The organism is Seonamhaeicola sp. ABD4_340 (assembly GCF_056312135.1).
Map to the genome: position 1 here is coordinate 1672476 of NZ_CM149981.1, position 115343 is coordinate 1787818.

The 115343-nt window shown below is 32.6% G+C and carries 90 protein-coding genes and 15 tRNA genes (2 of these 105 cut by a window edge); 65 read left to right on the forward strand and 40 right to left on the reverse strand.

The window, feature by feature from the left end:
• Together ACYX4H_RS07225 and tsaB are read left to right on the forward strand one after the other, a co-directional pair.
• On the forward strand, nucleotides 1–1122 hold the 3' portion of the coding sequence (locus ACYX4H_RS07225; protein ID WP_476238526.1) for a TolC family protein. It extends 225 nt beyond the left edge of the window; only the last 1122 of its 1347 coding nucleotides appear in the window; its start codon lies off the left edge, out of view; the stop codon is at nucleotides 1120–1122.
• A gap of 8 nt (nucleotides 1123–1130) precedes the next feature.
• Nucleotides 1131–1802, forward strand: a complete 672-nt coding sequence (gene tsaB / locus ACYX4H_RS07230) for a tRNA (adenosine(37)-N6)-threonylcarbamoyltransferase complex dimerization subunit type 1 TsaB (RefSeq protein ID WP_476238527.1) — start codon at nucleotides 1131–1133, stop codon at nucleotides 1800–1802.
• 56 nt (nucleotides 1803–1858) lie between these two features.
• On the opposite strand, the gene ACYX4H_RS07235 is transcribed toward tsaB, so the two are convergent.
• The 4 genes from ACYX4H_RS07235 to ACYX4H_RS07250 all read right to left on the reverse strand — a co-directional run bounded on the left by ACYX4H_RS07235 (nucleotide 1859) and on the right by ACYX4H_RS07250 (nucleotide 6191).
• A complete protein-coding gene (locus ACYX4H_RS07235) occupies nucleotides 1859–2671 on the reverse strand; it encodes a mechanosensitive ion channel family protein (protein ID WP_476238528.1) in 813 nt (270 codons plus the stop codon).
• Between the two features lie 143 nt (nucleotides 2672–2814).
• Nucleotides 2815–4926 (reverse strand): thioredoxin domain-containing protein, encoded by a 2112-nt coding sequence (locus ACYX4H_RS07240; RefSeq protein WP_476238529.1) that lies wholly within the window; start codon nucleotides 4924–4926, stop codon nucleotides 2815–2817.
• 86 nt (nucleotides 4927–5012) lie between these two features.
• Nucleotides 5013–5213: a dodecin family protein gene (locus ACYX4H_RS07245; RefSeq protein WP_147138163.1), complete on the reverse strand. Its 201-nt coding sequence runs from the start codon at nucleotides 5211–5213 to the stop codon at nucleotides 5013–5015.
• Between the two features lie 75 nt (nucleotides 5214–5288).
• The gene (locus ACYX4H_RS07250; RefSeq protein ID WP_476238530.1) at nucleotides 5289–6191 is read right to left on the reverse strand and encodes a NifU family protein; all 903 of its coding nucleotides are present in this window, start codon (nucleotides 6189–6191) and stop codon (nucleotides 5289–5291) included.
• A 174-nt stretch (nucleotides 6192–6365) separates the two neighbouring features.
• Between ACYX4H_RS07250 and ACYX4H_RS07255 the strand changes: the two genes are divergently transcribed.
• Nucleotides 6366–7370 carry a PorP/SprF family type IX secretion system membrane protein gene (locus ACYX4H_RS07255; RefSeq protein ID WP_476238531.1) on the forward strand — a complete coding sequence of 335 codons (1005 nt, stop codon included), beginning with the start codon at nucleotides 6366–6368 and terminating at the stop codon, nucleotides 7368–7370.
• A 48-nt stretch (nucleotides 7371–7418) separates the two neighbouring features.
• On the opposite strand, the gene ACYX4H_RS07260 is transcribed toward ACYX4H_RS07255, so the two are convergent.
• The gene (locus ACYX4H_RS07260) at nucleotides 7419–8582 is read right to left on the reverse strand and encodes a VWA domain-containing protein (protein ID WP_476238532.1); all 1164 of its coding nucleotides are present in this window, start codon (nucleotides 8580–8582) and stop codon (nucleotides 7419–7421) included.
• A gap of 231 nt (nucleotides 8583–8813) precedes the next feature.
• Here ACYX4H_RS07260 and ACYX4H_RS07265 point away from each other — a divergent pair, with 231 nt between their 5' ends.
• The 3 genes from ACYX4H_RS07265 (at nucleotide 8814) to ACYX4H_RS07275 (ending at nucleotide 12322) form a co-directional block, all read left to right on the forward strand.
• Entirely contained in the window at nucleotides 8814–10982 is a 2169-nt protein-coding gene (locus tag ACYX4H_RS07265; protein ID WP_476238534.1) for a tetratricopeptide repeat-containing sensor histidine kinase, read from the forward strand.
• Between the two features lie 19 nt (nucleotides 10983–11001).
• Complete coding sequence (locus ACYX4H_RS07270) at nucleotides 11002–11736, forward strand: LytR/AlgR family response regulator transcription factor (RefSeq protein ID WP_475294699.1); 735 nt, start codon at nucleotides 11002–11004, stop codon at nucleotides 11734–11736.
• A 70-nt stretch (nucleotides 11737–11806) separates the two neighbouring features.
• Nucleotides 11807–12322: a gamma carbonic anhydrase family protein gene (locus tag ACYX4H_RS07275; RefSeq protein ID WP_475294698.1), complete on the forward strand. Its 516-nt coding sequence runs from the start codon at nucleotides 11807–11809 to the stop codon at nucleotides 12320–12322.
• Between the two features lie 100 nt (nucleotides 12323–12422).
• Here the strand turns inward: ACYX4H_RS07275 and murI are convergent, their stop codons facing one another.
• The 8 genes from murI to ACYX4H_RS07315 form a co-directional block, all read right to left on the reverse strand.
• The gene (gene murI / locus ACYX4H_RS07280) at nucleotides 12423–13202 is read right to left on the reverse strand and encodes a glutamate racemase (RefSeq protein WP_476238536.1); all 780 of its coding nucleotides are present in this window, start codon (nucleotides 13200–13202) and stop codon (nucleotides 12423–12425) included.
• A gap of 111 nt (nucleotides 13203–13313) precedes the next feature.
• Nucleotides 13314–13823, reverse strand: coding sequence for an OmpH/Skp family outer membrane protein (locus tag ACYX4H_RS07285; RefSeq protein WP_476238537.1), 510 nt, complete (start codon nucleotides 13821–13823; stop codon nucleotides 13314–13316).
• A gap of 29 nt (nucleotides 13824–13852) precedes the next feature.
• A complete protein-coding gene (locus tag ACYX4H_RS07290; RefSeq protein ID WP_476238538.1) occupies nucleotides 13853–14851 on the reverse strand; it encodes an OmpH/Skp family outer membrane protein in 999 nt (332 codons plus the stop codon).
• 125 nt (nucleotides 14852–14976) lie between these two features.
• A complete protein-coding gene (locus tag ACYX4H_RS07295) occupies nucleotides 14977–17646 on the reverse strand; it encodes a BamA/OMP85 family outer membrane protein (RefSeq protein WP_475294694.1) in 2670 nt (889 codons plus the stop codon).
• A complete protein-coding gene (locus ACYX4H_RS07300) occupies nucleotides 17579–18319 on the reverse strand; it encodes an isoprenyl transferase (RefSeq protein ID WP_475294693.1) in 741 nt (246 codons plus the stop codon). Before ACYX4H_RS07300 ends, ACYX4H_RS07295 begins: the two co-directional genes overlap by 68 nt.
• A 3-nt stretch (nucleotides 18320–18322) precedes the next feature.
• Nucleotides 18323–19012, reverse strand: coding sequence for a type IX secretion system protein PorG (gene porG, locus ACYX4H_RS07305; RefSeq protein WP_476238539.1), 690 nt, complete (start codon nucleotides 19010–19012; stop codon nucleotides 18323–18325).
• Nucleotides 19013–19122: 110 nt separating this feature from the next.
• On the reverse strand, nucleotides 19123–20007 hold the full coding sequence (locus ACYX4H_RS07310) for an NAD kinase (RefSeq protein ID WP_476238540.1): 885 nt from the start codon (nucleotides 20005–20007) through the stop codon (nucleotides 19123–19125).
• A gap of 17 nt (nucleotides 20008–20024) precedes the next feature.
• Nucleotides 20025–20684 (reverse strand): CBS domain-containing protein, encoded by a 660-nt coding sequence (locus ACYX4H_RS07315; protein WP_475294690.1) that lies wholly within the window; start codon nucleotides 20682–20684, stop codon nucleotides 20025–20027.
• Between the two features lie 87 nt (nucleotides 20685–20771).
• Here ACYX4H_RS07315 and ACYX4H_RS07320 point away from each other — a divergent pair, with 87 nt between their 5' ends.
• The 6 genes from ACYX4H_RS07320 to clpX all read left to right on the forward strand — a co-directional run bounded on the left by ACYX4H_RS07320 (nucleotide 20772) and on the right by clpX (nucleotide 26284).
• Nucleotides 20772–21485 carry a pyridoxine 5'-phosphate synthase gene (locus ACYX4H_RS07320; protein ID WP_476238541.1) on the forward strand — a complete coding sequence of 238 codons (714 nt, stop codon included), beginning with the start codon at nucleotides 20772–20774 and terminating at the stop codon, nucleotides 21483–21485.
• 1 nt (nucleotide 21486) lies between these two features.
• Complete coding sequence (locus ACYX4H_RS07325; protein WP_476238542.1) at nucleotides 21487–22257, forward strand: alpha/beta fold hydrolase; 771 nt, start codon at nucleotides 21487–21489, stop codon at nucleotides 22255–22257.
• Between the two features lie 27 nt (nucleotides 22258–22284).
• A complete protein-coding gene (locus ACYX4H_RS07330; RefSeq protein ID WP_476238543.1) occupies nucleotides 22285–22632 on the forward strand; it encodes a phage holin family protein in 348 nt (115 codons plus the stop codon).
• 208 nt (nucleotides 22633–22840) lie between these two features.
• Nucleotides 22841–24169: a trigger factor gene (tig, locus tag ACYX4H_RS07335; protein WP_476238544.1), complete on the forward strand. Its 1329-nt coding sequence runs from the start codon at nucleotides 22841–22843 to the stop codon at nucleotides 24167–24169.
• Between the two features lie 133 nt (nucleotides 24170–24302).
• Complete coding sequence (gene clpP / locus ACYX4H_RS07340; protein WP_475294685.1) at nucleotides 24303–24977, forward strand: ATP-dependent Clp endopeptidase proteolytic subunit ClpP; 675 nt, start codon at nucleotides 24303–24305, stop codon at nucleotides 24975–24977.
• A 74-nt stretch (nucleotides 24978–25051) separates the two neighbouring features.
• Nucleotides 25052–26284, forward strand: a complete 1233-nt coding sequence (gene clpX, locus ACYX4H_RS07345; RefSeq protein ID WP_476238545.1) for an ATP-dependent Clp protease ATP-binding subunit ClpX — start codon at nucleotides 25052–25054, stop codon at nucleotides 26282–26284.
• Nucleotides 26285–26524: 240 nt separating this feature from the next.
• On the opposite strand, the gene ACYX4H_RS07350 is transcribed toward clpX, so the two are convergent.
• Complete coding sequence (locus ACYX4H_RS07350; protein WP_475294683.1) at nucleotides 26525–28039, reverse strand: GH3 auxin-responsive promoter family protein; 1515 nt, start codon at nucleotides 28037–28039, stop codon at nucleotides 26525–26527.
• A gap of 42 nt (nucleotides 28040–28081) precedes the next feature.
• Here ACYX4H_RS07350 and ACYX4H_RS07355 point away from each other — a divergent pair, with 42 nt between their 5' ends.
• Nucleotides 28082–28873 (forward strand): DUF2797 domain-containing protein, encoded by a 792-nt coding sequence (locus ACYX4H_RS07355; RefSeq protein WP_475294682.1) that lies wholly within the window; start codon nucleotides 28082–28084, stop codon nucleotides 28871–28873.
• Between the two features lie 51 nt (nucleotides 28874–28924).
• Here the strand turns inward: ACYX4H_RS07355 and rpsU are convergent, their stop codons facing one another.
• The 3 genes from rpsU to ACYX4H_RS07370 form a co-directional block, all read right to left on the reverse strand.
• Nucleotides 28925–29119, reverse strand: coding sequence for a 30S ribosomal protein S21 (gene rpsU, locus ACYX4H_RS07360; RefSeq protein ID WP_475294681.1), 195 nt, complete (start codon nucleotides 29117–29119; stop codon nucleotides 28925–28927).
• A 100-nt stretch (nucleotides 29120–29219) separates the two neighbouring features.
• Nucleotides 29220–31850: an AsmA family protein gene (locus tag ACYX4H_RS07365; RefSeq protein WP_476238547.1), complete on the reverse strand. Its 2631-nt coding sequence runs from the start codon at nucleotides 31848–31850 to the stop codon at nucleotides 29220–29222.
• 86 nt (nucleotides 31851–31936) lie between these two features.
• Nucleotides 31937–32641, reverse strand: a complete 705-nt coding sequence (locus ACYX4H_RS07370) for a queuosine precursor transporter (protein ID WP_476238548.1) — start codon at nucleotides 32639–32641, stop codon at nucleotides 31937–31939.
• Nucleotides 32642–32711: 70 nt separating this feature from the next.
• Between ACYX4H_RS07370 and folK the strand changes: the two genes are divergently transcribed.
• Entirely contained in the window at nucleotides 32712–33842 is a 1131-nt protein-coding gene (folK, locus tag ACYX4H_RS07375) for a 2-amino-4-hydroxy-6-hydroxymethyldihydropteridine diphosphokinase (protein ID WP_476238549.1), read from the forward strand.
• 4 nt (nucleotides 33843–33846) lie between these two features.
• Here the strand turns inward: folK and ACYX4H_RS07380 are convergent, their stop codons facing one another.
• Complete coding sequence (locus ACYX4H_RS07380; protein ID WP_476238550.1) at nucleotides 33847–34461, reverse strand: class I SAM-dependent methyltransferase; 615 nt, start codon at nucleotides 34459–34461, stop codon at nucleotides 33847–33849.
• 229 nt (nucleotides 34462–34690) lie between these two features.
• Between ACYX4H_RS07380 and ACYX4H_RS07385 the strand changes: the two genes are divergently transcribed.
• Entirely contained in the window at nucleotides 34691–35986 is a 1296-nt protein-coding gene (locus ACYX4H_RS07385; RefSeq protein WP_476238551.1) for a hypothetical protein, read from the forward strand.
• On the opposite strand, the gene ACYX4H_RS07390 is transcribed toward ACYX4H_RS07385, so the two are convergent.
• On the reverse strand, nucleotides 35983–36522 hold the full coding sequence (locus tag ACYX4H_RS07390; protein WP_476238552.1) for an RNA methyltransferase: 540 nt from the start codon (nucleotides 36520–36522) through the stop codon (nucleotides 35983–35985). The two genes, ACYX4H_RS07385 and ACYX4H_RS07390, sit on opposite strands and share 4 nt — an antisense overlap.
• 193 nt (nucleotides 36523–36715) lie before the next feature.
• On the opposite strand from ACYX4H_RS07390, the gene mutS reads away from it, so the two are divergent.
• From mutS to ACYX4H_RS07405, 3 genes are all read left to right on the forward strand, one after another.
• On the forward strand, nucleotides 36716–39328 hold the full coding sequence (gene mutS, locus ACYX4H_RS07395; protein ID WP_476238553.1) for a DNA mismatch repair protein MutS: 2613 nt from the start codon (nucleotides 36716–36718) through the stop codon (nucleotides 39326–39328).
• A gap of 99 nt (nucleotides 39329–39427) precedes the next feature.
• Nucleotides 39428–39499: transfer RNA gene (locus ACYX4H_RS07400), tRNA-Gly, on the forward strand.
• 29 nt (nucleotides 39500–39528) lie between these two features.
• Nucleotides 39529–39612: transfer RNA gene (locus tag ACYX4H_RS07405), tRNA-Leu, on the forward strand.
• Nucleotides 39613–39706: 94 nt separating this feature from the next.
• Here ACYX4H_RS07405 and ACYX4H_RS07410 read toward each other — a convergent pair.
• Nucleotides 39707–40720, reverse strand: coding sequence for a helix-turn-helix transcriptional regulator (locus tag ACYX4H_RS07410; RefSeq protein WP_476238554.1), 1014 nt, complete (start codon nucleotides 40718–40720; stop codon nucleotides 39707–39709).
• 163 nt (nucleotides 40721–40883) lie between these two features.
• Here ACYX4H_RS07410 and ACYX4H_RS07415 point away from each other — a divergent pair, with 163 nt between their 5' ends.
• The 17 genes from ACYX4H_RS07415 to ACYX4H_RS07495 all read left to right on the forward strand — a co-directional run bounded on the left by ACYX4H_RS07415 (nucleotide 40884) and on the right by ACYX4H_RS07495 (nucleotide 48713).
• A complete protein-coding gene (locus tag ACYX4H_RS07415; RefSeq protein ID WP_476238555.1) occupies nucleotides 40884–42290 on the forward strand; it encodes an RtcB family protein in 1407 nt (468 codons plus the stop codon).
• Entirely contained in the window at nucleotides 42268–43014 is a 747-nt protein-coding gene (locus ACYX4H_RS07420) for a nucleotidyltransferase domain-containing protein (protein WP_476238556.1), read from the forward strand. The genes ACYX4H_RS07415 and ACYX4H_RS07420 overlap by 23 nt, the downstream gene beginning before the upstream one ends.
• Nucleotides 43014–44075: a nucleotidyltransferase domain-containing protein gene (locus ACYX4H_RS07425; RefSeq protein ID WP_476238557.1), complete on the forward strand. Its 1062-nt coding sequence runs from the start codon at nucleotides 43014–43016 to the stop codon at nucleotides 44073–44075. Before ACYX4H_RS07420 ends, ACYX4H_RS07425 begins: the two co-directional genes overlap by 1 nt.
• A gap of 652 nt (nucleotides 44076–44727) precedes the next feature.
• Nucleotides 44728–44814 (forward strand) — tRNA-Ser (locus ACYX4H_RS07430).
• Nucleotides 44815–44819: 5 nt separating this feature from the next.
• A tRNA-Pro gene (locus ACYX4H_RS07435) sits at nucleotides 44820–44892 on the forward strand.
• Between the two features lie 9 nt (nucleotides 44893–44901).
• Nucleotides 44902–44990, forward strand: a tRNA-Ser gene (locus ACYX4H_RS07440).
• Between the two features lie 11 nt (nucleotides 44991–45001).
• Nucleotides 45002–45074, forward strand: a tRNA-Cys gene (locus ACYX4H_RS07445).
• A gap of 5 nt (nucleotides 45075–45079) precedes the next feature.
• A tRNA-Tyr gene (locus tag ACYX4H_RS07450) sits at nucleotides 45080–45162 on the forward strand.
• Nucleotides 45163–45236: 74 nt separating this feature from the next.
• Nucleotides 45237–45308 (forward strand) — tRNA-Pro (locus tag ACYX4H_RS07455).
• 89 nt (nucleotides 45309–45397) lie between these two features.
• A tRNA-Glu gene (locus ACYX4H_RS07460) sits at nucleotides 45398–45469 on the forward strand.
• An 11-nt stretch (nucleotides 45470–45480) separates the two neighbouring features.
• Nucleotides 45481–45554: transfer RNA gene (locus ACYX4H_RS07465), tRNA-Leu, on the forward strand.
• A gap of 4 nt (nucleotides 45555–45558) precedes the next feature.
• Nucleotides 45559–45632 (forward strand) — tRNA-Leu (locus tag ACYX4H_RS07470).
• A gap of 3 nt (nucleotides 45633–45635) precedes the next feature.
• Nucleotides 45636–45708 (forward strand) — tRNA-Gln (locus ACYX4H_RS07475).
• A gap of 9 nt (nucleotides 45709–45717) precedes the next feature.
• A tRNA-His gene (locus tag ACYX4H_RS07480) sits at nucleotides 45718–45791 on the forward strand.
• A 3-nt stretch (nucleotides 45792–45794) separates the two neighbouring features.
• A tRNA-Phe gene (locus tag ACYX4H_RS07485) sits at nucleotides 45795–45867 on the forward strand.
• Between the two features lie 6 nt (nucleotides 45868–45873).
• Nucleotides 45874–45945: transfer RNA gene (locus tag ACYX4H_RS07490), tRNA-Arg, on the forward strand.
• 524 nt (nucleotides 45946–46469) lie between these two features.
• The gene (locus ACYX4H_RS07495) at nucleotides 46470–48713 is read left to right on the forward strand and encodes a hypothetical protein (RefSeq protein ID WP_476238641.1); all 2244 of its coding nucleotides are present in this window, start codon (nucleotides 46470–46472) and stop codon (nucleotides 48711–48713) included.
• Nucleotides 48714–48825: 112 nt separating this feature from the next.
• Here the strand turns inward: ACYX4H_RS07495 and ACYX4H_RS07500 are convergent, their stop codons facing one another.
• The 3 genes from ACYX4H_RS07500 to ACYX4H_RS07510 all read right to left on the reverse strand — a co-directional run bounded on the left by ACYX4H_RS07500 (nucleotide 48826) and on the right by ACYX4H_RS07510 (nucleotide 55105).
• Nucleotides 48826–49911 (reverse strand): MBL fold metallo-hydrolase, encoded by a 1086-nt coding sequence (locus ACYX4H_RS07500; protein ID WP_476238558.1) that lies wholly within the window; start codon nucleotides 49909–49911, stop codon nucleotides 48826–48828.
• Complete coding sequence (avs2, locus tag ACYX4H_RS07505) at nucleotides 49911–54500, reverse strand: AVAST type 2 anti-phage system protein Avs2 (protein ID WP_476238559.1); 4590 nt, start codon at nucleotides 54498–54500, stop codon at nucleotides 49911–49913. Before avs2 ends, ACYX4H_RS07500 begins: the two co-directional genes overlap by 1 nt.
• 377 nt (nucleotides 54501–54877) lie before the next feature.
• Nucleotides 54878–55105 carry a helix-turn-helix domain-containing protein gene (locus tag ACYX4H_RS07510; RefSeq protein ID WP_476238560.1) on the reverse strand — a complete coding sequence of 76 codons (228 nt, stop codon included), beginning with the start codon at nucleotides 55103–55105 and terminating at the stop codon, nucleotides 54878–54880.
• A 94-nt stretch (nucleotides 55106–55199) separates the two neighbouring features.
• Here ACYX4H_RS07510 and ACYX4H_RS07515 point away from each other — a divergent pair, with 94 nt between their 5' ends.
• From ACYX4H_RS07515 to ACYX4H_RS07525, 3 genes are all read left to right on the forward strand, one after another.
• Nucleotides 55200–55751, forward strand: a complete 552-nt coding sequence (locus ACYX4H_RS07515; protein WP_476238561.1) for a hypothetical protein — start codon at nucleotides 55200–55202, stop codon at nucleotides 55749–55751.
• A gap of 120 nt (nucleotides 55752–55871) precedes the next feature.
• Nucleotides 55872–57218, forward strand: a complete 1347-nt coding sequence (locus ACYX4H_RS07520; RefSeq protein ID WP_476238562.1) for an SWIM zinc finger family protein — start codon at nucleotides 55872–55874, stop codon at nucleotides 57216–57218.
• 3 nt (nucleotides 57219–57221) lie between these two features.
• The gene (locus tag ACYX4H_RS07525; RefSeq protein WP_476238563.1) at nucleotides 57222–60152 is read left to right on the forward strand and encodes a DUF6493 family protein; all 2931 of its coding nucleotides are present in this window, start codon (nucleotides 57222–57224) and stop codon (nucleotides 60150–60152) included.
• A gap of 115 nt (nucleotides 60153–60267) precedes the next feature.
• Here the strand turns inward: ACYX4H_RS07525 and ACYX4H_RS07530 are convergent, their stop codons facing one another.
• The 8 genes from ACYX4H_RS07530 to ACYX4H_RS07565 form a co-directional block, all read right to left on the reverse strand.
• Complete coding sequence (locus tag ACYX4H_RS07530; protein ID WP_476238564.1) at nucleotides 60268–60606, reverse strand: hypothetical protein; 339 nt, start codon at nucleotides 60604–60606, stop codon at nucleotides 60268–60270.
• A gap of 86 nt (nucleotides 60607–60692) precedes the next feature.
• Nucleotides 60693–61775, reverse strand: coding sequence for an AAA family ATPase (locus ACYX4H_RS07535; RefSeq protein ID WP_476238565.1), 1083 nt, complete (start codon nucleotides 61773–61775; stop codon nucleotides 60693–60695).
• Between the two features lie 4 nt (nucleotides 61776–61779).
• Entirely contained in the window at nucleotides 61780–62064 is a 285-nt protein-coding gene (locus tag ACYX4H_RS07540; protein ID WP_476238566.1) for a helix-turn-helix transcriptional regulator, read from the reverse strand.
• A gap of 78 nt (nucleotides 62065–62142) precedes the next feature.
• A complete protein-coding gene (locus tag ACYX4H_RS07545) occupies nucleotides 62143–62835 on the reverse strand; it encodes a hypothetical protein (RefSeq protein ID WP_476238567.1) in 693 nt (230 codons plus the stop codon).
• A gap of 5 nt (nucleotides 62836–62840) precedes the next feature.
• Nucleotides 62841–64097 (reverse strand): phage integrase SAM-like domain-containing protein, encoded by a 1257-nt coding sequence (locus ACYX4H_RS07550; RefSeq protein ID WP_476238568.1) that lies wholly within the window; start codon nucleotides 64095–64097, stop codon nucleotides 62841–62843.
• 257 nt (nucleotides 64098–64354) lie between these two features.
• The gene (locus tag ACYX4H_RS07555; protein WP_476238569.1) at nucleotides 64355–64993 is read right to left on the reverse strand and encodes a peroxiredoxin-like family protein; all 639 of its coding nucleotides are present in this window, start codon (nucleotides 64991–64993) and stop codon (nucleotides 64355–64357) included.
• Between the two features lie 24 nt (nucleotides 64994–65017).
• Complete coding sequence (locus ACYX4H_RS07560) at nucleotides 65018–66091, reverse strand: alkene reductase (protein WP_476238570.1); 1074 nt, start codon at nucleotides 66089–66091, stop codon at nucleotides 65018–65020.
• 123 nt (nucleotides 66092–66214) lie between these two features.
• On the reverse strand, nucleotides 66215–66778 hold the full coding sequence (locus ACYX4H_RS07565; RefSeq protein WP_476238571.1) for a TetR/AcrR family transcriptional regulator: 564 nt from the start codon (nucleotides 66776–66778) through the stop codon (nucleotides 66215–66217).
• 298 nt (nucleotides 66779–67076) lie between these two features.
• Between ACYX4H_RS07565 and ACYX4H_RS07570 the strand changes: the two genes are divergently transcribed.
• The 14 genes from ACYX4H_RS07570 (at nucleotide 67077) to ACYX4H_RS07635 (ending at nucleotide 90752) form a co-directional block, all read left to right on the forward strand.
• Nucleotides 67077–68579: a sulfatase family protein gene (locus ACYX4H_RS07570; RefSeq protein WP_476238572.1), complete on the forward strand. Its 1503-nt coding sequence runs from the start codon at nucleotides 67077–67079 to the stop codon at nucleotides 68577–68579.
• Nucleotides 68580–68599: 20 nt separating this feature from the next.
• The gene (locus ACYX4H_RS07575; protein ID WP_476238573.1) at nucleotides 68600–70210 is read left to right on the forward strand and encodes a sulfatase-like hydrolase/transferase; all 1611 of its coding nucleotides are present in this window, start codon (nucleotides 68600–68602) and stop codon (nucleotides 70208–70210) included.
• Between the two features lie 4 nt (nucleotides 70211–70214).
• Nucleotides 70215–72041, forward strand: coding sequence for a sulfatase-like hydrolase/transferase (locus ACYX4H_RS07580; RefSeq protein WP_476238575.1), 1827 nt, complete (start codon nucleotides 70215–70217; stop codon nucleotides 72039–72041).
• 416 nt (nucleotides 72042–72457) lie between these two features.
• Nucleotides 72458–74224 carry a metallophosphoesterase family protein gene (locus ACYX4H_RS07585; RefSeq protein ID WP_476238576.1) on the forward strand — a complete coding sequence of 589 codons (1767 nt, stop codon included), beginning with the start codon at nucleotides 72458–72460 and terminating at the stop codon, nucleotides 74222–74224.
• A gap of 3 nt (nucleotides 74225–74227) precedes the next feature.
• Nucleotides 74228–75481: a family 16 glycosylhydrolase gene (locus ACYX4H_RS07590; protein ID WP_476238577.1), complete on the forward strand. Its 1254-nt coding sequence runs from the start codon at nucleotides 74228–74230 to the stop codon at nucleotides 75479–75481.
• Nucleotides 75482–75506: 25 nt separating this feature from the next.
• Nucleotides 75507–78359: a T9SS type A sorting domain-containing protein gene (locus tag ACYX4H_RS07595; RefSeq protein ID WP_476238578.1), complete on the forward strand. Its 2853-nt coding sequence runs from the start codon at nucleotides 75507–75509 to the stop codon at nucleotides 78357–78359.
• Between the two features lie 23 nt (nucleotides 78360–78382).
• Nucleotides 78383–79696, forward strand: coding sequence for a glycoside hydrolase family 117 protein (locus ACYX4H_RS07600; RefSeq protein WP_476238579.1), 1314 nt, complete (start codon nucleotides 78383–78385; stop codon nucleotides 79694–79696).
• A gap of 177 nt (nucleotides 79697–79873) precedes the next feature.
• Nucleotides 79874–80881 (forward strand): family 43 glycosylhydrolase, encoded by a 1008-nt coding sequence (locus ACYX4H_RS07605; RefSeq protein ID WP_476238580.1) that lies wholly within the window; start codon nucleotides 79874–79876, stop codon nucleotides 80879–80881.
• 24 nt (nucleotides 80882–80905) lie between these two features.
• Nucleotides 80906–81184, forward strand: coding sequence for a sulfatase-like hydrolase/transferase (locus ACYX4H_RS07610; RefSeq protein ID WP_476238581.1), 279 nt, complete (start codon nucleotides 80906–80908; stop codon nucleotides 81182–81184).
• Nucleotides 81185–81219: 35 nt separating this feature from the next.
• Nucleotides 81220–82770, forward strand: a complete 1551-nt coding sequence (locus ACYX4H_RS07615) for a sulfatase family protein (RefSeq protein ID WP_476238582.1) — start codon at nucleotides 81220–81222, stop codon at nucleotides 82768–82770.
• 22 nt (nucleotides 82771–82792) lie between these two features.
• Entirely contained in the window at nucleotides 82793–84220 is a 1428-nt protein-coding gene (locus ACYX4H_RS07620; RefSeq protein ID WP_476238583.1) for a glycoside hydrolase family 28 protein, read from the forward strand.
• Nucleotide 84221: 1 nt separating this feature from the next.
• Entirely contained in the window at nucleotides 84222–85748 is a 1527-nt protein-coding gene (locus ACYX4H_RS07625) for an alpha-L-fucosidase (protein ID WP_476238585.1), read from the forward strand.
• 149 nt (nucleotides 85749–85897) lie between these two features.
• The gene (locus ACYX4H_RS07630) at nucleotides 85898–87679 is read left to right on the forward strand and encodes an arylsulfatase (RefSeq protein WP_476238586.1); all 1782 of its coding nucleotides are present in this window, start codon (nucleotides 85898–85900) and stop codon (nucleotides 87677–87679) included.
• Nucleotides 87680–88166: 487 nt separating this feature from the next.
• Nucleotides 88167–90752 (forward strand): right-handed parallel beta-helix repeat-containing protein, encoded by a 2586-nt coding sequence (locus ACYX4H_RS07635; RefSeq protein WP_476238587.1) that lies wholly within the window; start codon nucleotides 88167–88169, stop codon nucleotides 90750–90752.
• A 1-nt stretch (nucleotide 90753) separates the two neighbouring features.
• Here ACYX4H_RS07635 and ACYX4H_RS07640 read toward each other — a convergent pair whose 3' ends face one another.
• Complete coding sequence (locus ACYX4H_RS07640) at nucleotides 90754–91770, reverse strand: LacI family DNA-binding transcriptional regulator (RefSeq protein ID WP_476238589.1); 1017 nt, start codon at nucleotides 91768–91770, stop codon at nucleotides 90754–90756.
• 162 nt (nucleotides 91771–91932) lie between these two features.
• On the opposite strand from ACYX4H_RS07640, the gene kduI reads away from it, so the two are divergent.
• Nucleotides 91933–92772, forward strand: coding sequence for a 5-dehydro-4-deoxy-D-glucuronate isomerase (gene kduI, locus ACYX4H_RS07645; protein WP_476238590.1), 840 nt, complete (start codon nucleotides 91933–91935; stop codon nucleotides 92770–92772).
• An 18-nt stretch (nucleotides 92773–92790) separates the two neighbouring features.
• Nucleotides 92791–93960 (forward strand): DUF4861 family protein, encoded by a 1170-nt coding sequence (locus tag ACYX4H_RS07650; RefSeq protein ID WP_476238591.1) that lies wholly within the window; start codon nucleotides 92791–92793, stop codon nucleotides 93958–93960.
• On the opposite strand, the gene ACYX4H_RS07655 is transcribed toward ACYX4H_RS07650, so the two are convergent.
• Nucleotides 93950–94936: a LacI family DNA-binding transcriptional regulator gene (locus ACYX4H_RS07655; RefSeq protein WP_476238592.1), complete on the reverse strand. Its 987-nt coding sequence runs from the start codon at nucleotides 94934–94936 to the stop codon at nucleotides 93950–93952. The genes ACYX4H_RS07650 and ACYX4H_RS07655 overlap by 11 nt on opposite strands.
• Nucleotides 94937–95194: 258 nt before the next feature.
• Here ACYX4H_RS07655 and ACYX4H_RS07660 point away from each other — a divergent pair, with 258 nt between their 5' ends.
• The 8 genes from ACYX4H_RS07660 to ACYX4H_RS07695 all read left to right on the forward strand — a co-directional run bounded on the left by ACYX4H_RS07660 (nucleotide 95195) and on the right by ACYX4H_RS07695 (nucleotide 104378).
• Entirely contained in the window at nucleotides 95195–96205 is a 1011-nt protein-coding gene (locus ACYX4H_RS07660; protein WP_475294644.1) for a zinc-binding alcohol dehydrogenase family protein, read from the forward strand.
• 18 nt (nucleotides 96206–96223) lie between these two features.
• Nucleotides 96224–97876: a UxaA family hydrolase gene (locus ACYX4H_RS07665; RefSeq protein WP_476238593.1), complete on the forward strand. Its 1653-nt coding sequence runs from the start codon at nucleotides 96224–96226 to the stop codon at nucleotides 97874–97876.
• A gap of 61 nt (nucleotides 97877–97937) precedes the next feature.
• Nucleotides 97938–99374 carry a tagaturonate reductase gene (locus ACYX4H_RS07670; protein WP_476238594.1) on the forward strand — a complete coding sequence of 479 codons (1437 nt, stop codon included), beginning with the start codon at nucleotides 97938–97940 and terminating at the stop codon, nucleotides 99372–99374.
• Nucleotides 99375–99377: 3 nt separating this feature from the next.
• On the forward strand, nucleotides 99378–100205 hold the full coding sequence (locus ACYX4H_RS07675) for an amidohydrolase family protein (RefSeq protein WP_476238595.1): 828 nt from the start codon (nucleotides 99378–99380) through the stop codon (nucleotides 100203–100205).
• Between the two features lie 3 nt (nucleotides 100206–100208).
• Nucleotides 100209–101000 carry an SDR family oxidoreductase gene (locus tag ACYX4H_RS07680; protein ID WP_476238596.1) on the forward strand — a complete coding sequence of 264 codons (792 nt, stop codon included), beginning with the start codon at nucleotides 100209–100211 and terminating at the stop codon, nucleotides 100998–101000.
• Nucleotides 101001–101093: 93 nt separating this feature from the next.
• Nucleotides 101094–102419 carry an L-fucose:H+ symporter permease gene (gene fucP, locus ACYX4H_RS07685; RefSeq protein WP_476238597.1) on the forward strand — a complete coding sequence of 442 codons (1326 nt, stop codon included), beginning with the start codon at nucleotides 101094–101096 and terminating at the stop codon, nucleotides 102417–102419.
• Nucleotides 102420–102422: 3 nt separating this feature from the next.
• On the forward strand, nucleotides 102423–102767 hold the full coding sequence (locus tag ACYX4H_RS07690) for an L-rhamnose mutarotase (protein ID WP_476238599.1): 345 nt from the start codon (nucleotides 102423–102425) through the stop codon (nucleotides 102765–102767).
• A gap of 234 nt (nucleotides 102768–103001) precedes the next feature.
• Nucleotides 103002–104378: an FG-GAP repeat domain-containing protein gene (locus tag ACYX4H_RS07695; protein WP_476238600.1), complete on the forward strand. Its 1377-nt coding sequence runs from the start codon at nucleotides 103002–103004 to the stop codon at nucleotides 104376–104378.
• Nucleotides 104379–104525: 147 nt separating this feature from the next.
• Here the strand turns inward: ACYX4H_RS07695 and ACYX4H_RS07700 are convergent, their stop codons facing one another.
• Both ACYX4H_RS07700 and ACYX4H_RS07705 read right to left on the reverse strand, forming a co-directional pair.
• Nucleotides 104526–104858: a hypothetical protein gene (locus tag ACYX4H_RS07700; protein WP_475294635.1), complete on the reverse strand. Its 333-nt coding sequence runs from the start codon at nucleotides 104856–104858 to the stop codon at nucleotides 104526–104528.
• A gap of 55 nt (nucleotides 104859–104913) precedes the next feature.
• On the reverse strand, nucleotides 104914–106194 hold the full coding sequence (locus ACYX4H_RS07705; protein WP_476238602.1) for a 3-deoxy-D-manno-octulosonic acid transferase: 1281 nt from the start codon (nucleotides 106192–106194) through the stop codon (nucleotides 104914–104916).
• Nucleotides 106195–106264: 70 nt separating this feature from the next.
• Here ACYX4H_RS07705 and ACYX4H_RS07710 point away from each other — a divergent pair, with 70 nt between their 5' ends.
• Nucleotides 106265–107422 carry a DegT/DnrJ/EryC1/StrS family aminotransferase gene (locus ACYX4H_RS07710; protein WP_476238604.1) on the forward strand — a complete coding sequence of 386 codons (1158 nt, stop codon included), beginning with the start codon at nucleotides 106265–106267 and terminating at the stop codon, nucleotides 107420–107422.
• Nucleotides 107415–108437 carry a UDP-glucose 4-epimerase GalE gene (galE, locus tag ACYX4H_RS07715; RefSeq protein WP_476238605.1) on the forward strand — a complete coding sequence of 341 codons (1023 nt, stop codon included), beginning with the start codon at nucleotides 107415–107417 and terminating at the stop codon, nucleotides 108435–108437. Before ACYX4H_RS07710 ends, galE begins: the two co-directional genes overlap by 8 nt.
• 39 nt (nucleotides 108438–108476) lie before the next feature.
• Here galE and lspA read toward each other — a convergent pair whose 3' ends face one another.
• The 4 genes from lspA to ACYX4H_RS07735 all read right to left on the reverse strand — a co-directional run bounded on the left by lspA (nucleotide 108477) and on the right by ACYX4H_RS07735 (nucleotide 112162).
• Nucleotides 108477–108986 (reverse strand): signal peptidase II, encoded by a 510-nt coding sequence (gene lspA / locus ACYX4H_RS07720; RefSeq protein ID WP_475294631.1) that lies wholly within the window; start codon nucleotides 108984–108986, stop codon nucleotides 108477–108479.
• Nucleotides 108987–109880 carry an ACP S-malonyltransferase gene (gene fabD / locus ACYX4H_RS07725; RefSeq protein WP_476238606.1) on the reverse strand — a complete coding sequence of 298 codons (894 nt, stop codon included), beginning with the start codon at nucleotides 109878–109880 and terminating at the stop codon, nucleotides 108987–108989.
• A gap of 74 nt (nucleotides 109881–109954) precedes the next feature.
• On the reverse strand, nucleotides 109955–111247 hold the full coding sequence (locus ACYX4H_RS07730) for a Kelch repeat-containing protein (RefSeq protein WP_476238608.1): 1293 nt from the start codon (nucleotides 111245–111247) through the stop codon (nucleotides 109955–109957).
• Between the two features lie 3 nt (nucleotides 111248–111250).
• A complete protein-coding gene (locus ACYX4H_RS07735) occupies nucleotides 111251–112162 on the reverse strand; it encodes a dihydrofolate reductase (RefSeq protein WP_476238609.1) in 912 nt (303 codons plus the stop codon).
• 299 nt (nucleotides 112163–112461) lie between these two features.
• On the opposite strand from ACYX4H_RS07735, the gene ACYX4H_RS07740 reads away from it, so the two are divergent.
• Nucleotides 112462–112758, forward strand: coding sequence for an isoamylase early set domain-containing protein (locus ACYX4H_RS07740; RefSeq protein WP_475294627.1), 297 nt, complete (start codon nucleotides 112462–112464; stop codon nucleotides 112756–112758).
• 96 nt (nucleotides 112759–112854) lie between these two features.
• Here the strand turns inward: ACYX4H_RS07740 and ACYX4H_RS07745 are convergent, their stop codons facing one another.
• Nucleotides 112855–115343: the 3' portion of a T9SS type A sorting domain-containing protein gene (locus tag ACYX4H_RS07745; protein ID WP_476238610.1), read on the reverse strand. It continues 283 nt past the right edge of the window; only the last 2489 of its 2772 coding nucleotides appear in the window; its start codon lies off the right edge, out of view; it ends in the stop codon at nucleotides 112855–112857.

Here is a 115343-nt window from a genome sequence, read left to right on the forward strand (position 1 = left end):
AACATAAATCAGAATTTAAGTTTAGGTAATAGAGAATTATTTCCTGGGCAATTTGTTGATAGAACAGATAATAGTACAAGCATAGGTTTAGGTGCTAACCAAACAATATTTAATGGTTTTAGATTAACAAATCTTTACAAACAATCTAAATTAAACTTAGAAACTAGTAAAATTGAATTAGATAGAATTAAAGACGACATATCATTAAACGTTGTTAATTCGTATTTAAATGTATTATTTAATATTGAAAATTTAGAAGCCGCTAAGGCACAGTATGAATTTTCAAAAAAACAATTAGAGCAAGTAAAAGAATTGGTTGATGCCGGCGTACAACCAAGAGTTAACATTTATGATTCCGAGGCTACTTTAGCCAATGATGCGCAGAATGTTACGGTAGCCGAAAATAATTACACCCTAGCATTACTAACATTATCACAATTACTACAGTTACCTTTTGATGGTTTTAATGTTGAATTATTAGAAATTGATACACCGTCTGAAGCCTTGTTGTATAGTGATATTAAACCAATTTTAGCATACGCACTAGAGAATAGAAATGAAATAAAAGCAGCCGAAAAGCGCGTTGAAAATGCCACTTTAGGTACAGAAATTTCAAAATCTGGTTATTATCCAACATTAAGTTTTAATTATGGCTTTGGTTCAAATGCTTTTTTTTCAAACCTATTAGAAAATGAAGCGTCGTTTTTCAGACAATTAAATGATCAGAAATCCCATCGGTTCTCTTTAAGCTTAAATGTGCCTATTTTTTCAAGATATCAAAACAAAACATCGGTTGCTAAATCTGAAATTCAAGAAGAAAATTCAAAATTAAATTTACAGCAAGCTAAAATAGATTTAGAAGCTAATATACAACGTGCTTTTACAGATGCCCAAGCAGCTTTTAAAACGTACCAAGCCAGTAAAAAATCATTAGAATCGCAAAAATTAGCCTTTAATAATGCTCAAGAGCGCTATAATATTGGGGTTATGAATGTTTTTGAGTTAGAACAATCTAGAGTACGTTATATTAACGCACAATCTTCTTTAATAAATGCGAAATACGATTTTGTTTTTAAAACAAAAATTTTAGATTTTTACATGGGTAAAACATTAATAAATTAAGAAGAAAATTGGCATTAATACTTAATATAGAAACAGCAACAACCAATTGTTCGGTATCTGTTTCAAAAGAAGGCAAAACCATTGCGTTAAAAGAAGATAGTAGAAACGGGTATTCTCACGCCGAAAAATTACATGTATTTATTGATGAAGCTTTAAAAGAAGCTAATATTAAAAAAACAGATTTAGATGCCATAGCCGTTAGCAAAGGACCAGGTTCTTATACGGGTTTAAGAATAGGGGTTTCTGCAGCTAAAGGTTTAGCATTTGCCTTAGATAAACCGTTAATTTCAGTGCCAACATTATCTGCTTTAGCACAACAAGTTAATATTGAAAAGGGCGTAATTGTTGCTATGTTAGATGCTAGAAGGTTAGAGGTTTATTCGGCAATTTTTAATGCTAATTACAAACAAATTAGAGATACACAAGCTCAAGTTTTAGATGAAACTTCTTTTTTTGATTATTTAAATGAAGGAAAAGTACATTTTATTGGAGATGGTGTTGCAAAAACTAAAGAACTGATAAACCACCCAAATGCCATTTTTATTGAGGGTAAATTACCATCGGCAAATGAAATGGGTGTATTAGCTTATAATAAATATAAAATAAGCAACACTGAAGATGTCGCTTATTTTGAACCATATTATTTAAAAGATTTTGTAGCTATTAAGCCTAAACAGTAACAAAAAAAGACCTGAATTTTTCAGGTCTTTTTTTTGTTTGGAGTATATTATAAAAATTACTCTTTGTGTATTTCAACTGAATGTGGGTAAGGAATTTCAATACCAGCAGCATCAAGCGCTTCTTTAGTTTGTTCGGTTACATCAAAATAAACATCCCAATAATGTTCTGTTTTACACCAAGGTCTTACTGCAAAATTAACTGAGCTATCGGCTAATTCCAAAACAGTTACAGCAGGTGCCGGATCTTTTAATACTTTTGGGTGTGATGTTAACACATTCATTAAAACCTCTTTAGTTTGCTTAATGTCGGCATCATAACTTACACCAAAAACTAAATCTACACGTCGTGTACCTTCAGTAGAATAGTTAATAATATTTCCATTTGATAACGAACCGTTAGGTATAATTATTTCACGGTTTGATAAGCCTGTTAATTTAGTTGTAAAAATTTCAATTTCTTTAACAACACCAATTTCACCTTGGGCTTCAATTAAATCTCCAATGCGTATAGGTTTAAATATCATGATTAAAACGCCACCAGCAAAATTTCCTAATGAACCTTGTAAAGCCATACCAACAGCTAAACCTGCAGCAGCTAAAATGGCAGCAAATGATGTGGTTTCAACACCAAGTTTTGCAAGTATTGCTAGAATTAGTAATATTTTTAAAACCCAACCAAGTAAGTTTAATAAAAACTTTTGAAGGCTTTCTTCGTAATTGCTTTTGGCCATTACTTTTTTTGTGGTGTTTAAGAGTTTTTTAATTACCCACGAACCCACAATCCAGATAACAATGGCAGCAATTACTTTAAGGCCATATTCGGCAGCTAGATTTATCCATTTTTCGGTGTCAATGTTTTCAAAATTCATAATTTGATGTTTTTGTTAGTGTTTAAAATTAATAACTATTGTACGTTTTTTTCATTTTACAACGTGAAAATATTGTTAAATGAAGTGTTCAGCTTCATTGTAAATTAAGACACGCAATATTTTAAATTGTCACGCTTAAAAGGTCATTCTTTAATAAACTCAATAGCTTTTTCAACAGCGCTTACTGGTAATTTACAAGCTTTGTTAACACATACATAAATGAGTGTTTCGTTTGGGTTGTAACGGTTTAAAAGTAGTGGCATATTACTTTCGGTAGTACTACCTGCAATTAATTTATTGGGCAAATATGTTTGGTTTAATGCAGCAATTTTTTGTTGTGCATTTGTGCCTACAATAGCAACTTCGTAGTATGGATTGGTGTAATTTAGCATTAGGTCTAACCAATTTGAATACCCTGAAGCATAATCTTGTATTTCGGGTTTAACATTGTTAAGCATAGTAATTGCTGTTTTGTTAAAATGTTCATTATCAAAATAATGGCCAAGTTTGAATAAGTTTTTTGCCATTATAGAGTTGCTTCCGGGTATAACATTGTCTCTGTACTCAATACTTCTTGAAACAAGTGAGGCATCTTCATTTGATGTAAAAAAGAACATATTGCTAGTTTCATCAAAAAAGTGATCAAACGTATAATTGGTTAAATTTCTTGCAGTATTAAGCCATTTTGCGTCTAAGGTGTTTTCATAAAGCGCAATAAAAGCATCAATAACAGTTACGTAATCTTCTAAATAGCCATTTATTTTGCTTTTACCTTCTTTGTAAGTATGAAATAAACCACCATCAGGCTTCATCATGTTATTACTAATAAAATTAGCGTTTTTCAAGGCTGTTTCTAAATATTTGGGGTTTTGAAAAACGCGGTAGGCATCAATATAACCTTTTAGCATAAGTCCGTTCCATGAGGTTAAAGTTTTATCGTCTAACCTCGGTTTTGGGCGTTTGTTACGGGTTTTTAAAAGAATAGATTTCCACGAATTAACTTTTGTGTTGAGGTTTTCTTTTGAAATGTTATGCTTTTTAATAATGTCAACATCATCATCTTTTCTAATTAATACATAATTTCCATGTTCCCAAAGTCCGTAATCATTAATATTGAAGTAATCTGAAAACAATTCAAAATCATCAGCCAAAATTTGTTGTAGTTCGGCTTTATTCCATACATAAAAAGCACCTTCTTCAAGTTTGCCATCAGTGTTGTTGCTATCGGCATCTAAAGAAGAATAAAAAGCACCCTCATTGGTTGTCATTTCACGCTCTATAAAAGTAAGCGTTTCTTCAACTGTTTGTTTGTATAGGTTGTTTTTTGTGAGTAAATAAGCATCGGCATACAAGCTTACAAGCTGGCCATTATCATAAAGCATTTTTTCAAAATGTGGCACGTGCCATTTGGTATCTACAGAATAGCGAGAAAAACCACCGCCAACTTGATCAAAAACACCACCATGCGCCATTTTAGTAAGCGTAAGATTTACGTAGTTTAAAAGCTTAGTATTATTGGTTTGGTGGGCATAACGCAATAAAAAATGATAGTTATTAGGCATCATGAATTTAGGTGCTCTGTTAAGGCCTCCAAGTTCATGGTCAAATTGTTGAGACCAAGTATTTACAGCATTTTCAATAAAAGCAGTTTCAAAAGTTGGAGCATCTGTATTAAGAGCAACCATGTCAAGACTTTTTATGCCTTTGGTAACATTATCGGCTTGTTGCTGTAGTTTTTCAGGGTTGTTTTGGTATAATTTAGTAATTTGTTCTAAAATACTTATCCATTGTTCTTTGGGGAAATATGTGCCACCCCAAACAGGTCTTCCATCGGGTAAAGCCACAACGTTTAAAGGCCAACCGCCACTACCAGTCATAAGTTGTACAGCATTCATGTATGCTTGGTCTACATCGGGTCTTTCTTCTCTATCAACCTTTATGTTTACAAAATTTTTATTCATTACAGCAGCAACCAAACTATCTTCAAAACTTTCGTGTTCCATAACGTGGCACCAATGGCAAGCTGAATATCCTACGCTAATTAGCATAAGTTTTTCTTCGGTTTTAGCTTTTTCTAAAGTTGTCTCATTCCAGGCTTCCCAATTTACTGGATTATGTGCGTGTTGTAGTAAATAAGGGCTTGTTTCGTTAATAAGGCTATTTGTGAATTTATGTGTCATTGCATCAGACGTTTTGTTTTTGCAACCCCAAAAGGCCATACAAAGTAGAGAGGTTATTAATATTAGGTTTCGCATAGTTTCAAAAGTAAACATAAATAAATGAAAAAAGCACTCCGTAGAGTGCTTTAAATATATATATGATTTGAGTAGATTGGGGGCAGTTATTCTAGTTCAAATGTTATTTTTAGATTTACTCTAAAATCTGTTACTTCACCGTCTTTTACACTTGCACTTTGATCTTGCACGTAAACAGAACGAATATTAGTTAAACTTTTTGAAGCTTTTTTTACTGCTTTTTTTGTGGCATCTTCCCAACTTTTTTCAGAGTTAGATAAGACTTCTATAACTTTTAATACTGCCATGACATTTTTATTTGAATTATACTTTTTGTATTTATTATTTAGAAACAAAAAGAATAAAAAAGTCACATAAAAAGTTTAGCCATTTATAGCCTCTACCATTTCTACTTTACCAGGTAACATTTGTTTTAGCATATTTTCAATACCATTTTTTAATGTAAATGTTGATGATGGGCAACCACTACAAGCGCCTTGTAGCAATACGCTAACGTTTTTTGAAGTTTCGTCATATGATAAAAACTGAATGTTTCCACCATCACTAGCTACGGCTGGTTTTACATATTCTTCAAGAATATTTACAATTTCTTTTGAAACATCATCTAAAGCTTCAAAATTTGAATCTTTTTGAGCAGATGTTTTTTGTAAAGTTTCGGCAGCTTCGGGCAATACAACATCTTTACCACTTTCAATAAAATGCTTTATAAATTCTCGTACTTCAACTGTAACATCTTGCCACTCTGCTACATCATATTTTGTTATAGAAACGTAGTTTTCTTCAATAAAAACACTTTTTACAAAGGGTAAATGAAAAAGTTCAGTAGCTAAAGGCGATAGTTTTGCTTCGTCTATGGAGGTAAACTCAAATAAAGCTGTTACAATTTTTTTATTAGCAACAAACTTCATAACAGCAGGGTTTGGTGTTGCTTCGGCATAAACGGTTACAGGCACCTTTTTAGGAGCTTCCGTTTCAGTTATAACTACACCGCCATTATTTAAATAGGCTTCAATTTGTTGCGCTACTTCGTCTTGTACATCGTTCCATTCAACAATATCAAAACGTTCAACAGCAACAAAATTACCCGAAATGTAAACCTTTTTTACAAACGGAAGATAAAATAATTGTTGTGCCAAAGGCGAAGGTTTAGCATCATCAATATTTTTAAATTCAAAGCTTTGATGCTTTGTTATAAATTGATTTACTTCAAATTTTACAATGGCTTTATTGGATGTTTCTTGCACAGAAACCTTGAAAGTATTCATTTTAGCTAATTTTTCACAAAAATACTAAAAGAAAACTTTAGATATCCATATATTTGATTGCTATGCTATAGATTTTAAACATAGCATAATAGAGTAAAACTTTATATGTTTTTTGTGTAATTTTTTAATAATCAACACGTTTGATGTATACCAAACCTACTAGGTGAAAAGTTTATGAAATTAAAAAATATTTTAACAATGGTAATAGCGGTTGTGTTAACCAATATTGCCATTTCACAAGAGGGCTTGCCTATTTATACTGATTATTTAACAGATAATTACTATTTAATACACCCCTCAATGGCCGGAGCCGCTAATTGTGCAAAAGTAAGGCTTACGGCACGACAACAATGGTTTGGTCATGATGATGCTCCTAAACTTTTAACTATGAGTGTTAATGGTAGAATTGGAGATTCGCCATCGGGTATTGGTGGTATTGTGTATGCTGATAAAAACGGATTTCACTCTCAAAAAGGTGCTTACGCTACGTATGCACACCACATTATGTTTTCTAGAAGCGAAGTAGATTTAAACATGCTTTCTTTTGGTTTAAGTGCTGGTTTTATTCAGTATCAATTAGATGAAACGTCATTTTTGTTTGATGGCCCAGACCCTTTAATTGATGGTATTGTGCAAAATGCTACAAATTTTAATATAGATTTTGGGTTTTCATATCAGTATTTAGATTACTACGCCCACGCCACTGTTAAAAATATTCTTAATAACGAAGGGATAAATAAAGACCCTAATATAACTAGTAATTTAAGACGTTATTTAATTTCTGTTGGCGGTGTTTTAGGAAAATACGGAAGTCCTTGGAGTTATGAGCCTTCGGTAATGTTACAATATAGAGATGCTACCGAAGAAGCTTCAATTGATATAAATGCTAAAGTTTATAGGCAAATGGATTTTGGTTCACTTTGGGCAGGTTTATCATACCGAAACAGTTTTGATGGTGCCGAATATATAAGTACTAATACTGTAAATAGCCAAAGGTTGCAGCAAATAACACCACTTGTGGGTGTAAATTATAAAAACTTTATGTTTGCTTACACGTATACACATCAGGCAAATTCTGTGGTTTATACCAATGGCGGATTTCACCAGTTTACTTTAGGTATTAATTTTGGTTGCCGTAGAGAACGTTATGATTGTAAATGTCCTGCAATTAATAATTAAATAATATAATATAAAAAAGGCGCGTTTTTAAACGCGCCTTTTTTGTGTTTAATCCCAGGTATAATTCTTCTTTTTGGCTTGTGTTTTTATAGCCTTTGTCATGGCGTTTTCTAAACCATTGGTGTTGTTGGTTTTCTTTTGTTCAGAAATGTATTTGCTGCGTTTAGCTTGTAATGCTTGAATTTTTTTCTGAATTTCGGTTCTTTCGGCTTTCTTTTGGGCAATGTAAGCCTTAATTTCTGCGTTGTTTTTGCCTTTTAAAGCCTCAGGAAGTGCTTCTTCTTTTATAGTTTCAACAACTATTTCTTCATCTTCAACAGCATCTACCAAATCCCAAGATTTGTTTTTGTATAAATGCGAACTTTTACTAATGGTTCGTTTTACAGCGTTGGCCTTACTGTAACCTTGTGCGTTAGCATCTTGTTCTGCTTGTAATGCCATTTTTGAAACACCTTGTTTTCCGTAGGCAATATATGTTTTGTTTAATTGTTGGTTTAAAATTAATATATCATCATCATATGGCGATGCTATATGCACAGTAGCTTTATTTTGGTCTATGGCCATGTAATCGCCTTGTGTTAATTGCGCACCTTTTTTCCAGTGTGATGTTACACCTTGGTTGTAATTTCCGCAGAAAATAGTATTAACCGTTATATCTTTTTCGTTAGCATTTGTGGCAGCATCTTTATAATTTACGTTGCCTTGGGTAAAGGGTTCATTACCTGCTATAAAAATAAGTTTTAAATCATCTGGATTATTACCCCAATTAAGCTGATTTATTGATGTTTGAATAACCGCACCACAATACTCATTGCCGCCGTTTGTTGTTAATGAAAATAACTCTTTTGAAATATCATCTAAATCATCACTAAACGGAAGTACTTGCCTAATAAAGCCTTCGTTACCGTTAAGGCGGTCGTTACCATATTCGTATAAAGCAATTTTTAAATTGGGTTTTTTGGTGCCGCATTTAGCGTATGATAGGTCATTAACAATATCCCAAAGTTGTGCTTTTGCTTGGTCTATTAAACCATCCATACTATTACTAGTATCTAACAGTAACGCTACTTTTATGTATTGTTTATTAGGTTCAGTGTGTTTTGTTTTTTTAGCGTTAACTAAAAGTTTTTGTGTTTTTTTGTTGTGGCCATTACAAGCTAAAAAGCTAAATAAAGCAATGCATAGTAATACAAATTGAATACGTGTTTTCATAAGATTTTGTTTTTTGATTTTTTTCTGAAAGCATTTTTAATACTACAGTAAAACTATCATCAAACTTTCTTAAAAAAAATCGACAATGCGTGAACAGGCTTTTTGGGTGAGTTAAAACCGTTATACAATTTGTAAGCATGCCTTTTTAAGGCTAAAAAGCTCACAAAATGTAGATATGCTATTTTATAAAACCAATTTAAGTACGTAAGTTTAGCTAATATAAATTTGCACATGCGCCAAGTTTTAAAAAATATAGGTTTTTTGCTCATAATGTTAAGCGTAGCTATAATACATGGGCAAGTATTACAAAACCAAACCAAATTTACGGTTAGAGGTAAAGTGCTTGAAAGTGATACCCGCAACCCAATAACCAATGTTAATATTGAAGTTAATGGCGGCGCCTATACTACTACCGATATGTTTGGTGAATTTAGAATTGAAGCTAGTATTGGAGACCAGCTCACAATAAGGCATAAAGATTTTGAAACCATTTATTACACCATTAAAAGTAGTGAGCGTATTTTGGTTGAGGTAGAACCCGAAGTTGATGCATTGGCAGATAACGAATATTTAAGCAAACGCTCTAAAAAAATACAACCACAGTTTAATTGGTTTATAGACTCTGCTGAAGTGTATTTAAAAAAAGATGCTAAAAAAAGTATTAACTTTATTACTCAAGCTTTAAAAATTAGTAATTCTAAAAAAGAAAATGCTCAAGCTTATGAAGTTTTAGCCGATGTTAACATGTTTTGGAAACAGTATGATTTAGCTATTTCAAACTATACCATAAGTATACAAAATAGCAAAACAAGTACTGTAGAGCTTAAATTGGCAAAGGCTTATAAAGAAAACAAAAATTATCAAGAAAGTATTCAGCTTTATAACAATATTAATAAATTAGAACTCTCAAATTATCAATTAGTTATTTTGTATGAAGGTTTGGGTGATGTTTACAAAGCAACCAAACAATTTGATAAAGCCATACGTGTTTATAATCAAGCCTTAAACATAGCTAAAAAGCATATAATTACACCTAAAATAACCAATATAAATTCTAAAATTGCTGAAGTTTACACAGATAAAGGTGCTTTAAATGAAGCTGAAGGATTCTTTAATAAATCACTAAAACTCGCTGAAAATGAAAATCCAAAACGCGCAGTTGAAGAAAAAATTAAAGTGGCCGATTTTAAAAACAAAAACAATAATTTTTCAAGTGAAATAAACCTAAGAAAACAAGCTTTAAAAGAAATTGAATCTATTGAGCAAGACACCGTTTTAAACAACCAAAGCGCTTTAACACCCCAACGCCAAAACTACAAAATAGGAAGTGCCTACGCTTACCAAAATGATATTGGAAACGCCATAAAATACCTTGAAAAAAGTATTGAAGAAGCTGATGATAAAGAAGATTTAGTTGTGCAAAAAGATGCCACCAGAAAATTATCTGAAATTTATCGTGATGCCGGACAATTTGATAAAGCATTAATTGCTTACCAAAGTTATGTAGATTTGGTTGATAAGCTTTACATGAAAAAAGAGCAAGAAATTTCGCAAGCCACAAAATTCAGTAAAGATTTGGTTGCCAAACAAAACCGTATTAACAACCTTGAAAGCCAAAAAACACTTGCAGACACTAAATATCAATTAAATACAGAGCAAACTAAACGTCAAAAACTCATAATTTATTCATTAATTGGCGGTTTGTTATTGCTACTTATTGCTGCATTTTTAATGTATAAAAACAACAGGCAGCAGCGTTTTGCAAATAATTTACTGGCATTAAAATCCTTACGCAGTCAAATGAATCCGCATTTTATTTTCAATGCGTTAAATTCGGTAAATAGCTTTATAGCTTTAAATGATGAACGGACGGCAAATAAATATCTATCTGATTTTTCAATGCTTATGCGTGCTGTTTTAGAAAATAGCGAAAAAGATTTTATTCCGTTAGAAAAAGAAATTGAACTGCTTCAGCTTTACACAAAACTAGAACATTTCAGGTTTAAAGATAAATTTGATTACACCATAAATGTTAATGAAAATGTAGCTGTAAAAGATTTTTTAATTCCACCAATGCTGTTGCAACCTTACATTGAAAATGCCGTTTGGCACGGGTTGCGTTACAAGAAAACTAAAGGCAACTTAAATATTAATATTGCTAAAAAAGCATCAAATGAAATAACAATTACAATTACAGATAACGGTATTGGTAGGGCTCAAAGTAAAGCCTTAAAAACGCAAAACCAAAAAAAGCAAACCTCTACAGGTATGGGTAATATTAAAAAGCGTGTATCTATTTTAAACAAAATGTATAAAGATAAAGTAGATGTAGTAGTATTAAATCTTCAAGAAACTGGAGACACCGGTACCAAAGTTGTTGTAACCCTAAAAAAAGATTAAAGCTTCAAACAAAACATATATGAAACTAAACGCTATTATAGTTGAAGACGAACAAACTAGTAGAGATATTTTAAAAAACTATTTAAGTAAATATTGCCCAAACGTTGCCGTTTTAGGCGAAGCCGAAAATATTGATGAAGCTTTAGTTTTAATTAGAAACAACCATTTAGATGTAGTATTTTTAGATGTTGAAATGCCCTATGGCAACGCCTTTGATTTATTAGATAAACTAGGCAATGTTAATTTTGAAACCGTTTTTGTAACCGCCTATAACCATTATGCAATTGATGCTTTAAATGCCCACGCATCCTATTATTTAATGAAACCTATTTCTATTGATGAACTTATTAAAGCAGTAGATTATGTAACCGAAATTAAAACTAAAGAGCATGCGTTACAAGATCAAGTTTTGGTGCCTAAAACAAATAGTGTTAATGGTAAAATAACCATACCGCAGTTAGATGGTTTTGAGGTTTTAAACACCCAAGACATTTTGTTTTGTAAAGCCGATGATAATTACACCGAAATTCACTTAAACAACAACAAAAAGAAAATAGTAAGTAAAACACTTAAATATTTTGAAGAAGCCCTAAACAATTCTAGCTTTGTAAGAGTGCATAAAAGCTACTTAGTAAACGTAAAAGAAGTAGTAAAATATGTAAAAGGAAAGGGCGGAAGTGTTATTTTAAGCAACGGACAAGAAATCATGGTTTCAGCATCAAAAAAAGCAGCATTGTTATCATATTTTAAGTAATACTTTCATTTAAAACTATATCTTAAAATATAAAATAATAAGATTTTCGTTTTCAAAAAAATAAAAAGTTATGCCAGTAATATTACCAGTAAGAGGAAAATCACCTCAAATACCCCAAGATTGTTTTGTAGCACCAAACGCCACTATTGTTGGAGATGTTACCATGGGAGCCCAGTGTAGTGTATGGTTTAGCGCCGTTATACGTGGCGATGTAAACTTTATAAAAATGGGAAATAAAGTAAACGTGCAAGACGGCGCCGTTATTCATGGCACTTTTGAAAAAGCACCAACCACCATAGGCAACAATGTATCTATTGGCCACAATGCATTAGTGCATGGTTGTACCATACAGGACAATGTTTTAGTAGGCATGGGTGCCATTATTATGGATGGTTGCGTGGTAGAAAGTAACACCATAATAGCAGCAGGTGCAGTTATAACACAAAATACAAAAGTAGAAGCCGGTAGTATTTACGCAGGCGTACCCGCAAAAAAAATAAAAGATATCAGTAAAGAATTAATTTCGGGAGAGATTAACCGAATTGCCGATGCTTACATAAAATATTCTAGCTGGTTTAAAGAGTAATTGGGCGTTACCCAAGGGTCGCGCTTTCACTACTCAATCTTTTTGCGAAAAAGCAAAAAAGGATTTCAAACAAACCGTTCAATCGCTAACGCAAAAGCCACTAAAAATCTAAATAACTAAGGTTGTAATCTTTTTCTAAAAGCAATTTTAAAACCTCTAAGTTACCATTAGTATAAAACTCAAGTTTAGCAGTATTTTTTTGGTCATTTAATAATTCTAAACGCTCTAATACAGCTTTAGTTTGTTTAGCTACCGCTTCTCCAGAATCTATAATTTTAACATGTTTTGGTAGTAGCTTTATAAGTTGTGGCATTAAGTAAGGGTAATGTGTACAGCCCAAAACCAAATAATCAATATTAGCCTGTATCATTGGTTTCAAAAACATTTTTAAAAGCGCTATCATTTCATTTGAGTGTAATTTGCCAGCTTCAATTAAATCAACCAAACCTTCGCCAACCTGCTCTACTACCTTAATGTGGCTAGCAAATTTGCCTGCAGTTTTTGAAAACAATTCACTACTTAAAGTTCCTGCAGTTGCTAAAATACCTACAGCATTAGTTTTAGTTTGTAATGCAGCCGGTTTAATAGCAGGTTCAATGCCAATAAAGGGCAAATTATAGGTGTTTCTTAAATAATTTATAGCATTAGTAGTTGCCGTGTTGCATGCAACTACAATTATTTTACAACCTTTTTCTAGTAATAACTCTGTGTTTTTAATAGAAAGTTTAGTAATGGCTTCTTCTCCTTTTGGCCCGTAAGGTGCATTAATACTATCAGCTAAATAAATAGTATTTTCATTTGGTAAAAGTTTATGTATTTCTTTCCAAATAGATGTGCCTCCAACACCCGAATCAAAAATGCCAATAGGTTGCTTGTTCATAAAATTCAATGTAAAATAAATTTATAAAATAAACAGAAAAAAGGTGTTTATATTCACAAAAAAAAGCAGCTTTTTTAAAGCTGCTTTTTAGTTTATTTAAATAAGGTTTTATTAAAGACCTAATTCTTTCTTTACATCGTCAATTAAGTTTTTACCATCGGCTAAAATAGTAACTCCAACAGATGAGTCTAAAACGTAATCAAACCCTTGAGCTCTTGCTACTTTTAAAATAGCATCTTTAGCTTTTTCAGTAATAGGTTGTAATAAATCTACACGTTTTTTATCAATGTTTTGAGCGGCATCTGCTTGAAATTGTTGAATGTTTTGTTGCATTGCTTGAATTTCTTGCCCTCTTTTTGCATTTTCTTCATCGGTTTTTGTAGCTGCTTCAGCCTCGTATTGCTTTACTTTATTTTGAAACTCTGTAACAGATGCTTGGTAATCTGTTTGATAAGTTTTTTGTAAAGCTTCAAGTTCTTTTTGTGCATTCTTCATTGCAGGCATTGCAGCAATTAATTCTTGAGTATTTATGTGGGCAACTTTACTTTGTGCTTGCGAAAAACTAATACTCCCTATACATACTGCCGTTGCTAATAAAATAGTTTTTAAGTGTTTCATCATTTTCTAAATTGTATTAATGTGTTATAAAATTAATTGTTTTGGTTTATACTATCGTTTTGTTTTTGGCGTTCTTCTAACGCTTTTTTACGTTCTTCTAATATTTGTTTTTTCTTTTCTTCTAATGCTTTTTTTCTAGCTTCTCTTTCGGCTAATTTTTTTTGCCTGTTTTCTTCAATTAACTGTTCTCTTGTTTTGGTTTCAGTTTTATTGGTGCTTGTTTCTTCAGCTTTTTTATTATCGGTGGTGTTATTTTTACCGTTTAATTTAGCTTGTTTAGCTTTTTCACGTTCGGCTAATATTTTTTGTCTTCTTTCTTCGGCGGCTTTCACTTTAGCTTCTCTTGCAGCAAGTTTTTCTTGTCTTGCTTTTTCAATGGCGCTTTCACGCTCTTTTTTCTTTTCTTCTAAGGCTTTAGCTCTAGCTTCTTGTTCTAAATTTATTTCAGGCACTAATTCTTCATCTTGGGCTGCTTTTCTTTCAGCTTTAGATTGTGCTTGGGTTCTTTTGGCAGTTCTTGTAATGCTTCGTATTACGGTTTCGCTAACATCTAATACTTTGTTTGAAAATAGCATGGTACCGTTTGATGATTTATCAAAAATGAAATCATATTTTCTGCTTGAAGCTATATCTTGTACTGCTGCAAAAATTTGGTCTTGTATGGGTTGCATGAGCTGCTTTTGCTGTATAAACAAATCGCCATTTGGCCCAAAACGTTTTTGCTGATAGTCTAAAATTTCTTTTTCTTCAAAATATATATCTTCTTCACGCTCATCAATAAGCTCTTTTGTTAAAAGTGCTTTTTCATTACTTAAGTTTTTGCGTTTTTGCTCAATAGCACTAAGTTTTTCTTGAATTTCGTTTTTCCAACTATCGGCTTTTTGGTTTAATTGAGCCAAAGCTTCTTGGTATTCAGGAACATTTTCTAAAATATACTCAGTGTCTACATAGGCAACTCTTACACCACGTTGTGCGTTTAAAGATAAGCTTAGTAAAACCAATATCAGTAAATAAAGAACTTTGTTTTGCATCCTGTTTGTTTTTTTAAAATTGAATAACATCTTCAAAATTAACGAATTTTAATTGTAAAAATTTTAATTCTTTTGCAAAACACAAAACTGTTATTAGAAAATATCGTGCCAAAATTATTTTTGGGTTAAAATTGCTGACCAATTATGAAGTGTGTTTCCCAACCGTTTTTCTCTGTTAGCCCAGGCACAGCATCAAATCCATGGCCAAAATCTATACCTAATAAACCAAAGGCTGGCATAAAAATTCTAACACCTAAACCTGCAGAACGTTTTAAGTCAAACGGACTAAAGTCTCTAAAACTATTAAATGAATTACCACCTTCTATAAAAGCTAAACCATAAATTTTAGCTGATGCTTTTAAGGTTATTGGGTAACGTAGTTCTAACGAAAACTTGTTGTAAATAGTACCACCATCTTGACTTGATAATGATTGGTTTGGGTAACCACGTAATTGAATGGCTTCTCTACCATCTAAACTATAAGTTCCTAAACCATCACCACCTAAAAAGTATCTTTCAAAAGGAATAACACCTCTGTCATTGTTGTAAGCTCCTAAGAATCCAAATTCTACAAGAGGTCTTAATACTAAATTTTTTGCCAGTTGATTGTACCACTCGCCTTTAAAGTTAATTTTATAAAACTCTAGCCATTTGTATTTTTCTTGGTCAATTTCAGAGCGTCTGCTTAAAGCGTTATTATATTCGGCTGTTTGCTCTACAGTTGGTGATGCAATGGCGCCAAAATTGTTAATAATGTCTTGTTTTTCATTACGTTCATTATCTAAAGCTTCATAATCTACACCATTAACTAAAGAGTAAGGAAAGGTTAATTTTGCAGTAACAGAAAATTTAGAACCACCTGTAGGGAAAATAGGGTCTACTGAGGTGTTATCTCTACTTAAACCAACGGTATATGCTAGGTTGTTAGAGTACCCATCTCCAAATGTAAATAAACCAGTATTGTAATTATTTAAATCATAACGTTGGTAGCTAATAGCGTTAGATAGTGTAAAGAAATCATCTGGCACTGTTAAGCGTTTAGCTAAGCCAAAAGTAATACCTGTAATATTAAAACTTCTACTTTTATCGGCATTTCCTGTAAAGCTATTAAATAAAAATTGTTTTGTATGTGATATAGATGTTGAAAACTGTACAGGTTTTTTGCCACCTAACCAAGGTTCAGAAAATTGAAAACTGTAGGTTTGGTAAAATCTACTAGCCTGTAAACGTAATGCTAAACGTTGGCCATCACCCATTGGTATTGGTTTGTAAGCTTCTTTGTTAAAAATGTTTTTTAGTGAGAAGTTATTGAATGATAACCCTAAGGTACCAATAAAACCACCGCCACCGTAACCACCTTGTAGCTCTATTTGGCTAGATCCTGTTTCTTTAACAGAATATTCCATATCAATAGTACCTTCAACAGGGTTTGGGTTGTTAAAATTTGGAGCTATTTCTTGGGCATCAAAAAAGCCTAATTGCCCAAGCTCTCGTACTGTTCTAACAACATTTTGTTTGCTGTAAAGCATGCCAGGGCGTGTTCTAAGCGTTCTATAAATTACGTGGTCATTAGTTTTGTCATTACCAACTACAGATACGCTATTGAAATATGCTGGTTTACCTTCGGTAATTCTAATTTCCATGTCAATAACATTGTTATCGGCGCTGGTTTCTACTTGACGAATGTTTGAAAATAAATAACCGTTGTTTTGGTATAGGTTTGTTAAATCGTTACCATCAGGTTTTGAGTTGTCTGCAATTCGTTTTTGTAATAAAACACCATTGTATGTGTCTCCTTTTTTTATACGAAGAATGTTACTTAATTGCCTATCTGTATAAACCGTGTTACCAATAAATTTGATATCGCCAAAGGTGTAAAGTTCGCCTTCATTTACATCAATATTTAAGGAAATTGTACCGTCGTTATTATAAATAATACTATCTGATATGATACGAGCATCTCTATACCCGTTTTCTTTCATTTTATCTACAGCACTAGATAAATCGGCTTGATAAGCTGAATCTATAAACTTTGAACGCTTAAAAATGCGTAGTCTATTAATTTTTTTGGTGCTTTTCATGGCTTTTCTAAGTTGTTTATCACTCACTGCATTGTTGCCATTAAAAGCTATATCTTTAATTTTTACTTTTTCGCCCTTATCTATATTTAAAACCATGTTAACACGTGCTGTTTGTGTAGAATCTGCAACATCAATAGTGTTAATGTGTATTTTGGTGTTTAAATAGCCTTCTTTTTTATATTTTTTGGTTAAAAAGTTTTTAGTGTTTGTTATGAGGTTTTCAGTAACTTTTGTGCCTTTTTTTAGGTTATTGTCTTTAACAATGCCTTCTATTTTACCTTTTTTAACACCGTTAATTTTTAGTTCGTTAAGCTGAGGTAAATCAGATAGTCTAATTTCAAGATAAGCTATGTCTTTTTCAATATTTTTAACGTAAACTTCAATGTTGTTAAAAAGTTTTGTTCCCCAAAGTTTTTTTATGGCAGCCCCTATTTCTTCACCAGGAATGTTTATTTCTTTTCCTTCGCGTAAGCCCGAAAAATTTACAATGGTTTGCTCACTAAAACTTGTATTACCTAAAACAGAAATGCCACCAATAGTATATTTTTTACTGGTGTCTAGATTTTGAGCTTGTAATTTAACGCTACTTATTGAAACGGTTAGTAGTATTAATAAGAGCTTTAAGTATGTTTTAAAAGGTATATAATTAATTAAGTTGTTCACTTGTTTTCCCAAATCTTCTCTCTCTTTTTTGAAATTCAATAATAGCTTCATACAAATGTTCTTTTGTGAAATCTGGCCAAAGTACATTTGTAAAATATAATTCTGCATATGCAATTTGCCAAAGCAAAAAATTACTAATGCGCTGCTCGCCACTGGTTCTAATAAGCAGGTCTACATCTGGTAAATCATGCGTGTAAAGATGCTTATTTATAATTGATTCGTCAATAGCTGCCGGCGAAATTATATTATTTTTAACTTTATTACTAATCTCTTTAACAGTATTTAATAATTCTTCCCTAGAGCCATAGCTTAAAGCTAAGGTTAAAGTCATTCTAGTATTGGCTTTAGTTTTATCTATTACTTCTAAAAGTTCATTATGAACTTTTGTTGGTAATGCGTTTAAATTTCCAATAGCAGAAAGTTTTATGTTGTTGTCTTGTAGTGTGTTAATTTCTTTTTTTAATGAAGAAATTAATAGTTTCATTAGGGCTTGAACCTCTAATTTTGGGCGGTTCCAGTTTTCAGTAGAAAAAGCATAAAGTGTTAAATTTTGTATGCCAAGTTCGGCACAATTTTCTACAGTTGTTCTTACTGATTTGGTGCCGTTTTCATGCCCAAAAGCACGCATCATTCCTTGTTTTTTTGCCCAACGCCCATTACCATCCATAATTATGGCTATGTGCTTAGGAAGTGTTTTGCTTTGTATGCTTTCTTTTAAATTCATTTTTTAATTTACGCAGTAGCATGGGTTTTCTCCAAAGGTATAGGTTAGGGTTATACCAGAAAACATGTACCAGTCGTTATTATTTATGTTACCAAACCTAAAAGGTTGGTTATTGGCTTCACTTGGTGTGCTGCCTTCAATTTCATCAGTAAAGGTGTAGCGTGCACCAATTTCAATACCAATTACAATATTATCAATAAAGGTGGCTTTGTACCCAAGTGTCATGGGTATGCCTAATGTCCAGCTAGAAACATTTTCAGATGTTTGAAAGCCGTTAGCCGGATAGTAATAATTATCAAATTTAGTGGCAACCAAGCCTGTGTGCAGGTAAGGTGCGCCTATTTTTCGTTCGTTATGTAAATTAAACTCGGTAAAGGTAAACTCCATACCAAGTGATACTTCTAATAAATTAGAATCAAATTCATAACCTCTTTGTATGCGTCTTGGGTCATCAGCATCAATATCTTCTGCTTTTAAATCAGAATATATAACACTGGCTCTCCACGAGTGTCTTGAGCTAGCATTCCATTTATACAAAAAACCTAAAGCAGGTGCATTAGGGTTAATGTATTTGGTTGAGCCTAAATCTCCAATAAAATTACTGCCACCAACGTATACGCCAATTTCATTAATTTGAGCATGACTTACATGTGTGGCTAAAACACTAATTACTAATACTATTAAATGCTTCATAGGTGTTTAAAAGTTTGCAAATATAATAAATAAGATTAGCCAATTGTAATTTGAGCTAAATTGTATTAGTGTTAAACAGTAATTCTTGTAATTTATTGTGAAATATAGGGTTAATTACGTTTATCTTCTCCCCAAAGTAATTTTTTTCGTAAGGTATTTAAAAAACTTTCATTTAGTAAATCTATCATTTTTATTTTGAAGTTGGCTTTTTTAATTTTTATAATAGTACCATTGCTTAAAGTGGCAATTCTAGAATCTAAAGAAATTAAATGATGTTCTTCTCTGCTATCTACTTTTAGTTGCACTTCAGTATCGTCTGGAATTACAAGTGGTCTTGCTCCTAAATTATGTGGTGCAATGGGTGTTAAAACAAAATTACTTGCACCTGGTGTTATTACAGGGCCGCCACAACTTAATGAATAACCTGTTGAGCCTGTTGGTGTGGCAACAATTAGGCCATCACTCCAGTAAGAGTTAAGGAAAGCGCCATCTAAATAAGTTTCAACAGTAATCATTGATGTTGAGTTTTTTCTGCTTACTGATACTTCATTTAAAGCAAAGTTTAATGATGTTATATCTGTGTTTTCAGGGCTAGTTTCAACAGAAAGTAAGCTTCTTTCAGATATTTTATACTTTCCGTCAATTATATTTTGAATAGCAGTTTCAATTTCATCAACATGTATGGTGGCTAAAAAACCTAAACGCCCTGTGTTTATGCCAATTACGGGTATGCCTAAATCTTTAATAAACATGGTTGACCTTAAAATAGTGCCATCACCACCAATACTTACTAAAAAATCAAACGAAGTATCTAACTCAGTAAAGGTTTTATAGTTGTTAAAGTCTTTTATATTGTGATTTTCAACCGCAATAAGCTCATGAAAATGTGTTTCAATGTAGGCGTCAATACCTTTTTTAACTAAAAAGTTAACAAGTGTTTCAACTGATGCAGGTGTTGTTTTGTTGTAGTAACGTCCAAAAATTGCAACTTTCATGTGGGTGCGTTTTGTGTTTAAATGTTTAGGTATTTGTTTAAATAATCTGAGCGTTCTTTTAAGTTTTTAATATAGCTATCTTCTTCATGGCCAGCAGCAATTTTATAGCTGTATCTTCTAAAAGTTTGTATAATATCGTTTAAGCCTGTGTTGCCTATTTTTAAAGTTATTTGTGCAATATCATTGGTCATTTTAGAAATAAAAGCGCCTAAAAGTTTTCCGTTGTTAGATTCTACTATTTGGCTAATTTCACTAAAAGAATAATCATTAATACCTTTTTCAACCACTAAAACACCGCCGGCGTAATTAAAAAAAGGTGCTTCATTAAAAAGGCCAATAATATCGTTTAATTCATAATACCCTAAATAATTATTCTTTTCGTCTAAAACAGGCATTATGTTAGATGAGTTTTGAGCAAAGGCTTCTAAAACATCCAACCATAAGGTGGTGTCTCTTACATAAAAATCTTCGGTAGCATATAAATATTCGCTAATACTTTTGTTGTTATCAAAGCAATGTACATCAGTTTCAAATAAAACGCCCATAAAAACACCGTTAGCGTCATTTACAGGAATGTGTGAGTAGGTGAGCTGGTTAAATAATAGTTGTAAATCTGCAACTTTACTCGTGCTTTCTATTGGTTTAATGTCGTTTATAATGAATTCTTGTAGTTTCATAATACTTAAATATACCCTGCAAAATAATTAAAAAAAAAGTACTTAAGCCTCCTCAACTTTGTATTTTTGTACTTTAAAATTCAATTTATGACAAAGTTAAGTGTAAACATTAACAAAATAGCAACTTTAAGAAATTCTAGAGGTGGCAATGTGCCAAACGTAGTGCAATTTGCAAAAGATGCACAAAATTTTGGAGCGCAAGGTATTACCATACACCCAAGACCAGATGAAAGGCATATACGCTACCAAGATGCTTATGATTTAAAAGAAGCCGTTTACACAGAGTATAATATTGAAGGTAACCCAATACCTAAATTTATAGATTTGGTGCTGCAAGTAAAACCAACGCAGGTTACCTTAGTGCCTGATGCCGAAGATGCTATAACAAGTAACGCTGGCTGGAATACCATAAAGCACAAAAATTTTTTAGTTGATGTTATAAAAGAATTTAAGCAAAATGGCATTAGAACATCTATTTTTGTCGATCCGGTTTTAAACTTAGTTGAAGCTGCAAAAGAAACAGGTACAGATAGAATTGAGTTGTATACCGAAGCATTTGCCCATGATTATGCCCAAGGCAATAAAGAAGGCATAAAGCCATATACCGCTTGTGCAGAATTGGCTAATGAGTTAGGAATGGGTGTAAATGCCGGCCATGATCTGTCTTTAGATAATATTCAATTTTTTAAAGAAAATATTCCAGGTTTATTAGAGGTTTCTATTGGTCATGCATTGGTAGCCGAAAGTTTATATTTAGGCGTTGAAAACGTAATACAAATGTATTTAAGAAAACTAAAGTAAAATGATATTACATTCTAATATTTTAGGCGAAGGAAAACCATTTATAATTCTTCACGGTTTTTTGGGTATGAGTGATAACTGGAAAACACTAGGCAGGCAGTTTAGTGAGCAAGGTTTTCAAGTACATTTAGTAGACCAGCGTAATCACGGGCGCAGTTTTTGGGATGCTAATTTTAGTTATGAATTGCTTGCCGAAGATTTAAAAAACTATTGTGAAGCCCATAATTTAACTAATATTACATTATTAGGGCATTCTATGGGTGGTAAAACGGCTATGTTGTTTGCTTGTATGTATCCAGAGTTTGTATCAAAATTAATGGTAGCCGACATTTCACCAAGGTTTTACCCGGTACATCATCAAGATATATTAGAGGGTTTAAGTGCCTTAAATTTTTCAGAAATAAAAAATAGAACTGAAGCCGACGAAGCATTATCTGGTTATGTAACCGATTTTGGAACACGCCAATTTCTACTCAAAAATTTATATTGGGTTGAAAAAGGCCAATTAGGGTTACGTATTAATTTAGAAGTTTTGAAAGCTGAAGTGGCCGAGGTTGGAGAATCATTAGCACCACATTTACAATTTAATGGCAGTGCTCTGTTTTTAAAAGGAGATAGATCTGAATACATTGGGGCCGAAGATGAACGCTTAATATTAAACCAGTTTCCAAATGCCAATATAGTAACCATTGCAAATGCAGGCCATTGGTTACATGCCGAAAATCCGAAAGACTTCTACAACGCAGTTTTACAGTTTCTTGATATTTTGTAAATTGTAAAAAAACAAAAATTGTAGAAAATGAAACTCATAATCAAACTTTTGCTAAACGCCTTAGCTGTATTTGCGTTAGCGCACGTATTTTCAGGTGTTGTGGTTAATAATTACACTACCGCACTAATAGTAGCTCTAGTACTTTCAATATTAAATTTATTAGTAAAGCCAATTTTAGTTATTCTAACATTACCAATAACCATTGTTACGTTAGGCCTATTTTTATTAGTAATTAACGCATTTATTATTTTGCTTGCCGATAATTTAATTGATGGTTTTTCAGTAAGTAGCATCTGGACAGCTATACTTTTTAGTATCCTACTTTCAATATTACAATCTATATTACATTCATTACTAAAAGAAGATAAAAAATAGCCTTATAATCAGTAGGTTAAAAACTTTGTAAGCTTGTAAAAATATATTACTTTTGCATCCCAATTTTAAGCACTAAAACATAAAAAAGCAATTTGCTTAAAACTGTTTTATTTAAAATTGAGTTTCCCTAGTTTGTCACTACAATAATTTTAAGAGACAAAGGAAATTAATTAATAATAATTGCCAAAAGGCTATATATCATTTAAAAATGAACATTACAAGAGAAAACGTTGATGCATTAAATGCGGTAGTAAAAGTAGATATTGCTAAAGAAGATTATAGCGATAAGGTTGAAAAAATATTATCAGATTACCGTAAAACAGCTAACATTCCTGGTTTTAGAAAAGGGCATGTGCCAATGGGTATGGTAAAAAAACAATACGGTAAAGCTGTATTGGTTGATGAGGTAAACAAACTTTTACAAGACGCTTTAAACAAATATTTAACCGAAGAAAAGTTAGATGTTTTAGGGCAACCACTACCAAAACCACAAGATGATATAAACTGGGATGCTGAAGCTTTTTCATTTGAATTTGAATTAGGCTTAGCACCAGAATTTGATGTTAACATCAAAGGAAAAAAAGCCATCACACACTATAATATAGTTGCCGATGACAAAATGATTGATGAGCAAATTGAGCGCATACAAAAACAATACGGTAAATTAGTATCTCAAGACACTGTTGAAAAAGACAGCGAAATTACCGGAACTTACAAAAACGAAGAAAAAGAAATTGATAACACTGTTACAATAACTTTAGATAAGTTTAAAGGTAAAACTACCGAAAAACAATTTATAGGCGCAAAAGATGGAGATGTAATTACCTTAAAAACCAAAGGGTTATATAATGATGAGCATGAGCTAATGCACGCTTTAAAATTAGGTCATGATGAAGTACACGATTTAGATATTGAAGTAACATTTACAATTACCGAAATTAACAAACGTGAATTAGCAGATTTAGACCAAGATTTATTTGATAAACTTTTTGGTGAAGGTGTTGTAAAAACCGTTACAGAATTAAAAGACAAAATAAAAGAAGATGCTGAAAAACAGTTTGTGCAACAAGCAGACCAAAAGCTTTTAAATGATGTAACTGAATACTTAGTTGAAAGTACAAAATTTGATTTGCCAGCTGAGTTTTTAACAAAATGGTTGCAAACAGCAGGCGAAAAACAATTAGATGACGAGCAAGCTAAAGAAGAATATGAAAAATCTGAAAAAAGCTTACGCTATCAATTAATCGAAGGTAAACTAATTGAAGAGAACGATGTTAAAGTAACCATGGATGATATAAAAAACCATGCAAAAGAAATGATCAAAGGTCAAATGGCTCAATTTGGTCAAATGAACCCTTCTGATGAAGAATTAGATGGTATTGCAGCGCGCGTATTATCAAACCAAGATGAAGCTAGAAGAATTTCAGAGCAATTAATAAGCCAAAAACTATTAGAAGTTTACAAAGAAAAAGCAAACTTAAAAGTTAAAGAATTAAGTTATGAAAACTTTGTTAAAGAAGTGTATGGCGATAAATAAGTAAGAGAATATTCCTTATATTTAGGCGCTTAAACGGTATTGTTTAAGCGCTTTTTTGTTAAAAAAAGCACTCCTGTTTAATACAGTTTAATTGTACCTTAATGTAAATCAGGTATTTAAATAAAAAACAACTATGGATTACGCAAAAGAATTTGAAAAATTCGCAATAAAAGATCAAGGTATTAGCAGTACGTATTACAATAAAATAATGAGTAGTATGTACCCAACCAATTTAACACCCAATATAATTGAAGAACGCCAAATGAACATCGCTATTTTTGATGTGTTTTCGCGTTTAATGATGGATAGAATTATCTTTATGGGAACCGCTATAAATGATCAAGTAGCAAACATCATTCAAGCACAATTATTATTTTTAGAAAGTACAGACCCTAATAAAGATATTCAAATTTACATAAACTCTCCAGGAGGTAGTGTTTATGCGGGCTTAGGTATTTATGATACTATGCAGTTTATTAAGCCAGATGTAGCAACCATATGTACTGGTATGGCAGCATCAATGGGCGCTGTATTATTATGCGCAGGTGAAAAGGGTAAACGTAGTGGTTTACCGCACTCTAGAGTAATGATTCACCAACCACTTGGCGGTGCGCAAGGGCAAGCTAGTGATATTGAAATAACAGCTAGAGAAATTTTAATACTAAAAGAAGAGCTTTATAAAATTATTAGTAAGCATTCAGGGCAAGATTACGACAAAGTATACCAAGATAGTGATAGAGATTACTGGATGAAAGCTGATAAAGCTAAAGAATACGGTATGATTGACGAAATTTTAACAAGAGATTAAAATAAAATTAGTAACTTTAATTTATTGTAAGTTAAATGTTTACAATTGAATTTTATCAAAACCAAGATTGATTAATGGCAAAAGAAGAGTTAGAATGTTCATTTTGTGGTAGAAAAAAATCTGAAACCAACTTATTAATAGCTGGTTTAGATGCTCATATTTGTGACAGATGTATAGAGCAAGCACATGGTATTGTGTTAGAAGAATCTAAACAAAATGAAAGCAACGATTTATCAGCAGAATTAAAACTACGTAAGCCTCAACAAATAAAATCGTTTTTAGATGAGTATATAATTGGGCAAGACACTACTAAAAAAGTAATGGCTGTGGCAGTTTATAATCATTACAAGCGTTTGTTGCAAACACCAACACAAGACGATATTGATATTCAAAAATCAAATATCATTATGGTTGGTCAAACAGGTACAGGTAAAACATTAATGGCCAAAACCATTGCAAGAATGTTAAATGTGCCTCTAGCTATTGTTGATGCTACTGTTTTAACTGAAGCTGGTTATGTAGGTGAAGATGTTGAAAGCATTTTAACACGCTTATTACAAGCGGCAGATTATAACCTAGAAAAAGCACAAAAAGGTATTGTTTTTATTGATGAAATTGATAAAATTGCTCGTAAAAGCGATAACCCATCCATAACACGTGATGTTTCAGGTGAAGGTGTACAACAAGCTTTATTAAAACTTTTAGAAGGAACCGTAGTTAACGTACCACCAAAAGGAGGTCGCAAACACCCCGATCAAAAGTTTATTGAAGTTAACACTGAAAATATTTTATTTATTGCAGGTGGCGCTTTTGATGGTATAGAGCGTGTTATTACAAAACGCCTAAACATGCAAGCTGTTGGTTATAGCGCATCAAAATCTGATGATGTAATTGATAACAACAACTTGTTGCAATATATTATTCCAAAAGATTTAAAAGATTTTGGCTTAATACCCGAAATTATTGGGCGTTTACCAGTACTTACACACATGGATCCTTTAGATGCTAAAACACTAAGAGCCATTCTAACAGAGCCTAAAAACGCTATTATAAAACAGTATAAAAAACTGTTTGAAATGGATGAAATAGATTTTTCTATTACTGATGGAGCTTTAGAATTCATTGTAAATAAAGCCATAGAATATAAATTAGGCGCTAGAGGTTTACGCTCACTTTGTGAAGAAATATTAACCGATGCTATGTTTGAGTTACCAAGTTTAAATGAAAAGAAACTTAATGTAACAAAAGCTTATGCCGAAGATAAATTAACAAAAACTACATTAAAAAAGCTTAAAGCTGTTTCTTAAAAAAAGTAGTTTTTAAACGAAAAAAAACCACGCAAATTGCGTGGTTTTTTTATTATATGGATGTTTTAATTAATAAGAAACATTATGGAACTAAATCCTAGTTTTTTGCTTATTTATTGTAAATATATGTTTAAGTGCTTTGCGTACAAAACTATGATTACTCCTTTTAGATGATTAGACCAAATACTCGTTTAAAAACTTAAATGGTAGTATTTTAACAGGTATTTAAACGATGAAACTTTAAACGTTCAATTTTAAAAGTTCATCCATGTAATCTCTAGTGTTAGAAAGTCGTGGTACTTTATGTTGTCCGCCTAATTTGTTATTTACCTTAAGCCAATCATGAAAAAGTTGCTTACGCGCAATATTTATTTTAGGCTTGTTAAGTGTAATGTTGTTGTAGCGTTTTGCTTCATAATCAGAGTTTAAGGCTTTTAAAGCATTGTCAAAAAGCTCACTAAAATAATCAAAATCAGTTGGTGGTGTTTTAAATTCAATAAGCCATTCATGAGCCCCTTTTTCTTTACCTTCCATAAAAATAGGAGCTGCCGTAAAATCTACTATTTCAGCTTTTGTGCGTTTACAAACTTTTTTAAGAGCCTGTTCTGCATTTTCAATAATAAGTTCTTCGCCAAAAACATTTATATGGTGTTTTGTACGTCCAGATATTTTAACCCGGTAAGGGTTTAGTGATGTAAACCTTACGGTATCACCAATTTTATAACGCCATAAACCAGCGTTGGTTGTTATAATAACTGCGTAGTTTTTATTTAGCTCAACTTGGCTAAGTGGTATGGCTTTTTCTTCAGAAGTAGCATAAATATCCATGGGTACAAACTCGTAAAAAATACCGTAATCTAACATTAGTAATAATTCACTTGAGTTATTCTGGTCTTGAATAGCAAAAAAACCTTCCGAAGCATTATAAATTTCATAATATTTAAAATCTTTTTTAGGAAGTAGTTTTTTGTACTGGTCTTTGTAAGGAGTAAAACTAACACCACCATGAAAATATACTTCTAAATTAGGCCATACATCAAATAAGCTATGTTTGCCTGTGGTTTCTAAAACATTGTTGAGTAGCACAAGCATCCATGAAGGCACGCCAGCTAAACTAGTAACATTTTCATTAATGGTTTCATCAACAATAGCCTGCATTTTGTGTTCCCAATTGCTCATTAACGAAACTTTATTGCTTGGAGTACTACTAAATTCAGCCCAAAATGGCATATTGTCAATTAAAATGGCCGATAAATCTCCAAACGCTGTGCCGTTTTCTTTATATAATTCTTTGCTGCCACCAAGGCGTAAACTTTTACCTGTAAATAGTTGAGAGCCTTCGTTATTGTTTAAATACATACACAATAAATCTTTACTGGCTGCATAGTGGCAGTCTTCTAAAGACTCTGTGCTTACAGGAATAAATTTGCTTTTAGCTCTGGTTGTTCCACTAGATTTTGCAAACCATTTAATAGGTGTAGGCCAAAATAAGTTGTTTTCACCGCGTCTAGATCGTTCAATAACATCTTGCCAACCATCATAATTTTTTATAGGAATACGTTCTGCAAAGGTTTTGTAGTTTTTAATTGAAGCAAAATCGTATTGTTTGCCAATTTCGGTATCTTTTGCAATATTTAAAAGGTTTAAAAGTAACTCGTTTTGTACTTCATTTGGGTATTTTAAGAACAATTCAATTTGATGAAAACGTTTCTTAAGAAACCACGAAGCAATAGAATTAACTAAAGGAATTGGCATATTTATTCTATCTTTATTTTTTTAAAAATAATATTTTTTTTCATGTTCTACCAAGGTGTTTTAACAAAAATGGCAACAGAGTTTTCAAATCCAATTCAATACTATTTAGTTTTTGAAAACGATTTTATAAACATAAACCAACTGCTTAACAAAACAATTACTATGCAGTTTGTTAAGTATCAGTGCTTAAACTGTGGTTTAGATAAGCCAATTTACCGCCAGGGTTTTGATAAACAATGCTTTTTTGAAGTGCCACAAGCAGCAGATTGGATTATGAGGCCCGAGTTAAGTAAAGCGCATTTAGGTATTGAAGATCGTGATTTAGCCTATGAAAAAAAGGCGCAACTACAACCACATATTGTGTATTTAGCAAATTCAAGTAATGTAAAAGTGGGTGTAACCCGAAAAAACCAAGTGCCAACACGTTGGATAGACCAAGGTGCGCACGAAGCTATTGAAATTGTTGAAGTACCAAACCGTTATTTAGCAGGAATTACAGAGGTGGCTTTAAAAGAGCATGTTGCAGATAAAACCAATTGGCGAAAAATGCTTAAAAATGATATTGAAGATGAAAATTTGGTTGAATGGCGCGAAAAGTTAAAAGACTTAATTCCTGATGAGGCTAAAGATTATTTTATAGAAACAAATACCGAGACAAACATAGAATTTCCGGTGTTTAAATACCCAGAAAAACCCAAAAGTTTAAACATTATAAAAGCACAAACTTACACAGGTAAACTTGTTGGTGTAAAAGGACAATATTTAATTTTTGAAGATGAAACCGTTTTTAATGTTAGGGCCAATGAAGGCTTGGTAGTTAAAATTACGGTATAAAAAAAGTTCGTGTTTTTTATCACGAACTTTTAATTGTCTTCACGAAGCATTTTAAACTTCTTCTTGGTCTCTTAAATTTTGAATATAAGCGGCCTTTTGTATTTCACGACGTCTTTTTACAGATGGTTTTGTGAAAAATTGACCGTCTCTTAAATTCTGCATTACTTTAACGTTACGGTGTTTTCTTTTGTAGCGTTTTAATGCACGCTCTATATTTTCACCTTCTTTAATAATAATTTTTAACATTAATATGTTTTTGAGTTGTTACCGCAGTATAGGTTTTTCCTTTTGCGCAGGGTACAATGTAAACTTTTTAATGTAATAACCTAATATTATTTAATATCTTTTAATTTACAGTGTCTTTTTTCTTTCTTTTAAGTAAACCACCTAAAACATTTTTAACGCTTTCTTCAATAGTTGGTTTGGGTGTTGTTGTGGCGCTAGAGTCTTGTGCTTTAGTAGTTTTTGTTGTGTCTGTTTTGGTTTTGCTACCCAAAAGTCCGCCTAATAAATCGGTTACTTTGTCTTTGCCTTTGTTTAATAGTTTTTGTTTTTCAATTTCTACTAATTGTTTGGTAAGGTTGGTAATGGCCGATTTTAAATCGGTTTTTACTGTTGGAGATGTGTAACTACCGCCAATATTGGCAGTTACAGGTATGGTTATGTTTTTAACATCATCAGTATTTATTTTGCCAATTAATTGGTTTACTTCGCTACCTAAATATTTGGCAGGAATGTTAAAAACAGCATTGTAGTTTAGGGTTTTATCAAATTTATGATCGCCAGAAACAGTTATTGAAATATCTTCATAATTTAAATTAAATGGTTTTACACTAACGCCACCATTGGCAAATTCTAGTTTTGTTTTAATGTCTTTTAAATTTAATTTTTCAAAATCGATAAAATTTAAGTGGCTTTCTAAAGCATTAAACAATTGGCCTTTATTGGCGTTAACTTTTGTGCTTAATAGTTCTGCCAATGCAGATCCTGAAATACTAGATAATTCGGGCGTAAATTCTTCATTTAAATTACCTTTAAAATGTAAGGTAGAATTTAATTTACCTTGAAGTAATTTGGCAATAGGAGCAAGGTTTTGAAGTAGCTCCATGTTGGTGAAAGATTGAGCAATATCAAAACCGTCAATACCTAAATTTAAATCGAATGTAGGTGTTTTTTCTTTTGTTGAAACATTACCAATTAACGCAATAGAGCCATTAAATAAGCTAGATGTAACATCTTTTAAAGTGGCTTGCTGATCTTTAATAACTAATGAACCGGTAACATTTTTTAAATTTAAATTATCATACACTACGGTTTTGGCATTGGCATTTATGGTACAATCTAAAAACGCAGGAATTTTTAATGATTCTTCACTGCTTGTTGTTTTGTTGTTGGTTTCAGTCGTGGTATCTTCAGTCATAAAATCACTCACTTTAAAAAGGTTTGCGTTTACATTAAAGTTTCCTTTTAAAGTATTATTACTAAGTAAAAAACCTAATAAGTTTTCAATTTTACCTGTAGCGCTTAAATCACTATCGCCAGTTTTTGCATCAAAATTGTTTAATAAAACGGTGCCCGGATTAAATGTTATGTTGGCTGTTGAAATATGAATTGGGTTTACAATATCTTCTGAAGAAAACACAAAATCTTTTATACTTGCCGAACCATTGTTTTTAATGCGCTCATAGGCATTGGTTTCAATGGCATTCATATCAAAAACGGTGTTAAGTTTAGCTTCTAAAATTCCGCTAAGTGTTTTATCAAATTCAACAGGGTAAACTTTGGTTATATTGCCTAAATTTAGTTTACCATTAACATTTGCATTAACCAACATGTTTTTGGTAATGTTTTTTAGGCTTGCCGATGCTTTAAAAACATCTTCATCTATTTTAAAGTTTAATTTATCAATATCAATATAGGTGTCATCAACATTGCCTGTTGTATTTTTAATACTTGTGTTAATGGCAATTTGCTCAACACTTTTGGGTAAATTAGGGTATTTAAATGAAGCGTTGTTTGATGATATGTTAATATCTAAATTAGGTATGGTTTCATCGGTGCTTAAGCCTTGTATTTTTCCTTTAATTTTAAAATCGCCAGTGGTTGTAATATTGTCTAAGTTTTGCGTGTATGCTTTGGGCATAACGGCTAAAAAGTTTTTGAAAGAAGACTCTGGGTTTTCAAAGGTAATATTAATAAGCTGCCCAGTTTCTTTTTGTTGCACAGACCCATGAAATTCTAAAGGTAGTTTGTTAATGTAGCCTTTGTTGTTTTTAAAAGTGTAAATGCTATTGTTTAAATCTAAACCAATAATAGCATCTAGTTTTAGTGAATTATTTTCTAGGTAGTTGGTGCTATCCATTTTAAAACTAATATTGGCTTCGCTGGTGGTATTTAATTCTGAAGTTTCAGCAGAAAAAACGCCATTACCTTTATGGCTTAATTCAGATAAGTGAATGTGCATATTTGAAGCTTCATCAATATACGTTAACGCACTATTGTTAATGCTATAGTTTTCAATGCTGAATGAGAAACTATCTGATTCTTCGTCTTGCGCCGGAATATTTTCGCTTTCTTTTACAATATCATAATTTGTATTTCCAAATTTATCGGTTTTTAGTGTTAAAAGGGCCTCATCAATATTAAATGCGTTTACCGTAATTGGTGCGTCTGCAGTTTTTTTAAACACTTCATTAATAGGCATTGAAAACGCAATGCTTTTAACGGTGGCTAGAGTTTCGTCTTTAAAAGGTTCAAAATTTGTAATAACCAAGTCGTTTACAGATACGTGTGCCTGCGGAAAATCTTTAATAAAACTAAGGTTAACACTGCTAAATTCTACATTAGCATTTAGGTTTTGGTTAATGTAGCGTTTAACTATTTCTGCTATTTGCGATTGAAAAGCAAAAGGCAATGCAATTAGCAACGCAATAATAATAAGTGTAATTATGCCGGCAATTTTTAAGGCTTTCTTCATACAGAAAATTCTTTTTATTAAATATACGGAAGACGTTGCTGTTTGGTTGAATTTTTAAGAAAGTTTAATATAAATTTAATGTTTTTTTACATGAAATCTATTTCTTCGTTTACCTTTAAATTAAAGCGTTTTCTAAATAAATACACGCCTAAATACATAAAAGGCGTATCAAAAGCAGCAACCACTACTTTAAATAAAAAGCCGCTAAATAAAAGGCCTAAAAATTTATCCCAAGCAATTATATTAAAAATACAAAGTAGGCCAACAACTGTAAAGGTGTCTACAAATTGTGATAACCATGTTGAAAAATTATTGCGTAACCATAAGTGTTTGCCTTTAGTGAGTTGTTTCCAAAAATGGTAAATTTGAATATCAACAAACTGCGCAAATAAATAAGCCATCATACTAGCAAAAACGGCTAAAATGGTATTGCCAAAAACAGTGTTAAACATATCATCATTTACCGGAGACCACGGTGTGGCAGGTACTAAACTAGAGGCGTACACTATTAACAACGAGAAAAAAGAGGCGAAAATACCAGTAATAACTACTTGGTTGGCTCGTTTTTTGCCGTAAATTTCGCTTATTAAATCGGTTATTAAAAAGGTTATTGGGTAGGGTAAAATGCCTACTGAAATTTCAAAAAGTTTGCTACCAAAAACCTCAATGTCAACCGGATACCAGTAAAAAAATTTTTGAAATATTAAGTTTGATACTACTAATGATGTGATAAAAAGCGCCCCCAAAAGCATGTATATACGTTGGGCGGCTAGTTTGTTTTCAAGTTTCATGTGCATTGTGAATAAATACCTTTTGCAAATGTAAAATAAACCATTTACTTTTTTTTATTTTGCTTTTTCTATGAAGCAACCCACTACATTTTATATAGCCTTAGGAAGCAACAAAGGAGACAAACTTAAGAATTTACAAACTGCGGTTAATAGCATACATGAGCAAGTTGGTACAATTAAAATTATTTCAAAGGTGTATAAATCGGCAGCATTTGGTTTTGAAAGTGACGATTTTTTAAACGCTTGTTTGGTGTTGCAAAGTTATTTTACCCCTAACAAAGTGCTAAAAAAATTGTTAGCCATTGAAACAACAATGGGGCGCTTGCGTAAAAAAACAACAGGTTATGAGGCACGCGTTATAGATTTAGATATTGTTTTAGCTGAAAATCAGGTTATTGATACCAAAACGCTACAAGTGCCTCACCCCGAAATGCAAAAACGAAAATTTGTATTGCAACCTTTACATGATGTGGCATCACAAGTAAAGCATCCTGTTTTTGGTAAAGATATAGCGCATTTGCTGCAGGTTTGTAAAGATGAATCAGTGTTAGAGCCTATTCAAATTTGGTTAAAAAACCCACGTAAAAACTATAATTTTTCAAAACTTAATTACATTGCTATTGAAGGTAATATTGGTGCAGGTAAAACAAGTTTAGCTACTATGATAGCGCAAGATTTTAATGCTAAATTAATTTTAGAACGGTTTGCCGATAATCCCTTTCTGCCCAAATTTTATAAAGATGCGGTGCGGTATGCATTTCCGTTAGAAATGTCTTTTCTTGCAGATAGATACCAGCAAATAAGTGATGATTTATCGCAGTTAGATTTGTTTAAAGATTTTATTGTAAGTGATTATGATGTGTTTAAATCGTTAATATTTTCAAAAATAACACTTCAAAATGATGAGTTTAAACTATACCGAAAACTTTTCTATTTAATGTACAAAGACATTGCAAAACCCGAGTTGTATGTGTATTTATACCAAAATACCGAGCGCTTGCAACAAAACATTAAAAAAAGGGGGAGAAGTTATGAGCAAAGTATTGAAAATAATTATTTAGAAAAAATAAACGAGGGTTATTTAGAGTTTTTAAAAACGCAAACAGATTTTAATACTAAAGTTATTGATATTTCAAATATTGATTTTGTGAAAAACAGAGCCGATTATTTATGGCTATTACAGGAAATTTGTGGCGCCTAAGTGTTTATGTTTCTAAAAGAAACGTTGTTATTTTTCCTTTGTTTTCTTTTAAAAAATAGTTATTTAAAATTGTTTGTTTTTTTGCCTTAAAATTAAAAGGATGTTGTAAAATATCTACGCCACTATTATGCTTAATTCTTATGCCTTGGCCAGAAATAATATTAATGTTGGGGCAGAAGTTGCCAATAGGTAAATGTTCAGTAAGTATAATGTATTTATAGTTTTTTAACTGTTTGCAAATATTTGAAATTTCATCATTTGTTAGATGTTGTAAAACCTGTCTTAAAATAACACAATCTACTTCTGGGAGCGTTTCCTTTGAAATATCTAAACAATAAAACTCTAAATTTTCAGTATTAAAAATTTGTTTGTTGCGCTTAATAAGTGCTTCAACAATGTCTATAGCAACATATGTTTTAGTGTATTTTACTAAATTTTTACCAATGTTAAAATCGCCACATCCTAAATCGCACACAGTTAAAGGTATTTTAAAACTTTTTAAAAAGGACGATACACTTTCTAAATAAGGCATTATAATTTCAGGCAAGTGTGAGCCTTCACCAGAATAAAAATCAAAATTATTACCACCCCAAAGATGTTGGTTGTAAATTTGAGTCATAGCCGCTTTTGTAGGCCATGGTTTTTTGTTTTTGCGCTTCAAAATATATTGTAATAGTGCAAATATAGTATTTCAATAAAAAAAGTGAAAGTATTTATTTAACAGGGGTTTTGGCTGTTTTTGTAAGGTGGTTTTTAATGATGTTTTTAAAAATGGCATAAAAATTGATTGTATCTTCATGTGGTTGTTTATCAGCTACGTATAAAACCAAATCAAAATACAATATAAAATGAAAACTAAATTAACCTACTTTCTATTACTTTTTTATGTCTTAATGTTTGCTCAGCAAGAGCGCGGTATTATTGGCGATGATAATTGGCTAGATTATTGGGCAGAGTTCAACCCAAAAAATATTAACTACAGCGAGCCAAATTTTATACTTACAGGAGATATTGCCGAAGACATGACTTTAACAAAAAGAAATGTGTACTTATTAAGCGGTAACGTGTTTGTAACAAACAATGCAACATTAACTATTGAACCTGGCACTGTAATTTTAGGAGACGCAGATTCTAAAGCTACACTAACAATTACGCAGGGTGCTAAAATTATGGCAGAAGGTGAAGTAACAGACCCTATAGTTTTTACATCTAGTAGAAGTTTTAAAAAAGCTGGAGATTGGGGCGGCATAATTATACTTGGCAATGCTTTAACAAATAGATTAGGTAAAGGTTCTGCAGTTGGTTATTACCCAAGTATTAATGCTGCTAATTATGCTAAAACACTTTTTGGTGGTGAAAACAACAGTAGTAATTCTGGAGTTTTAAAGTATGTTAGAATTGAGTATGCTGGTAAAAAAACAAAACAAGCTAAATCATCAAACGCTTTAACTCTTGCTGCTGTAGGTGGTAATACGCAGGTTGAAAACGTTATGGTAAGTTTTTCTGGAGCTAATGCAATTAATATGGTTGGTGGTAACATTAATATGGCTCAAATGGTATCGTATAAATCAAAAGGAAGTGATTTTAATTTTAATACAGGAGCACAAGTTAATATTAGTAATTCTTTAGCTGTAAGATCGCCATATATTTCGGGATACAATGTGGCACGATGTATAAACGTGCTTTCTTTTGATAAAAATAAAGAAGCCATTTTAAGTGATGTTGAAACACAAGTTGTGGCTAAAAACATGACGGTGTTAACAGATACTAAGGATCTTGATTCTGATTTGAAATCTGGTTTAATACGAGAAGCTATTTACGTTGGCGTAAACACCCGCTTTAAAATTGAAAATAGTGTTGTGTCGGGTTTTAGTAAAGCTGCCATTTTAGATGAAAATATCAAATTGAACACATCTAATCTAGAAAAAATACAATTTGTAAACTCATATTTTAATAAATGTATGGGTAATATTTACCAAGGTTACAATGAAAACAATGAAGATTTAGAAAACTGGTATGGCAACCCAATATACCAAAACTTATACTCTAAAGGCGTGCATTCCGAAACGTTTATTAAAATTGCTGGCAATAAACCAGATTACAGATTGCGCATAGAAAAAATAATTGCAATGCGAAAAAACTAAGCATTAGCTAGTTTTAGCTTTGTAAAAATATCCCAAACAACAACGCCACAACTTACAGATATATTTAAAGAGTGTTTTGTGCCAAATTGAGGTATTTCAATAACAACATCACTTTGGTTTACAATACTTTGTTGTACACCTTTAACCTCGTTGCCAAAAACAAGTGCATATTTTGTGTTAGCTTCAATGTTAAAATTATTTAACATGGTGGCGTTTTCAGCCTGCTCAATGGCGCAAACTTTTGTGTTTTCGGTTTTTAATTTGTTAATTACATCAATGGTGTTTTCAGCATATTCCCAAGTAACTGTTTCTGTGCTTCCTAAGGCAGTTTTATGTATGTCTTTATTGGGCGGTGTAGCTGTAATGCCACACAAGTAAATTTTTTCAACTAAAAAAGCATCACTGGTTCTAAAAACAGATCCTATATTGTTTAAGCTTCGTATATTATCTAAAACAATTATAATTGGTGTTTTTTTTGCGTTTTTAAAAGCATCTACACTTAATCTATCTAGTTCGTTATTTTTTAATTTTCGCATTTAAATATCTTCTTTAAACATGGCGTTGTTATATTGTTGAAAATCTGTAAGCAATTGTAAATAACTTGTGTTATATCAACTTCAATAACCCTGAAATTAATAGTACATTGCATGCTACAATTTTCACAAAAATAATATTAAAAAATTACTTTACCATTGGTAGAAGCACGCCTAAAAAGGCGATAGATTAGTTATGGCGAAAAAAGCAAAAAAAGAAACCCCGTTAATGAAACAGTACAATGCTATAAAAGCAAAGTATCCTGATGCGTTATTGTTGTTTCGTGTGGGCGATTTTTATGAAACCTTTGGTGAAGATGCTGTGAAAACCGCAGGTATTTTGGGTATTATTTTAACCAAACGAGGCGCTGGTAGTGAAAGCGAGACTGAGTTGGCAGGGTTTCCGCACCACTCATTAAACACCTATTTGCCTAAATTGGTAAAAGCGGGCGAGCGTGTTGCTATTTGTGACCAGTTAGAAGATCCAAAACAAACAAAAACCATTGTAAAGCGCGGTGTTACTGAGTTGGTTACACCAGGTGTTGCTCTAAATGATGAGGTTTTAGTATCAAAATCAAACAATTTTTTATGTTCAGTGTATTTTGATAAAAAATATATTGGCATATCATTTTTAGATATTTCTACGGGCGAATTTTTAACCTCGCAAGGCAATGCAGAATATATTGATAAATTACTGCAAAACTTTAGCCCAAGCGAAGTGTTGGTTTCTAAACAAAAACGTAGTTTGTTTAATGAAACTTTTGGAACAGATTTTCATACATTTTATCTTGAAGATTGGGTATACCAAACCGATTATGCTTATGAAACTTTAATAAAACATTTTAATACTAAAACACTAAAAGGCTACGGTGTTGAAGATTTACATGAAGGAATCATTGCAGCAGGATCTATTTTACATTATTTAGGTGAAACCCAACACCATAAATTACAGCATATAACATCTATTTCAAGAATTGCCGAAGATGATTACGTGTGGATGGATAAATTCACTATTAGAAATTTAGAGCTATACCATTCAACAAACAATAATGCGGTAACATTACTTCAGGTAATTGATAAAACTATTTCTGCCATGGGCGGGCGTATGCTAAAACGTTGGTTGGCATTGCCATTAAAAAAAATTGACAAAATAAAACAGCGCCATGAGGTTGTTAGTTTTTTAGCCAAAAATGTGCAGATACATCAAAAAATACAACATCATATAAAGCATATAGGCGATTTAGAGCGCTTAATATCAAAAATAGCAACGGCAAAGGTTAATCCGCGTGAGGTTATTCAACTTAAAAATTCACTAGAAGCTATTGTTCCCATTAAGGCGTTGGCATCAAATAGCAGTAACGAGTCTTTAAAAATTATAGGCGAAAATCTTCAAAGTTGCGATATTCTTAGAAATAAAATTAAAGAAACCTTAAACGAAGATGCACCCGTAAATGTGCTTAAAGGCAATGCCATTGCTGCTGGTTTTTCTTCAGAATTAGATGAGTTAAGAGGTTTGTCTCAATCAGGAAAAAAATATTTAGATGATATGCTACAACGCGAAAGTGAACGTACAGGCATACCATCACTTAAAATAGCATCAAACAACGTTTTTGGGTATTATATTGAAGTGCGTAATACTCACAAAGATAAAGTGCCTGAAGAGTGGATTAGAAAACAAACCTTAGTAAATGCAGAGCGCTACATTACAGAAGAGCTTAAAGAATATGAAGCCAAAATTTTAGGCGCCGAAGATAAAATACAAGCCATAGAACAGCAGTTATTTGCCGATTTAGTGGTTTGGATGGGGCAATACATAAAAGCAGTTCAACAAAACGCCCATTTAATTGGCCAGTTAGATTGCCTTTGTGGGTTTGCACAATTAGCAAATGATAATAATTACATATACCCAACAATTGATGAATCATTTGATTTAGAAATAAAAAATGGGCGTCATCCTGTTATTGAAAAACAATTGCCTTTAGGTGAAACATATATAGCTAACGATGTTTTTTTAGATAGAACCGGGCAACAAATTATCATGATTACAGGACCAAATATGTCTGGTAAATCGGCTATTTTAAGGCAAACAGCACTAATAGTATTGCTAGCCCAAATAGGAAGTTTTGTACCTGCCGATGCCGCAAGAATTGGTGTTATTGATAAAATATTTACCCGTGTTGGTGCTAGTGATAATATTTCTATGGGAGAATCTACCTTTATGGTTGAAATGAATGAAACTGCCTCTATTTTAAATAACATGTCTGAAAGGAGTTTAGTGCTTTTAGATGAAATTGGGCGTGGTACAAGTACGTATGACGGTATATCAATAGCATGGGCAATTAGCGAATATTTGCATGAGCACCCGGCAAAAGCAAAAACATTATTTGCAACCCATTACCATGAGCTTAATGAAATGACAGATACTTTTGAGCGTATAAAAAACTTCAATGTATCAGTAAAAGAGTTGGAAGACAATGTGTTGTTTTTAAGAAAGTTAGTTAAGGGTGGTAGCGCGCATAGTTTTGGTATTCATGTAGCTAAAATGGCAGGTATGCCACAACAAGTACTACATAAAGCCAATAAAATTTTAAAGAAATTAGAACAATCACATTCTAGTGAAGAACTTACAGATAAAGTTAAAACAGTAGAAAACGATATGCAGCTAAGTTTTTTTAATTTAGATGACCCACTTTTGGAAAATATTAAAGATGAAATTTTGCACACTGATATTGATACACTTACGCCCGTAGAAGCGCTAATGAAACTAAATGAAATTAAGCGTATGCTAGTAAAGAAAAAGCAAGCTTAAAATATTTTTCATTTATTTTTACAAAAAGGCTTTGTAGTTTATATAAAAGTTTTAAATTTGCATCCGCAATCAGGAAGATTGTACGTTCAAAAACAAACTGCGAAAGTAGCTCAGGGGTAGAGCATCACCTTGCCAAGGTGAGGGTCGCGGGTTCAAATCCCGTCTTTCGCTCTGAGAATTTCTTGAAAATATACCAAGTTGCTGAAGTGGTGGAATTGGTAGACACGTTGGACTTAAAATCCAATGGACATTAGTCCGTGCGGGTTCAAGTCCCGCCTTCAGTACAAAGAAAATCCGTAACTAATTATTAATTAATAAGTTGCGGATTTCTTGTTTTTATAATTGTACGATTATTGTACGGTAAAATGATGTTTTGGGTTATTCTTTGTAAAAACCTGCTGCTTTTTCCAACTTCTGTTTCATTCTATCCCTAAGACGTTTGGGTTTAATAACTTCAATAGAATCGCCAAATCCTAAAATTAAGCGTTCAAGCTCAAAGTTAATCTGAACAAAAATATTAAAAATGATACCATCCTCAGTTTTCTTTATTATTCTTTGGGAGCGATGGAAAGGTTTAGTAATTACATAAGGCGCATTTTTTTTATCAATCCAAAACTGAATACGTTCTGCTCTGGTATTAGAAACCGTTACGCCAATAACATCTCTATAATATTCATCTCCATTAAAATTATTGTTTTTATAAGTAATCGAAGTGTCATAGTCGATAGTAACTATTCTATCTAAAGCAAAAGTAACTATAGGTTTTTTAGCTTCAACTCCGGGTCTTCCTATTAAAAACCAGCGGTTATTAAACTCTTTTAATATGTAGGGATGAAAAATGATTTCAGAAGCCTCTCTAGCTTTAAAAGACTGATACTTTATTTTTAAGACCATTTTCTTGATGATTGCCTGATATAAAACATCCAAATGTTCTAACCCCTTTAGCTTTTCATTTTTATCCAAATGAATGATAGCTGATTGGTCTGTCTTTTCTGTGTATACTTTATCTTCTAAGCGTTGAATGATACCCCCTAGTTCAGAAAATAAAGAGAAATCTTTAAACTGTTTTAGCATTTCTACAGTTTCCGAAAGCACATTCATGTCATTCTCATTCAAAGGAATATCAGTGATGGAGTAATCTTCGTCTTCGTATTTGTAAAACTTCTTGTTGTAGACAACTATAGGGGCATTGTAACCTAATTTATCGCTACGCATCATTTGAATGTCTAACTGAACTGTTCGCTTACTAACATTAACAGCTCTACCTTCATATTCATATAAAGCATCAGAGCAAGCTTCTATTAAATCATCTAGTGTCCATTGTCTGTAATTGTTTTGAAGACATTTGTCAATGGTCTTATAGCGTATAAGTGCATTTTTATTTAAAGCCATAGATGAAATTTTAATGAAAAATAAGGAATAAATTTATCTACGCAAAAAGATTGCGCATATAGGTGAAATATTTGTATCGGAATCATGAATAAGTCTTTTGAAAGACTTTAAAAGTAGTGCTCCGTTAGACGGGGAAGCTAACGGAGCTTAAAATTAATTTAAGATGAAAAATACAAACAAGATAACAGGACACGATTTAATTAACTTAGGATTTAGGTCTGGAAAATGGTTTAAAGAAGCTTTAGACCATATTAACGAAAATAAATTAGAAGGTGATGCTTTAAGCAACTACCTAGAGCAATTTAAATCTCCTGATCCTATTGCATTGAATGTAGAAAGCATTCCGTTTTCAATTAACATTAAAGCTGAAAATGAATTGGAAGTAACTAATGTGAATTCTGTTATTGAAACTATGGAAGAGCTTATGAAGACACCTACTCTAGTTGATGGAGCAATTATGCCAGATGCTTGCCCAACAGGTTCAAAAGGAACAATTCCAGTTGGAGGTGTCGTAGTCGCTAGAAACGCAATTCACCCAGGGATGCATAGCGCAGATATTTGTTGTTCGGTGATGTTGACCGATTTTGGAAAAGCAGACCCAAAAGCTGTTTTAGATGCAGCTCATAGTATAACGCATTTTGGAGCAGGTGGACGTTCTAGAGAAAGTCAGTTTAGATTTCCTATGGATTTGTTAGCTGAGATTGAAGCGAACTATTTTTTAAATGACCAAAAATGCATTTCATCTGCAAGGTCTCATTTGGGAACACAAGGCGATGGAAATCACTTTTTGTTTGTTGGTAAATCTAAAAACACAGGTAACACTATGATGGTTACACATCATGGAAGTAGAGGGTTTGGAGCTAACTTATATTCTAAAGGAATGAAAGTTGCAGAGAAATTCAGAAGAGAATTATCACCTGAAACATTAAAACAAAATGCATGGATTCCTTTTGAAACAGAAGAAGGGAAACAATACTGGGAAGCTTTGCAGATTATTAGAAAATGGACAAAGAAAAACCATGAAGTATTGCATGATGCTACTTTAGAAAAATTAGGAATTGATAAAGAAAACAGATTTTGGAATGAGCATAATTTTGTGTTCAAAGAAGGTGATTTGTTTTACCATGCAAAAGGAGCTACACCTTTAGATAAAAAGTTTATGCCAGATATTACAGGACCAAGATTGATTCCTTTAAATATGTCTGAACCAGTTTTAATTGTTGAAGGAAAAACAACAAATTCTAATTTAGGTTTTGCACCACATGGGGCAGGTAGAAATGTGAGTAGAACACAACATAGAAAAAGTAAAACAGGAACGTTTCAAGAGATATTTAATGAAGAAACACAAGGTTTGGATGTTAGGTTTTTCTCTGAAGAGATTGATATTACAGAATTACCAAGTGCCTATAAAAATGCAGAAACTGTGCGGCATCAAATGGAAGAGTTTGGTTTAGGGATAGTGATTGATGAAGTTATGCCTTACGGTTGTATTATGGCAGGTGATTGGAAGAAAAATGCACCTTGGAAAAAAAGAAGAAATAGAAATAATGAGAAAAGAAATACTAAATAAATTAAAACAAATAGAGCGAGATAAGAGTATAGAAATCTTATTCGCTGTTGAATCAGGAAGTAGGGCTTGGGGCTTTGCTTCCCCAGATTCAGATTATGATATACGATTTGTTTACAAACATTCTAAGGATTGGTATTTAAATCTTTGGGAGCAAACCGATACTATACAATTTATGACTGAAGATGATTTGGATGGTTCAGGTTGGGATATCCGCAAAGCGTTGCGACTTTTAGCAAAGTCAAACGCATCTTTCACAGGATGGTTATTTTCGCCAATAGTATATCGGGCAGATAATGATTTCTTAAATGAGATAAAAAAAGTTGCAAATGCTAACTTTAACCCTGTTTCTGGGTTTTATCATTTTCATAGCATGAACAAAAATTTTGAGGAAACATTAGGCTCAGAAAAAATGACATTGAAGAGTTTTTTTTATGCTATCCGAACTGCGCTTTGTGCTAATTGGATTTATAAAAACGAAACTATTCCTCCTGTATTGTTCAGAGAAATGTATTCATTAATCGATGATAACTATCATTCAAAACTGGATGCACTTATCGCCTTAAAAAGTGAGCGTGTTGAAAAAAGCAATGACCCTGTTGAAACAGATTTAATACATTTAGTAAAACATATAGTTAATGAAAATAACAGCATCAAGGATAAATTAGCTAATAGAAAATCTAATCCAGCTGATTTTAATGCGTTGTTTTTAAAAACATTAAAATAATGACACTAGAAGCATTAAAAGCATCAGGGCATATTATTTTTGAATGTATAAGCGGAAGCAGAGCTTATGGATTGGACACACCTACATCAGATACAGATATAAGAGGTGTGTTCATTCTTCCTAAAGCACAATTTTATGGGTTGGATTATATAGGTCAAATCAATAATGAATCTAACGATATTGTTTATTACGAGCTGCGAAAGTTCATAGAGCTTTGTTCTAAAAATAATCCTAATATCTTAGAATTATTAAATGTGCCTGAAGAATGTGTACTTTATAAGCACCCGATATTCGATGGCATAAAGTTAGATGATTTTTTGTCTAAACAATGTGAAAAGTCATTCGCTAATTATGCTTATGCACAAATCAAAAAAGCAAGAGGTTTAGAAAAGAAAATTGTAAACCCTGTTGAAAAAGAACGGAAGTCAGTTTTAGATTTTTGTTTGGTGTATGAAAGCGGAAAAACAATGCCTTTGCGGACTTTCTTGGATATTAAAAAGATAAAACAAGAAAATTGCGGGATAGCTAATATTTCAAATCTTAAAGATTGTAATAATCTATATCATAGTTTAGAGGTTCCTTATAAAGGCATTATAAAGAATGATAGAGCCAATGATGTAGCTTTAAGTTCTATACCGAAGGGTGAAGAAGCTATAGGAATGCTATTCTTTAACAAAGATGGTTATTCAACATATTGCAAAAAGTATAAAGAATATTGGGATTGGGTTGAAAAACGCAATGAAGAACGCTATAAAACAACCGTGTCTCATGGTAAAAATTACGATTCCAAAAACATGATGCATACGTTTAGGTTATTGCACATGGCAAAGGAGATAGCTTCCGAAAGCACAATTAATGTAAGACGTTCGGATAGGGAGTTCCTATTAGATGTAAAGCATGGTAAGTATGAATATGACGAGTTGGTGAGTTGGGCAGAACAGCGAAAATTAGAATTAGAAGCGTTATATGCTGCTTCTAATTTGCCTGAAAGACCTGATTTAGATAAAATAAACGATTTATTAATTTATACTAGAGAGCGTTTTTATAAAGTGCAGCATTGAATTTGAAAAAAAGTCTCATATTTGCAAAGCAAATGATATTACAAAGATTACATATAAGCCAACAAATAGAGCCGTGTCTCTATATTTTTCGTTCAGAATATAGTGAGCGATTAGGACGCTATGTGGTTTTTAGAAGTAATTAGCAGCAATTATTGACCATAAATCATTATAAATTTTAGGCGTCCAAGTAAAACTGGGCGCTTTTTTTATGGAAATTTTTAAAATAATGTTTAGAAGCTAGAAAAAGGTAACATAGAAAATTGAAACTGAAAACAATTGGGAGACAGACTGTTGTATAAAATGTTCAATATCCGTAGATATACGGACAGGAATTCTATTGTCTGATATTATCATAAATAACTGATAATCAATAAATTAAATTAAAATTTTTCTTGTGTGTTTCAAAAATTGGTTTCATATTTGCAATGTCAAAAAACAACAAATAATAAAAGAATAATGACATCTCATTTACAACATAGTTTATCATTTAGTTTATGTCTTCGCTCGCCGAAGCACTTAGAGCTGTTTTATAGTTATGAGCAAAATATGTTGCGATTTAGGGAGAATACTTATGTTATGAATTGATTTAATATAACACAATAAAAAGTAAAGCACCTCCCAAAACGAGGTGCTTTTTTTATGGATATAATTTGGAAGGACAAGCCAATAGGTGGTGGTCGCTGTCTTGAAAACAGTTAGGAGTTAACGACTCGTGTGGGTTCGATTCCCACTCCTTCCGCAAGACTGAGAGGATAACGATGGTTGGTTTACTCGCTTTGGAAGCGAGAGGTTGCAGGTTCGAATCCTGTCTCTCAGACAAAATAATGGAGAGTAGGTAAATATTGGTTTGTTACGCTTGACTGCTAATCAAGTTCACGCCTTGGCGTGATGAAGGTTCGATTCCTTTGCTCTCCGCAATAAAAAAAGACAAGGTGGCTGAATGGTTAAGGCTACGGATTGCAAATCCGTCATTTATGAGTTCGAATCTCATCCTTGTCTCAATAGGAAGTGTTGAGCAATTGGTTGGCTCGCCAGACTGTAAATCTGGTCTCTTCGGAGCTTGTAGGTTCGAGTCCTACCGCTTCCACTTGTACCACAACAGATACTCGACTGTCTCTCGAATAGCTGTAAGTTATAATCTGTAACTGCGTGGTACTTTATCTGGGAAGATAACGGTGGTTGTTTGTTCGCTTTGGAAGCGAGAGGTCGCAGGTTCGAATCCTGCTTCTCAGACGAAACAATCAAATCAAGTTTACTTGAATTTGATTAGCACTGAGACCTAGCAGGAAAAACGAAGTTAATCCTGCTTCTCAGACTAATATGTTCCGTTGGTCAAATGGTTAAGACGCCACACTTTCTATGTGGAATTAGGGGTTCGATTCCCCTACGGAATACGATTAATAATGTGGGGATGGTGAAATTGGTAAACACGCCTGACTTAGAATCAGGAATCTGAGAGTTCGAGTCTCTCTCCCCATACTATGCTCCACTAGCCCAACTGGAAGAGGCATCGGGTTTAAGCCCCGTGTAGTCTTGGTTCGAATCCAAGGTGGAGTATATAGACTCGTGATGTAAATGGTGAGCATACAGGAATTTGACTCCTGAGGTATAGGTTCGAGTCCTATCGAGTTTACAACATATGGTGTCTTTAGTTTATTTGGTAAAACATCTCACTGTGAATGAGAAGAACAGGGTTCGAATCCCGAAGTCACCCCAAAAGGAACAATAGCAAAGTTGGTCAATGCGACGGACTGAAAATCCGAAGATACAGGTTCGATTCCTGTTTGTTCCACAAATTAGGAGTATAGTTTAATGGATAAAACATTGGGTTACGACCCCGAAGATGCGAGTTCGAATCTTGCTATTCCTACTAATTTTTAAAATAAATTTTACTACGCAAAATGAATGCGTAGTACTGTTGAATCTTTGAACTGTTAATAGATAAAAACGTTCTTTAAAATATATATTAGGTCAAATAAAAGTTACTTCAAGCAACCTTTAAGTCATACTTTTATAATTACCTAATACACAAAAGGGGCAGTAGCTCAGATGGTAGAGCAGGTTAGTTTATAAATTACCTTGTCAATTCAGAGTTATTTGGTGAAAAATATATAAAGAAATTTGGTCAATATAGGCTTACTTCTGCGCTCATAACGCCCGTGTCGTGGGTTCGAGTCCCACCTGCCCCACAAACAAAAAGGTCAAAGTAAACTTACTTCTAATCAGGTTCGAGTCCTGACTTCTCGAAAGAGAGGCTATGGTTGAAAATAGTTTATTAATTACCATTTAAAAATTAAGGTCAATTGTTTCTTACTTCTTGGGCATTGCCCACTCAATTACGGTTTGAAATCAGAAGCAAGATTACCTAATTTATTAACTTTAAAAATGAATAAAATGAAACAAGATTTACTTAAAGTAAGTATAAGACAAAATGCAGTATATGTTCCAGTAGAGTTTATTACTGGAAACAATAAATCTATTAACGGAACTACCTCTGTTTTAGTAGCAAATGCTTCTAAATTAGGTTTTACGTTTTCAGAGGAATTGTTACATGTTTTAAACAATGTAAATCCAAAGTATAAATTGGAATTACTTGATACTTTAAAGGAAATTACAGGAGTTAATAAGAACTGGACACCATTAGTAAAAGAATGGAATATTCCAACTGGAGAAACAGTTTTAGACCATATCATTACACTTTTTGGAAATATTTTTCAGACCAAGAAAGGAACAAGGTTAAAATGTGGACACATCATTCCTCATGGTACTTTTCCTCTTGAGAGATATAACGGATGCCCTTTCTGTGGGACACCTTTTGAATTTGGAAAGATTGAATATGAAAATCAAGGGAGCAAACTAAAGGTTTTAGAACTTTGGAAAGATGATGATGTGAAACAGTTTTATGAGGATTTATTGAAATCAAAAACTGCATTAGATGCTACTCAAGTAGATAGTTTAAAAATGCTTTTAACTGAGTTTGATTTACCACATGGCTTAGAAATTGGCATCAAAGAAACATTAATGCTTGTTATAGATATTTTGGTTGAAAATAATAGAAGTGATGAAGCACAAATCCTTTTTAATAATCCAAATGATGTTTTAAGATATTTATGGTATAAGCATACTGGTTTCTTGCAAATTATAGAGCCAAAAACTATAATTAATAGGGTTTCTAAAAACCATAGAAATATAATTAGTCCTTTAGATAAAAATGGTGTAGCTAGGTTGCAATCTAAAGCAAACTTAAAGCTAAAGTACTCTAGACAGGATTGTAAAAGAGTCGCCGCTTGGTTAAATAATTTAGATTTATCAGCAGAAAAATGTTGTGAAATCATGCACCCAAAAAGAGGAATGTGGGTGCGTTTTATAAGAGCTTTACGTTTAGCAGAATACAGTAAAAGAAAAGGGTTTGAAAAGGTATCTAAACTTTTAGATGTATTTTATAATGAAGGTTATGAAGTATGGCAAAGTAAGGTTAATCACTTTAGATTAAAGAGTGATGCGCAAAATACGTTTAAGCTATTAAAGCAAAGACCAGGTTTGTTTGCCCGTTCGTTATTTTCAAATATGCTATGGTTTGGAGAAGATGAAACGTTAAAGCATTTTTCTGAGATTACAGATAAAATTCCTGCTAGATTAGTTTTTACATTAAGCATGTATGCGCAAACCTATTTTGATAAAAATGCTACTAGAAATGTAAAGCCTTTAGGTGGAACTAATAAAAGGGTAGCTGCAAACAAGTTTTTGAAGCTTTACGAAGATAGCCATTTAAAGCAGATGCAATCTAAAATTGAAGATTTGTGTCTTGAGGTTATGAGGAAAAGGTTTGCTAACATGGAGAATCGAAACAAGACCATTTACATTGATGAAGGTTTATTTAACATTCCTGTAGCAATAGGAGATAGAAGTGAATCCGTTCAAGATTTACCTTCTGCATTAATGGGGACTCGATTTCCTGTTGAAGGGAATTCAGTTAGGCTATTCTTGCAGTGGGGTCAAGGTTTACCTGCTCAACATTTAGATATGGATTTAAGCTGTAAAGTAGCCTATGAGCATAAAACAGATTTTTGTTCATACTCGCAATTAGTAGTCGCAGGTTGTAAGCATAGTGGAGATATTCAAAGAATTCCGCATATGATTGGTACGGCAGAATATATTGATGTTAATCTTGATGAGTTAGATGAACGAGGGGCAAAGTATGTTAGCTTTACATGTAATGCCTACACTAATGGAAGCCTTTCGCCAAATTTAGTTGTTGGTTGGATGGATAGTAAATATCCTATGAGAATCTCTCGAAAAACTGGTGTGGCTTACGATCCATCTAGTGTTCAGCATCAAGTTAGAATAACTCAAAAAATGACTAAGGGGTTAGTTTTTGGTGTACTTGATGTTAAGAACAGAGAAATTGTTTGGTTAGAGATGGCTTTTGGTGGTCAGGTTGTACAAAATTTAGATACTAAAGCTGTTGAGGCTTTACTAAATAAATTAAACAGCAAATTGAATATTGGTAACCTCTTAACACTTAAAGCTGAAGCCCAAGGGTTAGAAATTGTTTCTGATGCTGAAAATGCAGATGAAAGTTATGATTTGAAGTGGGCAACAAATGCTGCTAAAGTAACTCAGTTGCTTGTTGACTAGTAGATAGTTTGGCTATTATATAAATCCGTAATACGATTGATTTTTTAATTGAATTACGGGTTTTATAATTCAACGACACTTTTCAGATAAAGGGAATGGGTTTAGCAAATTGTTATAATTTTACCTTAAAATATTTACCTTCACTTAAGTATTTTACCTCAAAATTCCACTTATCAAATACTTTTTTTCCATCTATTTTAAAGATGTTTCTCAAAGTTGAATTGTCATAGGTGAAGTGAAATACATATTTATTTTCGAAATCTCTATTTTGATTTAAAAGTATTCTAACTATCGATTCTTTAGTTGGTAAGAAATGTCTGTTTTCGCCATTTGTACTTATTAGATAATTTGTGCAATCAATTAAATCATATAAATCATTACTATTATTGCCTGCACTTCCGTGATGAGAAACCTTAACCCAATCACAAACAACTTTATTCTCTTTAGAATACCCTAATTCTTTCAAAGATTTAACTATATCTGTAGGGTGAGAATCAGCCAACCACAATACCTTTTTGTTATTATATTCTGTAAGGATAGTGATGCTACTTCCATTTTCAATAGACCTATCCTCTTTCCATTCTTCCAAGTTAAAGTCTTCGATTTTAGTCATGTAATCAAAATCTCTGATAGAAACAGCTTCGCTGATTGATTCACCTTCAATTGATTCTAGAAAAGTATGTTTTGATTTATACTTTTTTCTTAATGACTTTAATTTTTCTTTTGTAGGAGATAAAACAGTAATCTTTAAATCACCTAAAGAAATTTGTTTAAGTTCATTTGATATATCATAATCTAAAGATTTTCCTTTTGAATTGATGTAATAATATAAATCGTCACCTTGGCTTATGCTAGCCGGTAAACTAATTAATTTTTCTTGTTTTACTGTTTTAAGGATTTTATAATTTCTTGGAGGATTGTAAAACCACGTATCTACTATATCCTCTAATTCTCCACTTTTTATAGTTTTAATATACTTAATTGCACCTCCAATATGGTCATCGTGTATATGAGAGACTATACATATGTCAAATCTTTCTTTATTTTTTATGAGTTTCTTTATTTCGTCTTTAAGAACGTGATTAAATGTTCTTTCATAACCTGAATCTATTAAAATATTTTTAGGGTTGTCATCACTATCATAAAACCTTATCCTTGCTGCGTCACCACATTCTGCTTGGTAAAAAAAAATTTCCATTATGAATCTCTATTATACATTTTTAACTCTCCTTTTAAGATGCCCTTTTCTAAATGAAAAGCCCCACAAGGAACTCCAAAATGATAATACCCACCTTCACTTTCAGCAATTTTCTCACCCAATAAAGTCCAAATAATTGATAAGCTGTTTTTTTCAAGGTATTCCATTAATTCCTTCTTCCTTATTAGTGTCCCTTTAGTACTTATGTTAGTGACTATTTTTTCGCCATTTTCATTAACAAAATCACCATCTGTACTAGAATACTCTAATTTCAAACCTTCAAACAAACCTTTACACGGGATATTATAATTAAAATTAGCACCAGATTTATCATTGCTAATACTTCCTTTAGCATTTGTGGTTGCAACTATTACCTTGTAACCTATACTAGCATGAGTTTTGTTATCGTATACGTCTACCCATTCAGATTCTTCTTCTTGGTCAAAATAAGCCGGAGACCAAAATTTTTCCCTGTTAAATATATTTGTATAGCTATCACCATTCTCCGGCATCCACCTTCCAAAGAAATTTTTACTTTTTAAATAATTAAATATTTCACTTTCATCTTCTTTTTTTACTAAATATCCTTGAATCAAATAGTGCAAATTTTTTCTTCTTGAACGATATTTTTCTTCTCCAAACTTTTTTGGTTCTTCCCAGTTAGGATAGTATTCTAAATACATCCACTCATTATTTTCATCGTCTTTTTTAATTATAACATCTTCAATGTTTGGTAAATCAGCTAAACTTTCTGACCATTCTAAATTAGATTTATTCCAGTAATTATAATCCACTTTAGACCACCATAATGGTTCATCCGTAATATCTTCAAATTCATCTTCTGTAGCATTTTTATCATTGGTTTTTGTGGTAGATATTGGATCTATATCTCTTGAATATAATTGCCAAGCACCATTATAGTAACTATACTGCTTTCCATCTCCATCTCTATGCTCAATCTTATAATTGTCAGACACAAATGCTAAAACTTCATGCAAAGCAATCCATTGATATTTTACTCCAATTTTTTCGGAATCATCATAACGACTATTACCATACCTAGAAAAATCTTTATCATAACGTCCATGAAGTTCCATATCGTAACCTAGTTCAAAAACTCTTTGAACAATCCACCTTTTAAATGGTTTGCCATCAAGTTGAGTCCAGTAACTATTTGAATTTACCTTTGCTTTTTCTTTTAGATATGGAATAACTGTGTTTCTAACAAAATCTATATCTTCACCTTCGAATGTGCTATTAACAATTTCTATTGCTTTTTCTTCAAATAGATTCATTGTCTTCATGTAGCTATCATAACTTTCTATACCGCCAATGGTCCTAGTGGTGTAATCTTTATCTTTAATAAACTGTTCCTTAACACGATAATGTATTTTGAAACTCTTAATAAGCGATTTTTGTTTTTTCTTAAGCCTCTTATAAAATAATTTATACTTTTTCTTGGTGTTAAAGCTAATAGGGAAAAAATGATTTAATTCTGGCTCAATAGTTTTTCTTCCAAAATCCCAATCTATTACATTAAAATAAATCCCGTTATAAGTGTTTCCATATTTTTTATCAAAATTTGGATCTTTGTGGTCTATGTGGTATTTTGAAATGTCATTTTTACTTGGTAGTACAGGGATTTCACTATTATAGGGTGGTCTAACCAATTTTAAATCAAAATCCATATCTGGATTCTTATAGATTGCATATTCAATGATATTTCTTGAATAATCTCTTAACAGAATATGTCTTGGAGGGTTTCCAGATTTAAAGATAGTCTCATAAATAAATAATGAAATTTTTTCTATTGATTTAATTTTACTCGTTCTTAAAACGCAGCCATATGCTACCGCACACAGCCTCTCCCTAATATATAAATCATCGTTTTCTTGAAATGCTTTCATTATGCTTATTAAAGCATCAGGTTGTTCTTCCAAAAGATTGACTAGAGCTTTTGTAGTTTGGTCTCTTAAAGTTCTAATTGGAGAAGAGAGTATCCATGTTAATGTTTGACCGCATAGTCTTGCTGTTTCTTCATCTATTAGTTGAGTAATGCCATCACTCCAAGCCCAGTCTATTAGTCTTCTTATTGGAAAGCCATTATCATTATCATCATAGCCATGAAAGTACCACAAATGAGATAGCCAAAAACTATCTCTTTCAGCCATGGAGTATCTGGAAAGAATTTTAAAAAGCCTGTCACTATTCATTGGATGGTCTTTAATTGCTGTCAATTCGATCAACTTCAAAAACCACTCTTCTTCATTAATTCTATGGTTTTCATTTTTTAGCCATTCTGTGATTTTTTCATCATTAATACTTTCTATAGTTCTCCAATTTAAGCTGCTCAAGAAAAATTGACTTAGCCATGAAGAAAGGTGACTATAATGAGAATAATCTCTATTTGAAATTAATTCTCTAGGATTACTATTTTTGAATTTATCCATTTCTTCATGTACCCAGGAATAAACTTCAAAAATTTCTAAATCAAACATTTCGGGAAGCAATGTCGAGATAGATTCAAGAACACCATCGTGCATATAATATTCATCTTCCAATAATTTTCCAAGTTCTGTACCTTGCTTAAAAGACTGAATTACGTCTTCACTTTTATCAAATCCATTCAATAGTTCATTTGCTATATAAAAATCACCAAACCTTTCATAAGCAAAATAGATAACTTCAATATCTTCTTTTTTACTATAGTGATTAAAAAGGTTCTTAATAAAGACACCTTCCTCTATTAAGTCATTTAAAAGGTGATTGAACTTTGGGAATTTTTCATCCATTATTAAAAAAGCCTCATCTAATGAAAGTCGTTTATACTCACTTTCAAAAATTTTAAAGGCTAATTCGTGAATTACCTTGCTTGCCATGCTCCTATTAAGATATTCCTCTCTTTTTTCTTCTAGTTTTTCATCAATTACTTTAATAAATAAGTCAAAAACTTTTCTTACTCCATGAAATCCTTGGGGGAACTCTTTTGTTTCGGAGTTCTTAACTCCCTCGCATATAATCTTAAGAAATAAGGGGTTTGTAAATTCTGGAGATAGAATAGGGAAACTAGGTTGTCTTAGTTTATGAAAATCACAAAACATCTTAAGAGCTGCATATTCATTTCCCTTAAAACCAAGATGAGTTTTAAATGAAACAATTTCATTTTTCTTTAATTCATCAGAAATAATTGATTTTAAATATGTTGTTCTAATTGTTATTGCAGTGCCAACATATTTCTTTTCTACAACCTGTGATATAAATCCCTTTATTTGGTCTCTCCACAATCTGGAGCCAGCCCCTTCATTTATAGCATCGACAAGCAATAATACTCTTGACCCAATCTGCTTTCCAATATCATTTAAATCATTTAATAATTCTTCAAATGAACAATTTAAATCTAATAAATGCAGAATGTTATTTTCTATACTCCTAGATGTGGTAAAATGCTGACCTAGCACTAATATAGTAGGTACATTATTTTTTAATCTTTCATTTGCTATATCACCTAAAAGATGAGATTTACCAGAACCTGCCTCTCCATCTATTATTAAGGTGGGGTTATTAGAAAGATTAATATTAACTTTTTCATTTAAATCTATCAATAGTTCATTATTAGCCCTACTAATTTTTCTTAATCTATTTAGTTCCTTTTCGTAAGGCCTTGGTTCATAGCCATAATGTTCCTTTTTTTTATCCTTATTTTCTTTTCTTATTCTTTTTTCTTCTTCATACTGTAAGTTTCTTAGAGCTTCTTCTTCTTTATCAATTTTGGTGTTTAAATCCTCAATTGCTTTTTTTAACCAGTCAATGTTTATTGGTTTTTCAATAGTTATAGGCATATTAGCACCCCATTGCTTAACTTTCTCCTTTAAGTTAAAAAACTCATTATCTATATACTTTAAATTACTCTCTTCTTTGAATTCATCGTATATTCTTTCTAACAACCATTTATCTAAAACTTTGAAAAAACGAGATTTAAATTTGTTGTCAAAAGATAAATCATTAAAAAGTCTAGCAATAGGTAATTTAAAATTTAATTCTTCACTAAATCTTGGGCCTAGATTAGTAACTGACTTTTTTATATGATTTCGGAAGAAGTTTACAGATAATCCATTATTCCCAATGTATGATATAGTAATTTCAGGCAAATATTTGTTCGATAATATTTGGTTAATCAATGCAATAAACTGGCAATAAATTACTTTACCTCTATCTTCACTTCTAAATCTCGTGAAAATCCCATATAAGTATATTGTTCCATTAGCATTTAAAAAGGCACCACTACCAGAGAACCCCTGAGTGTTATAATCAGAATAGTTTTCAGTTAATTCCAATTGGAATTTATTTACCTCTGTCATTTTCTGTTTCCAAAGAGGAAAAATAACATCAAGTTCTTTTCCCTGTGTTGCTCTAGGAAATCCTTTTACAACAAAGTTAGAGTGGTCTTGCCTTTCTATAGAAACCTCGACTGTAGGTATTGTTTCTATGATTTGTAGGATTATATTTTTCTTAATAACTATAACAGCTAGGTCATTATCTCTATCTTTAAATATTAGTTCATTATCAATATCATCTATTATAATTGGCACGTATTTGTCCTTAGATGTATTGTATAAATCAATTTTTATGGTTTTAAATTTTTGTCCAAAATTGTCTCCATCTTCAAATAAACAATGAGCAGCAGTAATTATATATACTATGTCTTTTAGTTTTTTTTCATAATATATAACGCCTGTTCAAATGACAGTATCAGTTTCTGGATTTCTTAACCTAACGGTCAGTTGAGATATTAACTTGTCTTTATCTGATGATAGCATATTGATTTTAGGTTATAAGTGTAACGCAATATAGGAATTAAGGTGTGTAATAGTAGGAATATTTTGAAAGAAATAACCCTCGTTTAAATACATTGTATATTTTAGACGTAGCAGCTGGGTGCGGTAAGAAAAGTTAAATAAAGTGGTATTTAACCATTAAAATATTCGCCAAAGAAATCCTTCAACGAAATTTCAAAATATATACTAATTCTTATTAAAGTAGTATAACTAACATCTCTTTTGCCTTGTTCAATTCTTGCAAAATGTATTCCTGTATCATTGTAAGCATTTTGTTGACTTACACCTTTCATTTTACGCAGCCCCTTAATCCTTTTCGCAAGTTTTAATAATGCCTCTTCTTTAGAGATGTTTTCCATGACACCAAGGTCATGACTGAAATTGATTTCAGCAATGACATTAATGTCATTATTTTTTTATAAGTTTGTTATGCCAAATGATAATCTTTTACTTATGAATAAACTAATTTTAAGCATTGTGATGCTAGCAATATTGACTAGTTGTAAATCAGAAACTAAAAAAGTTAATGTTCAAAATATTTTACCTAAATACGAAACTGTTAGAGAGATGTTTGCTGATGCAAGCGATTATTATGAGGAGAATGGTTCTTTAAAGTTTATTTCAGAAGATAAGGCTAATTTACATGTTCAAGTATCCAAACCCATTCTTGAAAATGATTTGGAAAAAGTGAAGTGGGATATTGTTAAAAGGGATATAGTTTACGTTGCTTTTCAAACATTTGCTCAAACGGATTTGAATAAAATTAAAATAACTTCACTCCCCTTAGACTATCACAATGACGGCAATTATGTTGAAGCGTATAAAAAAACTGTTACAGTTAGTCGAAATCATGCCACTTCAATACTGAAAAAAAGTTTGAATAGCGATAGTTTTTCTATCCTATATTCCGAAAGTGAAGGAATCTGGCTTCCTAACTCAAACTTTAATAAGCTTATGTTTGAAAAGTTAGAAGAGGTATACGACCAAATACAGACCAATTTATAGATTAAATATTCTTAAAAAAATAAATATTACTTTAAGTTCAGAATAATTTAGTTTTTGGATTATTTATGTAAAAACAATTATTTAAATTGACATACTTTAACTACATAAGAAACGAAAAGTATGTCTGTAGACACGTTAAGTTATAAATACAACTCACTTTCTAGTTTAGAAAAAAAACAGGGTAAGGAGAACCTTCTGCTTTCAAAATTTAATGAGGTTGATAAAAGGAGTTCTCCTTGTTTTTTCTGGGGAAAATTGAATCACCCTTATGAGTTGTCAAGATGTTTGATAACCTTATCTAATATTGTTCAATCAAGTTTTAATTTATCTCCATTTCAATTAGCGTTATTGAAAGACCCAATAGTTACAGCAGGGAATAACCAAATAAGATTTGAAGGATTTTCTCATTGTGCAGGGGTTTATGCAAGGGTAGATGTATTGGAAAATGGACAAGATGGAGAGTTTATAGAAAATGGTACTACTAATGTTGATTTTAATACACCCCTAATTTCAGAACTGGGTAAAATCAAGAAAAATGATGACCTTATTTTATCTGTTGGTCAAAAAGAAGTAGGTTTTCATAAAGGAGGAGAAAGTTTTATTGAACGTAAAGTACCGTTACCTAGTAAATGGATTAAGGGTTTAACAACGGTACAACATTACTTTTCAGAGTCGGATTATGCGCAAACTCTAAATCGAATTCAAGCCATTCAATTATTTAAAACCATTCCTGCTGGAAAAGTAAAGACGGACTACTATCTCATAAAGAGAGGGAGCAAATATTTATTTAGCCCTCTTAAGGCTTCAAATGCTGTTTGTGTCGGTGGTATCCATAGATTAAAATTGCTTCAGCCACTTATTCCATTGATAAATCAGCTAAAAGTGTTTCCTCATCAGGACATGCAATCTGTTACTTTCATTTTATGTTTTGACGAATTGAATTTTGTTTTTTCTGTTTCAAGAGATTTTTGGAGAGGCTTTTCAGGTGAGGGTGCAGCTTTAGAATCTTTAATAGAAGACTTGCCAGATTCATTAGTACAAGCATTTGATAATTACTCTTATACTAATCAAGAGTTTAATCCTGCATTAATGTCTTTTGAGGAAGGGATAGATATTTCCAAAATAGAAAAGCTGTCCACCAAATTATCGGCTATGGGATTATTGGGATACGATTTAGCTAAAAATGGGTTCTTTTATAGAAGGTTGCCTTTTAAGTTAGAAAGAATTTTGTCATTGAACCCAAGGCTGAAAGGTGCAGAGAAGCTTTTAGAAGAAAATAAGGTTCACATTACATTAAAGAAAGATAATAGAATAGAAGCTAAAGTAGAGGGTAGTGGTGTTCAACATTATGTTGTTATAAATGGAGATGAACAAAGATGTACTTGTACTTGGTTTAGTAAAAACCAAGGTGAGCGAGGAGCTTGTAAACATATTTTAGCAGTTAAGAAAAAAGCAAAAGCCATTTAGAATATGCTTGAAAAAGAATTAGAATCTATTGTCCTCAAGGAAAGAGACATTATTCCATTTTTAAAAGAACTTACTCCTAAAGATAAAAGAGACCTTGTACCCTTCCTTAAAACTTTCAGGAAGAAAATTTTTGAGTATAAATTTGTAAAAGAAAGAAATAGGTTTGGTATTGTAGATTCATATAAACCTGTTTATTCTGAAACTCAAAGAGAACTCACAAATAAAGCCTGTTTTGTTTGTTATAATAAAAGTGATGCTAAGAAAGCAGGGCTAGCTCATTCCTGTACGGATGATTATTATTTGGAGAATATCATACCTTGGTATCTTCCCAAATGGTACAGCGACCTCATTAATGAAGAACTACCATGGCATGTGAATTATGATAAATTAATGGTGTTGTTCAAAAAAGGTCTTTTGCAACCATCTCAACCTTTAATTGTGGCAAAACTTCCAAATGCCATTGTTGAAAATAAACGAGAGAAAAATAATAACAGAAATTTTTATAAGCCTGAAGTTCTTCATAAGTATAAAGAGACATTAGATGAACATATATGGTTTTTGTTTGAAGAAGAATCTACAATTAATAACTACTATAACTATTTACATCTAGAGAATTATAAAGGAGGGAATGATATATGGATTGATACAATTACCAATCTAACAAATGAAAATAAATTGGATAGAAAAAGGGTTTTAATTGCTACAATCTATTCATCTACTAAAGGGTTTAATAAAACACTCAGCGGTTGGTTTTTTGATTTGCTAATAAAATTGAATCCTTCTCAAGATGAAATATTGAATTTACAAGATGAATTTTTTGCAGCTTTAAATTCACCTCATTCCAAGGTATTAAATACGGTTCTCAAATATTTTAAATTAGTTGCTAATCATAAAAAGTTTAAGCATAAAGTCTTTGTTGAAAATGCATCAATTCTTTTAAACTCTGAAACGAAATCCGTAGTTAATTCAACACTTATGATTTTAGATAAAATTGCTAAAACTCATAAAGCTTTCAATATTTCTGTATGTGAAAAAGCAGCAGAGGCTTTGATAAATGTTGATGAAAAAATACAATTAAGAGCAGCGAAAATAATAGAGAAATATGGAGACTCTAAAAAGCAAGAACTTTTTGATGAAGTAAATCTATATGCAGATAGTCTATTCCATACGTCAAGGGGGATTTTAAAGGAATACATTGAAACTTCAGAAGAAGTTGAAGAAGAAATCTATGATGCAGAAGAAACGGAAATTTTATCAAAAGAAACAGAATTACCTATACTTGAATCATTAGATGATTTAATCTTTTTTGCAAGTCAGTCTATTGATAATAATGAAGTGTATCATATAGATTTGCTTTTAAGCTATTTGCCAAAACTTTATCCACTTTTAAATAAAGATAATGTTGCTAAACTAGAACCTATATTTAAACGTTCTTTTGACCTTTCCATGAATTTTGATTGGAACAGTCGGATTGGAAATTTGGAATCGGAAGCAGCCTACTACATAAATGATTTTGCTGAAATTTTAATGAAAGAGTATCCTTCTGAACTCGCAAGTTTTAAAAAATATAAGACCCAAAAAATCAAAAAGTTTAAGGAAGATAGATACTATAGTTCTCATTATAAGGAAAGATTAAAACAAATAGAAAATCAACCTATTCCAGATTACATATATCAAATACACCATTTTTTATTTATAAAGTCTAAATCTCTAATTAAAAAAGGCTTGACTCTAGACCTCTTGTCTACGCCTACACATGCGCCATGCTGGATTGCCCCTAATACTTTAATCGACAGAATCATTTCATATGAAAAAAGAAGTGAAGAGATTAATCTTTACGATTTTCAAATTGCTATTGGGAGATTACCTATTAATGAATATTCATCTGATATTATAGAGAATATCGATAAGGTAAAAGATAATGATATTAAGAAGGTTTTGAAGTATCATTTTAACCAATTAAAAATTCAAAATGTGGATATCTCAAGACCAGAATTATGGATTCAGAGTGTTCTTAGCAGAAATGATGCTGAGGAAATTAAATACTTTCAAAAATATTTAGCTAATCCTTTAAACAAAGAAATGGGGTTTTATAATTGGGAGTGTAAACCTAGGGATATTTATCACAATAGATATGACTACGTTAAGGGTAAACAAGGGCCAAAAGAATTCCTTAGAACTAGCAAAGAGTTAAAGTTTAAAGATTTTGATAATCAAAAGAATGAATCAGAATCAATTGTTTCAAGTATTATAGGTGTATTCAATAAAAGGAAAAAAGTCAGTAGTATTTATGAATATATGTACTTCAAAAAGCAAAAATATTACACGATAATTCATCCCCATGATGATGTGAAATTTTTATTTCTTTCACCGAATAATCCGAGTATGTTCTTAAGCCATGTTATTCATAACAACTTAGAGGAATCAACTTTTTTTGATGAAACCAGTAAAAAGAACATGGTCAATTTGCTAAAAGGGCTATATGAAATATGGTATAGGGAAGATTTTAAAGAATCAACGTATCTGTTTTTGGCGACTGGACTTTTGTGCAGCCATAAAGTGGCGAGAGAACTTGCTGCTGAGATATGGATTAAAGCAAATTCAGAAAACAAGATTAACAATTTATTGCTAGGTCAAATTTTAGGTAAATTAGAACTAGGCGAATATGCTCCTCTTAAGCGATTTACAGACTTATTGACGGCAAACTTATTCAATATATCTAAGAAGCATAATGACGCATTGTTAAGTCTTTTAGATAACATTATCGGAAACATAAGTGATGAGCCTATCCGAGGAGTTAAGAAATTACTAGAGATATTCGTGGAATTAAAGTTGAGTTCACCTAAAGTAGAATTAAGTCAGTTATCAAAAGATAAACTAGAAAAGTGGAAAGAAGTAAAAACACTTAAATCTACAGTGGCTAAAGTGTTATAAGTTAATACAACTTTTAGTTACTTCGCGGGGAGTGGTATGTGTTGCAATATGTTACGCACACCATTTAATATCCACTTTGCACAGATTTGAATCTTGTTATATGTTTTGTTATTTGTTATTGAATATAAAGCTTTTTTAGTCTCTTTCTCAATTGTTTTTCATTTACATTCCCAACATTGAAATGACAATTCAATCCATTCGGTCTATACCTTTTGTATTTATAGCCACAAATAATCATTGCTGTTATTAACTCCCCATTACTAATATATTTATTCATCAGTCGTTCTAAAATATGTTTAAGCCCGTATGAAGAGTGTTTGGTATTAATGTTTTTAATCATATTAAAATGAGTGTTTATGAAATCAATGATATCATCAAGTTCTTCAATTTTTACTGCTTGAGATTCTTCGTTTGGAAGTTCAAAACCGTTTTTTGTTATATTTTTTATTTTCATTTTATCTCTATTTAAGTGTTACGTTAGTGCCTATATATAGGCACTTAACACGTAACTAATAAACTAGTACGTGTTAATAACATTTGTTAACTAATATCTTCTTCTTTATAAATGCCTAATGTGTAGGGCTTTCTAGGAGCTTCTTGAAGTAACCATTTTTTCTCTTTCATGTATTCTAAAACTTTTCTCATGTTATTGTCACCTGCAGCAATACCGGGCTTTCGTAATTTTATTACCTCCTGTAAAGTATTGGTTAATTCTGTTAATAGGTACGTTTCTTTTTTTGAAAAGACCTCGTTCAAGAATTGAAACATTTCATAATCGGGTATGTCTAAAATTGAATGTGCTTTTCGTTTTTTTGGACGCATTTCATAATCTTCGATTAATACAGGGAGACCTTCAGTAATTTCAAACGCAAAAATATCAGGCTCTTCATTTCTGCACATTACAGGTTCTACAATAGAAACTTCATTGTTATCAGAATCTTTAGTTACTGATAAAACTGTTTCAGCTTTATGGGTTAACTCACTACCTAAATGTCCTCTAGCATTTTGGTCTCCTTTATTCTGATGGAGAACACAAATAATATGTATATTTCGTTCTTCTGTCCATTTGAGCAAATTACTTGCTATTTCGGTCGCTTCTTCCTCACTATTGATTGAGGTTATCAAATCCTTTATGCCATCTATGACAACGAATCCTATATCATCATTTTTATAAATAGCGTATTTAATTAATTCAAGTCTCTGTTTAGGACTTAAACTTCTTAATCCATATACTTTCAGGTGTTTTGGGTTCTTAATCAGACTCAATTTACATATGCGCCTTAATGCTAAAAGCACATGGTACTTTCCTTGCTCAGTATCAAAGTATAGAATTCTTGTTTTCTCTGATGGGAGTCTATTTCGAAATTGAGAGGATAGTATTCTATTCCTTGATAGTATAATGGCTATGAATAAACCTATTAAAAATGATTTTTTACTTTTCCCTTTTCCGATAACTAGACCGAAATTACCTAATGTTCCTAATGGGATAAATTTGTTTTTAAGATTGCTGAAAATTTCTAAAACTACCTCAGGAGGTTCTAATTTTTCTGATGGGTTTATTTGGTGTTTTTTAAGGGTTTTTTTGAGCTGTTTTGTGCTTTTTCCACTGTGAACTTTGCCCATAATATTACTGCTTCAAAAGTTTTAAGGCTTCCATTATTTCAGAGCGTTTGTAATACCTTCTTGCTCCAGAAATGCCATAAGCTTTAATCTTATTTTTCTTTTGCCAATGCCAAAGAGTGCTTGGGTCTATAGATAAGATTTTGCATACTTGTTCTCTCGTAAGAATTTCATCATTGGCGTTCTCGTGTAGTAATTCTTTTTTTAGAACTTCTAACTCTTTTTTTACTCCCTGTTGGATTAGCTCTGCGAGTTGTTCGGGTGTTGTTTGAATAAATTGTAATGTTTTCATATTGAAAGTGATTTTTGATTTCTTCCAATACAAAATTGTATAAATGCAAATGCATTAAACTATTGCACTAGTGCGTTCTTAGTGCAATTTTTTATATGCAGTATTAAACTCTTGGGTTACCACGTAATCATTTTGTTCGCAATAATCAATTATTTTTTTCATTTCCTTTTTAGACTTAAAGAAGTTTTTTTGTCCCCTTTCATTAAAAGTTGCACTTAAGTATTGTCTCACACTTTTGTCCGTATTTAAAATTTGATTTTGTATATAATTTGAGATATCTACAATTTTTTTAAAAGGTATGTCTTTGTAATAAAAAATATATCCAGAACCTTTTTTTACTTTTTTTGAAATAAAACCTTGAGCAAATAGAGCGCCAATTTCACAATAGAAAGGAAACGAATCTTTTAATTCAGTTTTACTTATATTTTCGATTTGAGCTATTTCTTGTATCATAAGTTCAACTTCAGATTTTAATTTTAAAATAGCTTTTCGAGGAATTCCTGAAATATCTTTTTCTTCTAAATATTTTAGCGTTGCTTTTTCAAACTCATTTCTTTTATTGTAGATGTCCTCTATATATGTGCTATAAAAAATCCCTAATTGTAATTTTAAAAAAGGAATATCAGATAATTCACTCTTTAGGTATTGGTATATTTCGCTTCTGTAGCTATAAGGGTTGTCGATGAGTCTTTTGTAATTAATATAGGCTTGATAATCTTCTTTGTCTTTTAGAGATAAACCTTTACCGTCTTCAATTCTTTCTTTATTCATCTTAATTAGAAGTAATTTGTTAACTCCAAAGCAATGTCCTTATTGCTTTTGCCAATATAATTTAAGAACATTTGTTCTGTACTATGTCCAGTTACATAAATTAAAAAGGAAGTTGGTATTTCTCCATAAAAATTCGAAGCAAAAGATCTGCGTCCTATATGAGAGGTTACTAGTTCCCATTTTTTATACATGCCAACTTCGTTGCGATAAGGAAATTTACTGTCAATCTCAGATTCAACACGTTTGCTGCCTTTGACCTCTTCATTAATTTCCGCTATTTCACAGACTTTCTTTATGTATGTATTATACTTTTGACTTGAAATTGGTCTTGGGAATTCTCCATTACGTTTATTTAATATTTCTAGAACTTTTTTGTGTAGCGGTATTGTCATTGTTTTGCCAGTCTTGACCTGAGTGAACTCTAATAAATGTTTGCCTTTTTCATTTCGAATTTGCTTTTGGGTAAATCTCATAAAATCTGAAATTCTTTGACCTGTGTAGCAGCTTATAATAAGCCAATCTCTAGCATTCTGAAGGCTCTCTGTTAGCTTGGCGGGTTTTACTTTTTGAATTTTGTTTAATTCTTCAAAACTTAAATAGATATTATCAACTTTGGATGACTTTAGTTTGATTCTATCTAGTTGAATATTCGTCTCAAGTCCATTATACTTTGCATGATTACAAACAGTTTTAATCGAGCGAATAGCCCAAGCTATGGTATTGGGAGCATATTTATTATTAAGGCAGTATTCTTCAAAGTCTTTCTTAAAAGTTGCGTTTACATCGATGAGGTATAATGTTTTGGATAAGCTTTTTTCATACTTTTCTAAAAGGTTCCTCACTACTGAATATTTTTTAATGCTACTCTTTGTGATTTCAGTCTTTTTATATTCCAAAAATCTATCAAAATATTTGAGTAATTCCTTAGGTAAGGGTTTGGTCTTTTCGGGAGGGTTGTAGTATAACTTTATTTGGTTTTCCAGCCAAACTTTATTAATATCGGTAGGGGTTGATACTTTGAAAGCATTTAAAATATGGTTCTCTATTTTATTAAGTTCATTATTAACTTTTGTTTGTTCGTTAATAATATCAATGTCTTTAGGTCTCTTTTGCTTGTGTTGCTTTTGCCAATAATGCTTTGATACTTCATACTGGGTTTTAGCTCCATAGACATAATCTTTTCCATCATGTCGATATAAGAGTCTTAGAACTAAATTTGATTTGTCTTTTTTAGACCTATATAGAAAGTTTATTGAAGCCATACAATTGTTTTATCGTACAATAATATAATTTTTGTACGACAAATGTACGGTAAAGTAAAATTTAATACAAACTACTTCAAATTAATTCAATGTCCTGAAAAGCCTTTATTTATGGGCTTTATTGAGTTTTAGGTAGGTGTGTTATAAAAATAAAGCGGTTTCATGAAAAGTGATTTTGAATAAAAGTACAACCGCCTTCAGTACAAAAGCCTTATCTTTTTTTAGATAAGGCTTTTTTGTTTTTTATGTTTTTGTGCTTAAAGCCTTTGTAAGGCCTTTGTTATTTCGGTAGGTTCAGCTCTATTTCTATAATCAGCATCTAAAAATGCATAAGTAATTTTACCATTTTTATCAATTATATAAGTGGCAGCAAGCGGTAATTCATTTGAATCATCACCATTAAATTCTTCTAAGCTAAAATGATTTTTGTAGTTATTGGCCACATCATCAGGTAGTTTAAACATAATGCCAAAATTTTTAGCTACTTTGTTGCCTATATCACTTAATACTTCAAATTCTAAATTGTGTTTTTCAGAAGTGTTTAAAGACTTGTCTGGTAACTCTGGTGTTAAAGCCAATAATGTAGCGTTATTTGCTTTAAAATTTGGTAATTCACTTTGTAATGTGCGTAAAGTTAAATTACAATAAGGGCACCAACCACCTCTGTACCAAGTTAACACTACGGGACCTTCTTTTAAATAATCTTTTAGTTCTACACTATTTCCTGTAGCATTTTTTAGTTTGAAATTTGGTGCAATATCACCAATTTTTTTGGCATTAGTAAGTATGTTGCTTTGTGCTACTTTGTTAACGCCATTATTATACAATTCTATTACTGCAGTATCAGCATTTGCTTCAAAGTTTTGTTTTATTTTATTTAATTCTTCTTGTAGCATAATTTATTATTAAAGTTAAAATTTTTAATTAAGTGTAGGGTAGGTTGTATAACCCTCTTCACCGGGTGTATAAAGGGTTTCTTCGTTAGCTTCATTAAAGCTAGCGCCTTGTTTAATACGTTCAATTAAATCAGGATTTGCAATAAAAGGAAACCCAATAGATATTAAATACCGGTTGTTTTCAGATACTATTTTTTCAGCTTCTTTTAGGTTGTTGCCGTAGCCACCGTTAAAAATAACGTTACCATTAAATTTAGTGCCTAAGGCCTCTAAAAAGCCTTCAGGAATTTTATTAGATAGTGCAGCCATATGTAAATAAGCTAAGTTTAAACTGTTTAATTGCTTAACTAGATAGTTGTAAGTTTCGGGTATGTCATCATAAAGTGCCATGTCATTAAACACTCCAAAAGGAGAAATACGAATACCAGTTTTTTCAGCACCTATTACAGTTGAAATTTTTTCGGCTAATTCTAATACAAAGCGCGTTCTGTTTTCAATAGAACCACCGTAATTATCGGTACGGTTATTAGAACCTCTATTTATAAATTGATTTGGAAGGTAACCATTAGCAGCATGAATTTCAACACCATCAAAACCTGCTACAATAGCATTTTTAGCAGCTACTAGATAATCATTTTGAATGATTTCAATATCTTCCACAGTCATTTCACGAGGTTTGCTGTGTGGTTTCAAACCTTCAGAAGTGAAAATTTCGCCAGCAGCTTGAATGGCAGATGGGGCTATAACCTCAGCACCTTTAGGTAAGTTTAATTGGTGTGCAATTCTGCCTGTATGCATAATTTGTAAAAATATTTTACCTCCTTTTTTATGCACAGCTTCTGTTGTTTTGCGCCAGCCAATAGTTTGTTCGTTAGAATAAATGGCCGGAATGTTAGGGTAGCCCAATCCGCTTTGTGATGGCGATGTGGCTTCAGATATTATTAAACCACTTGTAGCGCGTTGTGCATAATACGTTGCCATGATATCATTGGGTAAGTTGTTAATGGCTCTAGAGCGCGTCATTGGAGCCATAACCACATGGTTGTTTAGCTTTAAGTGATGTAATTTAAAGGGTGATAGTAATTTTGAGTTTTTCATAATTTTTTATTTAACAGATTGATTATCAATCTAAAATTTTAAAATTCTGTTTTGGTTACTTTATAGTTAAACTATAATTAAGCTTATATCTAAATATATATTTAGATATAAAGTAAAATTTTTTTATATGTTTTTGAATGTGGTTTCTATAAAATCTTCAATTTCATTTTTGCAACTTACCCTGCACGATGTTAGCAATGCGCTTTTAGCAAGCATTAAAAAATTGGCTTCTCTTTGTATTGTTGCTTCATCTTTTGAAGAATTTGTTTTTAATTTTTCAATAAAAATTGTTTTAAATGTTTTTAAATGTGGCTCAATAGCTTTGTTTATTATTTCATCGTTAGTTTTAGCAAACTCATAATGGGTATTAACTATTAAACACCCGTTTTGATCAGATTCATTAAAGTTGATACTTGCTAAATTGTAAAACAATTGTTTAATGTCTTCAACACCATTGTTAGCATTTTTAAAATCTTCAAGTAGTTTTTTAGATTTTTCTTTGTATGCTTTTATGCATTCTAAAAAAACGCCTTTTTTATTACCAAACCTTGCGTAAATTGAAAACATATTTATACCCATAGCTTTTTCTAAAGCTTGGATTGATGTGTTAGTATAACCATTACGTAAAAATAAAAGCATGGCTTTGTCTATTACTTCTGCTTCTATGTATTGTTTTTTTCTAGGCATGTAAAACTTAATTCAATACAAAACTAAATATATATTTAGAAATAGAATAGTATTTAACGTTTGTTTAAGTTATTGAGTGAATATGCTTTATTAATAAAATACCGCGGCAAACAGCTGTCATTGTTAATAGGTGTTTGTGTTAAGGTGTAATGTGAGATTTGTATAATAATAGTATATCAAAGAAGGGTTTACAACTATTATGCTAAACCATTTCATTACAAATCAAAATCATTTGTAACATAGTTAAGGCTGTTATTAAACTAGATTTGTAGTGTTCTTTTTTTCAAAAAAAATAAATATGAAATATAAATTTAACTTATTGGTTGTTACGCTAGTCTTAATGGCTAGTTCGTTTATGGTAGGTCAGGAAAAACCTAACTTCATAGTAATTGTAGCTGATGATTTAGGCTATAATGATGTTGGTTTTACTGGGTCTAAAGAAATTGAAACTCCAGTCTTAGATAAACTGGCAAAAGGAGGTGTAATATTCACAAATGGTTATGTTACACACCCCTATTGCGGGCCATCTCGTGCGGGATTAATAACGGGAAGGTATCAAGCAAGATTTGGTTTGGAAATTAATTTGACGAATTCGCATTTCGATGCTCATAATGGACTGCCAACCACAGAAACCACCTTTGCTAAACGGTTAAAAGCTTCTGGATATCGCACAGGAATGATTGGAAAGTGGCATTTAGGCGCATCATATGTATTTCATCCTAATAATAGAGGTTTTGACTATTTTTATGGTTTCCTTTCTGGTGGCCATACGTATTGGCCTAAAAATGTAACTACAACTCATCCATTATACTTAAAAAATGGAGCGCCACATTATTCTGCTAATGAAGGCGGGTATTGGCCTTTATTACGAAATAATAATGCAGCTGAATTCAACGAGTATCTCACTACGGCATTAAGTAGAGATGCCGCTAAATTTGTAAAGGAAAGTGATAATCCTTTCTGTTTATACTTAGCTTATAACGCGCCACATGCACCTCTAGAGGCTCCTAAAGAATTAATTAACAAATATGCTCATATAGAGAATAAGCAAAGACGTATTTATGCTGCAATGATTGATGCAATGGATCAAGGAATTGGTATGGTAGTAAAAGCTCTTGAAGATTCAGGTAAATTAGATAATACTTTAATTTTCTTCATTTCTGATAATGGTGGAATAGTAGATAAAACAAGAAAAGAAACTGAACCTAGAAGAAAAACTAAAGATTGGGGAGACAATACGCCGTATAGAGGAGGTAAAGGTAGCATGTTTGAAGGAGGTCATAATGTGCCATTTATAGCACATTGGCCAAAAGGAATTACGGCAGGAAATACTTATGAGTTACCAATTTCAGCGCTTGATATTGCTGCAACTTTAGTTGATTTAGGTCAAGGTGATGCCTCAGGAAAACCATTAGAAGGAGTTAATCTTATTCCATACGTTGAAGGCGAAAATAAAGGCGTGCCTCACGAAGCATTATTCTGGCGAATGGATAGTGGCAAAAAATGGGCCGTAAGAACACCAAACGCAAAGTATTTTTTGCCACGTAATGAAACAGGTTTGAATGGAGGTTTCCTGGTAGACATGGTTAAAGATCCTTATGAAAGTACCAACATTATTAATGAGAATCCTAAGTTGAGAAAGAAACTGGCAAAACTATGGAATGAGTGGAATGCTAAAAATCAACCTAATAAATACTTACAAGCAGGTAATTATCAAAAAGCAAGATTAAAGTTTTACAAAGAACTTAGGGAGAAACTAGATAAAGAGGCAAAAAAAGAAAAACCATTGGTTATTGAATAATACACTACATGAATACAAAAATGAAAACAAATAAAACATATTTTTTAGCAGTAGTACTGGTGTTTTCAACATTGGTTGGGGTAGCCCAAAAACAGCCAAATATTGTATTGCTTTTTGCTGATGATATTAGCGCAAGAGAATTACCAATTTATGGTTCAACAGTTTGGAGTCCGCCTAAAGGGGGAACAACTTCAGATGTGAAATACAAAGCAAAAACACCAGTTTTAGATAAAATAGCAGAAGAAGGCTGTTATGTAAAAACTGCTTGGGCATCAACAGTTTGTGGGCCAAGTAGAGCAATGATGATGACAGGGCGTTATGCACATTTGCACAAATGGTGGCATAATAAAGACAAAGGAAAAGCACCAAACGGAAAAGGAAGTTGGAATTTATATGATAGTTCTCCACATAGTATAGCTCATGTTGCAAAAGCCGGAGGATATGCCACGTTTTGGGCAGGTAAAACTCAAATGAATATAGAAGGGTTTCCTTTTGATGAAGGTTGTTTTACACCAGGTGAAGGCTCTTATAATAAAGCTATTCACACCACAGATTTTAGGTTAGAAACAAGAAAAGTGAATGGTAAAAAAGAAATTTATAATGCAGACACAAATAAGCCAATTCATAAAAAAAGTTATGTGCAATCTGGTTGGTACTGGAAACCTCATGTACAGTTAATGAATCACCCTGATGCCAAAGAAAAATTTGTTTGGTGGCCAAATGATAAAAAATCAGAAAAGGAATTTGGACTTAACACTTTTGGTCCAGATGTAGAATTGGAATTTACCTTCGACTTTATTGAAAGAAAAGTAAAAGAAGACAAGCCATTTTTTGTGTATCACACCAGCCATTTGGGGCATGATGCTTGGGATTTTCTTCACCCAAGTAATGAAGGGAAATGGCCAGGGACACCAAAAATTAGTTGGGATGGTAAAAAATATAGACGTACAACACCTAAAGTAACTGGAGATAATGGTGTTTATAATGATTATGGAACTATTACTGAAAATGGAATTCATACACATATTAATTATTTAGATTATCAAGTGTGGCAGTACCTAAACAAATTCAAAGAATTGGGTATTGAAAACAATACAATATTCATTTTTTGTGCAGACAATGGCACGAGTGGTTATGGTAAGTCTAGCCCAATTTCGCAAAAAGGAACACATGTGCCGTTAATTATTTATGCACCAGGAATGAATTTAACCAAAAAAGGTGCGCAAGATGTTTTGGCAAACATGTCGGATTTAATTCCAACTATAGCAGATTTAGGAGGTGTTACAATTCCAGGTTCTTATGAGATGAATGGAGAAAGTTTAATTCCTTTCTTAACCACAAATAAACCAAAACATAGAGATTGGGTGTATGGTTATCACAAAGAAACTACTATAATTCGTGGCGATTTAGTAATGAAAGATGGTAATAATGTGTGGTATGATGTTAGTAAATACCCAAAAGATTTAATCTCTTTTCAAAAGATTAAAGATTGGAGTAAAGTGTCTGAAGCTCATAGAAAAGAGTGCGATGAACTTAAAAAAATAGTACCAAAATTTGATTTACATGCTACAGCTCATGATGCTCCAAAAGGAGGCTATGGTAAGGTATCACCACTAAAACATAAAAACTAAACATATGAAAACAAGGTTACTAATAGTATTGTTCTTTACAGGTGTAATTAAATTTGCTTTTGCCCAAGAACAACCAAATATTCTTTGGATAGTTACAGATGATCACCGTTATGATGCCATTCGTTCATTTAATAAAATGCTTACTGGAAATGAAATGAGTGAATTGGGTTATGTAGAATCACCAAACATAGATCGTTTAACAAAAATGGGTACTACGTTTATTAATACCTATTGTCAAGCCTCTGGGTGCGCCCCATCAAGAGCATCTATGCATTTAGGAAGATATCCGTTTCGTTCTGGAGTTTATGAGTTTGAATACCATCATAATAAGGCAGAACATTGCGAACCTACTTTTCCAGAACAACTAGCAAGTTTAGGATATCAAACCTTGCGTATTGGAAAATTAGGGGTTCGGTTAAAAACGGTTGAAAACGGTAAATCTAAAAATTATAATATCTATCAAAATAACTTCGATTTTAAACAATTACGAAAAGATGGTTTTACAGGTTGGGGAAAAGATTGGTTCTATGAAATGGATGGAAAAAAACTAGACAAGCCATTTAAAAGTATGGAGTATTTTGTAACTCAAGAAGGTGAGTTTGAATATATATCTGAACGATTAGAAAAAGAATTTCCAAAACACAAAGGTACGGCAGAAAAGGCTCATAAAAAATATGATTTGTTAAGACATTACAACAAAAAGAAAGGGCCTCAAACCCCATTTTCATCAGGTATATTAGCAGGAGTTAGTTCAAGAAAAGCAGGAGAAACTAGAGACGGATATTACGCTCAAATATTCAAAGAATATTTAAAAAATGAAGAAGATAAATTTTCGTTTGGCTCACAAACCGTTAACGGAATTAACGAAGAGAAGCCTCAATTTTTCTATATCGGGTTTGATTTTCCGCATACTCCAGTATTGCCACCAGCATCTTACAGAGAGCGCTTTAAAAAGCACACATACAAAGTGCCTAATTTTAATGAAAAGGAATTAAAAACAATGCCAAAGCAATTCTTAAAACAGGTTAAAAATAGTTATACCAATCATTTTACAGATGAAGAAAAACAAAAAATGATTCAAGATTACTTTGCATTTTGTGCCTATGGCGATGATTTAGTGGGGCAAGCAGTAGATGATTTTATTGCCTATAATAAAAAGAAAAATAAACCTTATTTAATAGTATACGTAAATGGAGATCATGGTTGGAAACTGAATGATCACGGAGCCGTTTCTAAATTCACGCCTTGGGATATCGATTCGCATAATCCTATAGTTGTTATTTCTTCAGATGAAAAGAAATTTCCAGCAGGAAAAGTAGTTAGAGAATTTACAGAATTTGTTGATATAGCACCAACAATCCTTTCAGCTAGTGGTGCAGATATTAAATCTGAAAAGTTTGAATATTTAGATGGAATAGATTTAGCACAAGTAGCTGCTAAAAAAGCGCCCAAAAGAGATTATGTGGTTGGTGAAGCCCATGCAGTAACTGGCCCAAGAGCATTTATTCGTACTAAAGATTATATGTTTTCTATACAAACCCGTCCGCACAAAACAAGAGGAAAAGACATGCATTGGGCGCTTAACGCGTCTTACGAAGATTTAGATCCTGCCTTGTATGATATGAAAGCAGATCCGCACGAAGTAAACAACTTAGCTTTCAACCAAAAATACCAAAAGATAGCACAGAAAATGAAAGAAAAACTCATTAATATAGTTTTAGGAGACAATAGAGTTGAGGTTGGTTGGGGTAAAGGAAGTCGTGTTACTGGTACACAAGTATACAGGAGCAATTTTGCTCCTGGGTCTCATGATTATAAATTAAAGCTGTAGTTTTTGAAGCATATTATTTAATTGTATGAGCGTCACCAAGGGTAGGCTTTAATGTCAGTTTCACCTGTAAATGCCAATAAAGTTTACATAAAACGTAAATAATTACTCGTTTCATTTGAAAGCTAGCAGTCTTTTATGTTAACCGTTGAATGGGAACTAAAATAAAATTGAAAAGATGTTTTAATTTATAAGTGTTTAGGCTTCCTGGGTAGTTAAATATAGCATTGAAATTAAAAAGTTGGCTAAAGGAACATATGTAAAGAGACGTATTTGTTATTGTTGTAAGCCATTATAATGTCTATAAAAAAGTTATACATTAGGCCTAAAAAAGACATTCATTCTATATATAAGAACATATAATCTGTTAAAATTTATGTGGTTGCTGTAGTTTTAAATTTGAGTAAAAACCATTCAACATGTATTTTTATAGATATGTTATTATTGTTTTGTGTATACAATTTAGTTACGCACAAAAATCAAAACCCAAAACAGGTGTCTGTTTTGCCTTGTATACAGTGCATGATAATACGCTAAAGCTTACGGCACAATTTTATACGGTAAAAAATTATGATCCGTTTGAAGCCAAACTGCAAATTAAAAACAATAATACTTGGGAAACGCTACAAGAATCTAATATTGAATATCCTGGTTATACCGCTCATTTTAGAATTGAAAATTGGAATGATACCGTTGAAAAGCAATACCGAATAGTTTACAAAAAGAACATGTTTTACGAAGGTACAATTCGTAAAAACCCAAAAGATAAAGATGAGCTTGTAATGGCCGCTTTTTCATGTTGGTCTACTTACCAAAAACATGGAGGTGCAGGTGCAAGCGATATTACTAATAATTTGAAAAAATTAAACCCAGATGTGTTATTTTTTGCTGGCGATCAAGTTTATGATCACAGTGATCATTTCGGTAATTGGATAAAATTTGGAGAAACGTTTGGTGATATTATTAAAAACACACCAACTATTACAATACCAGATGATCATGATGTTGGGCAAGGCAACATTTGGGGAGATGGTGGCCGAAAATCAAAAAACAGAGACGGTAATTTAGGTGGTTTCTATATGCCTGTATCTTACATTGAAGAAGTGCAACGCGCGCAAACTAGCCATTTGCCTGATCCTTATGACCCCACACCAATACAACAAAACATAGGTGTGTATTATACTAATTTAACTTGGGGCGGTATGAGTTTCGCTATTATTGAAGACAGAAAATTTAAATCGGGCCCCAAACGTGTATTGCAAAATAAGCGCTATAAAGATACCCGAGAAATGGATGTTGATAGTGCCACACTTTTGGGTAAAAGACAATTAGATTTTTTAGAACATTGGACCACCAATTGGAAAGATGCCGAAATGAAAGCCGTTTTATCTCAAACCATTTTTACAAATTTAGCAACACACACACCAACTATTAATAAAAAAATGAATTACAGTGTAGATGCTAATGGTTGGCCGCAAGCAGGAAGAAATAAAGCATTAAGTGTTATAAGAAAAAGTTTTTCATGCATGATTGCCGGCGATCAGCATTTGGGCTCTGTGGTTCAACATGGTGTTGAAGATTGGAATAACGCAGGTTATTCATTTGCAGTACCTGCTGCTGCTAATTTTTGGATGCGTTGGTGGAATCCTGATAAACCAGGAAACAATAGAAAACCAAACACCCCAAAATACACCGGTGAGTATAAAGATGCATTTCACAATAAAATAACAGTACACGCCGTAGCTAACCCAACACATAAAGATAATACCCCTAAAACCGATTTGTTAAATGGTAGAGCCGCTGGTTACGGTGTCATTAAATTTAATAAAACCAAGCGCACCACAACCTTTGAATGTTGGCAACGTAATGTAGATATTACAAACCCTACAAGTAAACAGTACAAAGGCTGGCCAATAACTTTTAAGCAAACCGATAATTATATTATAAAAAATGGTTATGAATTGCCCATGCTTAAAATTTCAAAAGAAAATCAAGTTGTAACTGTAAAAAATGCCTATACAAAAGAAGTGATAACATCATTAAGAGTTAAAGGTGATAGTTATCAACCAAAAGTGAAGTATGAAGGTGATTATGTAATTGAAGTTGGTGAAGGTGCTTATAAAAAACATTTTTTTGATATTTCATCAAAGAAAAATAATAAAGAAATTATTAATGTAGCATTTTAAAAAATGAAATTAAAGCAACTAACAACCTGTATTTTAGTATTAATCCTTTTGTCTTTTTTTAAGATTGAAGCACAAGTAGTTAAAACGGGACCGCCTAAACCACCAATTGGTAAACGTTGGGTTTTAAATCCAGATTTTTCAGATGAATTTAATGGTACTACGTTAGATAAAACAAAATGGTTAGATCATCACCCAACATGGAAAGGAAGAGCTCCAGGGCTTTTTATGCCCTCACAAGTATCAGTAAAAGATGGTTATCTTCAGCTTAAGGGCGAAAAAATGAAACAAGATACTTTGGTTAAAATAGGTTCAAAAGAAGTAATGTTCAATATAAAAGGAGCCGCAGTAGTTTCAAAAAAAACCGCGCTTTTTGGGTATTACGAATGCAGGGTTAAAGCGGCTGCAACAACTATGTCAACAACATTTTGGTTTTCTGGTGGCGGCGGTAAAGGTCCTAAAGGATGTGATAACTATCACCAAGAGTGGGATATACAAGAATGTATTGGGAGAACAGGCGATTTTAAAGGTCAATATTTTGCAAAAGGCATGCACTCTAACGCGCATTATTGGTATAGTGATTGTGAAGGCGAAAGACATGACTACAGAGCTGCTCAAGTAAGATATGAAGATGATGAAGTAGCATCAAAAGATTTTCATGTTTATGGCGGTTGGTGGAAAGATGAAACCCAAGCTAGTTATTACTATGATAACCAAGCGCCTAAACATCAAAAATTTTATGATAAAATAACTAATAAACCCATGGATAAACCCATGTTTATGCGTTTGGTACACGAAACATATCCCTTTCCTTGGATTTCTTTGCCAACAGACGAGGAATTAGCTGATGATACCAAGAACACGGTTTATTATGATTGGGTTCGAGGCTATCAATTGGTTGATGTAAACAAAGAAAATAGCTCAAATTTAGAAGCCGAAATTCAACTATATAACGAAGCTGTTTTTTTTGAAACAGCCGAAATACTAGTAAAAGCATCTAGAACAATCGAAATTCCTCTTAGTTATAAAACAAACACAAACAAACAAATTGTATTAAAACTGGTTAATGCCAACAATGAAAAAGTTGCAGAGGCAAAAATTAATGCATTGGCAGGATACGGTAATTTTAACTATAATTTTGTTTTAAATACAAAACCTAAAGTAGGTGTGTACAAATTAACTTCAAACTTAATATCCAATAAGTCTGATGAAAAACAAACTTTAGATATTAATACATTAATTATTAATATAACCAACTAATGGTGAAATATAAATAAAAAAGATTATGAAAATAAAACTACTATTTGTGGCAGTATGTTTTTTTGTTTTAGCATTAAAAGCTCAAAATGAAATACATGTGTATTCAAAAGAAATTCCTTGGCAATTAGGAGTGGTAACAGAAGATTCAGATAAAATTTACTCAATAAACACAGCCATTTCACAAGCAAACAATGGTGATGTTATTTTTGTTCATGAAGGTATTTATAGAGAGAAAGTAGTTGTAAATAAAAATAATATAACTATAAAGAATTTTCAAAATGAATACGTGTTAGTAACGGGAGCTGATGTTATTACGGGTAATTGGGCTGATGCATCAGGTATGGCAGCAGGTGTTAAAGTAGTAAATATTGCTGGAATAAATATAGAAACTGACTATAGTCAATTATTTTCTAATGGAGTTATTCAAAAATTAGGTCGGCACCCTAATAGAACCATAGAGCAAACTATGGAAGTTATCTATGCCAACAATGCGGGAGGTTATGCGCCTATTGTTAACGGCTCAAAACCTGCAGGAGCAAATGCTACAGCACAAATTACTTTTGAAGAAACAACTATGCCAAGTGTAGATTTAACTGGTGGAATAATTAGAGCAATGACGGGTAAAATGCGAAATTATGCCTATGGTAATATTGTTGCTAATTCAGGTAACACTATTTCGTTTAAAGCTATAAACGATAATTCTGATTGGAAAAAAGATGCAGCCATAGCCAGCACAAGATTTAAAATGGGATGGGGTTTTGTGTTGCATAAAAATTTGGTAGATACTCCCGGAGAATGGTTTATAGATAATGATAACTTGTACTATTATCCGCAAGAGGGTCAAAATTTAGAAGAAACCCGTATTGAAATTCAAACAAGAGAGCGAGTTTTAGTGTTAAACAACTCAAGTAATGTGAGTATTTCAGGAATAAATTTTGTGGCAGGTAATGTAGATGCGCAATCAACTAACAATGCCACAATAGATGGTTGTACCTTTAGGTACTTATACCCTTTTTGGATTCCTAATGGTTACGGGCAAGGAAATACAGATAGGCAAGGCATTTTCTTAAGAAATAGCTCTAACAATACATTTAAAAATTCATATTTTGGTCATACTTGGGCCAATATGATTGCGTTTCATTTTGGTGAAAATAATACAGTAGAAAATTGTGTTTTAGAAGATTTTGGAACCGTAGGTGTTTTTACATCGGGTGTGCATGTTAACAGGGCAGATAATACACTTATAAGCAAATGTACTTTTGGTGATGCATGCCGATTTCAAATTAGAATTGATGGTGGTGATGCTAAAGTAGATATTCTAGATTCTGATTTTTATGGTTCTATGAAAATGGGCGAAGATGCGGGGCCTTTTGAAGCCACAAGTACAGGTAAAATAGGGGCTTTAAGCCTAAAAGGAAGTACATTGGCTTACAATAAAGTACATGACGTGAAAGGATTACCTGTTTGGGACGGTAATTACAGCAGGCAAAAAGTAGTAGCTTTTTATATGGAAGATACCCAAAACTATACAGCGCACCATAATTTAATTTATAATATAAAAGCCGATAATTATAATGGGCCTGTTGAAAATGAACAAGCAGGTGAGTTTTTATATTTAGGGCCAAGGTATAACCGTATGAGTCAACCTGTAAATTATTACAACAATACCATTTGGAATTATGATAAGCTTTTTACCATTTGGGGTTTAGAAATTGATAATTGGCAAGACTTAGGTTTGGTAGAAGAAGAAAATAAGGGTACTATGGAAGATGGTCATTTTGCTAATAATGTTTTTGAAGCCAATTCAATCAATGTTTTAAGCTACGGAAGGCAAAAACTATCAGCAACAGGAGGTAATTTGGGTTGGGTTAGTTTAAACCCTAGTCCATCATTAACAACATCAAATCTTAACGAGTATTTCACACATTGTGCTAATTATGGTTTTCAATTTAATCCTGAAAATAATATAGAAATAAGTTTTTCAAACCAAGATAGTAATTTTGTAAATGCCTCTGCAGGAGATTTCAATTTGCTTAACGCATCTTTAGCAAAAAATGCAGGTGTAGAAATACCAGGCATAACAAACTCTTCAAACCCAGATTCTGGTGCTTTTGAAGGCGGAAATAGAGTTTTAAATGCTGGTGCAAATATAACTATGCCAGAGTTTTTAGAGCAAGTTGTTTATGTGTATAATGTAAAATTTAAACTGGCTGTAACTTCAGAAACATGCCCAAATAAAAACAATGGAAAATTAAAAATAAGTGCAAATTTAAACTCAAACTATGAGGTTAACTTTAATAACACTATAGTTGATTTTTCTAACAGTACAACTTTTGAAAACTTAGCGCCTGGAGATTATGATGTGTGTATTAATGTAAAAGGAAAACCCGAAGAAAAGCAATGTTTTGTTGTTAAAGTAAAGCAAGCAAACGCTATATCACTTAAATCTAATATAAAAGGCAAGCAGCTTAATGTTAATATTACATCGGGCACAGCTCCATATAAAGTTTTGCTAAATAATGCTAAAGTTTTAGAAACCATGTCTTCATCTTTTGTATTAAATGTAAACCATGGAGATACTGTAAAAATTCAAACTAATAAAGATTGTGAGGGAGAGTTAATAAAATCTATTGATTTTTATACCGAAGTAAATCCGTTTCCAAATCCAACATCAGGCGTGTTTAATGTGGCTTTACCAATAAATGAAGGAAGAATACCTGTTGAAATTTATAATATTACAGGGCAATTGATAACCTCAAAAGTTTATGACGTCCAATTAGGTCAAATTCAATTTAATTTAAGTTCCCATAACGCTGGGGTGTACTTTGTTAAGTTAATTCTTGATAAGCCAATAAACTTTAAAATAATTAAAAAATAACATCATAATCACTAAAAAAAACCATGAAATTTTATTTCAAACTAAACAAAATAGCATATTTATTTTTAGCTTTTGCTTCATTAGTGGCCTGTTCACAAACTAAAAAAGAAATAAGTAACGAAGCTGAAAAAAACCAAGAAGGCTTTCCTTATAAGTTGCCAGAAACAAAACCTAATCGTCCATTGAGTGCAGCCTTAGAAAGGAATTATGATGCCTACATGGGGCCAAGACAAGAAACCAATGAGTTGTTTACACAGTTTAAGTACACCAAACTCAAAGGTTTTGATTATAATGATGGCGATGGAACAATATCTCGTAGAGACCCCTCAAAAATAATTTTTGCAAATGGTAAATATTATATGTGGTATACGCACCGTGAAACTTCATCTGCACCATTAGGCGTATCTAACGCGCGTTTTAGTAATGATACTATTCCTTCGGCAGATTGGGATTTAGCCGATATTTTCTATGCAACTTCTGAAGACGGATTTACATGGGAAGAACAAGGTGTTGCTGTACCAAGAGCTGAAAAACCTAATTTAGGGCACAGGTCTGTTACAACTACCGATATTTTGGTTTGGGAAGGTAAGTATTACTTGTACTACCAAGCATTCTCAGTAGCGCCCGGTAAAAACGGTGGCGATAATTGCCCAGTAGCAGTATCATATGCAGATTCTCCTGATGGCCCATGGAAACCATATAACAAAGAAGTAATACCTAATGGAGCACCCGGTGAATGGGATCAGTATTCAATTCATGACCCATACCCAATTGTTCACAACGGAAAAATATACTTGTATTATAAGTCAGATTTTAAGGGTAGTGATGGAATAAACACAGTGCGTATGCATGGTTTAGCAATAGCAGATAATCCGTTAGGCCCTTTTGAAAAGCATCCGCTAAATCCAATTATGAATTCTGGTCATGAAACCACATTGTTCCCATTTAAAGAAGGAGTTGCTGCATTTGCAATTAGAGATGGTAATGAAATGAATACTATACAATATGCTAAAGATTGGGTAAACTTTGATGTAGCTGCTAATGTAGAAATGATGCCTGATGCTGCAGGACCTTTTATTCCAGATGTTTTTACAAATACTAAAAACGGAAGAGGTATTACTTGGGGTATTTCGCATTTTACAGTGCCTCATGGTAACTGGAAAAAAAATCACGCGGTTCTTTTGCGTTTTGATTGTGATTTAAGTTTAGATGTTCATGATCCAAAAATGAAAAGGCATCATAATAAACCAAAAATTCAAACATTATACAATCATGGTTTAAGTAAAGAGCAACGCCAAAGAATTGAAAAACAAAACGAAAAGCTCAAGAGTAATTAAAAAACTAATAATAAAAAACCTCAAGATTAATTTTTCTTGGGGTTGTTTTTTAACCATATGCTACCTTTTTTAAATTATTTATGCTCTTATTATGCTAAATAATGGATTAGTTTTGATTGTGTTAGGGTAATATACTTTTTCCAACAAATAAAAAACAATCAAATACAATCCATTTTTTTGAAATTTCAAAATAGAAATATAAAGTATAGAATAGTATCATTTGGTTTAGTTTTCACTTTACTTTTTTATAATTGCGAAAAACCTAACAAAGAGACTGTTTTAATACCAAAGAAAACCAGCAATTTTACTTGGGTTTATAAACCTATTGGAGATTATTTTTTTGGACCCGACACAAAACATTTAAAAGAGGGTATGTGGTATAATGATTGGGTGCCAAATGATCATGCATTCATTAAACATAAAAGTGGTAAATGGCATATTTTTGGAATAACGCACCCATTGAAAAATATTAAACCATTAAAAGGCAATATACACGCTGGTGAATACGCTTTATTTCATGCAGTGTCTTCAGGTGAAAATTTTAATGAAACAAATACAAAGTTTCATTACAATGACTTGCCCAAAGTGCTAACGCCAAAAGAACGCCCCGGAGAGGTATTGGCAAATCATGCCCCGTATATTATAAAAAAAAATAACGTTTATTATATGGTTTATGGCCATAGCCCAATACGTTTAGCTACCTCTACAGATTTATATAAATGGGAACCAAAAGGCACTTTGTTTTCAGAGAAAACAGGCGCAAGAGACCCTAGTTTACTTTATTTTGAAGGTATGTATTACATGGTTTACTGTTCAGAAAAATCAGTAAAAATGCGTAGCTCTAAAGATTTGTTAACATGGAGTGATGCCGAAATAATTTTGAAAACAAATAAGTTCGCTCCAGAGTCGCCTTCGCTCATTCATCATAATAATTCATTTTATCTTTTTGTGTGTTCTTGGGATGGTAAATGGAACGGAAATGATATTAAAGGCGCTTATCAAAATAAAACACATGTATACTATTCTAAAGCTACTATAAATTTTGGTGTAGATTCAGAAAAAGAAATAACCACATTAAAGGCGCATGCTCCAGAAGTTTTTAAAGATGAAGAGGGGCAATGGTATATTTCTAGTGCCGAATGGCCAAATAGAGGTGTTAGTGTAGCTAAATTATCATGGGAATAAACTATTTAAATATAACATAAGCTAATGAAAAAAATATCGGTTTTACTAATAGTATTGTTTTGTGCAAAGGCAATGTTTGCTCAAAAAAAAACTAAAAATCGTCCAAATATTATAATTTTTATGGCCGATGATATGGGGTTTGCAGATACCGGTTTTACAGGGTCAAAAGATATATTAACACCTAATTTAGATGCTTTAGTTACTAATGGTGTTATTTTTAAGCAAGGTTATGTAAATCATGCGTTTTGTGGCCCAAGTAGAGCAACTTTAATGTCTGGTAGATATCCATATGTTTGGTTTTGACACGAATTTTAGAGCTAATTATCAAGATAAATAAGATGAAAAATGTAATAGCTTTTTGCTTGTTAGGATTAATAACGTTCCAGTTGCAAGCTCAAAGAAAAAAGAAGCCAAATGTTTTAGTAATTTACACAGATGACCATAGGTATACAGGTGTTCATGCCCTTGGAGGTCAAGCTGTATTAACTCCAAATCTAGATGATTTGGCACATAATGGCATCACATTCACCAAAGCCTATTTAATGGGGGCTTTTTCTGGTGCAACTTGTGTGCCTAGTAGAGCCATGTTACTTACTGGTAGAAACTTATTTCAATTAAAAGGAAGAGGTTTTGATATTCCAGATACCCATACAACTATGGGTGAAATGTTCATGAAAGAAGGTTATTATGCTTACCATGTTGGTAAATGGCATCAAGACATGAAATCTTTAGCACGTTCATTTAATGATGGCGCAAAAGTTTCAGGAAAACCAGCATATTTAACAGATCAGTTTAGAATGCCTTATCACGATTGGGAACCAAATGGTAATTATAAAAGAGAGAACTGTTATTTATTAGAATATAATGATAAAGGCGAAGTTGTAAGCCGTCCACTAACAAAAGATGATAAACGAGGGCCCACAGGAACAGAAAAAATAGGGCCACATGTGTCTGAAGTATTAGCAGACGCCAGCGTTAAGTTTATTTCTGAGTATAAGCAGAAGAAACCTTTTTTCCATTATTTGGCATTCCCAACACCTCATGATCCACGTCAGGCTCCTAAAAAATACAAAGACATGTACCCTGAGGCCGATATTAATTTACCACCTTCATACATGACGCAACATCCTTTTGATAACGGACATATAGTTTTACGAGATGAAAAACTAGCTGAATGGCCACGTACCGAACAAATTTCAAAACAACATCTATCTGATTATTATGCAATAATTAGTCATTTAGATGCACAAATTGGACGCGTAATTAAAGCTTTAAAGGATAGTGGGCAATATGAAAATACAATTATTGTTATGGCAGGCGATAGCGGTTTAGCCGTTGGAAACCATGGTTTAATGGGAAAGCAAAATATCTATGACGAAGACGGTATCCATATACCCTTTATTCTTTCGGGTGGTTTAGTTGATGAAGCAAACAAAGGTAGAAGAGAAGATGCCTTTTGCTATAACTACGATATTTTACCAACACTTTGCGACATGATTGGAATTAAAACTCCAGAGTCTGCATCGGGTAAAAGCTTGTTGCCCGTTATTAATAATGAAAAGGAAAGTGTTAGAAATTATACTTACCATGCCTATCGTCAGCATCAAAGAGCATATCGTAAAGGAGATTATAAACTTATAGAATATGTAAGAGCTCCAGACAAAGATAGAAAACGAGGTGATTTTGTTTCAGGTTCTAGAGTAACACAGCTTTTTAATGTTACAAAAGACTCTTGGGAAACCTTCAATTTAGCCGATTTCCCTGAGTATTCTGAAAAAGTTACACAAATGAGAAATGAAATGAAGCAAAAAGCTATTGAGCTTGAAGATAAATCACTTGATGAGTTAGTAAATGTTGATTTTTGGGAATATTATAATACTTCAAAATAAAAATATAAAACGAATAAAAATAGTGAAGAGTATACTTAAAGTTTTAGGCTTAACAGTTTTATTGATAACTGTATCCTGTAAAAAACAAACAGAATGGAATATTAAAGATTATGGGGCAATTGATGACAATAAAACCATAAATACCAAGGCAATTCAAAAAGCGATTGACGCCTGTAACGAAGCAGGAGGAGGTACAGTGCTTGTTAACGGACAAACTTTTATTTCAGGAACGTTGTTACTAAAAGATAATGTGACTTTAAAAGTCACCGAAAATACAGTGCTGTTAGGAAGTATTAACCCAAATGATTATCCGGTGGTAGATCCATTTATTGATGCTACTGGGCAATTTAGAGGGCAGTGTTTTATTGGAGCTATTGATGTTGAAAACGTAGCCATAACAGGTAAGGGAACCATTAATGGGCAAGGTGAAATGTTTACACCTAAAAACGTCAAAAAAACCATTAAGGAGCTCGGAATTGAAATTAAAATTCCTGATTTCAAAAAAATAATTTCAGAAGGGAATAAATATGTAAACAACAACATAAGGTATTCAAACCGTCCATTTTTAATTAGAATGGTTAGAGCTAAAAATGTAAAACTAAAAGACATTCATTTACGTCAACCAGCCGCTTGGACACTTCACTTTTATCAATGCAAAGGGTTTGAGGTAGATGGTATTGATATTCATAGTCACGCTAATAAAAATAACGATGCTATAGATATAGACTCTAGTGTTGAAGGGTTTATTAAGAATTGTACAATAGATTCTGGTGACGATGCCATTTGTTTTAAAGCCACAAGTCCTAAACCTTCGGCTAATGTTTTAGTAGAAAATTGTAAGCTAAAAAGTCATTGGGGAGCCATTAAATTTGGTACAGAATCTATGGGAGACTTTAAAGATATCACGATTAAAGATTGCTTTATTCATGATACCAAAGGAGGAGGCATTAAAGTGCTAAGTGTTGATGGCGCAAACATAAATAATATAGTGATTGATAATATTGAAATGGAAAATGTAGAAATGCCAATATTTATTCGTTTAGGCGAACGTGGTCTTACCTATAGAGGCGCACCTAAAAAGCCCGTTGGTTCTATAAATAATGTAACCATAAGCAATATTAAAGCAACTGTTAGAAATCTAGAAGATTGCAGAATTAAACCAACAGCGGGGTTCTTTTTTACAGGAACACCAAATCATAAAATAGGGAAAATAAAGTTTGAAAATATTCATGTTACACTACCAGGTGGCGGAACAGAAGAAGATGCTAAAATTGTTGTTCCAGAGAATAAGACACAATATCCTGAATTTACAAAATTAGGTGCAGTTCCAGCTTATGGTATTTATGCCCGCCATATTGAAACCTTAGAAACAAAAAATATAACCTTCAATTTAAAAGCAGAAGATAAACGAGAAGAAACTGTTTTTATTGATGTAAACCAAACTAAATAAAATGAAACAAAATGTATTGTTAATCGGTATTCTCTTGCTTATACTCTCCAGCTGTAAACAAGAGACAAAACAAGTAGCTACTGAAGAAAAACAAGAAAAGGAGCCCTACACTGCAAATTGGAATTCACTTCAAAAACACGATACGCCACAATGGATGCTAGATGCCAAATTTGGTATTTATTCTCATTGGGGAGCGCAATCGGTAAAACTAGAAATGGGGCAGAATGATATGCCAGATGATGAAGCTATTCTAAACTGGAAGGGAGAAAAATTTAATGCTAAAGAATGGGTAGATCTGTTTGAAAAGGCAGGAGCCCAATTTGCAGGCCCTGTGGCATGGCATGTAAACGGTTGCTTGAACTGGGATAGTAAGATTACCGATTGGAACACGGTACAAAAAGGGCCAAAAATTGATATTTATGGAGAACTGGCTAAAGAAATCAGAAAGACGGATATGAAACTCATGGCATCTTTCCATAGTTCAACATTGTGGGGGCCAATGAGCAAAACGAACACTACGTATTTAGATCCCAAAGGGAGTTATAAAAGAAGAGGTGGTAATGTTTCCGGAGTTCATGGTAAAGAAGGACGGTACACATCTGAATATCTTAAGGGTTGGTTAGACAGGATGAAAGAAGGCTATGAGTTATATGAACCAGATATGGTCTGGGTAGATGTTGGTTTTGGCGGTACAGTAGGGCCAGAACTTAGAAAACAATTAAAAGAAGGAAAAATTGCGGCATCGGAGAAAGAGCTTTATATAGACGGTATACCCGAAAGTATTCAAAAAGACTACATAAGCGGATATTTTAATGCAGCTAAAAAATGGGGTAAAGAGGTTGAGTTTGTGTATAAAAGTTTTGATATACCACCAGGAGTAGCCATGAGGGATATAGAAAACGGAAACCTAGATGGTTTACAATTTGATCCTTGGATGGCAGATATTAACATGCAACAGCATATTACTTGGCCAACAGTTTGGTTTTATAACCCGAAAAACTACATTAAAGACGCTAATATAATAGTAGACATGCTTGCCGATATTACTTCGAAAAACGGCCGCATTTTATTAAACGTTCCTCCAAAGGCCGATGGTTCTTTTGCAGAAAATATTAAAGAAGAATTATATAAAATAGGCGACTGGTTAAAGTTAAACGGCGAAGCCATTTATGGAACAATACCTTGGACTATTTATGGAGAAGGACCTGCATTTATTAAAAATGTTGGACATCACGGACAAGGCAAGAATAAAGGAGAAGATATCCCAAAATACACTTCGGAAGATATTCGATTTACTCAAAAAGACGGGATGCTTTATGCTATTGTTTTAGATTGGCCAGAGGATAATTTAGATATTAATGCCTTTGGGTATGATGGTAAATTATACCCAGGAGAAATAAAAGCCATAAGTCTTTTGGGAAGCAACGCTAAACTAAAATGGCAACAAAATGCGCAAAACCTAACAGTACAATTTCCAAAAAAGAAACCTTGTGATTTTGCTTATGTGCTTAAAGTTGAAAGAAATTAAATATCGCTAATTAAAGAGATTCAGAGTAATTAACCTTTTTGTATAAGGTTTATATACAATATTTTTAACGTCTTTTACCGTTTAGTTGTAATTTCCAAACCATACAATTGCGGTATTAAAATATCTAATTGTAATTTTAGATTTTTTAAATGACTTTTAATGAAGAGAAAATTATTACTTTTTTTTGCTTTTTATCTACAATTGTTTTTTCTCAATCTGGTGAGAAACCTAATGTTATTCTAATTTTAACCGATGATCAAGGTATAGGAGATTTGTCCTGCCATGGAAACCCTTGGTTGAAAACGCCTAATTTAGACGCTTTTTATAGAAAGTCAGTAAGAATGACCGATTTTCACGTTAGCCCTCTATGTACACCTACTCGGGCAGCAATTATGACAGGTCAGTATCCAATAAACAATGGTGCTTGGGCTACGTTTAAGGGAAGAGATGCCTTATCTGAAGGAGTAACTACAATGGCTGATGTATTTAAACAAAATGGTTACAAAACAGGGCTTTTTGGTAAATGGCATCTAGGAGATAATTACCCGACAAGGCCAACAGACTGTGGTTTTGACGAAGCTATCCATCATTTGGCTGGTGGTGTTGGAGAACTCTCAGATTATTGGGGTAACAGTTACTTTGATGATGTGTATTATGTGAATAATGAACCCAAACAATTTGAAGGGTATTGCACAGATGTTTGGTTTAATGAAACCATGAAGTTTATAGACAAGAATAAAGAAGAACCCTTTTTTGTGTACTTACCTACCAATGCGCCACACGATCCTCTAATAGTAGATGAAAAATATGCAGCACCCTATAAACATTTAGAAGGTGATAAAATTATTGATGCCAACCTCTATGGTATGATTGCTAATATTGATGAAAACTTTGGAAGATTCTATAAGTTCTTAAAGAAAAAAGACCTGTTAGATAATACCATTCTTATTTACATGAGTGATAACGGAACCCGATTTGGTTACAGCCCTGATGCGGAATTAGGATATAACAAAGGTTTCGAAGGTATTAAAGGTTCTAAGTTAGAAGGAGGTCATGTAGTACCATTTTTTATACGTTGGCCTAACGGAAAAATTAAAGGAGGAAAAGATATTAATGATCTCGTGGCTCATGTAGACCTGTTGCCAACTTTGGCCGCCATGTGTAACTTAGATATGCCAGAAGAAAAACAGTTAGATGGTATTGATTTTTCGCCTGTATTAAAAAAGGTAAGTGCAGAATTACCAAACCGGAGCGTTTTTGTGCATCACCGACAAGACTGGAGGCAACCAAAACCAGTTTTGGGTACTTGTATAATGAAAAACCAGTGGCGCTTAATTAATGGAAAACAACTCTATGATATTGTAGATGACCCTAAACAAAAGCATGATTTGTCCAGTGCATATCCCGAGTTGGTTAAAGAACTGTTATTAGAAAATTCAAAATTTATATCAGCAACTAAAAAGAATAAAGTATACCATGAATTACCAATGCAAGTGGTTGGCAATGAGTCGCAAAATGAGATTAAACTAACCATTCAGCACGCCATAGGTGAAGGTGGTGGAATTTGGAAACCAGAACAGGTATCTGCAGGAATGAAGAATCCAAATAATACGCATGCGCTAAGAATCGAAAGAACAGGAAAGTATCTTATCTCCTGTATGCGATGGCCTAAGGAATGTTCGGGCCCCATTTTAGGTGTTCCAAAAGAAAACCCTAAAGATTTATACGATTATAAAACGATTAGGCCCAATGAGGTTAGAATTAGTATTGCTAACCAAATGATTGAAAAAGAAATCCAGCCCAACCAAGAAGCAGTAACCTTTGAAGTAAATCTTAAAGAAGGAAAAACGTTTTTAATCACAGATTTTATTGAAGGAAAAAAGAAATATGGTGTATACTACACCTACGTTAAATATTTAGGAACCAACTAATCTCTTTTAGAAAGTAGGTTTTGATATGGTTTATTCAGAAAAAGACGAACAAAAGTAGACTCCTTTATAAACTATAGTATGAAAACTTTGAGCAGTAACCAAGTATAAAAAAAGATCCTAATTACCTTACCAATAAAACCGAAGGTATAGTACTTCAATATTTACCTAAAGAAATTCATTCAGATGATATTAAACGCTATTTAGACCAAGAATTCGATTATTCAAAGGCTACCAAATAATGGTTTATTCACTTACAAGGCGAATTTTCAAAAGAAGAAAAAATGATCTTCCCACATAAATATGACTTTTGGGACTACCGCCCTTGGAGGCATGAGGCTGATGCTATTTTATTAATCAAGAATTTAAAACCCAAACAGTAAGTTTATAATCAATTAAACATTTGTTGCATATATAGGTTAATATGTTATATAGAATAGTTTTAGGTTAGTATTTCGATATTTTAACTTTGGTTTATAAAACTTAAACTATGCTAAAATCATTAAACTCATTATTAATATTTTGCTTAATAACCTCATTTCTTTCTGCTCAAAACACATATTATGTTGCTACAGATGGTGATGATACTAATACAGGAACTACAGCAAGTCCTTTCAAGACCTTCAACAAAGCTATATCTGAAATGTCAGCTGGTGACACATGTATTATAAAAGGAGGTGTGTATGACGAAGAATTTGTAATTACTAAAAATGGAACAGCAAGTAATTATTTAACTTTTAAGGCAGCCGATGGTGAAAATGTTCAAATAAGAGCTACCAAGTACGTAAGTGGTTGGCAAGCACACAACGGTAATATTTATAAGGCAAATGTTGATATGAGTATTGAAAGCCGTTTTAGAGCTGTGTACCACAATAGTGCTTATATGGATTTAGCTAGATGGCCAAATAATACTGATAATAACCGTTGGACTGTAGATTGTCATCCTGTTGAAAATGGCGACGGAAGTCATTTTATTGTTAGTGGTATTCAAAATATAGACTGGACAGGTGGTTTAGTGTATTATTTAGGAGCACATTCTGGTGCTAGTTGGACAAGAGAAATAACATCAAGTACATCAACACGAATAGACTTTACCACAGTTGATACAAACAAATGGCCGTTTAGTACACACAACCCTCAAACATGGAGAAATTACCCAGGTAATAACAGAGGGCAATTGTTCTTATTTAATAAATTGGAGGCTTTAGATTATGCACGCGAGTGGTATTATGATGAGGTTGCTAAAATACTTTATTTCCAACCTGCTGATGGTGCAATTCCAGCAAATGATACCGTAGAATATGCTATTAGAAAATATGCTTTAGAAATTAAAGGCGACTATATAAAAATTGAAGGTATAAACTTTTTTGGTGGCAGTGTGAAAATTCATAATAATGCCGATAATAATCAAATTTTAAACTGCAAAGTAATCCATGGTAGTGAAGGGCATGATTCTTTAACAAATACATCAGCTCAAGTAGGTGAGGCTTCAATAGAAGTTTTAGGAGATAACACCCTTATAAAAGGTTGTACCGTAAATCATAGTTCTGTTAGTGGAATAGTAATATCTGGTTGGGCTGCTGATGATTGCGTGTTAGAAGGAAATACAATTAGTAACACAGATTATGTAGGTATTCATGCATCGCCAATTAGAACTAGTGGTGATAATATGAAAATACTTAAAAACACCATTTTTAATACTGGTAGAGATGGTATGTATGTGGCAGGTCAAAACTGTGAAATTGCTTATAATGATGTGTCTGCTTCTCAAAAAATAAACAGTGATTCTGGGGTGTTTTACACCGTAGGAAATGATAATTTGAAAAATAACGAAATTCACCATAATTGGTTTCATGACGCTACTGCACCAGCATACTCTCATAATCCAAGTGATCCAGCAAAAGCAGCAGGTATTTATTTAGATAATGATAGTAAAGGTTACACAGTGCACCACAATGTAGTTTGGAATGTATCTTGGAGCGGATATCAGGTAAATTGGAATAATACGCATTTAGATTTTTATCATAATACCATTTGGAATGCAGAACGCGCTATGGATTCTTGGGACATAAATGGTCCACAAGAGAATAACAAGATTTATAACAACTTTGCAAATACAGGAGATTGGTTTACAAAAACAGCTACTGATTTTGATATTCAAAACAGTCCTATTTTTTCAGAATCGCCTTTTGAAGATGCTAATACCCAAAATTTTATGCCAAAATCAACCAGTTCTTTAGTAGATCAAGGACAAGTTATTACTGGCTTTAATAAATCTTTTAAAGGAACTGCACCAGATATTGGGGCTTATGAGAGAGGAGGTACAAGATGGACTGCTGGCGTTAATGCAATTGAGGACACAGGTGAACCATTAGATTGGTCTATTTACGATACCCAGTTTAGAATTAAAGTAAATACCGAGACGTGTCCAGATGCAGATAATGGAAAAGTAAATATCCTTGCTGATGTAGAATTAGAATATGTTGTTACTTTTAATAGTAATGATACTGAATTTACTAAAGAGACAACTATAGAAAATTTGGCTCCAGGAAACTACAGCTTATGTATTGCTCTGAAGAGTGAACCTAATGAAAGTCAGTGCTATGAAGTTGAAATTAAGGAGACTGAAGGTCTTAGTGGCAAAACAGTTTTAAATAAAGATAATTATACAGTAAACATTACTCAAGGAACACCACCTTTTAACGTAGTTGTAAATAATGAGATTGTGCTTCAAACTTCAGATTATTCGTTTTCCATTCCTGTGAGTCAAGGGGATGTTGTTGAGGTAATATCAGATAAAGATTGTGAAGGTAAATTAATAGAGTCTATAGACTTTTATAAGAACATAACGGCTTACCCTAATCCAACAACTGGAGATTTTCAATTTGTATTACCTGTTGATGAAGGAAACATATTAATTGAAGTTTATAATATACATTCGCAATTATTATCTTCAAAAGTATATGTTATTGAATCTGGAACAGTTAATATGACTATTGAGAATAATGAACCTGGAATTTATTTTGCTAAAATTGTTACTAAACAACCCAGAATATTAAAAATAGTTAAAAAATAAGCTAGTATTTTTTTGAAGATTGCCTAACAATTAATTCAACATCTAAAACTTTTGATGTTTTTTTAAACAATTTATCTTGTATTTGCTTTATTAGTAAAGAAGCAGCTGTTTTACCCATTTCAAAATCTGGCTGATTAATAGTAGTTAAAGAAGGTTCTATAACCGATGAAATAGGATCATTATTAAACCCAACAACAGCAATATCTTTTGGTATATTTATGCCAGAATTTTTTAAATACTGAATTGCAGCAATAGCGGCCGTATCGTTTGATGAGTAAATGCCATCAACATTTCCCATTTTTATTATTTGTTTAGCAAAAGCAACACCATCATTTTCAGATAATTTAGACTCTAAACAATAATCTTCATTAAAATTTAAACCATGTTTTTTTAAAGCATCAACGTAGCCTTGTTTTCGGTTTTTGTATAACGGATTTATTTGTGGTCCCGAAAAATGAACAATATTTCTGCAACCGTTTTCAATTAAATGTTCTGTAGCCATAAAGCTAGCTTTGTAATCGTCAACACTTATACTAGAGCAATTTTCAAGTTTACAGGGCCTATCATAAAAAACAATGGGTCCGCCATGTTTTAAGTACGGCATTAAATGATCAAACGTTTCGGTTTGCATTGATATGGAAATTAAAACACCATCAACTCTATTGGCTAATAATGTTTCCATAAGTTTTTGCTCTCTTTCAAAATCTTCAAACGATTGGCAAATAATTACATTATAACCAGCCTCTTGTGCGGTTTCTTCAATGCCAGAAATAACACTAGAAAAGAAATTACGCGAAATTCTAGGCACAATAACCCCAATGGTATTGGTTTTATTGGTTCTTAAGTTAGATGCTAAAGTGTTGCGTTGGTAACCAAGTTCTGTAGCTTTGTTAAGTATTTTTTGCTTGGTTTTTTTTGAAACGCGCGAACTATCATTTAAGGCTCTAGAAACCGTAGAACTATCAATGCCTAAAGCTTTAGCTATGTCGTGTATAGTTACTTGTTCACCTTTTTTCATATTTAAAAGCCTAAAGTTTTAGGTTAAATAAAAAGAGCCTTTTTTAATTAGTGGGCTAATATATGTAAATAGATGTTCAATATAGTAAATTTTAAAAATACAATCGATTGTATTTTTAAAATAAATCACTAATTTTACAATCATAATCAAACAAAACTAAAAATGATAAAGAATAGCCAAGTAAGATATGCGGCTTCTCCAAGAGAAGTAAAACAAATGGACACTAATGCTCTAAGAGACGAGTTTTTGGTAGAAAATGTTATGACTATAAATGAAATTAACTGGGTGTATTCTCATTATGATAGGTTTATGGTAGCTGGCGTTGTACCGCAAAATGATGTTACACTTGAAACAGTTGATGAGTTAAAGTCTGAATTCTTTTTAGAACGAAGAGAAATAGGTATTATAAACATAGGCGGTAAAGGCTCTGTTACTGTTGATGGTAACGTTTTTGAAATTGAAAATAAAGAAGCACTTTACTTAGGGCAGGGTAATAAAGCTGTTGTGTTTTCTAGCGCCGATGCTAATAACCCTGCAAAATTTTACTTAAATTCAACACCGGCACATAAAGCATTTCCAAATAAAAAAATAGGTGTTAATGATGTTGAAGTAGTAGAATTAGGTGCCAATGAAACAGCAAATGCCAGAACGCTTAGAAAATACATTGTAAATAGTGTTGTAGATGTGTGCCAATTACAAATGGGTATGACATCATTAAAAACAGGAAATGTATGGAATACCATGCCAGCACACGTGCATGATCGTCGTATGGAGGTGTATTTTTACATTGAAGTTCCAGAAGGGCAATCGGTTTGTCATTTTATGGGGCAACCTAATGAAACTAGGCATATTTGGATGCAAAACGAACAAGCAGTTATATCACCTCCATGGTCTATTCATTCAGGAGCCGGCACCAGTAATTACACCTTTATTTGGGGTATGGCAGGCGAAAATTTAGATTATTCAGATATGGATATGGCTAATATTTCAGAATTAAGATAATAACTATAATAAACAGATATGAAAGCTCTAAAGGTATTAACCGTTGCATCTATTTTATGCATGTTTTTTTCTTGTGAAAAAGAAAATAGTATAACATTTCAAGTTGAAAATACACTTGATTTAGACCGAAGTTTTGAAACCATAGAGATTTCAAAAGCTGTTTTAAATCTTCAAAATTTAGAAGGTTTAGCAATACAAAATGTTGAAACAAATGAAGTTTTAACATCGCAATTAGTTGACACAGATGCAGATGGTGAGCACGATTTGTTGCTTTTTCAGCCTAACATAAAAGCCAATGCAACAAACACATATAAAATAGTTGAAACTGTTAAAAATGATAGTGTTACTGCTGTTTGCTATTCAAGATTTGTGCCCGAAAGAACCGATGATTATGCTTGGGAAAATAATAAAGTAGCTTTCAGAATTTTTGGCCCAAACGCGCAATACAGATTTGAAAATAATTTACCGGAACCCACTTTATCTAGCGGTGTTGATGCTTGGTTAAAAAAAGTTGAATACCCAATTATAAACAAATGGTACAAAAAATATACTGAAAAAACAGGTAGCTATCATGAAGATACTGGTGAGGGTTTAGATAATTTTCATGTTGGTAAAAGTAGAGGTGTTGGTGGTTTAGCCTACAAAAAAGATAGCGTGTTTTATATTTCAAAAAATTTCACAAAGCATAAAACTATCGCAACAGGACCTATAAGAACCAGTTTTTCTGTGGAATATGATATTTGGGGGCCAGAAGGCACGCCAATTAAAGAATCTAGAATTATAAGTTTAGATTATGGAAGCAATTTATCAAAGTTTGAAGTAAATATTCAGGGTGTTAATACAATTTCGGCAGGTTTAACTCTACATGAAAATGATGGTGTTGTTACATCAAAACAAGGCGAAACATGGCTTAACTACTGGCAACCACATGCTAATGCAGAGTTAGGAACAGCTATTGTAGCGCCATCAATATATTTTATTGGCAGTGAAAAATATGAAACAGATAAAAAAGATTTAAGCAATGCTTTCATGCACTTAAAAACAGTTAATAATAGTGTGGTGTATTATGCTGGTTTTACATGGAGTGAAAGCAAACAATTTAAAAACCAACAAGCTTGGGAGCAGTATTTAAGAAATTTTTCAAAAAAAATAGAAAATCCATTAAAAGTAACGCTAGTTAACAATTAGTTTTATTTGAAGACATTCTAATAATCAATTCAGTATTTAAGGTAATTTTATTTAAAGTTACCTTTTTATTTGGTGTATCAATACGTTTTAAAAATGTTTCGGCAGCCAATTTTCCCATGGCTTCACTATGCTGATTTACTGTTGATATGGCTGGTGATACAAATGACGTAAAAGGTTCATTACTAAAGCCAATTAAAGCAATATCGTCGGGTACATTTATATTGTTTTCTTGCATTACTTGCAATGCGCCTAAAGCAGCATAATCTCCAGAAGCATACACCGCATCGGGTCTGTCTTTTAACTCTAAAAGCTGCTGCATAATGCGTCTGCCATCTTCCAGCCTCAAACTGCTTTCAATTATAAGCTCGTCTTCAATAGGTAAATTGTGTTTTTTTAAGGCATCTCTATAACCAATTTCACGTTCTTTATAAATTCTAATGTGTTTTAAACCAGCAATGTGTGCTATACGTTTGCAGCCTTGGTTAACTAAATGTTCAACTACTTTGTGGCTACTATTATAATCGTCAATACAAATATAATCTACGTTTAAATCGTTTTCACCTCTATCAAAAAGCACTAATGGTGTACCTTTTTCTTTAATTTTTTCGTAGTATTTTAAATTGGTGGTTTCGTTAGCCATAGAAGCAATAATACCATCAACTTGCGCACTTAAAAGCGCATCAATACAATCACATTCTTTTTCGTGAGATTCGTTAGATTGTGAAATGATAACATTATAGCCTTTTTCGTTTAAAACACCTTCAATATTTTCAACCACCGATGAAAAAAAGTTACTATTATTTCTAGGAATAATAACCCCAACCAAGTTACTTTTACCTTTACGTAAAGCTGTAGCTAAACGGTTAGGTTGGTAGTTTAATTTTTTTGCCATTTTACGCACATCGTCTTTAGTTTTATCACTAATTCTTGGATGGTTATTAAGTGCTTTTGAAACGCCTGAAGGTGTTAAACCCAAAGCTTCGGCAATATCTTTTATGGTTGTTTTTTTCTTGATTGTAAAATATTTTTATATTTTTGTTCAAACGTTTGAACAAAAATAGTGGTTTTTTTAAAATAAACAAAACTAATAATGTAACCTTAGGCCTTGTGTGTTATAGGTTTTTTGTGTTTTTGGTTGTTTTTAAGTTTATATTGTTCAATCGTTTGAACTTAATGAGAATTTGAACCGAAAAAGAGCGTGCTCCATTCGGGCTAATATTATAAACATAAACTAATGAAATACATTGTTTGCGAAAAGCCAGGTGAGTTTCTTTTAAAAGAAAAAGAAGCGCCGGTAAGAAAAGAAGGTGAAGCTTTATTAAAAATTAAAAAAGTTGGTATTTGTGGTACAGATTTGCATGCTTATGCAGGAAATCAGGCCTTTTTTACATACCCAAGAATTTTAGGGCATGAGTTAGCTTCTGAAGTACTTGAAATTGGTGAAAACGACCGTGGTATTAAGGCAGGCGATAAAGTAGTAGTTATGCCTTATGTTAGCTGCGGAAAATGTATTGCTTGCCGCAACGGAAAAACTAACTGTTGTACAAATATTACAGTTTTGGGTGTGCATGGTGATGGTGGTATGCAAGAACAAATTACAGTGCCGGCAAATATTTTATTACCGGCAAACAATTTAAGTGATGATGAAATGGCTATTGTTGAGCCTTTAGCTATTGGTGCACATGCAATAAGAAGAGCCAATATTCAACCAGGCGAAACGGTTGCTGTTGTGGGTTGCGGGCCAATAGGTATTGGTATTATGAAGTTAGCCCAAATAGCAGGTGCTAAAGTAATTGCAATTGATATGAATGAACAACGTTTGCAATACGCTAAAGATAAAATTGGTGTAGATTATATTGTGAAAGCAGGAGAAAATGCCGTAAAAGAGGTTGAAGAAATTACAAACGGAGATTTATGTACAGCGGTTTTTGATGCATCGGGAAATAAATACGCTCTAGAGGCTTGTCCTGATTATATGTCGCACGGTGGTCGTTTCGTATTAGTTGGTTTATCAAAAGGTGAATTAACATATACACACCCAAAAGTACATGCCAAAGAAATGACTTTAATGTGCAGTAGAAATGCTACTACCGAAGATTTTGAACATGTAATTAGTGTGTTAAACCAATTCCCAACAGAATCATTCATTACACATAATGTACCATTCACTGAAATGATTGAGAATTTTGATAGCTGGTTAAAACCAGAAACAGGCGTTATGAAAGCCACAGTAAATTTTAATTAAGAAAGCGAAAAAGAAAAAATGTCAGCAAGTTACGTTCAAATAGATCCAAAAGACAACGTTGTTGTAGCTATTACACCTTTAGAAAAAGGATTAAAAACACAAGTAGCAGGTAAAACAGTTGTTTTAAAAGAAGATATTAAACAAAAACATAAATATACTTTAAACGATTTTGAAGTAGGCGATCAAATTTACATGTACGGTGTTTTAATTGGTAAAGCAACACAGCCAATTAAAGCAGGTTGTGCTATAACTATTGATAATGTTAAGCATGCTTCGGCAGCGTTTCAAGACACCAAAGAAGCTTACAGTTGGTCTGCGCCAGATATTTCAAAATTTGAAGGTAGAACTTTTAACGGCTTTCATAGAGAAGACGGTAAAGTAGGCACTGCCAATTATTGGTTGGTAATTCCTTTAACGTTCTGTGAAAACAGAAATGTTGACGTTTTGGAAGGTGCACTTTCTGAAAAATTAGGCTATCAAACAAAAAAAGATTTTGCCGTAAATACCGATGCTTTAATTGAGCAGTACAAAGCAGGAGCATCAAACGACGCCATTTTAAATACACCAATTATTACTACAAAAGAGGAAATGACTAAAAACAGATTGTTTCCAAATGTAGATGGTATAAAGTTTTTAAAACACGATGGTGGTTGTGGTGGTATTCGTCAAGATTCTGAGGTTTTATGCCAATTATTAGCAGGATATATTTCAAACCCTAACGTAGCAGGTGCAACTATTTTTAGTTTAGGTTGCCAAAATGCACAAATAAGCATGTTGCAAAATGCCATTGATGCTATTGCACCAAACAATACAAAACCAGTTCATTATTTAGAGCAACAACAAAGCTCAAGTGAGCGAGCTTTAATTGAAGAAGCTGTAAAACATACCTTTTTAGGTTTAGTTGAAGCTAATAAATTAGAACGAAAACCAGCACCGTTAAGTAAATTAGTTTTAGGTTTAGAGTGTGGCGGATCAGATGGTTTCTCAGGCATTTCTGCAAACCCTGCACTTGGTTATGCCTCAGATTTATTGGTTGGTTTAGGTGGTTCGCCTGTTTTAGCAGAGTTCCCCGAACTAAATGGTGTAGAGCAAGAGTTAATTAATAGATGCGAAACTGAAGAAGATGCTAAAAAGTTTTCAGGTTTAATGAGAGCTTATTCAGCAGCAGCAGTTGCTGTAGGGTCTGGTTTTGAAAACAACCCTTCACCAGGAAACATAAAAGATGGCTTAATTACAGACGCTATGAAATCTGCAGGCGCAGCAAAAAAAGGCGGTACATCGCCCGTGGTTGAGGTTTTAGATTATGCCGAACAAGTAACAAAACCAGGTTTAAATTTATTGTGCACACCAGGTAATGATGTAGAGTCAACCACAGGTTTAGTTGGTTCTGGTTGTAACGTGGTGGTGTTTACCACAGGTTTGGGTACACCAACAGGCAACCCGGTTGCACCTGTTTTAAAAATGTCTAGTAATACTAATTTATATGAACGTATGAATGATATTATTGATATTAACGCAGGTACCGTAATTACCGGTGAAGATACTATAGAATCTATGGGCGAAAAAATTCTAGATCACGTTATTAAAGTAGCTAGTGGCGAGGTACCATCAAAAGCGGTACTGCATGGAAATAACGATTTTATTCCTTGGAAAAGAGGCGTTTCATTATAATAAACAACAAAATAATTTTTAAAGCTAGAAGCTAAAGGCTAATAGCAAAAAGCTAACAGTAATGAATTCATTAAATAGAAATACAGCATCTGTAAACACATATACAGAAAGAATAGTTCAATTTGGAGAAGGTAACTTTTTAAGAGCTTTTGCCAATTGGATGATACATGAAATGAACAAAAATGCTAGTTTTGATGCTGGCGTTGTGGCAGTACAACCAATAGACCAAGGATTGATTAAAATGCTAAACGATCAAGATGGTTTGTACACACTTTACCTTAACGGTATTAAAAACGGTGAAGCTATTAGCGAACATCAAATTGTAGATTGTATTCAAAGAGGTATTAATCCGTATGAAAATCCAGCCGATTATTTAGCAATAGCTGAAAATCCAGAACTTCGCTTTGTAATTTCAAACACTACCGAAGCGGGTATTGCTTACAATGCTGATGATAAATTAGATGATGCGCCACAATCAAGCTTTCCAGGTAAATTAACAGCACTTTTATACAAGCGTTTTCAAACCTTTGGCGGCGCTTCAGATAAAGGAATGATTATTATTCCTTGTGAATTAATAGATAGAAACGGCGATAACCTAAAACGCATCATACTTCAATATGCAAATGACTGGAATTTAGGTGCTGAATTTACAGAGTGGATTAACGAAGACAATATTTTCTGCAACACTTTAGTAGATAGAATTGTGCCAGGGTATCCGCGTGATAAAATGGATAAAATTACCGAAGAATTAGGCTATAAAGATAATTTAGTAGTTGAAGGTGAACAGTTCCATTTATGGGTAATTGAAGGACCAGAAGCTGTAAAAGAAGAAATTCCTGCTGAAGCCTGCGGTTTAAATATTGTTTTTACAGATAATATGGAGCCTTACAGAACACGTAAAGTGCGTATTCTTAATGGTGCGCACACCAGTTTGGTGCCTGTTGGTTATTTGTATGGTATTGATAAAGTGCGCGAATCTTTAGAAGATACCGTTGTTGGTGGTTTCTTAAAAGATGCCATTTTTGAAGAAATTTGTCCGACTTTAGATTTGCCTGAAGCAGAACTAAATCAGTTTGCTAATGATGTTATTGACAGGTTTAGAAACCCATATTTAGAGCATGCTTTAATAAGTATTTCATTAAATTCTACGTCAAAATATAAAACAAGAGTTTTACCATCTGTTTTAGAATATATAAAAAGAAAAGATGCATTACCACAACGTTTACTGTTCTCTTTAGCGGCGTTAATAGCATTTTATAAAGGCGATAGAAATGGTGAAGATATTCCGTTAAAAGATGACCAATCAGCATTAGATTTCTTTAAAGATCAATGGGCAACTGGAGATATAGCTGCTGTTGCGAAGGCAACACTTGAAAATGCAAATTTCTGGGGAGAAGATTTAACACAGTACAACGGGCTTTTAGAAAACGTAACTAAAAACCTTGAAAATATTGTGAATAATGGAATGAAAATAACTTTAGAAAATTTTGTAAAGTAAGCAATGGTAATAGATTCGCACCAACATTTCTGGCACTACGAACCTAAAAAGCACGAATGGATTGATGAGTCTATGAAAGTGATTCGTCGTGATTTTTTACCATCAGATTTAAAACAAGTTTACACTGAAAACGGTATTGATGGTTGCGTAGCTGTTCAAGCAGATCAAACTTTAGCGGAAACCGATTTTTTAATACAACTTTCAAAAGAAAATAGTTTTATTAAAGGGGTTGTTGGTTGGGTAGATTTAAGAAGTGATACTGTTGAAAGTACTTTGGAAACCTACGCTAACACTAATGTTTTAAAAGGTTTTAGGCATGTTGTGCAAGGTGAAGCAGACCATAATTTTCTATTACGCCCAAATTTTTTAAGAGGAATTTCGGCGTTAGAAAAACATAATTATACGTACGATATTTTAATATTTCCACACCAATTAGGTGCAGCTTTAGAGTTTGTTAAACGTTTCCCAAACATGCGTTTTGTAATAGATCATATAGCAAAACCGTACATAAAAGATGGGTTTTACAACGGTTGGGCAACTTTAATGAAAGAAATAGGAAAGCATGATAACGTATACTGTAAAGTATCTGGTATTATTACTGAAGCCGATTTTAACTCTTGGACTCCACAGCAAATTAAACCCTATTTAAATCTGGTTTTTGAAGCCTTTGGGGCAGACAGAATTATGTTTGGTTCAGATTGGCCAGTGTGTTTAGTAGCCGGAAATTATAAACAAGTAAAAGCATTAATTACAAATTTTATAGAAAACTTAACAGCCAATGAGCAAGCAAAAATCATGGGGCAAAACGCTATAAAATTTTATAACTTATAGAATATGGATTTAGGATTAAAAGATAAAGTTGTTGTTGTAACAGGAGCAGCTGGTATTAAAGGGAGCATTGGCGAAACTATTGTTCAAGCATTAGCTAATGAAGGCGCAACACCTGTTATTGTTGATAGAAACGATAGAGGTTTTGGCTACGCCGAAGCATTACAAACTAAAGGCATTGATAGTATTTTTATAAAAACAGATTTATCTGATTATACACAAATTGAAGCGGCAGCTAAAAAAATTGAAGAAAAATACGGTAGAGTAGATGCACTAATTAATAATGTTGGTGTTAATGATGGTGCAGGCTTAGATGCTTCAATGGATGATTTTATGTATTCGTTAAAGCTAAATATGGTTAGCTTTTTTGCCATGACTAAATTCTGTTTACCAATGATTAAAAAGGTAAAAGGGAATATTTTAAACGTAGGCTCAAAAGTAGCGTTAACTGGCCAAGGCGGTACATCGGGTTATGCAGCATCAAAAGGTGGTGTATTAGGTTTAACAAGAGAATGGGCGGTAGATTTAATTAAAGAAGGCATACGTTCTAACGCCATAATTATTGCCGAAAGCTGGACGCCAGCTTATGATAATTGGATTAAAACTTTAGAAAATGGTGAAGAAAAACTAAAATCTATTGTTAAAAAAATTCCTTTAGAAAACAGGATGACAACACCACAAGAAATAGCAGACCAATGTTTGTTTGCCATTTCAGAAAAGTCATCTCACACCACAGGGCAGTTCATTACTGTAGATGGTGGCTATGTGCATTTAGACAGATCTTTATTAACCGAATAAAACATTTGTTGTCAATTAAAAGACAAAGAAGCCAAAATATATCTTTTGGCTTCTTTATTTTGCAATAAGTAATTCTAACTAATTAAACTAAAAATGGATAAACTAAAAAAAATACCAGTTGTTAAAAAGGAGTTGTTATTTCCTTTTATAATTATAACATCATTATTTGCCCTTTGGGGAATTGCCAACGATTTAACAAACCCAATGGTTTCGGCATTTAAAAAAGTAATGCCAGAATTATCAAACGTACAAGCATCATTGGTGCAATTTGCATTTTATTTTGGGTACTTTTTTATGGCATTGCCTGCAGCACTTTTTATTAGAAAATACAGTTACAAATCTGGAATCATTTTAGGGTTATGTTTATATGCCATTGGTGCATTTTTATTTTATCCGGCAGCAGCAAATGAAGAGTTTAATTACTTTTTAATTTCATTATGGGTTATTACATGTGGTTTAGCTTTTTTAGAAACCACATCAAATCCATTAATTTTAGCATTAGGCGATAAAGAAACAGCTACACAACGTTTAAATTTAGCACAAGCTTTTAACCCTATAGGTTCGTTAACAGGAATGATAATTGCTCAAGTTTTTGTAATTGGCGCTTTACGTTCAGATGATTATACAGCAGAGGCTTATAACGCTTTATCTTCGGAAGAAATAGCTGTTATTAGAGAAAATGATTTGGGCGTTATTAGTGTGCCATATATTGCTTTAGGTGTTTTAGTATTGGTTATTATGGGAATTATTATTGCTACAAAAATGCCTAAAACAGCTGATGATGATAAAATGTCATTATCAGAATCTTTCAAAAAATTATTTGCTAACAAAAATTACATACAAGGTGTTTTAAGTCAGGCATTTTACGTGGGTGCTCAAATTATGTGTTGGACCTATATTTTTCAGTATGTAGATAATTTAAATATTACCAACGGTACTGAGTATACGGCAACATACTTTAACATTGCTGCAATGATTTCATTTTTATGTGGCCGTTGGATTGGTACAGCTTTAATGAAAAAAATAAACCCATCAAGATTATTAATGTTATTTGGTATTGGTGGTGTTGTAATGTGTGCAGGTGCCATTTTATTACCAGGTATAGCAGGTTTATTATCGTTAGTTGGTATTTCAGTATTTATGTCTATTATGTTCCCAACTATTTATGGTATTGCCTTAAAAGATATGGGTGACGAAGCTAAAATTGGTTCAGCAGGATTAGTTATGGCCATTGTTGGTGGCGCTTTAATGCCAGTGGCGCAAGGTGCTATTTTAGATTGGGGTGGCGATGGTTTTGCCGATGTACAAGTATTAGGTTTTATACCAGAGGTTAACTTTTCGTTTATTTTACCTCTAATATGTTTAGCTGTAGTTGCATTATACGGTTACGCTAGTTACAAAAGAAATTTAAAAAACTAAAAAATGAGCACAAAAAGATATTGTTATTCTTGCGATTTAAAAGATAACCCAAAACTAATTGAAGAGTATAAAGAATACCATGCAGCAGGTAATGCGTGGCCCGAAATAACTAAAAGTATTAAAGATGCTGGTATTGTTGATATGCAAATATACTTAACAGGTAACCGCATGTTTATGATTATGGAGGTTAATGAAACGTTTGACCCCGTAAAAAAGGCCGAAATGGATTCCAATAACCCAAAAGTGCAAGAATGGGAAAAACTTATGTGGAATTACCAACAAGAATTACCTTGGGCTAAACCAGGCGAAAAATGGATTGAACTTGAAAAAGTATTTCAATTAGTTTAAAATATAATTTATAATCTGAAAAGCATTTATTTTTAATAAGTGCTTTTTTTAATCATTTTTTCTTTGAAAAATTATTTCACATTATTAGTTGTTTGTTTGTTTTTATTGTTTAGCTGTAAGTCTGAAAATAATCAAAAACAAGTTGAGACTTTAAAACAAGAACAGTTAGTAATAGGGAAACAAATTTCAAAGATACATTGTTCTAGATGCCATGAGTTTCCCCAACCTCAGGTAATGCCAAAAACATATTGGGATGAAGTTCTTCCTATAATGGGGTTTCATTTAGGAATAAGGCCTAAAGGAAAAGTATTAAGTGATTTTAATAATGAAGTAGCATATCAAAGACTATCAAAATCAGGCCTTTTTCCAGAAAAACCATTAATAACACAAGATGAATGGCAAGCTATATTAAACTATTATAAACAAAACGCACCCATACACCTATCAGATACTTTACAGCCAAAATTTAATAAGCAACTAAAACTCTTCAAAAAAGAGGTGTTACCATGGAAAACTCCAGGTGAAGGTCTTACCTTTCTTGATTTTGAAAGTAATACTTTTAAGCTTGGTTATAACTCGCAAAATGAGCAGTCTTATTACACTAATATAGATCTAACCGGAAAAATTTTAAAAAATTATAAATTAAATTTTCCGTTAGTTGATGTTGAAAAAAACGCTGGCACAGAACTATTGTTAAGCATGGGGCGCATGTATAATGTAGATGAACCAACTGGTAGCCTATCTGCACTCAATAATACAATAAAACCTTTTTTAAACAAACTACAACGGCCTGTAGATTTTAAAATAGAGGATTTTGATAACGATAAATCTATGGATATATTAATAACCGAATTTGGCAAATATTTAGGCGGTATTAATATATATTCAAACAAGGGTAAATTTGTTAAAACTAATATTTATAATAAACCCGGGGCGATTAATATTATTTTAAGAGATGTTAATAATGATGGGTTGAAAGATTTTTACGTACTAATAGCTCAAGAAAATGAAGGCATATATCTTTTCGTTAACAAAGGCAATTTAAAGTTTGAAAAGCAACAAATTATAAGTTTACCACCATACTACGGAACTACACATTTTGAATTATTAGATTTTGATAACGATGGTGATGACGATGTTGTTTGTTCAAGTGGCGATAATGACGATTTTACAAGTCCATTAAAACCATTTCAAGGAATTCGAATTTTTAAAAACAAAGGAAATAATAATTTTGAACAAGTTTGGTTTTTTAAACAAAAAGGAGCTTATGGCACTACCTGTGCCGATTTTGATAATGATGGTGATATTGATATAGCGTCCATAAGTTATTATGCTTCACTGGAAAATAAAGATAACGAAGCTTTTTTATATTTTGAAAATATAAGTAATGCCGCTAATCCATGGAAGTTTAAGGTATATGCTCCATTAAAAACAAAAAATAATTGTTTTATGTTAATTAAAGCAAAAGATGTTGATGCTGATGGTGACTTAGATATTCTATTAGGAAGTAATTCTAGTATATTCTCAAATAATGTGAAGTCTGAAATAAATAAGCAATGGATTGAAACGGGAGGAGCCATTACAATTTTAAAAAATACAACCAATAAATAAAGTTTAAGTTTTTTATAAAACCTTATAATCAAATTTTTGAATGATAATTTAGTTGTAAATCGAATTGGTGAAATTATATTGTTTTGTAATAACAAAAAAAAAGCAGCCTTTTGGCTGCTTTATGTTTTAGTTAAAGGTTAATTGTAATTAGTGACCTGTAACTTCTTTAATTTTATCTTTAGTTGCATTTGCAGCATTATCTACAGCTTCACCAGCAGCATCAGCAGCATCGTTTACAGCTTCTCCAGCGGCATTAGCAGCATCACCTGCAGCATCAACAGCGTCTTCAGCAGCTTCTTTTACAGAATCTGCAGCTTCACCGGCAGCGTTTGCAGCATCATTTGCAGTTTCTTTAGCAGCATCAGCAGCATTACCAGCAGCTTCTTCAATTGCATTACCTGCTTTTTTTGTCTCTCTACAAGAAGTAAAAGTTACACCTAAAGCCAATACTAAAGCTGTGCTTAAAATTAGTTTTTTCATGATTTTTCGTTTTAGTGTTAATTAAGATTTGTGATAAATATAAAAATTTATTTAACTATATACGTAAATAATTAAGAATTTGGATTACCGCTCCTTTATTATTTTTTATATAATCTAAATTTTTAGACCCTGCTTTTTCACAAAAGTCACTATTAGTGATTAGCTTGTTTAAATTAGAAAATAATTCTTGCTTATTAGCTACAGAGAACATACCACCAAAGGTAATCATTGCCTTTGCTTCAGGAAATTTATCATAATTTTTCCCAATAATAATGGGTACACCAAAAACGGCGGGTTCTAATGTATTGTGTAAGCCTGTATTACCCATTGCACCACCAACATAGGCAATATTTGCATAATTGTAAATTTTGCTTAGTATACCTATGGTGTTTACAATAAACACTTGGGCATTTTGTAAATTACTATTATCTTTTTCAGTAAATAAAACAGTTTTGGTTTGTAATTGCGTCTTTAGGTTGTTTATTTGGTTGAGTTTTATATTGTGTGGTGCAATTATAAATTTAACGTTTTTATACTTGGTGTTGTTTATAAAATCAATTAATAGGGTTTCGTCTTCAGGCCAAGTACTACCGGCAACCACACATAATTGATTGTTTTTAAAAGTTTCAATAAAATTGAGTGTATTGTTTTGCTGTAATTGGCTGTAAACCCTATCAAAACGCGTATCGCCGGTAACAGTAGCATTTTTGTAGTTTATAGAGTTTAATAGTTTTTTTGAAGTTTCGTTTTGTGTAAATATATGGTCAAAAGCAAAAAGCGCATTTTTTAATTTTTTGCCATAAAATTTAAAATAAGATTGATTAGCCCTAAAATTAGCCGATATTAAAATGGCCTTTAATTGCTTTTCTTTTAAGGTGTTTAAAATATTAGGCCAAATATCATACTTTACAAAAATGGTTAATTCAGGTTTTACAACATTAATAAATTTAGTTGCATTTTTAAGCGTATCTAAAGGTAAATACACAACAATATCTGCAATTGGGGTGTTTTTTCTAATATCGTAACCTGAAGGAGAAAAAAAACTTAGTACAATTTTATGGTTATTATAATGTTTTCTAAGTTCTTTAAAAACAGGAAGTCCTTGTTCATATTCGCCTAAAGAGGCGCAGTGAAACCAAAGTGTTTTATCTCCAGGTCTTAAATGTGTTTTAAGCAAATTAAAGGTTTGTTTTCGGCCATATACACCACGCTTAATTTTATCATTAAAAGGCGCTAAACATTTTAACCCAAAACCAGCTAAATTGATACCAATGTTGTAAAGAAAACTCAATATTATTTGTTTGTTGCTAAAATACATTTCTTTACGTAATTTCATTGGTTTACCTACACGATTTTTTGTAATTTCGTAGTGTAAAAACTCAATAAAAGAGTTCTAATTTTTTCAGATGAAGAAGATTCAAATGGTAGACCTCAAAGGTCAGTACAACGCTATAAAAGACGTTGTAACCCCTTCTATACAACAAGTTATTGAAACCACATCATTTATAAACGGACCAAAAGTTCATGAATTTCAAAAAAATTTAGAAAACTATCTTGGTGTAAAACATGTAATACCATGTGCAAATGGTACAGATGCTTTACAAATTGCTATGATGGGGCTTGGTTTAAAACCAGGTGATGAGGTTATAACGGTTAATTTTACTTTTGCTGCTACCGTAGAGGTTATTGCGCTTTTAAACTTAACACCCGTTCTAGTAGATGTAAATGAAGATGATTTTAATATAAATATTGAAGCTCTAAAAAAAGCCATTACACCCAAAACCAAAGCCATTGTGCCAGTACATTTGTTTGGTCAATGTGCTAATATGGAAGCTGTTATGCAAATAGCAAAAGCACATAACTTGTTTGTTATTGAAGATAATGCACAAGCTATTGGTGCAAATTACACGTATGAAAACGGTACAAAGGTAAAAGCAGGAACCATTGGTCATGTTGGGGCAACATCATTTTTTCCTTCAAAAAACTTAGGATGTTATGGTGATGGCGGTGCTATTTTTACAAATGATGATGATTTAGCACATACCATTAGAGGCATAGTTAATCACGGTATGTACGAGCGTTACCATCATGATGTTGTTGGCGTAAACTCAAGATTAGATAGCATTCAAGCAGCTGTTTTAGATGCAAAATTACCAAAGCTTGATGGCTATAATAAAGCACGACAAACTGCTGCAAAAAAATATAATGAGGCTTTTAAAGGAGTGGACACTATTATTACACCATCTATAACAGGTGGTTGTGGAGAAAATATATGCGATACTTGTGATTGCCACGTGTTTCACCAATACACACTTAAAATTAAAGGCGGAAAAAGAGATGCTTTAGTGGAGCATTTAAATGAAAATGGCATACCATGTGGTGTTTATTACCCAATACCATTACACAAGCAAAAGGCCTATGCAGATGCACGATATAATGAGGCCAATTTTACAGTAACAAATCAACTAGTTAAAGAGGTTATTTCATTGCCAATGCATACAGAGCTAGATGATGAGCAAATAGAACATATTACATCAACCGTTATAAAATTTGTCAATGGATAAAATACTAGTTACAGGAGGTTTAGGCTTTATAGGCTCACACACCGTAGTAGAATTACAAGAAGCAGGTTATGAAGTTGTTATTATTGATGACTTATCAAACTCTTCAGAAAAAGTATTAGATGGTATAACTGCCATTACTGGAAAAACACCAATTTTTGAAAAGATTGATTTAAAAGAAAAAACCGATGTTGAGGCGTTTTTCAAAAAACATAATGACGTTAAAGGCGTTATTCATTTTGCGGCAAGTAAAGCTGTGGGCGAAAGTGTAAACGAGCCGTTGTTATATTATGAAAATAATATTGGAACACTTGTTTACCTACTAAAAGAATTAAAAAAATTACCTGAAGCTAGCTTTATTTTTAGCTCATCATGTACCGTTTACGGGCAAGCAGACGAGTTGCCAATTACTGAAAGTGCACCAGTAAAACAAGCAGAATCTCCTTACGGAAACACAAAACAAATAGGCGAAGAAATTATTAGAGACACCTGTAAAGTAGTGCCAACTTTAAAAGCCATTGCTTTACGTTACTTTAATCCTGTTGGGGCGCATGCATCTACTGAAATTGGAGAGTTGCCAATTGGTGTGCCACAAAATTTAGTGCCTTTTATTACGCAAACAGCTATTGGTATTAGAGAACAATTATCTGTTTTTGGCGATGATTACCCAACTCCTGATGGCACCTGCATAAGAGACTATATTCATGTGGTAGATTTAGCTAAAGCGCACGTAGTAGCACTTGAAAGATTGCTTAAAAATAATAACAAAGAACCATACGAAACGTTTAATTTAGGAACAGGAAAAGGCAGCTCTGTTTTAGAAGTTGTTAATGCTTTTGAACGTGTTTCTGGAGAAAAATTAAATTATAAAATTGTTGGTAGAAGAGAAGGCGATATTATTTCGGCGTATGCTGATACCAATAAAGCTAAAGATGAATTGGGCTGGGAAACTAAGTTATCATTAGATGATGCAATGCTTTCAGCTTGGAAATGGGAACAAAAAGTAAGAGGAAATTAAAACTCACAAATATTTAAACAAAAAAACCGATTAAAATTATTAATCGGTTTTTTTTATGTTTTGAGGTTTCTTTTTAAAAAGTGTTACAAACACCAGTATAATCATGCCTGTGGTTACTGAAACATCGGCAAGATTAAAAATACCAGTCCGTAAAGTGTCAGTAAGTTTCATGTACCAAAAATCGGTTACGCTGCCATACATAAATCTATCATAAACATTAGCAATACCGCCACCAATAATACTAGAAAAAGCAAATAAAGACCAGTTGTCTAGACTTTTATCTTTAAAAATATAGCGTAATACAAAACCTAAAACTAGAACAGGTAAAACTAAAAGTAAAATAATACGCATTGGTTCATTTAAATCGCTTCCCATGCCTAAAAAAGCACCTGTGTTTTCTACATTATGTAATGAAAAAAAGTTGCCAATTATTGAAGATTGACTGCCGGGTTCTACATTAGCTCTCACCCAAATTTTTGATATTTGATCAAGCGCAATAGTGGCTACAATGGTTATTATTATGAAAAGAGAACGACGCGAAATTTTCATTTACAAAGAGCCTTCAAAAGTTGCAGAAACAGTTTCTGATGTTCTGTTAATTTTCTTAACTAAACCTTGTAAAACTTTACCAGGGCCAACTTCAGTAAAAAGTGTAGCGCCATCAGCAATCATTTGTTGTACAGATTGTGTCCAGCGTACTGGTGCTGTAAGTTGAGAAATTAAGTTTGTTTTTATTTCTGAAGCATTAATAACTGCATTAGCCGTTACATTTTGATATATAGGGCAATTAGGTTTGCTAAAGGTTGTGTTTTCTATAGCAGCTGCTAATTCTTCGCGTGCAGGTTCCATTAAAGGTGAATGAAATGCACCACCTACAGGCAGAACTAAAGCTCTTCTAGCGCCTTCTTCTTTTAAAGTTTCACACGCTTTGTTTATAGCTTCAACTTCACCAGAAATAACTAATTGACCTGGGCAGTTGTAGTTAGCAGCAACCACAACACCATTGGTTGTAGCACACACTTTTTCAACAATATCATCATCTAAACCTAAAACAGCAGCCATGGTACTTGGTGTAATTTCACAGGCTTTTTGCATAGCCATAGCACGTTGTGAAACCAGTTTTAAACCGTCTTCAAAATTTAATGTACCGTTGGCAACTAATGCTGAAAATTCACCTAACGAATGACCCGCAACCATATCAGGTTTAAAGCTGTTGCCTAGGGTTTTAGCTAAAATAACTGAGTGTAAAAATATTGCAGGTTGCGTAACTTTTGTTTGTTTTAAATCATCAGCAGCGCCTTCAAACATTACATCTGTAATGTTAAAACCTAAAATATCGTTAGCTTTTTCAAATAATTCTTGTGCAATGGCAGAGTTTTCATAAAGATCTAAACCCATACCTGTAAATTGGGCACCTTGCCCCGGAAATATATAAGCGTTCATTTGTTTCTTTTTTTAGTGCTGCAAAAATAGCAATATTATTAGTTTTTAGGCAACTATAAGCCTTGTATTGATTTTTACTTACTAATAATGGTTATGGTTTCTTCTATATTACCATTATATGTAATAGTAATAGTAGCCTTTTCTCCTTTATATTTTGAAGTATTTTTAACCTTTATTTCAAAACTAGAATTAGCATCAACAAGCGTGAAATTTAAATTATTAGTAATACTGAAAGCATTATTTGCATCGGTTAATTTTACGTTTGTAATAAAACTGCCAGTATTGCCACCTTCATTTTTAATTTTAATAGAAGAAGTTGCCCCTTTAGAAATAAGTACTTTTTTAGGTGCTTTTAAATATGATGTTTTTAATGTGAAACCTTCTGGAGCATCTTGGTTATACACTTCCATATTATGTTGTCTTCCGCCGCCTCTTGTTGGTGATCCAGCTGCAATATAAATGCCTTTACCAGATAAAATAGCTTGTGTGCCATGTCTGGGATAATGCATGTTAGCTTTATTTATCCATTGCTCAGTTTTAGGGTTGTATGCTTCAACTATGTTATATGCTGGCCCATGTTTTTCGCCTTCACCGCCCATAACAAAAAGTTCGTTATTTAAAACAGTAACGCCTGGAGCAGCACGTGGCGTAGGAATATTATTTTTTAAAACCGACCATTTTTTTGTTGAAAAATCATAAACATCAACAACGGAAACTAAAGGCGCAAAAACACCACCTTTTCCACCAGATTGTCTTCCTGCTACAGCATAAAGCTTATTATGTATAATGGCCGCACTAAAATGGTCTCTGGCTTGTGAGGCATTTTCAAGAACAGTCCATGTGTTTTTTACAGGATCATATTCATCAAACCAATTAACAAAACCGCCATCATGCCCAATGGTATTGCCGCCAACCAGATAAAACTTATTATTATAAACGACTAAGCCAGCACCACCACGCCTTCTGTTTTCAGGAATTTCAGGACCTTGAATCCAGGTGTCTGTTGGTGGATGGTATAGCCAAACATTATCTTCAGGAATTTCACGCGGAAATTTATTGGTTTTAAAAGCTCCAATAACCCAAATGAATCCTTTGTGAAAAGTAGCTTGAAAATGATTAAATTGTTTGGGTGCTTTGTTTTTTGCTACCTGCCAAGTGTTGTTTTTAAAATTATAAATGTCTAATTTTTGTGCAGATTCCCTGCCGCCAAACATATAAAATCGGTCGCCTGCTTGTACAAAAGAACATTCATGACGTGCTGTGTAATTTTCAGCTTCGTTTTTATCAATCCATTGGTCTTTTATTTGCGCATTAGTAGAGCAAGACAATATTAAAACAGTTAAGCTGCAAAACAAGGCGTGTTTCATAATTTATTTTCTTATGTAAGTAATGAATGAAAATTCGTGTTTGTGATTGTTGTCTTTCTTATGAAACGTGTTACTTGTTTCTTTCCAAATACTTGTGTCAATTTCAGGAAAAAAAGCATCGGCCTCAAAAGTTTCATGAACTCTTGTAAGTTCAATTTTATCAGCTATATTCATGGCTTGCTCATAAATTTGTCCGCCGCCAATAATAAAAGGTTGCGCATCATTTTTACACGCTTCAATAGCAGAATCTAAACTATTTACAGTAATAACACCGGCGGGTGCTTTGTAGTTTTGTTGCCTAGTAATTACAACGTGTGTCCTGTTTGGTAATGGTTTGGGGAAACTTTCAAAAGTTTTACGCCCCATAATAATATGATGGCCATTGGTTAACGTTTTAAAGCGTTTTAAATCGTCGCTTAAATGCCAAATAAGTTTATTGTCTTTGCCAATTGCATTATTTTGGGCAGCGGCAACAATAATAGTTAATTCTTGTGTTTTATTGCCGCTAATTTGTTCATTGTAAACTTCACTTTCGGCAATGTGAGGTGCTTCTTTTTTTAATTCAGATTTTATTTTTTCAATTCTATTTTTTTGAAGCGCAACAAGCTTATCTAATTGTTTTTGTTCCCAAACTTTACCCATAAATTTATGAGTTACAAAAACATTAAAAACGTGATATAATAGTATAAATAGCCACAACAAAATGGCAAAAACAAACCACTCAATTTCAGCAATTTTAAAATTCTTACCAATACCTAAAACGGTGTTTGCTAATATTAAAAATAAGGCGCCTATTAAAAACACAACAAAATGAGCATATAAACGCTTTTTTTGTTTGATGCGTTTTTGTGCATTTTGTATTAATTCTAGTTGTTCTTTATCTATTTGAGGAACGTTTTTCTTTTTTCCGAACATATATTTAAAAAAATGAAATGTAAAGTTACTATTTTAAATGATTATTTTATGGATTTTAGATAATTTGACTCAGTGTTTTAAAGTTTTGTGTGAATGAACATTCTGAAAATCAGGGTGAAAAGATGCGTTTTTAGGTTGCAAAAACTGTATTTTTTTAACTATATTTTTTACTAGTTTAAAATATTGTTAAGCTATATTAATAAATTGATAATTCTTTAGTGTTTAAAGGTTTAATTACTGATGCGTAGGAATTAGTTTTATAAATTTGCTCAATATACAACACGCAAAAATTTTAAATTATGGCTATTAAAAAACAATATTTAAAAAGTAAACCAATATGTAAAGTTACTTTTTCTATTGAAGCTGAAGAGGCAAAAAATGTTTCTGTAGTAGGAAGTTTTAATGAGTGGAACGCTAAAAAAGCGCCTTTAAAAAAATTAAAAAATGGTACGTTTAAAGGTACTGTAGATTTAGATAAAGATAACTCGTATGAGTTTAAGTATTTAATTGATGGCGAATATGTAAATGACGCTGCTGCCGATGCTTATGCTTGGAACGATTTTGCTAATGCTGAAAACAGTGTAGTAAAAGTTTAGTACACTAATAATAAAAAGTATTAAAAAGAATAGGTGCTTCAATACGTTTTGAAGCACCTATTCTTTTTTTAAAATATATATTTAAACTGTTTCTGTTTATTTTTTAATGAATCTTTTTACGCCTGTTTTTCCATCAAAATTTAATTTGATAAAATACATACCGCTACTTAGTGTTGAAACATTAATTTGTTTACTGCTAGTAGTGCCGTTTGTAATGGTTTTTCCAGAAACATCAATAATACTATAATTGTATTTATCATTTAGTACGGGTAAATCTAAATTAATTTGATTAACTACTGGGTTTGGGTAAAGTTTAATTTCAGTACTTACATCGTTTACATCTTCAATACCAAGAACATCGCTAACTGTAGCTTCATACATACCGTTACCGTGTGTACCTATTAATAAGTGGTTATCTGAAGGCCTATAAGATAACGAACTTACAACGGCAAACCCAATTTGATTTTGAGATTCTCTAACCCAATCAATACTAGTAGGGTCTGTGCTAGAATATAAACCTCTGGCAGTACCAACAAAATATAGTGTTTGTCCTGCAACTTCAGTAATGGCAGCAGAACGTATTGAATGTGATGAAAGATTACGTTCTACTAGTGTCCAGGTTGGTGTAGCAGCTGTAGCATTTGTTGTTAAATAAATACTGTTAATTCCGTAATTAGAGTAGGTTGCTAACACAATATCATTATTAGTTGGGTGAATGGCTAAACCAGAAACTATTGATGGAAATGTAGTGCTAGCTGTTGGTGGCGTAATATTTACTGCTGAAGATATATTTGTAGCATTTTGCGGATCATTCAATCTGTAAATATGCCCACTATCGCCACCCATTAGTAAATAACTTGAGGCTGGGTTGTAAGTACCACGTGTGGTTGAGAAAATTTCAAACTGGTCATCGTGTCCAAAAGCTGCAGTTGTATTACCTAAATCTGTCCAACCATCTTGGGTTACATTTGTGGCATCAGTAGTTCTTAATAATTTATCTAATGATGCAAAATATAAGGCATTAGTATTGTCAGGATCTAAATAGAAATAAGTAATAAATTGGCTGTCATAAGGTGTTCCAGGGGCAGACTCCGGTGTTATCTCAATGTATGAGCCACAATTACGATATGTTGTACCGTTTTGAAGACTAATAAAGAAACCTAGACCACCATTACAATTTACGTCTCTTGTTATGGCTGTAGATGCACCATCACCACTGGCAACATTAAACTGCTCAGTTAAACTTGGAAGCCCTATAGATTCACCACCAAGTACACAACCATTATCTTGAGCGCCACCAATTACGAAATCAGAACCATTTTCAGGGTCAATATTTACATGATAAAACTGAAATGTTTGGTAATTGTTGTTTAAACTTATCCAAGCAATGGTGCTTGCAGTAATATCATTTGTAACATGAACACCACCATCGGTTCCAGAAAATAACACGTTATTGTTAAACGGATTAAAAACTAAAGCGTGAATATCTGGGTGATGATTTAGGTACGTTCCGTAGCCACCAGAGCTAGCATAACCTCCAATTCTAGAAAACATGGCATCTGTAGTTATGTTTTCAATTTTATATGCATTAGTACCGCCAATAACCACAAAATTTTCATCATCAGGCTTAACGTTTACAACTAAATCATACCCGCCTTGAGCAGCAAAAGGGTCATTTCCTTCAGAACATCCTGCTTCATCAGGTAATTTATCAGAATAATCAGTCCAACTTGTAGTACTTTGGTTCCACATCCATAAATCGGCTTCTTGTAATGGTGTAGCATCATCACAATCAATACTATTCCCGTTTACAAACAAAGCATATAATTTATTTTCGTTTGAAGGCGCTAAGGCTAAAACAACTCTTCCTGCTGGTGTAAAGTTATTAACAATACCATCATCATTAATTCTTCCCCATGAGCCAATACCTGTAGTTGACGTCCAAATACCTGCAGTAGCGGAATCATGTACACCCGAAAATGCTGCGTAGCATCTTCCGGATGAGGTTATAACAATATCAGTGGCTTGTACTGGAATGCTTGGGCTTCCATTAATTTCAGTATTCCAGTTAATTCCGTCAAATCTATTAATCCTTCCAATAGTTGCAGCGTATAAATCGCCTGTTAATGGGTGGACAGCCAAATTGTAAGTAACATCAAAAACAGAGTCGAAACTTTCAAAATCACTATTGGTTGAAGGTAATTGCGTCCAAGAGATACCACCATTGGTAGATTGCCAAATACCTTGGCCAAAAAAATAGGCTCCAGATGTTTTTTGCGAGCTTGAGCTTGCAGAATTACCTATGCCTTCACCAGTAGCGTAATACCATGTGTTTTCAAAACCAGCTCTAGGGTCTTGCACAATAGCCGTTACGTTATGTATTTCATCATTTGATGAAACTTTAGTCCAGTTGGTACCACCATCTGTGGTTCTAAAAACACCACCGCTAACACCACCAGCAATTATGGTATTGCCAGTGTTATCACTTCTGTCAACCACCAAAGCTCTTGTTCGGCCACCCATATTGCTAGGGCCACGACTTATATATGCTGCTTGCGGAACTTTAGCTGTTAAATTAGTTTTTA

Excerpts from the sequence above, each read along its gene's own strand:
- ACYX4H_RS07235 (WP_476238528.1), bottom strand. The coding sequence starts at position 2,671 with ATGAATTTTGAAAACATTGACACCGAAAAATGGATAAATCTAGCTGCC.
- ACYX4H_RS07240 (WP_476238529.1), bottom strand. The coding sequence starts at position 4,926 with ATGCGAAACCTAATATTAATAACCTCTCTACTTTGTATGGCCTTTTGG.
- ACYX4H_RS07245 (WP_147138163.1), bottom strand. The coding sequence starts at position 5,213 with ATGGCAGTATTAAAAGTTATAGAAGTCTTATCTAACTCTGAAAAAAGT.
- ACYX4H_RS07250 (WP_476238530.1), bottom strand. The coding sequence starts at position 6,191 with ATGAATACTTTCAAGGTTTCTGTGCAAGAAACATCCAATAAAGCCATT.
- ACYX4H_RS07255 (WP_476238531.1), top strand. The coding sequence starts at position 6,366 with ATGAAATTAAAAAATATTTTAACAATGGTAATAGCGGTTGTGTTAACC.
- ACYX4H_RS07260 (WP_476238532.1), bottom strand. The coding sequence starts at position 8,582 with ATGAAAACACGTATTCAATTTGTATTACTATGCATTGCTTTATTTAGC.
- ACYX4H_RS07265 (WP_476238534.1), top strand. The coding sequence starts at position 8,814 with ATGCGCCAAGTTTTAAAAAATATAGGTTTTTTGCTCATAATGTTAAGC.
- ACYX4H_RS07270 (WP_475294699.1), top strand. The coding sequence starts at position 11,002 with ATGAAACTAAACGCTATTATAGTTGAAGACGAACAAACTAGTAGAGAT.
- ACYX4H_RS07275 (WP_475294698.1), top strand. The coding sequence starts at position 11,807 with ATGCCAGTAATATTACCAGTAAGAGGAAAATCACCTCAAATACCCCAA.
- murI (WP_476238536.1), bottom strand. The coding sequence starts at position 13,202 with ATGAACAAGCAACCTATTGGCATTTTTGATTCGGGTGTTGGAGGCACA.
- ACYX4H_RS07285 (WP_476238537.1), bottom strand. The coding sequence starts at position 13,823 with ATGATGAAACACTTAAAAACTATTTTATTAGCAACGGCAGTATGTATA.
- ACYX4H_RS07290 (WP_476238538.1), bottom strand. The coding sequence starts at position 14,851 with ATGCAAAACAAAGTTCTTTATTTACTGATATTGGTTTTACTAAGCTTA.
- ACYX4H_RS07295 (WP_475294694.1), bottom strand. The coding sequence starts at position 17,646 with ATGAAGCTATTATTGAATTTCAAAAAAGAGAGAGAAGATTTGGGAAAA.
- ACYX4H_RS07300 (WP_475294693.1), bottom strand. The coding sequence starts at position 18,319 with ATGAATTTAAAAGAAAGCATACAAAGCAAAACACTTCCTAAGCACATA.
- porG (WP_476238539.1), bottom strand. The coding sequence starts at position 19,012 with ATGAAGCATTTAATAGTATTAGTAATTAGTGTTTTAGCCACACATGTA.
- ACYX4H_RS07310 (WP_476238540.1), bottom strand. The coding sequence starts at position 20,007 with ATGAAAGTTGCAATTTTTGGACGTTACTACAACAAAACAACACCTGCA.
- ACYX4H_RS07315 (WP_475294690.1), bottom strand. The coding sequence starts at position 20,684 with ATGAAACTACAAGAATTCATTATAAACGACATTAAACCAATAGAAAGC.
- ACYX4H_RS07320 (WP_476238541.1), top strand. The coding sequence starts at position 20,772 with ATGACAAAGTTAAGTGTAAACATTAACAAAATAGCAACTTTAAGAAAT.
- ACYX4H_RS07325 (WP_476238542.1), top strand. The coding sequence starts at position 21,487 with ATGATATTACATTCTAATATTTTAGGCGAAGGAAAACCATTTATAATT.
- ACYX4H_RS07330 (WP_476238543.1), top strand. The coding sequence starts at position 22,285 with ATGAAACTCATAATCAAACTTTTGCTAAACGCCTTAGCTGTATTTGCG.
- tig (WP_476238544.1), top strand. The coding sequence starts at position 22,841 with ATGAACATTACAAGAGAAAACGTTGATGCATTAAATGCGGTAGTAAAA.
- clpP (WP_475294685.1), top strand. The coding sequence starts at position 24,303 with ATGGATTACGCAAAAGAATTTGAAAAATTCGCAATAAAAGATCAAGGT.
- clpX (WP_476238545.1), top strand. The coding sequence starts at position 25,052 with ATGGCAAAAGAAGAGTTAGAATGTTCATTTTGTGGTAGAAAAAAATCT.
- ACYX4H_RS07350 (WP_475294683.1), bottom strand. The coding sequence starts at position 28,039 with ATGCCAATTCCTTTAGTTAATTCTATTGCTTCGTGGTTTCTTAAGAAA.
- ACYX4H_RS07355 (WP_475294682.1), top strand. The coding sequence starts at position 28,082 with ATGTTCTACCAAGGTGTTTTAACAAAAATGGCAACAGAGTTTTCAAAT.
- rpsU (WP_475294681.1), bottom strand. The coding sequence starts at position 29,119 with ATGTTAAAAATTATTATTAAAGAAGGTGAAAATATAGAGCGTGCATTA.
- ACYX4H_RS07365 (WP_476238547.1), bottom strand. The coding sequence starts at position 31,850 with ATGAAGAAAGCCTTAAAAATTGCCGGCATAATTACACTTATTATTATT.
- ACYX4H_RS07370 (WP_476238548.1), bottom strand. The coding sequence starts at position 32,641 with ATGAAACTTGAAAACAAACTAGCCGCCCAACGTATATACATGCTTTTG.
- folK (WP_476238549.1), top strand. The coding sequence starts at position 32,712 with ATGAAGCAACCCACTACATTTTATATAGCCTTAGGAAGCAACAAAGGA.
- ACYX4H_RS07380 (WP_476238550.1), bottom strand. The coding sequence starts at position 34,461 with ATGACTCAAATTTACAACCAACATCTTTGGGGTGGTAATAATTTTGAT.
- ACYX4H_RS07385 (WP_476238551.1), top strand. The coding sequence starts at position 34,691 with ATGAAAACTAAATTAACCTACTTTCTATTACTTTTTTATGTCTTAATG.
- ACYX4H_RS07390 (WP_476238552.1), bottom strand. The coding sequence starts at position 36,522 with ATGCGAAAATTAAAAAATAACGAACTAGATAGATTAAGTGTAGATGCT.
- mutS (WP_476238553.1), top strand. The coding sequence starts at position 36,716 with ATGGCGAAAAAAGCAAAAAAAGAAACCCCGTTAATGAAACAGTACAAT.
- ACYX4H_RS07410 (WP_476238554.1), bottom strand. The coding sequence starts at position 40,720 with ATGGCTTTAAATAAAAATGCACTTATACGCTATAAGACCATTGACAAA.
- ACYX4H_RS07415 (WP_476238555.1), top strand. The coding sequence starts at position 40,884 with ATGAAAAATACAAACAAGATAACAGGACACGATTTAATTAACTTAGGA.
- ACYX4H_RS07420 (WP_476238556.1), top strand. The coding sequence starts at position 42,268 with ATGAGAAAAGAAATACTAAATAAATTAAAACAAATAGAGCGAGATAAG.
- ACYX4H_RS07425 (WP_476238557.1), top strand. The coding sequence starts at position 43,014 with ATGACACTAGAAGCATTAAAAGCATCAGGGCATATTATTTTTGAATGT.
- ACYX4H_RS07495 (WP_476238641.1), top strand. The coding sequence starts at position 46,470 with ATGAAACAAGATTTACTTAAAGTAAGTATAAGACAAAATGCAGTATAT.
- ACYX4H_RS07500 (WP_476238558.1), bottom strand. The coding sequence starts at position 49,911 with ATGGAAATTTTTTTTTACCAAGCAGAATGTGGTGACGCAGCAAGGATA.
- ACYX4H_RS07510 (WP_476238560.1), bottom strand. The coding sequence starts at position 55,105 with ATGGAAAACATCTCTAAAGAAGAGGCATTATTAAAACTTGCGAAAAGG.
- ACYX4H_RS07515 (WP_476238561.1), top strand. The coding sequence starts at position 55,200 with ATGAATAAACTAATTTTAAGCATTGTGATGCTAGCAATATTGACTAGT.
- ACYX4H_RS07520 (WP_476238562.1), top strand. The coding sequence starts at position 55,872 with ATGTCTGTAGACACGTTAAGTTATAAATACAACTCACTTTCTAGTTTA.
- ACYX4H_RS07525 (WP_476238563.1), top strand. The coding sequence starts at position 57,222 with ATGCTTGAAAAAGAATTAGAATCTATTGTCCTCAAGGAAAGAGACATT.
- ACYX4H_RS07530 (WP_476238564.1), bottom strand. The coding sequence starts at position 60,606 with ATGAAAATAAAAAATATAACAAAAAACGGTTTTGAACTTCCAAACGAA.
- ACYX4H_RS07535 (WP_476238565.1), bottom strand. The coding sequence starts at position 61,775 with ATGGGCAAAGTTCACAGTGGAAAAAGCACAAAACAGCTCAAAAAAACC.
- ACYX4H_RS07540 (WP_476238566.1), bottom strand. The coding sequence starts at position 62,064 with ATGAAAACATTACAATTTATTCAAACAACACCCGAACAACTCGCAGAG.
- ACYX4H_RS07545 (WP_476238567.1), bottom strand. The coding sequence starts at position 62,835 with ATGAATAAAGAAAGAATTGAAGACGGTAAAGGTTTATCTCTAAAAGAC.
- ACYX4H_RS07550 (WP_476238568.1), bottom strand. The coding sequence starts at position 64,097 with ATGGCTTCAATAAACTTTCTATATAGGTCTAAAAAAGACAAATCAAAT.
- ACYX4H_RS07555 (WP_476238569.1), bottom strand. The coding sequence starts at position 64,993 with ATGCTACAAGAAGAATTAAATAAAATAAAACAAAACTTTGAAGCAAAT.
- ACYX4H_RS07560 (WP_476238570.1), bottom strand. The coding sequence starts at position 66,091 with ATGAAAAACTCAAAATTACTATCACCCTTTAAATTACATCACTTAAAG.
- ACYX4H_RS07565 (WP_476238571.1), bottom strand. The coding sequence starts at position 66,778 with ATGCCTAGAAAAAAACAATACATAGAAGCAGAAGTAATAGACAAAGCC.
- ACYX4H_RS07570 (WP_476238572.1), top strand. The coding sequence starts at position 67,077 with ATGAAATATAAATTTAACTTATTGGTTGTTACGCTAGTCTTAATGGCT.
- ACYX4H_RS07575 (WP_476238573.1), top strand. The coding sequence starts at position 68,600 with ATGAAAACAAATAAAACATATTTTTTAGCAGTAGTACTGGTGTTTTCA.
- ACYX4H_RS07580 (WP_476238575.1), top strand. The coding sequence starts at position 70,215 with ATGAAAACAAGGTTACTAATAGTATTGTTCTTTACAGGTGTAATTAAA.
- ACYX4H_RS07585 (WP_476238576.1), top strand. The coding sequence starts at position 72,458 with ATGTATTTTTATAGATATGTTATTATTGTTTTGTGTATACAATTTAGT.
- ACYX4H_RS07590 (WP_476238577.1), top strand. The coding sequence starts at position 74,228 with ATGAAATTAAAGCAACTAACAACCTGTATTTTAGTATTAATCCTTTTG.
- ACYX4H_RS07595 (WP_476238578.1), top strand. The coding sequence starts at position 75,507 with ATGAAAATAAAACTACTATTTGTGGCAGTATGTTTTTTTGTTTTAGCA.
- ACYX4H_RS07600 (WP_476238579.1), top strand. The coding sequence starts at position 78,383 with ATGAAATTTTATTTCAAACTAAACAAAATAGCATATTTATTTTTAGCT.
- ACYX4H_RS07610 (WP_476238581.1), top strand. The coding sequence starts at position 80,906 with ATGAAAAAAATATCGGTTTTACTAATAGTATTGTTTTGTGCAAAGGCA.
- ACYX4H_RS07615 (WP_476238582.1), top strand. The coding sequence starts at position 81,220 with ATGAAAAATGTAATAGCTTTTTGCTTGTTAGGATTAATAACGTTCCAG.
- ACYX4H_RS07625 (WP_476238585.1), top strand. The coding sequence starts at position 84,222 with ATGAAACAAAATGTATTGTTAATCGGTATTCTCTTGCTTATACTCTCC.
- ACYX4H_RS07630 (WP_476238586.1), top strand. The coding sequence starts at position 85,898 with ATGACTTTTAATGAAGAGAAAATTATTACTTTTTTTTGCTTTTTATCT.
- ACYX4H_RS07635 (WP_476238587.1), top strand. The coding sequence starts at position 88,167 with ATGCTAAAATCATTAAACTCATTATTAATATTTTGCTTAATAACCTCA.
- ACYX4H_RS07640 (WP_476238589.1), bottom strand. The coding sequence starts at position 91,770 with ATGAAAAAAGGTGAACAAGTAACTATACACGACATAGCTAAAGCTTTA.
- kduI (WP_476238590.1), top strand. The coding sequence starts at position 91,933 with ATGATAAAGAATAGCCAAGTAAGATATGCGGCTTCTCCAAGAGAAGTA.
- ACYX4H_RS07650 (WP_476238591.1), top strand. The coding sequence starts at position 92,791 with ATGAAAGCTCTAAAGGTATTAACCGTTGCATCTATTTTATGCATGTTT.
- ACYX4H_RS07660 (WP_475294644.1), top strand. The coding sequence starts at position 95,195 with ATGAAATACATTGTTTGCGAAAAGCCAGGTGAGTTTCTTTTAAAAGAA.
- ACYX4H_RS07665 (WP_476238593.1), top strand. The coding sequence starts at position 96,224 with ATGTCAGCAAGTTACGTTCAAATAGATCCAAAAGACAACGTTGTTGTA.
- ACYX4H_RS07670 (WP_476238594.1), top strand. The coding sequence starts at position 97,938 with ATGAATTCATTAAATAGAAATACAGCATCTGTAAACACATATACAGAA.
- ACYX4H_RS07675 (WP_476238595.1), top strand. The coding sequence starts at position 99,378 with ATGGTAATAGATTCGCACCAACATTTCTGGCACTACGAACCTAAAAAG.
- ACYX4H_RS07680 (WP_476238596.1), top strand. The coding sequence starts at position 100,209 with ATGGATTTAGGATTAAAAGATAAAGTTGTTGTTGTAACAGGAGCAGCT.
- fucP (WP_476238597.1), top strand. The coding sequence starts at position 101,094 with ATGGATAAACTAAAAAAAATACCAGTTGTTAAAAAGGAGTTGTTATTT.
- ACYX4H_RS07690 (WP_476238599.1), top strand. The coding sequence starts at position 102,423 with ATGAGCACAAAAAGATATTGTTATTCTTGCGATTTAAAAGATAACCCA.
- ACYX4H_RS07695 (WP_476238600.1), top strand. The coding sequence starts at position 103,002 with ATGCCAAAAACATATTGGGATGAAGTTCTTCCTATAATGGGGTTTCAT.
- ACYX4H_RS07700 (WP_475294635.1), bottom strand. The coding sequence starts at position 104,858 with ATGAAAAAACTAATTTTAAGCACAGCTTTAGTATTGGCTTTAGGTGTA.
- ACYX4H_RS07705 (WP_476238602.1), bottom strand. The coding sequence starts at position 106,194 with ATGAAATTACGTAAAGAAATGTATTTTAGCAACAAACAAATAATATTG.
- ACYX4H_RS07710 (WP_476238604.1), top strand. The coding sequence starts at position 106,265 with ATGAAGAAGATTCAAATGGTAGACCTCAAAGGTCAGTACAACGCTATA.
- galE (WP_476238605.1), top strand. The coding sequence starts at position 107,415 with ATGGATAAAATACTAGTTACAGGAGGTTTAGGCTTTATAGGCTCACAC.
- lspA (WP_475294631.1), bottom strand. The coding sequence starts at position 108,986 with ATGAAAATTTCGCGTCGTTCTCTTTTCATAATAATAACCATTGTAGCC.
- fabD (WP_476238606.1), bottom strand. The coding sequence starts at position 109,880 with ATGAACGCTTATATATTTCCGGGGCAAGGTGCCCAATTTACAGGTATG.
- ACYX4H_RS07730 (WP_476238608.1), bottom strand. The coding sequence starts at position 111,247 with ATGAAACACGCCTTGTTTTGCAGCTTAACTGTTTTAATATTGTCTTGC.
- ACYX4H_RS07735 (WP_476238609.1), bottom strand. The coding sequence starts at position 112,162 with ATGTTCGGAAAAAAGAAAAACGTTCCTCAAATAGATAAAGAACAACTA.
- ACYX4H_RS07740 (WP_475294627.1), top strand. The coding sequence starts at position 112,462 with ATGGCTATTAAAAAACAATATTTAAAAAGTAAACCAATATGTAAAGTT.